Source organism: Pilimelia terevasa (assembly GCF_014647915.1).
Taxonomy (GTDB): Bacteria; Actinomycetota; Actinomycetes; order Mycobacteriales; family Micromonosporaceae; genus Pilimelia; species Pilimelia terevasa.
Genome location: NZ_BMQC01000002.1, coordinates 56,555 through 171,130, shown reverse-complemented (window position 1 = coordinate 171,130; position 114,576 = coordinate 56,555). Strand labels below are relative to the sequence as shown.

General features: G+C 74.7%; 104 protein-coding genes, 2 tRNA genes and 1 pseudogene (2 of these 107 only partly in view). 42 read left to right on the top strand and 65 right to left on the bottom strand.

Going from position 1 to position 114,576, the window contains the following annotated elements; all coding sequences use genetic code 11:
- The 4 genes from IEY75_RS03755 to IEY75_RS03740 form a co-directional block, all read left to right on the top strand.
- Positions 1-462, top strand: partial view of an ABC transporter ATP-binding protein gene (locus IEY75_RS03755; protein WP_189112765.1) — the 3' portion only. Its footprint begins 447 nt before the window's first position; only the last 462 of its 909 coding nucleotides appear in the window; its start codon lies beyond the left edge, outside the window; the stop codon is at positions 460-462.
- Positions 459-1,241, top strand: coding sequence for an ABC transporter permease (locus tag IEY75_RS03750; RefSeq protein ID WP_189112764.1), 783 nt, complete (start codon positions 459-461; stop codon positions 1,239-1,241). The genes IEY75_RS03755 and IEY75_RS03750 overlap by 4 nt, the downstream gene beginning before the upstream one ends.
- Before the next feature lie 191 nt (positions 1,242-1,432).
- Positions 1,433-5,212 (top strand): multifunctional oxoglutarate decarboxylase/oxoglutarate dehydrogenase thiamine pyrophosphate-binding subunit/dihydrolipoyllysine-residue succinyltransferase subunit, encoded by a 3,780-nt coding sequence (locus tag IEY75_RS03745; RefSeq protein WP_189112763.1) that lies wholly within the window; start codon positions 1,433-1,435, stop codon positions 5,210-5,212.
- Positions 5,213-5,217: 5 nt separating this feature from the next.
- Positions 5,218-5,397, top strand: a complete 180-nt coding sequence (locus IEY75_RS03740) for a DUF6104 family protein (protein WP_189112762.1) — start codon at positions 5,218-5,220, stop codon at positions 5,395-5,397.
- A 72-nt stretch (positions 5,398-5,469) separates the two neighbouring features.
- Here the strand turns inward: IEY75_RS03740 and IEY75_RS03735 are convergent, their stop codons facing one another.
- Positions 5,470-5,634: a hypothetical protein gene (locus IEY75_RS03735; RefSeq protein WP_189112761.1), complete on the bottom strand. Its 165-nt coding sequence runs from the start codon at positions 5,632-5,634 to the stop codon at positions 5,470-5,472.
- A 51-nt stretch (positions 5,635-5,685) separates the two neighbouring features.
- Positions 5,686-6,099 (bottom strand): NUDIX hydrolase, encoded by a 414-nt coding sequence (locus tag IEY75_RS03730; RefSeq protein WP_229789324.1) that lies wholly within the window; start codon positions 6,097-6,099, stop codon positions 5,686-5,688.
- 84 nt (positions 6,100-6,183) lie between these two features.
- On the opposite strand from IEY75_RS03730, the gene IEY75_RS03725 reads away from it, so the two are divergent.
- The gene (locus IEY75_RS03725; protein WP_189112759.1) at positions 6,184-7,110 is read left to right on the top strand and encodes an alpha/beta hydrolase family protein; all 927 of its coding nucleotides are present in this window, start codon (positions 6,184-6,186) and stop codon (positions 7,108-7,110) included.
- A gap of 70 nt (positions 7,111-7,180) precedes the next feature.
- Here the strand turns inward: IEY75_RS03725 and IEY75_RS03720 are convergent, their stop codons facing one another.
- Positions 7,181-8,362 (bottom strand): NAD(P)-dependent malic enzyme, encoded by a 1,182-nt coding sequence (locus tag IEY75_RS03720; RefSeq protein ID WP_189112758.1) that lies wholly within the window; start codon positions 8,360-8,362, stop codon positions 7,181-7,183.
- 170 nt (positions 8,363-8,532) lie between these two features.
- Here IEY75_RS03720 and IEY75_RS03715 point away from each other — a divergent pair, with 170 nt between their 5' ends.
- Positions 8,533-8,949, top strand: a complete 417-nt coding sequence (locus tag IEY75_RS03715; RefSeq protein WP_229789323.1) for an ATP-binding protein — start codon at positions 8,533-8,535, stop codon at positions 8,947-8,949.
- Here the strand turns inward: IEY75_RS03715 and IEY75_RS03710 are convergent.
- Both IEY75_RS03710 and IEY75_RS03705 read right to left on the bottom strand, forming a co-directional pair.
- Complete coding sequence (locus IEY75_RS03710) at positions 8,921-9,667, bottom strand: FadR/GntR family transcriptional regulator (RefSeq protein WP_189112756.1); 747 nt, start codon at positions 9,665-9,667, stop codon at positions 8,921-8,923. The genes IEY75_RS03715 and IEY75_RS03710 overlap by 29 nt on opposite strands.
- A 95-nt stretch (positions 9,668-9,762) precedes the next feature.
- Positions 9,763-10,176, bottom strand: a complete 414-nt coding sequence (locus tag IEY75_RS03705; protein ID WP_189112755.1) for a hypothetical protein — start codon at positions 10,174-10,176, stop codon at positions 9,763-9,765.
- Positions 10,177-10,265: 89 nt separating this feature from the next.
- Between IEY75_RS03705 and IEY75_RS03700 the strand changes: the two genes are divergently transcribed.
- Positions 10,266-11,201, top strand: coding sequence for a diacylglycerol/lipid kinase family protein (locus IEY75_RS03700; protein ID WP_189112754.1), 936 nt, complete (start codon positions 10,266-10,268; stop codon positions 11,199-11,201).
- A gap of 215 nt (positions 11,202-11,416) precedes the next feature.
- Here IEY75_RS03700 and IEY75_RS03695 read toward each other — a convergent pair whose 3' ends face one another.
- Entirely contained in the window at positions 11,417-11,560 is a 144-nt protein-coding gene (locus IEY75_RS03695; protein WP_189112753.1) for a hypothetical protein, read from the bottom strand.
- Positions 11,561-11,783: 223 nt separating this feature from the next.
- Between IEY75_RS03695 and IEY75_RS03690 the strand changes: the two genes are divergently transcribed.
- A complete protein-coding gene (locus IEY75_RS03690) occupies positions 11,784-12,035 on the top strand; it encodes a WhiB family transcriptional regulator (RefSeq protein WP_189112752.1) in 252 nt (83 codons plus the stop codon).
- A 73-nt stretch (positions 12,036-12,108) separates the two neighbouring features.
- Here the strand turns inward: IEY75_RS03690 and IEY75_RS03685 are convergent, their stop codons facing one another.
- Positions 12,109-13,680 carry an MDR family MFS transporter gene (locus IEY75_RS03685; protein WP_189113018.1) on the bottom strand — a complete coding sequence of 524 codons (1,572 nt, stop codon included), beginning with the start codon at positions 13,678-13,680 and terminating at the stop codon, positions 12,109-12,111.
- Between the two features lie 284 nt (positions 13,681-13,964).
- Here IEY75_RS03685 and IEY75_RS03680 point away from each other — a divergent pair, with 284 nt between their 5' ends.
- A complete protein-coding gene (locus tag IEY75_RS03680; protein ID WP_189112751.1) occupies positions 13,965-14,522 on the top strand; it encodes a TetR/AcrR family transcriptional regulator in 558 nt (185 codons plus the stop codon).
- 53 nt (positions 14,523-14,575) lie between these two features.
- Here IEY75_RS03680 and IEY75_RS03675 read toward each other — a convergent pair whose 3' ends face one another.
- Positions 14,576-14,791 carry a biotin/lipoyl-binding carrier protein gene (locus IEY75_RS03675; protein WP_189112750.1) on the bottom strand — a complete coding sequence of 72 codons (216 nt, stop codon included), beginning with the start codon at positions 14,789-14,791 and terminating at the stop codon, positions 14,576-14,578.
- A gap of 187 nt (positions 14,792-14,978) precedes the next feature.
- Here IEY75_RS03675 and IEY75_RS21450 point away from each other — a divergent pair, with 187 nt between their 5' ends.
- A complete protein-coding gene (locus tag IEY75_RS21450) occupies positions 14,979-15,053 on the top strand; it encodes a 50S ribosomal protein bL37 (protein ID WP_373290206.1) in 75 nt (24 codons plus the stop codon).
- A gap of 17 nt (positions 15,054-15,070) precedes the next feature.
- Here the strand turns inward: IEY75_RS21450 and rsrA are convergent, their stop codons facing one another.
- The 5 genes from rsrA to IEY75_RS03650 all read right to left on the bottom strand — a co-directional run bounded on the left by rsrA (position 15,071) and on the right by IEY75_RS03650 (position 18,676).
- Positions 15,071-15,361 (bottom strand): mycothiol system anti-sigma-R factor, encoded by a 291-nt coding sequence (gene rsrA, locus IEY75_RS03670; RefSeq protein WP_189112749.1) that lies wholly within the window; start codon positions 15,359-15,361, stop codon positions 15,071-15,073.
- Between the two features lie 12 nt (positions 15,362-15,373).
- A complete protein-coding gene (locus IEY75_RS03665) occupies positions 15,374-16,282 on the bottom strand; it encodes a sigma-70 family RNA polymerase sigma factor (protein ID WP_373290200.1) in 909 nt (302 codons plus the stop codon).
- A gap of 139 nt (positions 16,283-16,421) precedes the next feature.
- Positions 16,422-17,075 carry an alpha/beta family hydrolase gene (locus IEY75_RS03660; RefSeq protein WP_189112747.1) on the bottom strand — a complete coding sequence of 218 codons (654 nt, stop codon included), beginning with the start codon at positions 17,073-17,075 and terminating at the stop codon, positions 16,422-16,424.
- Positions 17,076-17,315: 240 nt separating this feature from the next.
- The gene (locus IEY75_RS03655) at positions 17,316-17,696 is read right to left on the bottom strand and encodes a WhiB family transcriptional regulator (RefSeq protein ID WP_189112746.1); all 381 of its coding nucleotides are present in this window, start codon (positions 17,694-17,696) and stop codon (positions 17,316-17,318) included.
- A 233-nt stretch (positions 17,697-17,929) separates the two neighbouring features.
- Complete coding sequence (locus IEY75_RS03650; protein ID WP_189112745.1) at positions 17,930-18,676, bottom strand: SOS response-associated peptidase; 747 nt, start codon at positions 18,674-18,676, stop codon at positions 17,930-17,932.
- Between the two features lie 44 nt (positions 18,677-18,720).
- Between IEY75_RS03650 and aroA the strand changes: the two genes are divergently transcribed.
- Complete coding sequence (gene aroA, locus IEY75_RS03645) at positions 18,721-19,995, top strand: 3-phosphoshikimate 1-carboxyvinyltransferase (RefSeq protein ID WP_189112744.1); 1,275 nt, start codon at positions 18,721-18,723, stop codon at positions 19,993-19,995.
- 6 nt (positions 19,996-20,001) lie between these two features.
- On the opposite strand, the gene IEY75_RS03640 is transcribed toward aroA, so the two are convergent.
- Positions 20,002-20,538: a DUF2087 domain-containing protein gene (locus IEY75_RS03640; RefSeq protein WP_189112743.1), complete on the bottom strand. Its 537-nt coding sequence runs from the start codon at positions 20,536-20,538 to the stop codon at positions 20,002-20,004.
- Between the two features lie 91 nt (positions 20,539-20,629).
- Between IEY75_RS03640 and hisN the strand changes: the two genes are divergently transcribed.
- From hisN to IEY75_RS03620, 4 genes are all read left to right on the top strand, one after another.
- Positions 20,630-21,448: a histidinol-phosphatase gene (gene hisN / locus IEY75_RS03635; RefSeq protein ID WP_189112742.1), complete on the top strand. Its 819-nt coding sequence runs from the start codon at positions 20,630-20,632 to the stop codon at positions 21,446-21,448.
- A 29-nt stretch (positions 21,449-21,477) separates the two neighbouring features.
- Positions 21,478-22,332 (top strand): hypothetical protein, encoded by an 855-nt coding sequence (locus IEY75_RS03630; RefSeq protein WP_229789358.1) that lies wholly within the window; start codon positions 21,478-21,480, stop codon positions 22,330-22,332.
- 65 nt (positions 22,333-22,397) lie between these two features.
- Entirely contained in the window at positions 22,398-23,387 is a 990-nt protein-coding gene (locus tag IEY75_RS03625; RefSeq protein ID WP_189112740.1) for an SDR family oxidoreductase, read from the top strand.
- Position 23,388: 1 nt separating this feature from the next.
- Positions 23,389-23,790, top strand: a complete 402-nt coding sequence (locus tag IEY75_RS03620) for an ATP-binding protein (protein ID WP_229789321.1) — start codon at positions 23,389-23,391, stop codon at positions 23,788-23,790.
- Between the two features lie 27 nt (positions 23,791-23,817).
- On the opposite strand, the gene IEY75_RS03615 is transcribed toward IEY75_RS03620, so the two are convergent.
- Complete coding sequence (locus IEY75_RS03615) at positions 23,818-24,486, bottom strand: response regulator (protein WP_229789320.1); 669 nt, start codon at positions 24,484-24,486, stop codon at positions 23,818-23,820.
- Complete coding sequence (gene macS, locus IEY75_RS03610; protein ID WP_189112738.1) at positions 24,483-25,619, bottom strand: MacS family sensor histidine kinase; 1,137 nt, start codon at positions 25,617-25,619, stop codon at positions 24,483-24,485. Before macS ends, IEY75_RS03615 begins: the two co-directional genes overlap by 4 nt.
- 180 nt (positions 25,620-25,799) lie before the next feature.
- On the opposite strand from macS, the gene IEY75_RS03605 reads away from it, so the two are divergent.
- Positions 25,800-26,243, top strand: a complete 444-nt coding sequence (locus IEY75_RS03605) for an ATP-binding protein (RefSeq protein ID WP_268244325.1) — start codon at positions 25,800-25,802, stop codon at positions 26,241-26,243.
- A gap of 3 nt (positions 26,244-26,246) precedes the next feature.
- Positions 26,247-26,699, top strand: coding sequence for a MaoC family dehydratase (locus IEY75_RS03600; RefSeq protein WP_189112737.1), 453 nt, complete (start codon positions 26,247-26,249; stop codon positions 26,697-26,699).
- A gap of 305 nt (positions 26,700-27,004) precedes the next feature.
- Here IEY75_RS03600 and IEY75_RS20715 read toward each other — a convergent pair whose 3' ends face one another.
- From IEY75_RS20715 to IEY75_RS03585, 3 genes are all read right to left on the bottom strand, one after another.
- The gene (locus IEY75_RS20715; protein ID WP_229789319.1) at positions 27,005-29,002 is read right to left on the bottom strand and encodes a S1 family peptidase; all 1,998 of its coding nucleotides are present in this window, start codon (positions 29,000-29,002) and stop codon (positions 27,005-27,007) included.
- A gap of 216 nt (positions 29,003-29,218) precedes the next feature.
- Complete coding sequence (locus IEY75_RS03590) at positions 29,219-31,387, bottom strand: IPT/TIG domain-containing protein (protein ID WP_189112736.1); 2,169 nt, start codon at positions 31,385-31,387, stop codon at positions 29,219-29,221.
- 180 nt (positions 31,388-31,567) lie between these two features.
- Positions 31,568-32,782 carry a GAF domain-containing sensor histidine kinase gene (locus IEY75_RS03585; protein WP_189112735.1) on the bottom strand — a complete coding sequence of 405 codons (1,215 nt, stop codon included), beginning with the start codon at positions 32,780-32,782 and terminating at the stop codon, positions 31,568-31,570.
- A 155-nt stretch (positions 32,783-32,937) separates the two neighbouring features.
- Between IEY75_RS03585 and IEY75_RS03580 the strand changes: the two genes are divergently transcribed.
- From IEY75_RS03580 to speB, 3 genes are all read left to right on the top strand, one after another.
- Positions 32,938-33,315, top strand: a complete 378-nt coding sequence (locus IEY75_RS03580) for a response regulator (RefSeq protein WP_229789318.1) — start codon at positions 32,938-32,940, stop codon at positions 33,313-33,315.
- 143 nt (positions 33,316-33,458) lie between these two features.
- Positions 33,459-33,743 carry a DUF427 domain-containing protein gene (locus IEY75_RS03575; protein WP_189112734.1) on the top strand — a complete coding sequence of 95 codons (285 nt, stop codon included), beginning with the start codon at positions 33,459-33,461 and terminating at the stop codon, positions 33,741-33,743.
- Positions 33,744-34,024: 281 nt separating this feature from the next.
- Positions 34,025-35,128, top strand: coding sequence for an agmatinase (speB, locus tag IEY75_RS03570; protein WP_189112733.1), 1,104 nt, complete (start codon positions 34,025-34,027; stop codon positions 35,126-35,128).
- 493 nt (positions 35,129-35,621) lie between these two features.
- On the opposite strand, the gene IEY75_RS03565 is transcribed toward speB, so the two are convergent.
- The 8 genes from IEY75_RS03565 to IEY75_RS03530 all read right to left on the bottom strand — a co-directional run bounded on the left by IEY75_RS03565 (position 35,622) and on the right by IEY75_RS03530 (position 44,217).
- Positions 35,622-35,984 (bottom strand): hypothetical protein, encoded by a 363-nt coding sequence (locus IEY75_RS03565; RefSeq protein WP_189112732.1) that lies wholly within the window; start codon positions 35,982-35,984, stop codon positions 35,622-35,624.
- Positions 35,985-36,496: 512 nt separating this feature from the next.
- A complete protein-coding gene (locus IEY75_RS03560) occupies positions 36,497-37,795 on the bottom strand; it encodes an AAA domain-containing protein (protein ID WP_189112731.1) in 1,299 nt (432 codons plus the stop codon).
- Positions 37,796-37,899: 104 nt separating this feature from the next.
- Positions 37,900-39,414, bottom strand: a complete 1,515-nt coding sequence (locus IEY75_RS03555; RefSeq protein ID WP_229789317.1) for a hypothetical protein — start codon at positions 39,412-39,414, stop codon at positions 37,900-37,902.
- Complete coding sequence (locus IEY75_RS03550) at positions 39,402-40,517, bottom strand: hypothetical protein (protein WP_189112730.1); 1,116 nt, start codon at positions 40,515-40,517, stop codon at positions 39,402-39,404. The genes IEY75_RS03555 and IEY75_RS03550 overlap by 13 nt, the downstream gene beginning before the upstream one ends.
- 64 nt (positions 40,518-40,581) lie before the next feature.
- Positions 40,582-41,046, bottom strand: a complete 465-nt coding sequence (locus IEY75_RS03545) for a roadblock/LC7 domain-containing protein (protein ID WP_189112729.1) — start codon at positions 41,044-41,046, stop codon at positions 40,582-40,584.
- Positions 41,043-43,403: a sensor histidine kinase gene (locus IEY75_RS03540; protein ID WP_189112728.1), complete on the bottom strand. Its 2,361-nt coding sequence runs from the start codon at positions 43,401-43,403 to the stop codon at positions 41,043-41,045. The genes IEY75_RS03545 and IEY75_RS03540 overlap by 4 nt, the downstream gene beginning before the upstream one ends.
- Positions 43,404-43,651: 248 nt before the next feature.
- Positions 43,652-43,801, bottom strand: coding sequence for a hypothetical protein (locus tag IEY75_RS03535; RefSeq protein WP_189112727.1), 150 nt, complete (start codon positions 43,799-43,801; stop codon positions 43,652-43,654).
- A 176-nt stretch (positions 43,802-43,977) separates the two neighbouring features.
- A complete protein-coding gene (locus IEY75_RS03530; protein WP_189112726.1) occupies positions 43,978-44,217 on the bottom strand; it encodes a hypothetical protein in 240 nt (79 codons plus the stop codon).
- A 222-nt stretch (positions 44,218-44,439) separates the two neighbouring features.
- On the opposite strand from IEY75_RS03530, the gene IEY75_RS03525 reads away from it, so the two are divergent.
- Together IEY75_RS03525 and IEY75_RS03520 are read left to right on the top strand one after the other, a co-directional pair.
- A complete protein-coding gene (locus IEY75_RS03525; RefSeq protein ID WP_189112725.1) occupies positions 44,440-46,383 on the top strand; it encodes a diguanylate cyclase domain-containing protein in 1,944 nt (647 codons plus the stop codon).
- 840 nt (positions 46,384-47,223) lie between these two features.
- On the top strand, positions 47,224-48,138 hold the full coding sequence (locus tag IEY75_RS03520; RefSeq protein ID WP_189112724.1) for a hypothetical protein: 915 nt from the start codon (positions 47,224-47,226) through the stop codon (positions 48,136-48,138).
- 86 nt (positions 48,139-48,224) lie between these two features.
- Here IEY75_RS03520 and IEY75_RS03515 read toward each other — a convergent pair.
- The 4 genes from IEY75_RS03515 to IEY75_RS03500 all read right to left on the bottom strand — a co-directional run bounded on the left by IEY75_RS03515 (position 48,225) and on the right by IEY75_RS03500 (position 52,839).
- Positions 48,225-48,298, bottom strand: a tRNA-Met gene (locus tag IEY75_RS03515).
- Positions 48,299-48,579: 281 nt separating this feature from the next.
- Positions 48,580-48,653, bottom strand: a tRNA-Met gene (locus IEY75_RS03510).
- Between the two features lie 146 nt (positions 48,654-48,799).
- Entirely contained in the window at positions 48,800-51,760 is a 2,961-nt protein-coding gene (locus tag IEY75_RS03505; protein ID WP_189112723.1) for a UPF0182 family membrane protein, read from the bottom strand.
- Between the two features lie 68 nt (positions 51,761-51,828).
- On the bottom strand, positions 51,829-52,839 hold the full coding sequence (locus IEY75_RS03500; protein ID WP_189112722.1) for a YlbL family protein: 1,011 nt from the start codon (positions 52,837-52,839) through the stop codon (positions 51,829-51,831).
- Positions 52,840-52,911: 72 nt separating this feature from the next.
- On the opposite strand from IEY75_RS03500, the gene IEY75_RS03495 reads away from it, so the two are divergent.
- Complete coding sequence (locus IEY75_RS03495; RefSeq protein WP_229789316.1) at positions 52,912-54,180, top strand: zinc-dependent metalloprotease; 1,269 nt, start codon at positions 52,912-52,914, stop codon at positions 54,178-54,180.
- Between the two features lie 118 nt (positions 54,181-54,298).
- On the opposite strand, the gene IEY75_RS03490 is transcribed toward IEY75_RS03495, so the two are convergent.
- Together IEY75_RS03490 and IEY75_RS03485 are read right to left on the bottom strand one after the other, a co-directional pair.
- Entirely contained in the window at positions 54,299-54,913 is a 615-nt protein-coding gene (locus IEY75_RS03490) for a hypothetical protein (protein ID WP_189112721.1), read from the bottom strand.
- 83 nt (positions 54,914-54,996) lie between these two features.
- Positions 54,997-55,524 carry a M48 metallopeptidase family protein gene (locus IEY75_RS03485; RefSeq protein WP_189112720.1) on the bottom strand — a complete coding sequence of 176 codons (528 nt, stop codon included), beginning with the start codon at positions 55,522-55,524 and terminating at the stop codon, positions 54,997-54,999.
- A 388-nt stretch (positions 55,525-55,912) separates the two neighbouring features.
- On the opposite strand from IEY75_RS03485, the gene IEY75_RS03480 reads away from it, so the two are divergent.
- From IEY75_RS03480 to IEY75_RS03470, 3 genes are all read left to right on the top strand, one after another.
- Positions 55,913-56,077: a DUF5679 domain-containing protein gene (locus tag IEY75_RS03480; protein ID WP_189112719.1), complete on the top strand. Its 165-nt coding sequence runs from the start codon at positions 55,913-55,915 to the stop codon at positions 56,075-56,077.
- Between the two features lie 193 nt (positions 56,078-56,270).
- Positions 56,271-57,461 (top strand): hypothetical protein, encoded by a 1,191-nt coding sequence (locus tag IEY75_RS03475; RefSeq protein WP_229789315.1) that lies wholly within the window; start codon positions 56,271-56,273, stop codon positions 57,459-57,461.
- Positions 57,462-57,463: 2 nt separating this feature from the next.
- Positions 57,464-58,771: an ABC1 kinase family protein gene (locus tag IEY75_RS03470; RefSeq protein WP_189112717.1), complete on the top strand. Its 1,308-nt coding sequence runs from the start codon at positions 57,464-57,466 to the stop codon at positions 58,769-58,771.
- 539 nt (positions 58,772-59,310) lie between these two features.
- Here IEY75_RS03470 and IEY75_RS03465 read toward each other — a convergent pair.
- The 3 genes from IEY75_RS03465 to IEY75_RS03455 all read right to left on the bottom strand — a co-directional run bounded on the left by IEY75_RS03465 (position 59,311) and on the right by IEY75_RS03455 (position 62,409).
- Positions 59,311-59,658, bottom strand: coding sequence for a WhiB family transcriptional regulator (locus tag IEY75_RS03465; RefSeq protein ID WP_189113012.1), 348 nt, complete (start codon positions 59,656-59,658; stop codon positions 59,311-59,313).
- A gap of 205 nt (positions 59,659-59,863) precedes the next feature.
- Positions 59,864-60,121 carry a hypothetical protein gene (locus IEY75_RS03460; RefSeq protein WP_189112716.1) on the bottom strand — a complete coding sequence of 86 codons (258 nt, stop codon included), beginning with the start codon at positions 60,119-60,121 and terminating at the stop codon, positions 59,864-59,866.
- 179 nt (positions 60,122-60,300) lie between these two features.
- A complete protein-coding gene (locus tag IEY75_RS03455) occupies positions 60,301-62,409 on the bottom strand; it encodes an ATP-dependent DNA helicase UvrD2 (protein ID WP_189113011.1) in 2,109 nt (702 codons plus the stop codon).
- A 155-nt stretch (positions 62,410-62,564) separates the two neighbouring features.
- Between IEY75_RS03455 and IEY75_RS03450 the strand changes: the two genes are divergently transcribed.
- Entirely contained in the window at positions 62,565-62,828 is a 264-nt protein-coding gene (locus IEY75_RS03450) for a mycoredoxin (protein ID WP_189112715.1), read from the top strand.
- A 184-nt stretch (positions 62,829-63,012) separates the two neighbouring features.
- Here the strand turns inward: IEY75_RS03450 and IEY75_RS03445 are convergent, their stop codons facing one another.
- The 3 genes from IEY75_RS03445 to IEY75_RS03435 all read right to left on the bottom strand — a co-directional run bounded on the left by IEY75_RS03445 (position 63,013) and on the right by IEY75_RS03435 (position 66,973).
- Positions 63,013-64,755, bottom strand: coding sequence for a YVTN family beta-propeller repeat protein (locus IEY75_RS03445; protein ID WP_189112714.1), 1,743 nt, complete (start codon positions 64,753-64,755; stop codon positions 63,013-63,015).
- Positions 64,756-65,081: 326 nt separating this feature from the next.
- Positions 65,082-66,338: an MFS transporter gene (locus tag IEY75_RS03440; protein WP_189112713.1), complete on the bottom strand. Its 1,257-nt coding sequence runs from the start codon at positions 66,336-66,338 to the stop codon at positions 65,082-65,084.
- A gap of 80 nt (positions 66,339-66,418) precedes the next feature.
- Entirely contained in the window at positions 66,419-66,973 is a 555-nt protein-coding gene (locus IEY75_RS03435) for a winged helix-turn-helix domain-containing protein (protein WP_189112712.1), read from the bottom strand.
- 182 nt (positions 66,974-67,155) lie between these two features.
- Here IEY75_RS03435 and IEY75_RS03430 point away from each other — a divergent pair, with 182 nt between their 5' ends.
- Complete coding sequence (locus IEY75_RS03430; RefSeq protein WP_189112711.1) at positions 67,156-68,145, top strand: helix-turn-helix domain-containing protein; 990 nt, start codon at positions 67,156-67,158, stop codon at positions 68,143-68,145.
- A 53-nt stretch (positions 68,146-68,198) separates the two neighbouring features.
- The gene (locus tag IEY75_RS03425; RefSeq protein WP_189112710.1) at positions 68,199-68,417 is read left to right on the top strand and encodes a DUF397 domain-containing protein; all 219 of its coding nucleotides are present in this window, start codon (positions 68,199-68,201) and stop codon (positions 68,415-68,417) included.
- 112 nt (positions 68,418-68,529) lie between these two features.
- Here the strand turns inward: IEY75_RS03425 and nudC are convergent, their stop codons facing one another.
- From nudC to IEY75_RS03375, 10 genes are all read right to left on the bottom strand, one after another.
- Complete coding sequence (gene nudC, locus IEY75_RS03420; protein WP_189112709.1) at positions 68,530-69,453, bottom strand: NAD(+) diphosphatase; 924 nt, start codon at positions 69,451-69,453, stop codon at positions 68,530-68,532.
- Between the two features lie 61 nt (positions 69,454-69,514).
- Positions 69,515-70,831, bottom strand: a complete 1,317-nt coding sequence (locus IEY75_RS03415) for a M16 family metallopeptidase (RefSeq protein ID WP_189112708.1) — start codon at positions 70,829-70,831, stop codon at positions 69,515-69,517.
- Positions 70,828-72,132, bottom strand: a complete 1,305-nt coding sequence (locus IEY75_RS03410; protein ID WP_189112707.1) for a M16 family metallopeptidase — start codon at positions 72,130-72,132, stop codon at positions 70,828-70,830. Before IEY75_RS03410 ends, IEY75_RS03415 begins: the two co-directional genes overlap by 4 nt.
- A gap of 368 nt (positions 72,133-72,500) precedes the next feature.
- Positions 72,501-73,871: an FAD/NAD(P)-binding protein gene (locus IEY75_RS03405; RefSeq protein ID WP_189112706.1), complete on the bottom strand. Its 1,371-nt coding sequence runs from the start codon at positions 73,869-73,871 to the stop codon at positions 72,501-72,503.
- Positions 73,872-73,980: 109 nt separating this feature from the next.
- Positions 73,981-77,313: an ATP-dependent helicase gene (locus IEY75_RS03400; RefSeq protein WP_189112705.1), complete on the bottom strand. Its 3,333-nt coding sequence runs from the start codon at positions 77,311-77,313 to the stop codon at positions 73,981-73,983.
- Positions 77,306-80,701 carry an ATP-dependent helicase gene (locus IEY75_RS03395; RefSeq protein WP_189112704.1) on the bottom strand — a complete coding sequence of 1,132 codons (3,396 nt, stop codon included), beginning with the start codon at positions 80,699-80,701 and terminating at the stop codon, positions 77,306-77,308. The genes IEY75_RS03400 and IEY75_RS03395 overlap by 8 nt, the downstream gene beginning before the upstream one ends.
- 84 nt (positions 80,702-80,785) lie before the next feature.
- The gene (locus IEY75_RS03390) at positions 80,786-81,298 is read right to left on the bottom strand and encodes a hypothetical protein (protein ID WP_189112703.1); all 513 of its coding nucleotides are present in this window, start codon (positions 81,296-81,298) and stop codon (positions 80,786-80,788) included.
- Positions 81,299-81,581: 283 nt separating this feature from the next.
- Positions 81,582-83,141, bottom strand: a complete 1,560-nt coding sequence (locus IEY75_RS03385) for a sensor histidine kinase (RefSeq protein WP_229789314.1) — start codon at positions 83,139-83,141, stop codon at positions 81,582-81,584.
- Positions 83,138-83,872 (bottom strand): response regulator transcription factor, encoded by a 735-nt coding sequence (locus tag IEY75_RS03380; RefSeq protein WP_189112702.1) that lies wholly within the window; start codon positions 83,870-83,872, stop codon positions 83,138-83,140. The genes IEY75_RS03385 and IEY75_RS03380 overlap by 4 nt, the downstream gene beginning before the upstream one ends.
- Before the next feature lie 123 nt (positions 83,873-83,995).
- Positions 83,996-84,895 (bottom strand): LOG family protein, encoded by a 900-nt coding sequence (locus IEY75_RS03375; protein WP_189112701.1) that lies wholly within the window; start codon positions 84,893-84,895, stop codon positions 83,996-83,998.
- A gap of 129 nt (positions 84,896-85,024) precedes the next feature.
- Between IEY75_RS03375 and IEY75_RS03370 the strand changes: the two genes are divergently transcribed.
- A complete protein-coding gene (locus IEY75_RS03370) occupies positions 85,025-85,171 on the top strand; it encodes a hypothetical protein (RefSeq protein ID WP_189112700.1) in 147 nt (48 codons plus the stop codon).
- Between the two features lie 84 nt (positions 85,172-85,255).
- Here the strand turns inward: IEY75_RS03370 and dapE are convergent, their stop codons facing one another.
- Positions 85,256-86,326 carry a succinyl-diaminopimelate desuccinylase gene (gene dapE / locus IEY75_RS03365; protein ID WP_189112699.1) on the bottom strand — a complete coding sequence of 357 codons (1,071 nt, stop codon included), beginning with the start codon at positions 86,324-86,326 and terminating at the stop codon, positions 85,256-85,258.
- A 25-nt stretch (positions 86,327-86,351) separates the two neighbouring features.
- Here dapE and dapD point away from each other — a divergent pair, with 25 nt between their 5' ends.
- Positions 86,352-87,368, top strand: coding sequence for a 2,3,4,5-tetrahydropyridine-2,6-dicarboxylate N-succinyltransferase (dapD, locus tag IEY75_RS03360; RefSeq protein ID WP_189112698.1), 1,017 nt, complete (start codon positions 86,352-86,354; stop codon positions 87,366-87,368).
- Positions 87,369-87,437: 69 nt separating this feature from the next.
- On the opposite strand, the gene IEY75_RS03355 is transcribed toward dapD, so the two are convergent.
- Together IEY75_RS03355 and IEY75_RS03350 are read right to left on the bottom strand one after the other, a co-directional pair.
- Positions 87,438-88,007: a G5 domain-containing protein gene (locus tag IEY75_RS03355; protein WP_189112697.1), complete on the bottom strand. Its 570-nt coding sequence runs from the start codon at positions 88,005-88,007 to the stop codon at positions 87,438-87,440.
- 259 nt (positions 88,008-88,266) lie between these two features.
- Entirely contained in the window at positions 88,267-89,448 is a 1,182-nt protein-coding gene (locus IEY75_RS03350) for a glycosyltransferase family 4 protein (RefSeq protein ID WP_189112696.1), read from the bottom strand.
- Positions 89,449-89,691: 243 nt separating this feature from the next.
- Between IEY75_RS03350 and IEY75_RS03345 the strand changes: the two genes are divergently transcribed.
- Positions 89,692-90,720: an ADP-ribosylglycohydrolase family protein gene (locus IEY75_RS03345; RefSeq protein ID WP_189112695.1), complete on the top strand. Its 1,029-nt coding sequence runs from the start codon at positions 89,692-89,694 to the stop codon at positions 90,718-90,720.
- Between the two features lie 19 nt (positions 90,721-90,739).
- Here IEY75_RS03345 and IEY75_RS03340 read toward each other — a convergent pair whose 3' ends face one another.
- The 6 genes from IEY75_RS03340 to mshB all read right to left on the bottom strand — a co-directional run bounded on the left by IEY75_RS03340 (position 90,740) and on the right by mshB (position 95,163).
- On the bottom strand, positions 90,740-91,372 hold the full coding sequence (locus IEY75_RS03340) for an SIMPL domain-containing protein (RefSeq protein WP_189112694.1): 633 nt from the start codon (positions 91,370-91,372) through the stop codon (positions 90,740-90,742).
- 33 nt (positions 91,373-91,405) lie between these two features.
- Positions 91,406-92,503 carry a succinyldiaminopimelate transaminase gene (gene dapC / locus IEY75_RS03335; protein ID WP_229789357.1) on the bottom strand — a complete coding sequence of 366 codons (1,098 nt, stop codon included), beginning with the start codon at positions 92,501-92,503 and terminating at the stop codon, positions 91,406-91,408.
- The gene (fdxA, locus tag IEY75_RS03330) at positions 92,500-92,826 is read right to left on the bottom strand and encodes a ferredoxin (RefSeq protein WP_229789313.1); all 327 of its coding nucleotides are present in this window, start codon (positions 92,824-92,826) and stop codon (positions 92,500-92,502) included. Before fdxA ends, dapC begins: the two co-directional genes overlap by 4 nt.
- 403 nt (positions 92,827-93,229) lie before the next feature.
- On the bottom strand, positions 93,230-93,691 hold the full coding sequence (locus IEY75_RS03325) for a hypothetical protein (RefSeq protein ID WP_189112692.1): 462 nt from the start codon (positions 93,689-93,691) through the stop codon (positions 93,230-93,232).
- 90 nt (positions 93,692-93,781) lie between these two features.
- Positions 93,782-94,306: a hypothetical protein gene (locus tag IEY75_RS03320; RefSeq protein ID WP_189112691.1), complete on the bottom strand. Its 525-nt coding sequence runs from the start codon at positions 94,304-94,306 to the stop codon at positions 93,782-93,784.
- On the bottom strand, positions 94,303-95,163 hold the full coding sequence (mshB, locus tag IEY75_RS03315; protein ID WP_229789312.1) for an N-acetyl-1-D-myo-inositol-2-amino-2-deoxy-alpha-D-glucopyranoside deacetylase: 861 nt from the start codon (positions 95,161-95,163) through the stop codon (positions 94,303-94,305). The genes IEY75_RS03320 and mshB overlap by 4 nt, the downstream gene beginning before the upstream one ends.
- A gap of 110 nt (positions 95,164-95,273) precedes the next feature.
- Here mshB and IEY75_RS03310 point away from each other — a divergent pair, with 110 nt between their 5' ends.
- The 6 genes and pseudogenes from IEY75_RS03310 to IEY75_RS03285 form a co-directional block, all read left to right on the top strand.
- Positions 95,274-97,379, top strand: coding sequence for a S9 family peptidase (locus IEY75_RS03310; RefSeq protein ID WP_189112689.1), 2,106 nt, complete (start codon positions 95,274-95,276; stop codon positions 97,377-97,379).
- 220 nt (positions 97,380-97,599) lie between these two features.
- Positions 97,600-99,036 carry a TldD/PmbA family protein gene (locus IEY75_RS03305; RefSeq protein ID WP_189112688.1) on the top strand — a complete coding sequence of 479 codons (1,437 nt, stop codon included), beginning with the start codon at positions 97,600-97,602 and terminating at the stop codon, positions 99,034-99,036.
- Positions 99,033-100,394 (top strand): metallopeptidase TldD-related protein, encoded by a 1,362-nt coding sequence (locus IEY75_RS03300; protein WP_189112687.1) that lies wholly within the window; start codon positions 99,033-99,035, stop codon positions 100,392-100,394. The genes IEY75_RS03305 and IEY75_RS03300 overlap by 4 nt, the downstream gene beginning before the upstream one ends.
- A gap of 309 nt (positions 100,395-100,703) precedes the next feature.
- Positions 100,704-101,516 carry a succinate dehydrogenase subunit SdhC gene (sdhC, locus tag IEY75_RS03295; protein ID WP_189112686.1) on the top strand — a complete coding sequence of 271 codons (813 nt, stop codon included), beginning with the start codon at positions 100,704-100,706 and terminating at the stop codon, positions 101,514-101,516.
- 13 nt (positions 101,517-101,529) lie between these two features.
- Positions 101,530-103,440: a fumarate reductase/succinate dehydrogenase flavoprotein subunit gene (locus IEY75_RS03290; protein ID WP_189112685.1), complete on the top strand. Its 1,911-nt coding sequence runs from the start codon at positions 101,530-101,532 to the stop codon at positions 103,438-103,440.
- Positions 103,440-104,189 (top strand): annotated as a pseudogene (locus IEY75_RS03285) (succinate dehydrogenase/fumarate reductase iron-sulfur subunit); the annotation flags it as partial. The gene IEY75_RS03290 and the pseudogene IEY75_RS03285, both read left to right, overlap by 1 nt.
- A 331-nt stretch (positions 104,190-104,520) precedes the next feature.
- Here IEY75_RS03285 and IEY75_RS03280 read toward each other — a convergent pair.
- A complete protein-coding gene (locus IEY75_RS03280) occupies positions 104,521-104,904 on the bottom strand; it encodes a (deoxy)nucleoside triphosphate pyrophosphohydrolase (protein WP_189113009.1) in 384 nt (127 codons plus the stop codon).
- Positions 104,905-105,297: 393 nt separating this feature from the next.
- Here IEY75_RS03280 and IEY75_RS03275 point away from each other — a divergent pair, with 393 nt between their 5' ends.
- The 4 genes from IEY75_RS03275 to IEY75_RS03260 all read left to right on the top strand — a co-directional run bounded on the left by IEY75_RS03275 (position 105,298) and on the right by IEY75_RS03260 (position 108,286).
- The gene (locus IEY75_RS03275; RefSeq protein WP_189112683.1) at positions 105,298-105,645 is read left to right on the top strand and encodes a pterin dehydratase; all 348 of its coding nucleotides are present in this window, start codon (positions 105,298-105,300) and stop codon (positions 105,643-105,645) included.
- Between the two features lie 108 nt (positions 105,646-105,753).
- Positions 105,754-106,665, top strand: a complete 912-nt coding sequence (locus IEY75_RS03270) for a M28 family peptidase (RefSeq protein ID WP_189112682.1) — start codon at positions 105,754-105,756, stop codon at positions 106,663-106,665.
- Between the two features lie 26 nt (positions 106,666-106,691).
- Positions 106,692-107,585: a M28 family peptidase gene (locus tag IEY75_RS03265; protein ID WP_189112681.1), complete on the top strand. Its 894-nt coding sequence runs from the start codon at positions 106,692-106,694 to the stop codon at positions 107,583-107,585.
- Positions 107,586-107,779: 194 nt separating this feature from the next.
- The gene (locus IEY75_RS03260; RefSeq protein WP_189112680.1) at positions 107,780-108,286 is read left to right on the top strand and encodes a mycothiol transferase; all 507 of its coding nucleotides are present in this window, start codon (positions 107,780-107,782) and stop codon (positions 108,284-108,286) included.
- Between the two features lie 114 nt (positions 108,287-108,400).
- On the opposite strand, the gene IEY75_RS03255 is transcribed toward IEY75_RS03260, so the two are convergent.
- From IEY75_RS03255 to IEY75_RS03230, 6 genes are all read right to left on the bottom strand, one after another.
- Positions 108,401-109,090, bottom strand: coding sequence for an HAD family hydrolase (locus IEY75_RS03255; RefSeq protein ID WP_189112679.1), 690 nt, complete (start codon positions 109,088-109,090; stop codon positions 108,401-108,403).
- A 167-nt stretch (positions 109,091-109,257) separates the two neighbouring features.
- Positions 109,258-109,782: a potassium channel family protein gene (locus IEY75_RS03250; RefSeq protein ID WP_189112678.1), complete on the bottom strand. Its 525-nt coding sequence runs from the start codon at positions 109,780-109,782 to the stop codon at positions 109,258-109,260.
- Positions 109,783-109,917: 135 nt separating this feature from the next.
- On the bottom strand, positions 109,918-110,967 hold the full coding sequence (locus tag IEY75_RS03245; protein WP_189112677.1) for a hypothetical protein: 1,050 nt from the start codon (positions 110,965-110,967) through the stop codon (positions 109,918-109,920).
- Positions 110,964-113,090 (bottom strand): DUF1156 domain-containing protein, encoded by a 2,127-nt coding sequence (locus tag IEY75_RS03240; RefSeq protein ID WP_189112676.1) that lies wholly within the window; start codon positions 113,088-113,090, stop codon positions 110,964-110,966. The genes IEY75_RS03245 and IEY75_RS03240 overlap by 4 nt, the downstream gene beginning before the upstream one ends.
- 55 nt (positions 113,091-113,145) lie before the next feature.
- Positions 113,146-114,249, bottom strand: coding sequence for a redox-regulated ATPase YchF (gene ychF, locus IEY75_RS03235; protein WP_189112675.1), 1,104 nt, complete (start codon positions 114,247-114,249; stop codon positions 113,146-113,148).
- A gap of 11 nt (positions 114,250-114,260) precedes the next feature.
- Positions 114,261-114,576: the final stretch of a DUF998 domain-containing protein gene (locus IEY75_RS03230; RefSeq protein WP_189112674.1), read on the bottom strand. It continues 338 nt past the right edge of the window; only the last 316 of its 654 coding nucleotides appear in the window; the start codon falls outside the window, past its right edge; the stop codon is at positions 114,261-114,263.

Here is a 114,576-nt window from a genome sequence, read left to right as displayed (position 1 = left end):
CCGCGGGTGCTGATCCTCGACGAGCCGGCCAACGGGCTGGACCCCGAGGGCATCCACTGGCTGCGGGCGCTGCTGCGCACGCTGGCCGGGCAGGGCCGCACCGTGCTGGTGTCCAGCCACCTGCTCGCCGAGATGCAACTCCTCGCCGACGACGTGGTGATCATCGCGGGCGGGCGGCTGGTCCGGCAGGGGCCGGTGGCCGACGTCGTCACCGTCGCGGCGCAGCCGCCGCTGCGGATCCGCGCGCCGCAGGCCGACGCGCTCACCCGGGCGCTGGCCGCCGCGGGCGCGGCGGTGACCGCCGGGCCCGACGGCGCGCTGCGGGCGACCGGCATCGACGCGCCGACGGTGGCCCGCACCGCGCTCGCCGCGGCGCTGGAGATCCACGAGCTGACCCCCGAGGCGCCCGACCTGGAGCGGGCGTTCCTCGACCTGACGGCCGGGCGGGCGGAGGTCCGGTGAGACTGCTGCGGGCGGAGTTGCTGAAGTTGGGCACCACCCGGACGGGCTGGCTGCTGACCGCGGTCACGCTGGTGGTCTGGGCCGGCGCGCTGCTGGTCAACACCCTGCTGTTCAACGGCGAGGTGCAGGCCGACCCGACGGCCCTGCTGCTGGCGCAGACGAACTTCTACACGACCGGGCAGCTCGCCGGGATGACGGTGGCGCTGGTCCTGGGCACGGTGGTGATCACCGCGGAGTTCCAGTACCGGACGGCGCTGCCGACCTTCCTGGTCTCGCCGGGCCGCACGGCGGTGATCCTGGCCAAGGGCGCCGCCGCCGCGCTGGGCGGCCTGGCGCTGTGGGCGCTGACCACGGCGCTGAATCTCGCGCTGGGGCCGCTGGTCCTGGCCGACGGGATGGCCGCCGCCGCGCTGCACCGGCCGGAGGTCTGGACGGCGGTGGCGCTCAACGGCGCCACCTTCGCGGTCTGGCCGGTCCTGGGGGTCGGGCTGGGCGCGCTGGTGCGGCACCAGGCCGGGGCGGCGGCCGCCGCGCTGGGGATCAACTTCGCGGGCACCCTGGCCCTGGTGGCCGGGCTGGCCGGCCTGACCGAGCTGGTCGGCCACCGGGCGCTGGAGTGGGCGACGCTCATCCCCTCCCTGGCGTCCTTCCTGCTGGTGTTCGGGGTGCCGGACCCGGGGCTCCCGCCCCGCTGGGTCGCGGGCGTGGTCCTGGTCGGCTACGCGGTCGCCGCGCTGGCGCTCGGCACCGCCCTGGTCCGGCGCCGCGACCTGGGCTGAGCGCGGCGGCGCGACTCGGTCCGACGCACCGACACGGGAGCGGGCGCGCAGGCGTAACCTGGTACCGACTTTCCGACAGCGCGCGCCGCCTCCCCGGGGAGGGACGCCCGAGGGCCCGGACCACCGGGCCGGACGGCCGGCGCCCGCACCGCCCGAGGTGGGCTCGATCGCGAGGAAGAGGCGTACCGGCTGTGTCGACCCAGCAGAGTTCGCAGGACAATCCACTGGCGGGTTTCGGAGCGAATGAGTGGATTGTCGAGGAGATGTACCAGCGGTACCTCACCGACCCCTCCAGCGTCGATCCCGCCTGGCACGACTTCTTCGCCGACTACCGGCCGGTGACCGACGGCGGCCGCGCCGCCTCGCCGACGGCCGCCAGCGCGGCCACGGCCGCGGTGGCGGCGGCCCGGGCGGGCACCCGGGCCCCGGCGGCCGGCCAGGCCGTCGAGCCGGCCGCGCCCCCGGCCAACGGCAACGGCGCCGCGACGGCCGCGCCCGCCCGCCCGGCGGCGCCCGCCACCGCACCGGCCGCCACGCGCGCGTCCGCTGCCGCGCCGACGGCGGCCCCCGCCGCGAAGCCGGCCGCCCCGACCGGCCCCGCGGTGCCGCAGGGCGCCAGCACCGCGCCGCTGCGCGGCGTCGCGGCGAAGATCGTCCAGAACATGGACGCCTCGCTGGCGATCCCCACCGCCACCAGCGTCCGGGCGGTGCCCGCCAAGCTGATGGTGGACAACCGCGTCGTGATCAACAACCACCTCGCGCGCGGCCGCGGCGGCAAGGTCAGCTTCACCCACCTCATCGGCTACGCACTGGTCCGGGCGCTCGCGGCACACCCGGAGGTCAACAACTCCTACGCCGAGGTCGACGGCAAGCCCGTCCTGGTCCGGCCGGAGCACGTCAACCTCGGCATCGCCATCGACCTGGCCCGCCCCGACGGCTCCCGGATGCTCGTCGTCCCGTCGATCAAGGCGTGCGACACGATGGACTTCCGCCAGTTCTGGCAGGCCTACGAGGACGTCGTCCGGCGCGCCCGCAAGAACGAGCTGACGATGGACGACTACGCCGGCACCACGGTCACCCTGACCAACCCGGGCGGCATCGGCACCGTCCACTCGATGCCGCGGCTCATGGTCGGCCAGGGCGCGATCGTCGGCGTCGGCGCCATGGAGTACCCGGCGCCGTACGCGGGGATGTCCGACCAGCGGCTCGCCGAGCTGGGCGTCAGCAAGGTCCTCACACTGACCTCGACCTACGACCACCGGATCATCCAGGGCGCGCAGTCCGGCGAGTTCCTCAAGGTCATGCACGAGCTGCTGCTGGGCGGCAGCACGTTCTACGACGAGATCTTCACGGCGCTGCGGATCCCGTACGAGCCGATCCGCTGGGTCCGCGACTCGGCGACCGGCGACGGCGACGCGATCGACAAGACCGCCCGCGTACTGGAGATCATCCACGCGTACCGGGTGCGCGGCCACCTGATGGCCGACACCGACCCGCTCGAATTCCACATGCGCAAGCACCCGGACCTCGACGTCCTGGAGCACTCGCTGACGCTGTGGGACCTCGACCGCTACTTCCCGGTCGGCGGGTTCGCCGGTCGGGAGCGGATGAAGCTGCGCGACGTGCTGGGCGTCCTGCGCGACTCGTACTGCCGGCGCGTCGGCATCGAGTACATGCACATCCAGGACCCGGAGGAGCGCCGCTGGATCCAGGAGCGGATCGAGAAGAAGTACACCAAGCTCGACGGCCCGGCCCAGAAGCACGTGCTCAACCGACTCAACGCCGCCGAGGCGTTCGAGACCTTCCTCCAGACCAAGTACGTCGGCCAGAAGCGGTTCTCCCTGGAGGGCGGCGAGTCGCTGATCCCGCTGCTGGACGAGGTGCTCCAGGCCAGCGCCGAGGGCGAGCTGGACGAGGTCGTCATCGGCATGGCCCACCGCGGCCGCCTCAACGTGCTGGCCAACATCGTCGGCAAGCCGTACGAGAAGATCTTCTTCGAGTTCGAGGGGCACCTGGACCCGAGGTCGGCGCACGGCTCCGGCGACGTCAAGTACCACCTGGGCCAGTCCGGCCGGTACACCTCGCCCGACGGGGACTGCGCCACCACCGTCTCGGTGGTGGCCAACCCCTCGCACCTGGAGGCCGTCGACCCGGTGCTGGAGGGCGTGGTCCGGGCCAAGCAGGACCGGCTCAACCTCGGCCCGCAGGGCTTCACCGTGCTGCCGGTGCTGGTGCACGGCGACGCGGCGTTCGCCGGCCAGGGCGTGGTCGCCGAGACGCTGAACCTGTCCCAGCTCCGCGGGTACCGCACCGGCGGCAGCCTGCACATCGTGGTCAACAACCAGGTCGGCTTCACCACCGCGCCGGAGTACAGCCGCTCGTCGCTGTACTGCACCGACGTGGCCCGGATGATCCAGGCGCCGATCTTCCACGTCAACGGCGACGACCCCGAGGCCGTCGTCCGGGTGGCGCGGCTGGCCTTCGAGTACCGCCAGACGTTCAACAAGGACGTCGTCATCGACCTGGTCTGCTACCGCCGCCGCGGCCACAACGAGGGCGACGACCCGTCGATGACCAACCCCGAGATGTACCAGATCATCGACACCAAGCGCAGCGTCCGCAAGCTGTACACCGAGGAGCTGATCGGCCGCGGCGACATGACCGTGACCGAGGCCGAGGAGCTGCTGCGCGACTACCAGGCGCAGCTCGAACAGGTCTTCAAGGCGACCCGGGACGAGCAGCCGACCGGCGGCTCCCGGCCGCGGACCCGCCCGGCGCCCGAGCCGGAGCCGGTCGTCGGGACCGCCGCCGACCCGGCCGTGATCGCGGCGATCGGCCAGCGGCACGTGGACCTGCCCGAGGGCTTCACCCCGCACAAGCGGGTCCAGCAACTGCTCACCCGGCGCGCGAAGATGGCCGTCGAGGGCAGCATCGACTGGGGCTTCGGCGAGATCCTGGCCTTCGGCTCGCTACTGGCCGAGGGCGTCACGGTCCGCATGGCCGGCCAGGACTCGCGGCGCGGCACGTTCGTCCAGCGGCACGGCTCGGTGGTGGACGCCCGCACCGGCGCCGACTACCTGCCGGTGGCGGGGATGGCCACGGACAAGGCCCGCTTCTTCCTGCACGACTCGCTGCTGAGCGAGTTCGCGGCGATGGGCTTCGAGTACGGCTACTCGGTGGAGAAGCCGGAGGCGCTGGTGCTGTGGGAGGCGCAGTTCGGCGACTTCGCCAACGGCGCGCAGTCGATCGTGGACGAGTTCATCTCCTCGGGCGAGGTCAAGTGGGGCCAGCGCAGCTCGCTGACGCTGCTGCTGCCGCACGGCCACGAGGGCCAGGGCCCGGACCACACGTCCGGCCGGCCGGAGCGGTACCTGCAACTGTGCGCCGAGGACAACATGCGGGTGGCGATCCCGACCACCCCGGCCAACTACTTCCACCTGCTGCGCCGCCAGGCGCTGTCGCCCAAGCGCAAGCCGCTGGTGGTCTTCACCCCGAAGTCCCTGCTGCGGCACAAGCTGTGCGTCTCCCCCGTGGAGGACTTCACCACCGGCACCTTCCAGCCGGTCCTGGGCGACCCGGCGCTGGCCGGCGGCGGCCTGCACCCGGAGCAGGTGCGCCGGGCGGTGCTGTGCACCGGCAAGATCTTCTACGACCTGCTCGCCGCCCGCGACGAGCGCGGCGTCACCGACACGGCGATCCTGCGGATGGAGCAGCTCTACCCGCTGCCGGTCGAGGAGCTGAAGGCGGCGCTGGGCCGGTTCCCGGCGATCGAGGACGTGGCCTGGGTCCAGGAGGAGCCGGCCAACCAGGGGGCGTGGTCGTTCGTGGCGCTCAACCTGCTGGAGCACCTGGAGGGCGTACGGCTGCGGCGGATCTCCCGGCCCGCGGCGGCCGCGCCGGCCGGCGGCTCCTCGAAGTCCCACGAGGTGGAGCAGCGCGCGCTGCTCGAAGCCGCGCTGCCGAAGGTCTGAGCGGCATGTACTTCACCGACCGCGGGCTGGAGGAGCTGGCGCAGCGGCGCGGCGAGGAGTCGGTCAGCCTGGAGTGGCTGGCCGAGCGGCTGCGCGACTTCGTCGACCTGCACCCGGAGTTCGAGACGCCGATGGAGCGCTTCGCCACCTGGCTGGCCCGGCTGGACGACGACGAGGACGAGTAGCGCCGCTGTCGACGGCGCGGGGCGGGTGTTCCGGGCGGAACACCCGCCCCGCGTGCGGTGGTGTGGTGCGGCTCAGGCCAGGGCCCAGGCCAGGGCGGCCAGGACGGCGACGCCGAGGACCACACCGCCGACGATCAGGCCGACCGGGGTCCGCTTCGCGGGCGCCGGGGGCGGGGACGTGACGAACGCCTGAAATTGCGCGGTGTTGCCACTGGGATCGTTGTACGTGTCAGGCATGGCCATGACCATAGCGAAACCCGGCCACGCCCCGCCCGCGCCCGGCCACCCCTACAGCCCGTGCACGCCGAACGATTCCCCCCGCAGGTACCGCGCGATGGCCTCGGCCGGGTAGTCCAGCGTCTCCGGCGGTATCGCCCGCGCCGGGAACCAGCGCAGCTCAGCGCATTTGTGCGGCTCGGCGTTGACCGGCTCGCCCGCCCACCGCGTGGCCTCGAAGAAGACGCCCACCCGCGGCTCCTCGCCCGGCCCGGCGTGGTGGACGAGCTGGACGAAACGCACCTGTTCGGGGGTCAGCCGCAGCCCGATCTCCTCCTCGGCCTCCCGGATGATCCCCGCCGGCAGCGACTCGCCGGCCTCCAGGTGGCCCGACGGCAGGTGCCAGTGCCCGTCCGCGTACCCGGTGTGCTGGCGCATACCCAGCAGGATCTCGTCGTCCCGCACCAGGAGGAGGTGGACATCCACAATCGAACGGTAACGATCCATCTGCGAACGGTAACGGCTGGCCGGCCGACGCGCCGCCCCTGACCCAGGGGTGACAATGGGTGGATGTCCGGTCCCCGCGCGCTCGCCGCGCTGCTCAGCGCGGTGCTCGTGGCCGCCGCCGGCTGTACGGCCGGCCGCACCCCCGCCGCCGCCCCGGTGGCGCCCGGGGCCTCCCCCACACCCGCCGCCGGACCCGCGGCGCTGCCGCCCCGGGCCGTACCGGCCGGCGGGTACGAGGTCGCGGTGCAGACCCTGACCGCCCGGCGCGGGGAGCGCCGGCTGCCGGTCACGCTCTGGTACCCGGCCGACGCGACCGACGCCGCGCCGTACCCGGTGGTCCTGTTCAGCCACGGCCTGGGCGGCCTGCCCGCCGAGTACCGGCCGCTGCTGCGGCGCTGGGCCGCGGCCGGCCTGGTGGTGGCGGCCCCCACCTACCCCCGGACCTCGCGCGGCAGCGCCCTGGAGCCGCTGGACGTGCTGGAGCAGCCGGCGGACGCCTCGGCCGTCCTCGACCGGGTGCTGGCCCTGGGCCGGGCGGCCGGCCACCCGCTGCGCGGCCGGCTGGACACCGCCCGGGTGGCGGCGGCGGGCCACTCGGCGGGCGGCATCACCACGATCGGCCTGTTCAGCCTGGCCCGCGACCCGCGCCTGCGCGCGGGCGTCGTCCTGGCCGGCAGCACGCTGGGCGTCAGCGTCGCCTACGCGGGGGCGCCCGCCCCGATGCTGTTCGTGCACGGCCGCCGGGACCCGGTCATCTCGTACGCCACCGGCAGGGCCGCCTTCGACGCCGTCCCCTGGCCCAAGGCGCTGCTGAGCCTGCCGGACGGCGACCACGGCACCACCCTGCGGACCGGCCAGGGCCCGCTGTTCGAGGCGGTCGCCGCGTCGACCCTGAGCTTCCTGCACTGGACGCTCTACGGCGACCAGGCCGCCCGCCGCGCGCTGCGCCGGACCGACCCGGCCACCGCGACGCTGACCGACCGCCTCTGAGCCGGCCGCCTCGCCGCCGGACCGCGCCCCTCGCTGCCGTACCGCGCCTGAGCCGACCTCCGCTGCGGCCTCAGCGGGCGCGGCAGACGTCGTCCTGCCTGGCGGCGGCGGCCACGGCGGCGGCCACCGCCGGCGCGACCCGCGGGTCCAGCGGACTGGGCACGATCGCGTCCGCCGTCAGCGCGTCGGCGACGACGGCAGCGATGGCCTCGGCCGCCGCGAGCTTCATCCCGTCGGTGATCCGGGTGGCCCGCGCGTCGAGGGCGCCCCGGAACACGCCCGGGAAGGCGAGCACGTTGTTGATCTGGTTGGGGAAGTCGCTGCGGCCGGTGGCGACGACCGCCGCGTGCCGGGCGGCGACGTCCGGGTGCACCTCGGGGTGCGGGTTGGCCATCGCGAAGACCACCGCCCCGTCGGCCATCCCGCGCAGCGCCTCCTCGGCGATCGTGCCGCCGGAGACGCCGATCAGCACGTCCGCGCCGCGCAGCGCCTCGACCACGCCCCCGGTGCGCCCGGCCGCGTTGGTGGCCGCCGCGAGTGCCGCCTTCGCCCCGGTCAGGTCGCCGCGGCCGGCGGACAGGATGCCGCGGGAGTCCAGGACCACCATCGTCTCCGCCGGTACCCCGCCGGCGATCAGCATCCGCGTGACGGCGTGGCCGGCGGCGCCGGCGCCGCTGACCACGACCCTCAGCTCGCGGACCTTGCGCGACAGCAGCGCTGCCGCGTTGCGCAGGGCGGCGAGGACCACGATCGCCGTGCCGTGCTGGTCGTCGTGGAACACCGGGATCGGCAGCGCCGCGTCGAGGCGGCGCTCGATCTCGAAGCAGCGGGGGGCGGCGATGTCCTCCAGGTTGATCCCGCCGAACGACGGGGCCAGGGCGGTGACGGTGGCGACGATGGCGTCGACGTCGGTGGTGTCCAGGCAGATCGGCACGGCGTCCACGCCCGCGAACTGCTTGAACAGGATCGCCTTGCCCTCCATGACGGGCAGGGCCGCCCGCGGCCCGATGTCGCCCAGGCCGAGGACGGCGGAGCCGTCGGTCACGACGGCGACGCTGCGGCCGGCCCAGGTGTAGACGTCGGCGAGGTCGGGGTCGGCCGCGATGGCCTGGCACACCCGGGCCACGCCGGGCGTGTACGCCCGGGCCAGGTCCTCGCGGCTGGTCAGCGGGACGGTCGAGGTGACCGCCATCTTGCCGCCGCGGTGCAGGTCGAAGACGGGGTCGAGCGGATCTACTGTGACCGCTGGCATGGGGCGCTCCCGATCAGGCGGCGGGGGCCGCGGCTGGTGGATGACCACGCCGAGGGTAGAGGCGCGCCGCCACCGGGGTGCCGGGCGACGCGCCCAGGTCACCGGATGGGAGCCGGCACGCGCGGTACCGGCCGTCCGGCGCAGTAGAGTGCCTGTGAGGGGGTATGCGCGTGAGCCAGTTGACGACCGACGACCAGGCGATCGTCGAGGACGACATCGTCCTGTTGACGGTACCGGCCGATGTCGGCTACCTGGGCGTCCTACGGACGGCCACCGCCGGCCTGGCGGCGCGGCTGCACTTCGCCCTCGACGAGATCGAGGACCTGCGGATCGCGGTCGACGAGGCGTGCGCCATGCTGCTGGCGATCGCCGCAGCCGGCGCGGAGCTGGAGTGCCGGTTCGCGGTCTCCGAGGACGCGCTCACCGTCGCGGTGAGCGCGTCGACCCAGCCCGGGACGAACCTGCCGGCGCACGCCTCGTTCGCGTGGAAGGTGCTGACGGCGCTGACGACGGACGCGGTCGCCGAGACCGACGGCACGGTCGCCACCATCCGGCTGGTCAGCCGGCGACAGGGTCCGCGGCCCTGACGACCCCGATGGTGCGCAGGTGGCGCAGGTGGTCGGCGGCGGCCTCCTGGGCACCCATGACGTCGCCCTCGCGCAGCCGGGCGGCGAAGTCGCGGCAGTACGCGGCCACGCGGGTCCACACGCCCGCGTCCTCGGTCAGCCGGTCGACGACGCTGAGCCGGTGCAGGGGCCGGGTCAGCAGTTCGTAGAGCGGGTTCTGCACGGCCACGGCGACGACCCCGTGGAACTCCTCGTAGACCGCGAACCGGGTGGGCAGCGGCAGGATCGGGTCGACGACGAGCTGGGCGAGCCGCGCGAGGTGCGACTCGGTGCGGCGGCTGGCCGCCAGGCCGGCGCCGGGCACCTCCAGCATCAGCCGCACCTCCAGCGAGCGCTCGGCGCTGGGCGGCCCCGAGGCGCACAGCAGTTGCAGGACGCCCGTCAGCGAGTCGGCGAGCCGGGCCGGGCAGGGTTCGGCGACGAAGCTGCCGCCGAACACGCCCCGCGTGGTGACGATGAGGTGCTGGCTGGCCAGCATCCGCAGCGCCTCGCGGACGGTGCTGCGGCTGACGCCGGAGCGGGCGCACAGTTCCGGTTCGGTGGGCAGGCGGTCCCCGGGCCGGAGTCGGCCGGTGGTGATCTGCGTGCGCAGGTCGTCGGCCAGCACCTGGTACGCGGGCGGGCGGTGGTGCGCGTCGGCGGTGGCGCGACGCTCAGGGGTCGGAAGGGCAGAATCCACGAGGCGTGAGCCTAGAACCGCTCATGTTCCGCGCACAGTGGGTCACGCCGCGAATATCGCTTTTGGCACATACCGGATCGCCCGGTCGGGTGCGCCTACCGCTGCCGTTCGAGCCCCAGCGCCCGGGTCGTCCGGGGCAGGCAGAGCAGGACCGCCGCCACCCCCGCATAGGTCAGGACGACCCCCCCGACGACCCGCAGGCCGCCGGTCACCATGTAGTACCCGGTGGACAGGAACATGAGCTGGGCCACGACCGCTACCCCCCGCACGCCGCCGCGCCGGTCCGCCAGGGCGCGCGCCACGAACCACAGCAGCGCCGCCGCGGCCAGGGCGAACCCGGTCACCAGCAGCGCGCCGAGCAGGCTGGCGGCGGCCTCGGCCAGGTCGGCGTAGAGCAGCCAGCCGGCGACCGCGGTGACGGCCGCGGCCTCGCCGTACAGCAACCAGGTCGCCCACGTCAGCGTGGTGGGCCGGCCGGCGGGGGCCGGGTCCGGCGGCGGGCCGGCCATGGGTGCCTCCTCCGGGTCGGCGCGGCGGGACTCCCCGCGCCGCGACGCCGCACCATATCGCACACCGTGTGTGGGTACAGTCGGTGACCATGCGGGCCCTACTCGTGGTCAACCCCAAGGCCACCACCACCACCGAGCGCAGCCGGGACGTGCTCCTGCGGGCGCTGCGCAGCGAGGTGGACCTGACCGTGGAGACCACCCGGCGCCGCGGGCACGGGGGCGAGCTGGCCCGGCAGGGCGCGGCCGAGGGGGTCGACATCGTGGTCGCCCTCGGCGGCGACGGCACCGTCAACGAGATCGTCAACGGGCTGATGGCCGATGCGGCCCCGGGTCGCCGCGGCGGCGACGCCGACAGCCGCCCCGCCCTGGCGGTGGTACCGGGCGGCTCGACGAACGTCTTCGCCCGGGCGCTCGGGCTCCCCCGGGAGCCGATGGAGGGCACCGGCGCCATCCTGGAGGCGCTGCGGCTGGGCAGTACGCGGACGGTGGGGCTGGGGCTGGCCGACGACCGGTACTTCACCTTCTGCGCCGGCCTGGGGCTGGACGCCGCGGTCATCCGCGAGGTGGAGCGCGCCCGGCTGCGCGGCCGCACCGCCACGCCGGGCCGGTACCTGCGGACGGCCGTGTGGCAGTACCTGGTCGGGGCGCGGGGGGAGCCCGCGCTCGCGCTGGAGCGGCCGGGCGAGGAGGCCGACACCGGGCTGACCACGGCGATCGTGCAGAACAGCGCGCCGTGGACGTACCTGGGCGAGCACGCCGTCGACCCCAATCCCGAAGCGTCCTTCGACAAGGGCCTCGACGTGCTGGCGTTCCGCAGCCTGCGCTCGCCGGGCTCCGCGCTGGCCACCCTGCGGATGCTGCACGGCCCGGCCCGGGGCTCGCACGTGCTCCGCCGGCATGACCTATCGGAGTTCGCCGTTACCTCGCACCGGCCGGAACCGTTCCATCTAGACGGGGACTACCTCGGGGAACGCCAGAAGGTGCGATTTCTCAGCGTGCCGGAGGCGTTGCGCGTAATCTGCTGAGAGATTGACCACGCTCAACCGCCCTGGCGGTCGGCGCCGGCGGGTCGGAATAGGCGGATGCGCGCCGTGTCGCCAGCGTCACCCGGGCGACATGCGCACGACACGCAACGGAAATGTCACGAGGCCCGCACGAACGGTACTAGCCTTGTTACTGGCTGTTGCAGCGGACACCTCCTGATCTGCCAGCAAATAGGACATAACACCGGTGAGTTGGCTCACCGACCGTATTTTTTTCCGAGCATCCCCTTGACATCCGGGGAGTTCGTGAAAGCATTCACAAGCGAACCGGATAGGAGCGCCGTTCCGACTGCGCCGACGCGGGTAACCACCTGACGCGCGCCGACGAACACGATCTTCATCCGCTTCCACAATCTTGCTCACGCGCTGTCGCGCAACCGGTCACCGACCTGTGCGCGACGCCCGCGCGGACGCATACGAAAAGCACCACCACATTCACCACGCTGATCGACCTCACCGCCATTGCACGACCACGCGTCACCGCCACCGATCGACCCCGCTCCACCGCCACCGATGGACCACGGTCCACCACCACTGATCCACGATCCAAGGAGTGTTGCCGCCATGGACTGGCGCCACCGTGCCCTGTGCCGCGACGAAGACCCCGAGCTGTTCTTCCCGATCGGGACGTCCGGTCCGGCCCTTCTCCAGGTCGACCAGGCCAAAACGGTCTGCCGTCGCTGCTCTGTGACCGACCAGTGCCTCACCTGGGCGCTGGACAGCGGTCAGGATGCCGGCGTGTGGGGCGGCATGAGCGAGGAGGAGCGCCGCGCCCTCAAGCGGCGCGGCGGAATCCGCGTCACCGCCTCCGCCTGACCCCACCGCACACACGGAAGAAGCCCCCGGCCCTCACCGCCGGGGGCTTCTTCCGTGTGCAGGCCGCCGCGCCCTACGCGGGCCGGGCCGGGGCGGGCGCGCTGGCCGCCTCGGCGGCGTGCGACGGGGACGCGGTGGCGTCGGCCAGGGTCTCCCCCGTGGCGCCGGGCGCGTCCCCGGGGCCGCGCAGCGGCACCTCCCGGACGAACCAGGCCAGCAGCGGCACCGCCAGCGCGAACGGTACCGACCACCAGAACACCCGCGAGGTGGCGTCCGCGATCGCGCCGAACAGCGCCTCGCGCACCGGGGGCGGCAGCAGGTCCAGCTTGGCCGGGTCGAACGAGGCGCCCGCACCGTCGCCCAGCACCGGGGCGTCGGGGCCGAGCCGCGCCGCCAGCCCGTCGGCAAGCCGGTGGGAGAACACCGCGCCGAACAGCGCCACGCCGAACGAGCCGCCGATCGACCGGAAGAACGTCGCCGTACTGCTGGCCACGCCGAGGTCCCGCTGGTCGGCGCTGTTCTGCGCGATCAGCATCGTGGTCTGCATCAGACAGCCGAGCCCGACGCCCAGGACCACCATGTACAGCGCGGACACCGTCCGGGTGGTGTCGACGCCGAGCTGGGCCAGCAGCAGGGCCGCGGCGATCATCAGGAATCCACCGACGATCGGGAAGATCCGGTACCGGCCGGTGCGGGTGATCGCCTTGCCCACCACCAGGGACGTGACCATCGCCCCCACCATGATCGGCAGGAGCAGCAGGCCGCTGTTGGTCGCCGAGGCCCCCTGGACCGTCTGCTGGTACAGCGGCAGGAAGCTCAGCGCCCCGAACATGGCGAAGCCGAGCAGGAAGCCGACGCCCGTGATCAGCGCGAAGTTGCGGTTGGCCAGCACCCGCAGGGGCAGGATCGGCTCGGCGGCCCGGCGCTCCACGACGACGAACAGCGCGAGCGTGACCGCGGCCAGCAGCACCAGGCCCAGGATCTGCCTGGACGCCCAGGCGTACTCCGTCCCGCCCCACGTGGTGATCAGCACCAGCGACGTCACGGCGACCGACAGCAGGGCCGCGCCGAACCAGTCGATCCGGTGCTCGGTGCGCCGCTTGGGCAGGTGCAGGACGGCCGCCAGCAGCACCAGGACCATGCCGCCGAGCGGGATGTTGACGTAGAACGCCCAGCGCCACGACAGGTGGTCGGTGATCAGGCCGCCGACGAGCGGGCCGCCGACCATCGCCACGGCCATGATGCCGGCGAACTGGCCCTGGTACTTGCCGCGCTCGCGGGGCGAGACGAGGTCGCCGAGGATCGCCATGACGCCCACGAGCAGTCCGCCGGCACCCAGGCCCTGGATGGCCCGGAAGGCGATCAGCTCGATCATCCCGTTGTCGGTGCCGCCGAGCACGGAGGTGCCGGCGACGCCGCACAGCGCGGAGCCCACGAGGAAGATCACAATCGACGTCAGGAAGATCGTCTTACGCCCGTAGAGGTCGCCGAGCTTGCCCCAGATGGGGGTCGAGACCGTGGTGCCGAGGATGTAGGCGGTGACCACCCAGGACAGGTGGGAGACGCCGCCCAGCTCCCCCAGGATGCGGGGCAGGGCCGGGGTCACGATCATGTTGTCGAGCATCGCCAGCAGCATGGCGAGCATGAGCCCGGGCAGCACGACCCGGAGGTTGATCCTGTCGCCGTCGGCGGACGGCGCGGTACTGGCAGACACGGATGGGCGACCCTTCTCAGCATGGTCCCGGCTGGCCGACCCTGGATGCCCGTCCGGGGCGGGCACACACGTCTGCCCGCGGCGGCGGTGCCGGAGAGGCGTGCCGGGGAGCGGGGCAGTGGAGCAGTGGGTTTACTTGCCGGCCGGTAAGTAGTCTGGAGACCGACGCTAGGCTTCCTCCGCCACGGGGTCAAGTCGGTTACAGAGGAGCGGCCGTGACTGAGCGCACAGGCGACACGCGTACCCGGATCCGGGACGTCGCCCTCGACCTCTTCGCCGCCCAGGGCTACGAGCAGACCTCCCTGCGGGAGATCGCCGAACGGCTCGGCGTCACCAAGGCGGCCCTGTACTACCACTTCCGGAGCAAGGACGAAATCGTCGACAGCGTGCTCGCCGACCGGTTGAGCGCCATCGGCGAGCTGATCGCCTGGGCGCAGGCGCACCCGCCGTCCCCGGCGCTGCGCAAGCAGGTCCTGCGGCGGTACGCGGACAGCCAGCGCCTGCCCGCCGCGCGGCGGCTGGCGCAGTTCTTCGAGCGCAACCAGCCGGCGCTGCGCTCCAGCCCCACCGCGGCGCAGCTCAAGGAGCGGATGCGCGAACTGGTCCTGACCGTCTGCGGGCCCGACGCCACGCCCGCGGACCACATGCGCACCGGGCTGGCGTTCGCCGCGACCCACGCCGTGGAGTTCTGGCTCGCCCAGGACGCGCTCACCGACGAGCAGCGGCTCCAGGTGGCCCTGACGGTGGGTGACGAACTGCTGGACCGGACCTGAGGGCCGCGCCCGCGGGTCGACCGGCGGGCGCGGCGGCCCGCGGCGGTGCGGCGCTACTCGATGGTGGCGATCAGGTCGCCCTCCTGGACGACGTCGCCCTCGTTGACGGCGAGCTGGCCGACCGTGCCGTCGGACTCGGCGACGACGGGGATCTCCATCTTCATCGACTCCAGGATCACGAGGGTGTCCCCCTCGGCGACCTCGTCGCCCGCAGAGACGACGACCTTCCACACGTTGGCCACCATCTCGGCACGGATTTCCTCGGCCACGGTCGCAACTCCCTCTCGTCCGCACACGCCGACGCGGCGTATCCGCCGCCGGCACTGTGACGGTATCCAATCATGCGGCCCCGCACGCGCCGATGCGGCGGCGCCGGGCGGGTGGGCTGCGCCGCGGCGCCCTCGGCCGGGCGCCTACGATGGCAGGCGTTGCACCACGTGCGAAGGGAGATCGGCGATGGCGAAGAAAGCTCGTCGCAAGCGGGCGCGCAAGAAGAGCGCCGCGAACCACGGCAAGCGCCCCAACGCCTGAGGCGTCACTCCCGCGGGCTACTCCCCGAGCGGCCCGCGGGAGTCGATCTCGACGTCGACGACCAGCTCCCGGATCTTCACCCGGAGGCGCTCGCGCAGCTCGTCCGGGGCGCGCTCGCCGCCGCAGCAGCGGGCCACCAGCGCGCGGACCTCCTGCTCGATGCCGTACTCGCGCAGGCACGGCGAGCACTCGTCGAGGTGCCGGCGGATGAGGTCCCGGCGGGCCTCCGCGCACTCCAGGTCGAGGTAGAGGTAGACCTCCCCGATCACCTCGCGGCAGCCGTCCCCGTGATCGTCGCCGTCACTCACCCTGCCCACCTCCTACCGCGCCGGTGCGGGGTCGACGGACGGGTTGCGGGTGATGCCGCGCTCGGCCGCGTAGCTCTCCAACTGGCGCCGCAGGTTGCGCCGCCCGCGGTGCAGCCGGGACATGACGGTACCGATGGGGGTGCCCATGATGTCCGCGATCTCCTTGTACGAGAAGCCCTCCACGTCCGCCAGGTACACCGCCAGGCGGAACTCCTCCGGCAGCGCCTGCAGCGCCGTCTTGACGTCGCTGTCGGGCAGCCGCTCCAGCGCCTCGGTCTCGGCCGACTTCAGGCCCGAGGAGGTGTGCGACTCGGCCTCGGCCAGCACCCAGTCGCTGATCTCCTCGGTGGGCGCCTGGACGGGCTGGCGCTGCCGCTTCCGGTAGGAGTTGATGAAGGTGTTGGTGAGGATGCGGTACAGCCACGCCTTGAGGTTCGTGCCCTGCTCGAACTGGTGGAAGGCGGCGTACGCCTTCAGGAAGGTCTCCTGGACGAGGTCCTCGGCGTCGGCCGGGTTGCGCGTCATCCGCAGGGCGGCGCCGTAGAGCTGGTCGACGAAGGGCAGGGCGTCGTGCTCGAAGCGGGCGCGCTGGGTCTCGGTGCGTGCGCGCCGCCCGCTCGTACCGCCCGGTGTGCTGCTCTCGGGTCCGCTCACCCGCACGTCCCCTCTCGGCTGCCCCGCTGAGGATACGGCGCGGCCCTGCCCGGAGTTTACGGCCCGCCGCCGCGCGGCGGGTAGGCCGCGGTGGGCCGGGGCGGTCCGGTCGCACCGGGCGGCGGCGCAGCCGTTCGTCGCGCGCGGTGCGGGAGCGGGCCGGCTCGTCGGCGCGGTCGTCGGTGGGGTCGGGGTACGCACGGCGGGCTCCTCCCGGACACCGGCGCCGGCGTCCGGTGGGTACAACCGCACAGCCCGCCGGCCCATTCCGCTCCACGGCGCGGGGAACCGTCCCGCGGGGAACCGTCCCCCGGGTGCCCCGGCACGCGGTGCTGCCGGTCCCGCGGTGTCCCTGGTCCCGCGGTGTCCCTGGTCCCGCGGTGTCCCTGGTCCCGCGGTGCCTCCGTCAGTGCGGGAGCCACCCGTTGCCGCGCAGCCAGGCCGTCACGCAGGCGCCGACCGCGGGCGGGTCGCCCCGCAGGTCGTGCCGCTCGCCCGGGCGGATCACGCGGGCGACCCCCGGCAGCGGCGGCGGCACCCCGAACGGGTCCCGGTCGCCGTTGACCACCAGGGCCGGTACGGCCACCGCGGCCAGCTCGTCCAGCCTGGACCGCTCCGGACGGCCGGGAGGGTGCAGCGGGAAGGCCAGCGCCACCACGCCCGCCGCGCCGACCGCGGCGGCCGTCCGGCAGGCGACCCGGGCGCCGCTGGACCGCCCGCCGACCACCAGCGGCGGCGCGGGCGGCGCGCCGCCCGCGCCGGCGGCCGGGTCGAGCAGGCCGGGGAGGGCGGCGAGGGCGGCGATCCACGCCTCGTCCAACTGGCCCGCCGGAGCGGGCGCGCGGCGGCCCGCGACCCGGTACGGCTGGGTGACCCGCGCGACCGCCGCGCCGGCCGCCGCCGCGGCGGCGGTCACCGCCCGCAGGTCGGGGGCGGCCACGCCGCCGCCGGCCCCGTGCCCGAGTACCAGCAGGCACCGGGCCGGGCCGGCCGGCGCGGTGAGGTCCACCCAGGCCGTCCCCCGCGGGGTGGCCAGCTCGTGCCGCGCGACGGTATCCACCGGGTCATTGTGGCGCGCGCGACCGCCGCACCGGCCGGGAAGCGCTGCGCCACGCCAGGCGCTCGGGCCGCAGGCCGGCATCCCGGTCGGGCCGTACGCCATCCTGCGGCCGGGACCGCGCGGGCGCTCCCGCGCGGCGGACCGCGGCGCGGCCCACGGCGGCGCGGCCCACGGCGGCGATCCACCGCCGCGCGACCCACCGCTGAACCGCGTCGGGCGGCTGCCGACCGTCCCCGGCGGCTACCGCGCGGCGCTGGCGGCCAGGGTCAGCGGGAGGTCCCGCAGGGGCGGGCCGCCGCACGCCGACGGCTGGCGCGGCCAGACCACGCCCATCGCCCGGCGCTCCTTCGGGGTGGTGCCGCCCCACACGCCGTGGCAGTCGCCGACGTCCAGCGCCCACGCCAGGCACGAGCCCTGCACGGGGCAGCCGCGGCAGACCGCGAGCGCCGCCAGCGCCGGTTCGTGGGGCGCCGGGAAAAAGAGGTCCGGGTCCGCGCGGCGGCACGCCCCGTTCGCCCGCCAGGCGGGATCGGCGCGCCGATCCACCACCGCCCGGCGTAGCCGTGGGTCTGTCCGCGCCGCGTCGATCTCCTGCGGCCGTGGTGGCCGTGCCCGTGTCATGCGTTCACCTGCCCCGTGCTTTCGCTGTCAACCGCGCGGTTTGTATCGCACTGGCGGAGCACGCACAAGTGTTCAATCAGGTTTCTGCCAGTCATCTGACAACAACACGACAGATCAGCCATCATTGACGACTGTCCATGATGCACAAGGCCACGCTCAGTACTGTCGCCACCCCGCTGCGCTGCCGTCCTCGGAGGATCGGCCGGGGCGGCCGGCGCGGTCGCGGGCGGGGCTCAGAACAGGGTCGCGGGAGGCTCCCCGGCGGCCGGCGCGGACACCCGCGCCACCAGGTCGGGACCGTCGTTGCGGACGTCCCCGACCGCCGGCCCCACCGGCCGGATCTCCAGCGCGGCCACCGACTCCGGCGGCGGCGGCGCGAGCAGCGCGGGCGAGGCCGGCCCGGCGAGCCAGTCCGCCCACCGGTCGCGCGGCAGCAGCAGGGGCATCCGGTCGTGCACCCCGGCCAGCGGCCCGACCGCCGCCGTGGTCAGGATCGTGCACGTCAACCCGCCGGGTACCGCCGGGTGCGCCGCCCACAGGCCCGCGAACACCAGCGGCCCACCGGCACCGCCGGTCATGAAGTACGGGCGGCCGCGGCCCTTCCACTCGAACCACCCCTCGGCCGGGACCAGGCAGCGGTGCGTGCCGAAGTACCGGCGGTAGGTGGCCGACGTGGCGACCCCCTCGGACCGGGCGTTGATCATCCGGGCGCCGGCCCGCGGGTCCTTCGCCCAGTGCGGGACGAGTCCCCAGCGCACCAGCGACAGCACCCGCCGCGGCGGACCGGCGGGGGCTGCGCCGCCGGTACCGGCGGCGGCCCGCGGGGCGCCCGGGGGGCGGGTGGTCAGCCGGACCACGGGGACCGGGTCCGTGGGAGCGACGTTGTAGTCGGGCGCCAGCAGCCCGTCGGTCTCGTCCGCCGCGTCGAAGAACGCGCTCAGGTCACCCGCGCCCCGCACGGTCGCATACCGCCCACACACTCCCCCAACCTAACCCGCCCGGCCGTGTCCGGGAGGATGGCGGCATGAGCAGCACGCCAGCGCAGCCCTGGTCCGCCCCGCGCGCCGCCGGCCCCGTCCGGGGGGACGTACGCCTGCCCGGGTCCAAGTCCATGACCGCCCGCGCCCTGGTGCTCGGCGCCCTGGGCACCGGGGTGTCCACCCTGGAGGGGCCGCTGGTCGCCCGGGACACCGCGCTGATGGCGGACGGGCTGCGGGCGCTCGGTACCGGCGTGGACACCGACGCGGCCGCCTGGACGGTGCGGCCGGCGGCGCCGCGGGCGCCCGCGGCCGTCGACGTCGGGCTCGCCGGTACCGTGATGCGTTTCCTGCCGCCGGTGGCCGCGCTTGCCGACGGCCCGGTCCTCTTCGACGGCGACGCCGCCGCCCGGCGGCGCCCGCTCGGCCCGCTGCTGGACGGCCTGCGGCAGCTCGGCGTCGCGGTCACCGCCGCCGACGGCCGGCTGCCCGCCACCGTGCACGGCCGCGGCGGGGTGGCCAGCGGCACGGTCACCATCGACGCCTCGGCGTCCAGCCAGTTCGTCTCGGGGCTGCTGCTGGCCGGCGCCGCCTACGCGGGCGGGCTGACCGTGCGGCACGCCGGGCCGCCGGTGCCCAGCGCGCCGCACCTGCGGATGACAGTGCGGATGCTGCGCGCGGCGGGCGTCGCCGTCGACACGGCGGCGCCGGACGTCTGGGTCGTCGCGCCCGGCCGCCCGGCCGGGCGGCGGTGGACCGTCGAGCCGGACCTCGCCGGGGCCGCGCCGTTCCTCGCCGCCGCGCTGGTCACCGGCGGGCGGGTCACCCTCGCGCACTGGCCCCGCGACAGTGTCCAGCCGGTCGCCGAGGTGGCGGAGCTGTTCACGCTGCTGGGCGGTGCCGTCGAGGTCACCGGTGCCGGGCTCACCGTCAGCGGCACCGGGACCGTCACCGGCGCGGACCTGGACCTGCGCGCCGTCAGCGAGCTGACCCCGGTCGTGGCCGCCCTGGCGACGCTCGCCGACCGGCCGTCGCGGCTGCGCGGCGTCGCCCACATCCGCGGCCACGAGACCGACCGGCTGGCGGCCCTCGCCGGGCAGCTCGGCGACCGCGGCGCGGCGGTCACCGAGACCGACGACGGGCTGCGGATCACCCCGGGCCGGCTACGCGGCGGGGTTCTCGCCACGTTCGGCGACCACCGGATGGCGCACGCCGCGGCGGTGCTGGGGCTCGCGGTGGACGGCGTCGGCGTGGACGACGTGGGCTGTACCCGCAAGACGCTGCCGGACTTCCCCGGCCTGTGGTCGGCGCTGGTCGGCTGACCGGCCTCACTCCACCTCGACCGGGCCGCCGGTGCGCCAGTACACGCCCTGGTCGCGGGTGAGCAGGCCCTCGTCGATGAGGCTGCGGCGCAGGGTGGCGTAGTCGTCGTGGAAGACGCGCAGCAGGGCGTCGACGGCGCGCTCGGGGTAGCGGACGCCCGGCTCGAAGGTCACCGCGACGTGCTCCAGGATGATCCGGCGCTTGGCGTGCGCCGCCGGGAGCTGGGTGATCCGCCCGTCGCTGAGGAAGGTGCGCAGGACCGTGTCGCGCCCCGGGTCCGGGTCCAGGGGGGCCGGCGAGCCGTCGGCGGCGCCCGCCCGCACGGCGTCGCGGAAGGCGTGGTCCGCGGCCCGCAGCCCCCCGTCGGTGACGCTGAGCAGGCCGCCCTGCTCCAGGCGGCCGAGCGCGACGACGACGGTCCGCCCGGGCAGGCCGGTGGCCTGCGCCACCTCGCCGGGCGACCGGGCGCCCAGCACGACCGCGGCGAAGACGGCCAGGCGGTCACTCTCTGCCAACAACCCGCACAGCGCATCAGCCTTCACGCCAGCGAACCTATCGCGGCGCGGCCCGCCGCGCAGCACCGCTTCGGGCCTGCTCCGGCGCGTCGGGGCGCCGATCGGTTAGGTTTCGGCCATGAACCGGTACGCCGACGACCTGGCCCTCACCCACCTCCTCGCCGACGCCGCGGACTCCCTGTCGACGGCCCGGTTCAAGGCCCTGGACCTGCACGTGACCGCCAAGCCGGACCTCACGCCGGTCTCCGACGCCGACACCGCCGTCGAGAAGGCCGTCCGGGCCGTGCTGTCCCGCAGCCGGCCCCGCGACGCCGTGGTCGGCGAGGAGTTCGGCAGCACCGGCGGCGCGGGCGGGCGGCGGTGGGTGGTCGACCCCATCGACGGGACGAAGAACTTCATCCGCGGGGTACCCGTGTGGGCGACGCTGATCGCGCTGCTGGAGGACGACCGCCCGGTGGTCGGCATGGTCTCGGCGCCGGCCCTGGGCCGGCGCTGGTGGGCGGCGACCGGACACGGGGCGTACGCGGGCCGGCACCCCTCCAGCGCCACCCCGCTGCGCGTCTCCGCCGTCGGCCGGCTCGCCGACGCGAGCCTGTGCTACTCGTCGCTGACCGGCTGGGAGCAGCAGGGGCGGCTGCCGGCGATGCTGGGCCTGATGCGCGACTGCTGGCGGACCCGGGCGTACGGGGACTTCTACGGGTACATGCTGCTGGCCGAGGGCGCGCTGGACATCATGGTCGAGCCGGAGCTGTCGCTGTGGGACCTGGCCGCCCTCATCCCGATCGTCACCGAGGCCGGCGGCACGTTCACCGACCTGGAGGGCGAGACCGGCGCCCGCGGCGGCAGCGCCGTCGGCAGCAACGGCGCCCTGCACGCCGAGGTGCTTACGCGCCTCCGGCCGGCTCCGCTCCCCCGAGCGACTATTCTCGCCACGTGATGTCGAGTGGTTGGTACTTCCTCGCCGCGATGATCGTCGCGTACGGGGTGGCCAACCTGCTCCAGTCCATCGCCGCCGCCCGGACCACCGTGCACCACACGCTGGACCCCGGCCTGCTGCTGCGCCTGGCCGTCCACCGGACGTACCTGTTCGGGGTCGGCTTCCAGGTCGTCGGCTTCCTGCTGGCCTTCCTCGCGCGGCGGGACCTGCCGCTGTTCCTCGTCCAGGCGGCCGTCGCCGCCGGCCTCGGCGTGACCGCCCTGCTGGGCGTCGTCGTGGTGAAGTGGCGGCTGCCGCGGGCCGAGGTGGGCCTGCTGGTCCTGCTGTTCGTGGGCATCGGCGGCCTGGTCGCCTCGGCCCAGCCGGCGCCCGCCCTGCCGATCGGGGTCACCGGGGTGGTGTGGCTGGGCGGGGTCCTGGTCCTCATCGCGCTGCTGTCCGGCTTCGCTGTCCGGCTCCAGGGCGCGCCGGGGTCGGTGGCGCTGGGCTCGCTGGCCGGCCTGGCCTTCTCCGCCGCCGCCGTCGCGGCCCGGCCGCTGGCCTCCCTGCACGACCCCGGGGCGCTGTTCCGCGACCCGCTGCTGTACCTGCTCGTCGCCCACTCGATCGTCGGCCAGCTCCTGCTGGGCCTGGCCATGCAGCGCGGTTCGACCACCGCCGCGGTGGCCGCGATGGACGCCGCGGGGGCGGTACCGGCGGCGATCGTGGGCCTGCTGCTGCTCGGCGACCAGGTGCGGCCCGGCCTGGAGTGGCTGGCCGCCGTCGGCTTCCTGATGACCCTGGCCTCGGTGATCGGGCTGACCCGGTACGCCGAGCCGCAGCACCACCACAGCGTGCCCGAGTCGCCCGGGCAGCCCCGCGCGCTCTCCTCGCACGCCGCCTGACCCGCCCACCGGCGGGTGTCCGGCGGCGGGTGTTTCGCTCCCGGGCGGGTGGGTATTCGCGGCACATGGCGCTACTGACGGTGACCGACCCCGTCGTGGTCGTCACTGGTGCCGGCAGCGGCATCGGGGCGGCCACGGCGATCCTGCTGGCGCGGCGCGGGGCCCGGGTGGTGCTGGCCGGCCGGCGCGAGGACGCGCTGCGGACCGTCGCCCAGGAGTGCCGCCGGACGTCCCCGGCGCTGGTCGTACCCACCGACGTCACCGACCCGGCCGCCGTCGCCGCCCTCGGCGAGGCCGCCGCCGCCCACTTCGGCCGGATCGACGCCTGGGTCAACAACGCGGGCGTCGCCGGCTACGGGCGGTTCGCCGAACTGCCCGCCGACGAGTTCGCCCGGATCGTCGACGTGAACCTGCTCGGCGTCGCCCACGGGATGCGCACCGCGCTGCTGCACCTGCGCCGGGCCGGCCGCGGCGTCGTCGTCAACGTCGCCTCGCTGCTCGCCGAGGTGCCCGCTCCCTACCAGAGCGCCTACACCGCGGCCAAGTACGGCGTGCGCGGGCTGTCGGCGAGCGTCCGCCAGGAGCTGCGGCTGGCCGGCGAGCGCGACATCGCCGTCTGCACCGTGCTGCCGGCCAGCATCGACACGCCGCTGTTCCGGCACGCCGCCAACCACACCGGCCGCGCGCCGCGGCCCGTGCCGCCCGTGTACCCGGCCACGGTCGCGGCGCAGGCCGTCCTGCGCGCCCTGAAGCACCCGCGTCGGGAGATCCACGCCGGGGCCGCGGCAGCGCTGACCGCCCGCCTGGCCCGGCTGGCGCCCGCCCTGACCGAACGGGTCGCCGGCCGGCTCGCCGCCCGCGGAGCCCTGCGCCACGCCCCGGCGCCGGTCGGCCCGGGGAACCTGTTCGCCGAGAGCGACGACGACGCCCGCATCCCCGGCGGCCACCACGGGCTGGCCCGCCGGGCGTTCCGCACCTCCACCGCCGTCGGCCTGGCCGCCGGTACCGCCGCGGTCGTCATGCGGCGCGCGCTCGCCGGCCGGACCGGTGACTGACGTGCGCGGGCAGGCGCCGCCCGCCGAGCTGCGGTTGTTGCTGCGGCCGGCCGTCGGGGCCGCCCGGGCGGCCCGCGAGCTGGTCACCGAGGCGTGCGCGCGCGGCGAGTTGGCACCGCTGGCCGGCGCGGCCTGCACGGTGGTGACCGAGCTGGTGAACAACGCGGTCGTCCACGCGCGGACCCCGCTGGAGCTGGTGATCGGACTGCGCGCCGACGGCCTGGACATCGCGGTGCACGACGGCTCCGCGCAGCTCCCGCAGCCGCGCCAGCCGGTGGCCCCGGCCGCGCCGGGCGGGCGCGGCATGGTCATGGTGGCGGCGCTGGCCACCCGGTGGGGCGCCGACCCGCGCCCCGGCGGCAAGGTCGTCTGGGCCACGCTGGACGCCGCCGAGCCCGCCTGAGCGGACGGCCCGGTCCGGTCCGCGCGGTCAGTCGGCGTCCAGGCCCTGGGAGATCGCGTACCGGGTCAGCTCCACCCGGTTGTGCAGGTGCAGCTTGCTGAGGGTGTTCTGCACGTGGTTCTGCACCGTGCGGTGGGACAGGTCGAGCCGGGCGGCGATCTGCTTGTACGACAGGCCCTTGGCGACCAGCCGCAGCACCTCGGTCTCGCGGTCGGTGAGCTGCGGGGCCGGCGGCCCGGTCGGGGCGGGACCCCGGGCCAGGCGGCGGTACTCGCCCAGCACCAGACCGGCCAGGCCGGGGGTGTACACGGCCTCGCCGAGGGCGGTCCGCCGGACGGCGTCGACGAACTCGGCCGGCCCGGCCGACTTCACCAGGTACCCGGTCGCGCCGGCCTTCACCGCGTCGAGGACGTCCTGCTGCTCGCCGCTGGCCGAGAGCATCAGCACCCGCGCCTGCGGCACCGCCTGCGCGAGCCCCCGGATCACCTCCACCCCGGAGACGTCCGGGAGCTGGAGGTCGAGGACCACGACATCGGGCCGGGCCGCCGGGGCGAGCCGCACGGCCTGCCGGCCCTCGCCGCTGGCGGCGACCACCGCGAACCCGGCCTCGGCCAGGTCCCGGGCCACGCCCTCGCGCCACATCGGATGGTCGTCGACCACCATCACCCGGACCGGCCGCTCGGCGTGCGCGCTCATGACCGCAGCGTACGGGGCAGCCGCAGCTCCACCTCGGTCCCCTCGTCGGGCTCCGACCGGATCTCGGCGGTCCCGCCCAGGTCGGCGAGCCGGCCGAGGATCGACTGCGCCACCCCGAGCCGGCCGGCCGCGGCGGCCTCGTCGAGCCGGCCGGGCACGATGCCGGGGCCGTCGTCGCGCACCGTGACGGTGACGGACGCGGGCTCGTCCTCGACCAGGACCCAGGCGCGGGTCGCCGGGCCGCCGTGCCGGCTCACGTTCGCCAGGGCGGCGCCGACCGCCCGGGCCAGCTCCCGCGCCGCCGCCCCGGGCAGCGGGACGGGGGCGGCGGGCGCCGCGACGGACACCGAGCGCCCCTCGTGCGCCCGCACCAGCGGCCGCAGGTCCACCTCGTCGCCCTCCTCCCCCGGCGGCGCCGCCCCGACGAGCGCCCGCAGCGCCGCCTCCTGCTCGCCGGCCAGCCGGGCCAGCTCGCCGGCCTCGCCGTCCAGCCGGGCGCCGCGCCGGGCGACCATGGCCAGCACCTGGAGCACCGAGTCGTGGATCCCCCGGGCCAGCCGCTCCCGCTCGGCGGCGGCGGCCTCCCGCCGGGACGCCTCCCGCAGCCGGCGCTCGACGTCCGCGGCCAGGCCGGCGACGTGCCCGGTGGACAGGCCGGCCAGCAGCATCAGGATGATCCCCGTGGCGGCGCTCTGCCCGGCGCTGCCGCGCACCACGACCTCGACAGCGCCGAGCAGCAGCGCGGCGGCCACCCCGCGGCGCCGGCCGCCCGCCACGGCCCAGGCGAGGACCGCGCCGCCGATCCAGGCCGGGGCCAGGGTCGACAGGTGGTGCCGCAGCGGGTCGCTGCCCACGACCCACACGGTGCTCAGCTCGACCCCGGCGGTGAGCGCCAGGTCGGCGGCCAGCAGCGGCCACCGGCGCAGCGCCGGCCGGGCGTAGGCCCAGGTGGTCGCGGCGGTCCAGCCGGCCATCACGGCCAGGGCGAGCCAGGCGTACCCGGGGTGCTGGTACCCGGCGCTGTTGGCCGCCGTCAGGTAGGCGACGTACACCCACGCGCAGGCCCGGAACACCGCGACGGCGCGCCACAGCGCCTCCCGCAGCCCGTCCGGGTGGGTGGGGGTGAGCCGCATGGGCGCCAGCCTACGGGCGGCGCGGCGGTGGTGGTTGATGCGCGGGCGGTCGGGGCACCGTAGGGTGGGGCCGGACGCGGCGCCGGGCGGCTGTCCGTCGCGGCCCGCCGCGACACCCGCCCCCGCGTCCGCCCCCGGCGGTCCACCCGTCCGTCGTACCCGTCGCGTCCGAAGGAAACCGTGGCCAGTACAGGTTCCGCGTCGACCCAGCCGGTCCCCGCGCCGCTGCCGGGCGAGAGCCTGCTCGACCAGCAGTTCGCGGACACCGACGTCACCTCGGTCCGCCATCTCATCGTCAACGCCGCCCGCGAGGCCGGGCTGGTCGGCCAGCCGCTGGACGACTTCGTCCTCGCCGTCAACGAGCTGGTCACCAACGCGGTCCGGCACGGCGGCGGCGCCGGCCGGCTGCGGCTGTGGCGGGCGGCGGAGGGTCTGTGCTGCGAGGTCGCCGACACCGGGGCGGGCCTCTCCCGGGACCACCCGGTCGGCCGGTCCCGGCCGCGCACGGACGTGGCCGGTGGCTGGGGCATGTGGCTGGCCCGGCGGCTGAGCACCGCGATGTCGGTGACCACCGGCGCGGCCGGGACGACGGTCCGCATCATGATCCAGCTTTCGGAGGCCTGACCGGTGCACACCTTCCCCGGCCCCGGCGCCCTCCAGGACGCCGTCGGCACCCACCTGGGGCACAGCGACTGGCTGACGGTGACCCAGGCCCAGGTCGACCAGTTCGCCGACGCCACCGGCGACCACCAGTGGATCCACACCGACCCGGCGCGCGCGGCCGACGGCCCGTACAGCGGCACGGTCGCGCACGGCTACCTCGTGCTGGCGCTGCTCCCCCGCCTGGTGACGCAGGTCCTCGCGGTCGACGGCGTCCGGCTGCGGGTCAACTACGGCCTGGAGAAGGTGCGGTTCCCCGCGCCGCTGCGCGTCGGGGACGCGGTCCGCGCGGGTGTCGAGGTCGCCGCGGTGCGGGAGGTCCCGGGCGGGCTGCACCTGGAGCTGACGGTGACCGTCGAGCCGCGCGGCGGCGGCAAGCCCTGCTGTGTCGCCTCGACGGTGACCCGGCTCTACGTCTGAGGCGCGGCCTGCGGCCGAGGGCGTACGCACAAAGCGGTGTCGGCGCTTCCTCCCGGCCCGCAACTACCAGGAGAAAGCGCCGACACCTCTATGGGGAACCGGCCGATCCACCGTGCGCCTCCCTCACCAAGGCACATTGCCGACCGACCGGAGCCTTGGTGTACCGGCCGTGGGGGACGGCCGACCGGCACACCAAGGACGCCGGGAGTGTGGAGTTGTGTGGTGCCAGGTACCGGGGGTGTTGCCTTCTTATCAGGTAGTACGTTCCGGGGCCGGTTTCGGATCGATGATCACCGGCCGAATACCTATCCGACGTCGACCGTGTACCCGCCGGTTCCCTCCTCGGCGGTGATCTCGATCCGGTACAGCCCGGCGGTCCCGTCGACGCGGACGGTCTCCGCGGCGTCGGCGCTGGTGCCGCTGGCGACCGTGTCCCACTTCAGGCCGCTCCACTTCTGTACCGCGACGTCGAAGTTGGCGTCCGCCGGCCCGGTGAGGCACACGGTCTGGGTGCCCGCCTCGGCCCGGTAGCTGCGGCCCTCGGGCTCGATCGCCACCCCGTCGTTGACCAGGGTCCCGGTGTAGCTGACGTCGGGGTCGGCGCAGGCCGCCGGCGCGCTGGTGCTGCGGGTGCCGCCGCGCGGCAGCTCCTCCGTGGCGTCCGGCACGGCGGACCGCGTCGGGGCGGCCGGCGGGGTGTCCGCCTCGCTCGGCTGCGCGGCCGGCCGGGCCGTGGTGGGCGCGGGCTGGGGGGTGCTCGGCGCCGCGGCGGTCTCCGGCGTGCTGGTCAGCAGGGTCAGGTTCAGCCGCTGCAGCGGCTCGTTCACCGGCTGGAAGAAGGTGGACCCGCCGGCCACGCAGTCGCCGGAGCCGCCCGAGGTGATGCCCTGGGCCTGGGACCCGGAGACGAACGGGCCGCCGGAGTCGCCGGGCTCGGCGCAGACGTCGGTCTGGGTCAGGCCGGTGACGGCGCCCTCGGCGTAGTTGACGGTCGCGTTCTTGGCGAGGATGAGCCCGCACCGGGTGCCGGTGGTGGAGCCCGAGCGGCAGACGGAGGCGCCGACCGGCATCTCCCGGCTGCCGGTGACGTTGATGTCCCCGCGCTCGGTCGCCACGGCCGAGGTCGGCGTGAAGGTCGAGGCGGTACGGACGAAGCTGTAGTCGTCGCCCGGGAACGAGGAGGCGGCGAAGGTGCCCTGGAACGCGTCCTCGGCCCCCGCGGAGGTCTTCGCGCCGTCCTGACCGCAGTGCCCGGCGCTGACGAAGCCGCCGCGCACGGCGAACCCGACGGAGCAGCGGCCCAGGTTGTTGACCAGGAACGGGTCGGCGCCGCGCACGTCCACCAGCGGACGCGGGCGCACGGTCGACCGGGTGATCCGCACGCTGTCGGCCGGGGCGCCGTTCTTCAGCGCCCACCTGCGGGCGCGGTTCTCCTGGCCCGGGGCGGCCAGCACGACGACGCTGTTGCTGGCCGGGTCGACGTACCAGCTCGCGGCGCTGGCCGGGGCGATCGCCCGGGCGCGCTGGTCCAGGTCCGCCTTGACGGTGGCGAGCTGCGCGGCGTTGTAGGTCATCAGCTTCGGTTCGGCGCCCGCGCGGCGGACGGCGGAGGCGGCGTCGGGGTCGGTGATCCCGACCTTGAGCTTCTGGCTCTTCTTGTCGATCCAGGTCCCGGCGAAGACCCCCGGCACGCCGAGACCGGCGGCGCCGCCGCCCGCCCCGCCGCCGTTCGCGGCCCCGCCGCCCGCGCCGCCGCCGAAGGCGGAGATCAGGCCCGCGATGCTGGAGGCCGCGGCCGCGGCCTGGGCCGGGTCGACGTTGCCGGCCGCGGCGCCGGCACCGGCACCGCCGCCGCCGCCGTTGGCGGCCGCGGCCGCGCTGCCCAGTTGGGCGATCTGGGCGATCAGCGCGGGGTCGAACCCGCCGCCACCGTCGCCATCGCCGCCGTTGGCCTGCGAGATGGCGCCGACGAGGTCCGCGATCTGCTGGGCGTCCACGCCCTGCCCGATGGCGTCGGCCCCTGGGGCCTCGACGCCGGGGAGCCCGCCGCCGGAGGCGTTGGCGAAGTTGCCCAGGTTCTCGCTGAGGCCGGCGCCGACACCGCCGAGCGCGGCCTCGCGGTCCACGCGCTCCTGCGCCTGGTCCTCGGACATCCTCATGTCCCGGGCCAGGAGCTGGACGTACGGCGACGCCTTGCTCGACCTGGGCCGCTCCTGGGCGGCCAGCGCCGGTACCGTCACCGCCGCCGCCGCTGCCACCACCACGCCGCACACCGCCGAGGTCACTGCCTGCCTGCGGTCCATCGCGGCCTCCTTCCGGCCACGTCCCAGAGGGGGAGGACAGGACGTTGGCTGCCCGGGAGTACGCGCAGGTCAGGGAGGTGGTTGAACCCACGTGATGTGATCAGGATCACATTTTTCCGCCACCCCGATTAGGCCGGTGTGCCCGGAGTGCACAGACAGCGGGACCCGGTACGCCTGGGGCGCACCGGGTCCCTACCTTCGGTCAGACCAGGAACCTCACAGGTACCGGAAGGCCGTCGCGCCGTAGGTCGTCGAGGACCCGCCCGGCGTCGTCACCTGCACGTGGTACGTGCCGGCCGTCCGCTTGCCGAACGTCGCCCGGATCTGGGTGTCGGACAGCCGCGTGTAGCTGACCTTGACCCCGCCGACGGTCACCAGGGTGGCCGCCGTCAGGTTCGCCCCCGTGATCGTGACCGCCGTGCTGGCCGTCGTCGCCGCGCTGGAGGCACTCAGCGTGGACACCGTCGGCGCCGCCGGCCGGTTGTAGGTGAAGGTCAGGGCGTTGCTCGTACCGCCCGGCGTCACCACCCGCACCGGCACCGTGCCCGCGGCCGACGCCTTGGGCAGGGTCACCTTCACCTGGGTCGCGGAGATCCGCGTCATGGTGACCTTGACCCCGTTCGACGTCGCCATCGTGGCGTCGGTGAAGTTGCTGCCGTTGACCGTGACGGTGTTGGCGACGTAGTTCCAGCCGCTGGTGGCGCTCAGCGTGCTGGCCACCGGCGCCGCCGGGACCACCCGGGTCAGCGACACCGACTGGCTGGTCCCGCCGGGCGTGGTGAGCACCAGCCCGTAGGTGCCCGCCGTACCGGCCGGGATGGTGACCTTGCCGGCGGTGTCGGACACCTTGGTGTAGGCCACCTTCACCCCGCCCAGCGTCGCCAGGCTGACGCCGGTCAGCGCCTGGCCCGTGAGGCTCACGACGGTGGACTTGTAGTACGGCACCTGACTCGGCGTCGCCGCCGTCACCTGCGGGGCGGGCGGGTTGGTGTAGGTGTACGAGCGGGTCGCGCTCGGCCCGTTGGCGTTGGTCAGCTTCACGTCGTACGAGCCGGCCACCTGCGCCGGGGTCACGAAGGTCAGCGAGGTCGCCGAGAGCACCTTCACGCCCGTGGCCGCCTTGAGCCCGACCGTCACCTTCGGCGCCGTGGGCAGGAAGCCCGCCCCGGTCGCCGTCACCACGGTGCCGCCGAAGATCGTGCCGGTGCCGGTGTCCAGGGACGTCAGCGTCGGCGGCGGCGAGTGGTAGGTGAACTTCGTCGCGGCGGACGCCGGACTCGTGCCGCCCGGACTCGTGGCCAGGACGTCCACGACGCCGTTGGTGCCGGCCGGGGTCGTGAAGGTCAGCTTGGTCGAGCCGCCCACCAGCGCGGTGCTCAGGCCGGTGGCCGCGGCGCCGCCGACGGTCACCGACGTGACGTCGGCCAGGCCGGAGCCCGTCACCGTCACCTGCGTACCGCCGAGGTTCGAGCCCTTCGCCACCGACATCGAGGCGATGGTCGGCGCGATCGCCGCCGGGTTGGCCGGGGTGGTGATGCCGCGGACCGAGTACGCCGCGTCGATCTTGCCCAACACCCAGGACCAGGACAGCTTGGTCTCGCCGCTGTTGCCCCAGCCGGTCCCCCACGAGTTGCGGACGAAGATGCCCTGCGCGTCGTACCCGAACGCCGCCATCATGTGCCCGCCCAGCAGGCTCCCGGAGGAGGTGCTGTACAGGGTGTGGGCGCCGAGCGCGGAGAAGTTGGAGTACACCGGCATCCCGATCGCGACCGGGTTGCCGGAGGCCAGGGCGGCCATCATGGCCTCCTTGGCCGTGGTCGTCTGGCCGGCGCCCAGCCACAGCCGGGTGTACCCGCTGACGCGGTAGTTGGCCGCGTTGGCGATCTGGGCCGTGGTCGGCGCCGTCTGGTAGTTGTAGTAGCCCTGGAAGTAGTCCGCCTGGGTGTCCACTCCGGAGTTGGCGGCCACCGACAGCGCGTTGTCGGGGTTGGTGCCGGCACTCGGGGCACCGCCCGGCGCGACGGTGCGCATGTAGAGGTACAGCGGCGCGTACGGGGCGCCGGCACCGCTGGTGCGGTTGGCCCAGTACCCCATGATCTGGTGGGCGATCGACCAGGAGACGCAGGAGCCGATCTGGCCCTGGTTGCCGATCGCGGGCGCCCACTGCCGCAGGTCGACCGAGTCCGGGAGGACCTCGGATGCCTTGCCGCTGGGCTTTCTGGCCGCGACGCGGCCGACGGTCTTGACGTACCCGCCCACCTTCGGCGCGGCGGCGGGTGTCTTCGCTCGGGGTGTGGCGGGTGCCGCGGAGGCGGCCACCGGCGCGAGGGGCGCCAGGACCACTGCGGCGAACAAACCGATAGTCAACCGGTAAAGGGGGCGCATCCGTGCTCCTCCGGGGGAAAGGGTCCGCACCGCACGGCCTGGGTGGCCGTCCGGTATTCCTGCGTTCCTCACCTCCGCCGGGGTGGTCGCCGGGGGTTGAGTGAGTCATCGGTCCGGGTCGGACGACCTGAAGGGAACAGCCGGCATCGACGCCCTAAACAACCGTCGCGCAACCGGCCGTCAACCGACGGCGGGTCCGGGCGGGAAGACCAGGTGCAGACTCGTCCCGTCGCCGGGCCGGTCGGACAGCGCCAGGGTGACGTGGTGGACGTCCAGGATCTGCTTGGTGACGGCGAGCCCGGCGTCGACCGTCAGCGAGCCCGGGGAGCCGATCGCGCCGCGGTACAGGTGCTCGAACAGGTGCGGGTGTCCGCCGCCGGGCGCTTCCAGGTCGTCCAGCCGGAGTCCGGGCCCGGGGTTGGCCTCGGTGGAGATCTTCACCCGCCCGCCGTCGGGGGTGAACTTGACCGCGGAGAACAGCAGGTGGGCGAGCGCCTGCTCCAGCCGGACCGGGTCGGCCAGGATCGGCAGCTCGGGGCCGGCCCGGTGCAGGATGCCGATGCCCTTGGCGTCGGCGATCGGCCGGACCGCGTCGACCGCCCGCGCGGTGAGCCGGGTGAGGTCGACGGGCCGCATCCGCAGGCCGGACCCCTCCTCGCCGACCACCGCCAGGAGGTCGTCCACCAGTTCCCGCAGCCCCGAGGCGTGGTCGTGGACCGCCGTGGCCGCCCGCGCGGCGACCTCCGCGTCCACCTGCCCGCCGGCGGCCAGGTGGTCGAGGTACGTGCGCACCTCCGCCAGCGGGCCGCGCAACTGCGCCCGGACCAGGCTGATCACGTCGGCGAGCCGCCGGTCGGCCTCCTGCCGGTACCGGCTGACCTGGGTGATCTGGTTCGCGCAGTGGCGCAGCTCCAGTTGGGCCGTGACCTGGCGGGCCAGGGCGCGCATGGCGCGCAGTTGGTCGATGGTGAGCCGGCGCGGCTCGCCGTCGACGACGCAGAGCGTCCCGAGGGAGAACCCGTCGGTCGTCACCAGTGGCGCCCCGGCGTAGAACCGGATGCCGTGCTCCTTCGTGACGGCGGGGTTGCCCGCGAACCGGGCGTCCCTGCGCACATCGGGCACCACCATGAGGTCCTTGCCGAGGATCGCGTACGCGCAGAACGACAGGTCCCGGGTCGTCTCCTGGGCGTCCACGCCGATCCGGGCCTTGAACCACTGGCGGTCGGCGTCCACCAGGCTGACCAGCGACACCGGGGTCCCGCAGACCCGCGCCGCCAGCGCGACGATCTGGTCGAACTCCTCGTCGGGCGGGGTGTCGAGGATGTCCAGTTCCCGCAGTCGGTCGATGCGGGCGGCCTCGTCCGGGGGCTGCGGCGGGCTCTGCGGCGTGGCCATGAGCCACCTCCTGCGGCGCTGGTACACGGTGCGGTCAGACAAACCTAGACACACGTTAAGTAGGTGCGCCACTACATCTCGTAGTTTTACCGCGGTACTGTATGAGCCGACCGCCGTGCCGCACGACACGGGCGGCCGGGCGAGAGGGGCACGCGATGGCGTTGATCCTGGCCGCGGACGACGAGCCGGCCGCGCGGGAGGTGCTCGCGCGGGTCCTGGGCCGGGCGGGCCACCAGGTGGTCACCGCCCCGGACGGCGAGACCGCCCTGCGGGACTTCCGGGAGCACCGCCCGGACCTGGTCCTCACCGACGTCGACATGCCGCTGATCAACGGCTTCCTGCTCTGCGACGAGATCCGCCGGGACCCGGCCCGCCCGGACACCCCCGTCGTGCTCGTCACGGGCGTGATCAACCCGCAGGACCACCGGGCCCGGGAGGTCGGCGCCAGCGCCGTCCTGGTCAAGCCGTTCACCCCGGAGGACCTGCTGGCGGCGGTCGAGCAGCAGCTCGCGCCCCCCGTGCCGACGGTGTGAGCGGCGGTTCTCCGGGAATTTTCGGCGGTTTCCGCCCGCGCGTCCTGCCATCGCGGGGGCGTCCCCGGGTCGACCGGCAGGGGGCTTCGGGCAATTCGGGGTGATTAGGGGCAGAGGGCGCCGGAGCGCGTTAGCGTTGAAGGATGCCGAAGGCCGTGTGGAACGACGTGGTCATCGCCGAGAGCGATGACATCGTGGTGTTGGAGGGCAACAAGTACTTCCCGCGCGCCTCGGTGCGCGAGGATGTCCTCCGTCCGTCCGAGAAGCACACCGTGTGCCTGTGGAAGGGGCGCGCGTCGTACTACTCCCTGGAACTGGACGGCGAACACGCCGAGAACGCCGTCGTCTACTATCCCGAGCCCAAACCGGACGCCCGGACCATCGCCGACCGCGTGTACTTCACCCGCGACGTCAAGATCCTGGACTGACCCGCGCCGGTGCCCGCGCGGCCGTGGCCACTTCCGGCCGCGCGGCGCACCGGCCCCGCCCCGCCGCCCCCGGGGTTCCGCCGCCGCCCGCAGCGCCGTCCGCGGGGCCGTCGGCCGGCCGGTGTCGTGCACCCGCCGACCAGGCGGCAGCCGACGCCGTACGGGCGCCACGTTGCGCGCACCCGACCGGTCCGCGCGCAGTGACAGTCGTGCTAGCGTCCCGATCGCCGGCCCCCGTGACGCCGGCACCGACCCCCTCGCACGACCCCCGAAGGGCAACGATGATCAACGGCCGCCCCACCCCCGTCGGCCCGCCGGACGCCACGCACTCGCCCCGGTACGTCAACGCGACCACCTTCGCCCGGCTCCCCCGGCTCGACCAGGTGCCGCGCGCGGACATCGCCGTCGTCGGCGTCCCGTTCGACTCGGGCGTGACCTACCGCCCCGGCGCACGGTTCGGCCCGAACCACGTCCGGCAGTCCTCCATGCTGCTGCGGCCGTACCACCACATGCTGGACCTCGCGCCGCTGACGGAGTTCCAGATCGCGGACGCCGGGGACATCCCGGTCAACCCGTTCGACATGGCCGAGACCATCGAGTCGATCACGCAGGGCGCCCGCGACCTGCTCGCCACCGGCGCCCGCCTCATGACCATCGGCGGCGACCACTCGATCGCCTTCCCCCTGCTGCGCGCCGTGGCCGAGAAGCACGGCCCCGTGGCCGTCGTGCACTTCGACGCCCACCTCGACACGTGGGACATCGACTTCGGCCAGTGCCACTCGCACGGCACGCCGTTCCGCCGCGCCGCCGAGGCCGGCTACCTGGACCGCGACCACTGCCTGCACATCGGCATCCGCGGCCCGCAGTTCGACAAGGCCGACCTGACCGCCGACGCCGACCTCGGTTTCGAGATCGTCTACGGCGAGTGGATCGACGACCTGGGCATCGACGGCGTCGTCGAGCGGATGCGCGCCCGCCTCGGCGACCGCCCCGTCTACGTCTCGGTCGACATCGACGTCCTCGACCCCGCCTTCGCCCCCGGTACCGGCACCCCCGAGTGCGGCGGCCTGAGCAGCCGCGAACTGCTCGCGATCCTGCGCGGCATGGCCGGGCTGAACGTCGTCTCCGCCGACCTGGTCGAGGTCGCCCCGGCGTACGACCACGCGGAGATCACCGGCATGGCCGGCGCCCGGGTGTCGTACGAGCTGATCTCGGTCATGGCCGCGCACCTCGCCGGCATCGCACCGACGCCGCCGGCCGAGCCGGCGATGCGCGTGGCCACACCGCCGCCGGCCGTCACGGCACAGGGCCGGCCGCGGAACACCGCGCAGGGCCGCCCGCGCATCCCCACCCAGGGCCCGCCCGGCGACCTCGCCCCCGCTTAGGGAGCCGCCAAGGTCTGTCAAGTTGACGGCTCTGGCGCAGAATAGGCGATCGCGAAGCTGAAGAGGGCTGGTGAGTCGTCGGCGTTGACGACGCGCTCATCCAGGCGTCGAGGCCGTCGTCGCGGCGGTCGGTGAGCAGGTCGACGAATTGCTTCACGCGCTCGGCGAGGGCAGTCAGGTGTCCGTGCGCGGTGAGGAGATCTTCCGGATATTGCGATAGCGCGCCGGCAGATCAGCGGGCTGGCTGTCAGCCACGAGACCATCTCGCGTGGCGAGGGTGGTTACGTACCGCGGCCGCGTGGCCTTGGTCGACGTAGCGGACCAGTAGATTTGCGCTCGCGCGGGCGTAACGCCTCACGGTGTTCAGTGCCCAGCCGAAGCGGCGGGTACATTCCCGCAGCCCGTGACCTTGACCGAGCACTCCCCCTCACGACAGAGAAGCTTCATAAACAAATTGCTATGGCCAATTGCCTGCCGTACTTGTTGCACCATCCTAACGGTTTCGGCGGCGCTGCCCCGGAATCAGATCCCGCAAGGCCATTCGAAACATGGCCACCGACCCCTCCGGGGCATCTACACCCTCACGACGAAACACCGACCTTGACAGCAAGGTGACACGACGCACGGCAGTCACAATAATTATTATTCCAATGATAGCGACGATAAAAAGGATCCCGAAAACAAGGCCGAGCGGAAGACCCCGGATACCGACGAGACCCATCAACGGAATGCCGAGCATGGCACCCAAGAAAGCGCCGAACGCTAGCCTCAACGCCGCAATTTGTCGTATGTAGTACCTGCTGTTGTTGCGCACTTCCTCAACTGCGTCAACTATCGCCATTGCACCCAGTTCCATCTGTCGATCCATGCGTGACTGACCCACTCAAACGCCGGCCGACCCTACGTAAGGCTCAGCGGTTGGGGACTACCGCCGACCAGGCGACCCGCCCGGCAGGCAAAACACATCACGAAAAAGCATTCGGTAGTAGGCCAACTGGATTGTTGTAGAATTTCCAAACTGCGCGATTATGACGCGCATTTCATTGTTCAAAGAGATACTACTAGTCCACGCCAACACGACACCAGCTCCCACCATGGCAAAGGCAACGAAGAATACCGGCTCCATCCACGACCATCGGTTACCGGATGCTGCCGATACGCCAACCATTAACGTCAGCGCGAGACCCAAGAGCAGAAATCGATGGGCGACCAGCAAGAACCAGTACATGCGGCGCTCACGTAGAACACCTAGATGTAGTTGCCAACTTTCCACTCAGAGCCTCCAGATCCTGGTCACCGATCGCCCCATCATTACGACGAGTGGCATCGATCGGTCGTGTTCGAGCGGCAGTTAATCTGGGGTGGCCGTCAGTGGGCGGTGGCCGCCAGGTGCTCCAGGAGCGCGTGGTGGGCGGCCCAGCCGTCCGGGAAGCGGACCGGCGTGTCCAGGTGCACCGGCTCCCGCGACGGGTACGCGTCCAGCAGGGCGGGGATCCCCGCCCTGGCCACCACCACGCACGCCTGCCGGTGCCGGCTCGTCAGCACGCACAGCCGGCCGGCCTCCAGGTGGAACGCGGTCGCGTCCCGCCGGCCCGACAGCGGGTGCAGCACGATCGTCACGTCGTACTCCCGGCCCTGGAGCCGGTTGGCGGTGTCCACCGTGACCTGCGCGGCGTGCGGCGGCAGGGCGGACCGGATGGCGGCGACCTGGTCCCGGTGGGCCGCGCCGACCGCGATCCGCTCCGCGGTGACCGGCGCGGTGGTCCGCTCGCAGGTGGCCGTGGCGCCGCGGCTCAGCAGCCGACCGGCGAGCGCGGCGCAGGCGGCGGCGGCCTCCGCGTCGGTGCGCGGCGTGAACGCGGGCGGCAGGGAGTGCAGCGCCCAGCCCGTCCGCGCGGCGGTGTCGAGGGTGTCGTCGTACGCGTCGACCGGGGGGCCGTCCAGCGCCCAGCGCCGCACCCCCGGCGCGGTGCCGGCGGTGAACGGGGCGTCGGGGTAGAACGCCTCGGCCACGACCGCCGCCGCCGAGGGCGGCAGCCGCCACGACACCGGCAGCCGGTGGAGCGGCAGGTCCGGGTTGTGCCGCAGCAGGACGGCGACGGCGCTCTGCATCGGGTCCCAGCTCACGCCGGTCCACCGGCCGGTGTCCACGGTGGAGAACGGGTCGAGCTGGCCGGGGTCGCCGACGAAGAGCGCGCGGTCGAAGCGGGGGGCCACGCGCAGCAGGGCGTCGGCGCGCATCTGGTACGCCTCGTCCACGATCGCCCACGGCCAGGTGCCCTCGGCGACGGTCGCCCACTTGGCGGCGGTACCCACGGTCACGGCCGGCGCGTCGAGGTCGGCGGGCTTGGCGGCGACGCGGACGTTGCGGTGCCGGGCCACCCGCGGCGTCGGCCGGTAGTCGGCGGCGGACAGCCGGCCCAGCCGCAGCCGGTCGTCGGCACCGGCGATGCGGTCGACGAGGTCGTCGACCTGCTCGTTGGTCTGCGCCACGATCATCGTCGCGGCGCCGGTGGCGGCGAGTTCCCGGGCGGCGCGCACGACGAGGGTGGACTTGCCGGCGCCCGGCGGCGAGTCCACGACCACGCCGCGGTGGACGCCCGCGGCCAGGTCGGCGAGGACCGCGTCGGTCACCTCCCGGGCGCGCGCCGCGGCGGTCGATTCCATCCCGGCAGCCTGCCACACCGGCCCGCCGCACCGGCGCGGCCCGCCGACCGGCCGGCACCGCGCCGCCCGCGCGCCCGCCCGCCGGCCGGGCGTCGACCGGGCGGTCAGCCGGCCGGCACCGGCTCGGGTGGCGCGCCGGCCGGCGGGTCGCCCGGTACCTCGGCACCGCCCCGCGGGTCGCCGCCGGCGGGGTCGGCCGGCGGGCCGCCGTGTGTCCACGGGGTGTCCTCGGGGGCCGGGAACGCCGGTGCGGGGGCGAAGGCGTCGGTGAGCGTCGTGTACGTGACGACCTCGCCCACCTCCGGTACCGAGCCCGCCTCGGGCGTCCGGCCGCGCCCCATGCCGCCGCGCAGTTCGAGGACGGCGTCGCGGCCCTCGACCGAGACCAGCGTCGCCCGCTGCTTCGGGCGGCCGGGGGCGCACAGCGCGGTACCGGGGGCCAGGTGCAGCGGGTCCGCCGACCGCACCGTGATCCGGGGTCGCAGCACGGGCCGGCGGCCGCTGTCGTCGACCCGGGTCGGGTCGGCGAGCACCACCTCGCCGCGGAACGCCTCCCCCGCCAGCCGGTGGTCGGCGAGCACGAGCGGGTCGTCGTACGCCCGCTGGAGCGCGTAGGTCGCCGCCGCCCGCTCCAGCCGGTGCAGGCGGGCCGCGGCGGCCACCGCCGAGTCGTGGCGCGGCTGCGGCAGGCCGCCCTCGTCCAGGTGGGCGGCGTAGCCGGTGAAGGCGTCCCGGTCCTGCCCCCAGCGGGCGGCGACCGTGGCGCCCGGCGGCAGGGCGGCCAGCAGGTCGTACGCCCGCCACACCGCGTCCCAGGCCGGAGTCAACTGGCCGCGCAGCGCCGCCGCCAGCCGGCCGGGCGCGTCGGGGGCGCCGCGGTCGTACGCCGCGACCAGCGGCGCCAGCACGTCGCGGTCGAACGCCGGGTCCGTCGCCGGGCCGGCCGGCGGGGTGACGGCAGGGTCCTCGGCCGCCGCGGCGGCACCCGCCCCGGTGCGGCCCTCCGGCGGGTCGATCCAGGCCAGCAGGGCCGGCAGGTGCGCGTCCTCCACGGCGCTCTGCCCGGTCGCCCAGTGCGCGCCCAGCGCCGCGGTGGCGGCCACCAGCAGGGCCGAGCCGGGCAGCTCCGCCCGGTCGGCGAGGAACGTCAGCCAGCAGCCCAGCCGCGGTACCGCCGCCGGCACGGGGTGTTCCCCGTCGGTGCGCCGGAACCGCAGCGACCGGCCCAGCAGCCGGACGAACTCCACGCCGCCGGGGTTGGGCACCCACACCTGCGGGGCGTCCAGGTACCGCACCCGGACCTGCCGCCCGCGGTCGGCGGGCACGTCCTCGGTGGCGCCCCGGCGGGCGTCGAGATAGGGCAGCACCTCGGCGGCGAGCGCCGCGGCGAAGGCGAACCGCAGGTCCCGGTTGCGCGGCTGCGGCACCACCAGCAGGCGCGGCGCGGCGCGGTCCGTGCCCACGAGCGCGGCGAGCGGCGCGAGCGTCTCGCCCGCCAGGGCCAGCGGTACACACACCAGCGGCGCGGCGGCCGCGTGCAGGTGGCCGACGGTGGTGAGCGGCTGGGCCACGCCGGTGGCCGCCGCCTGTGCCCGGGCCAGGGCGCTCAGCACTCCCACACGGCCGCCCCCGCCAGCGCCTCGGCGCGCAGCCGCGCCGCCCGGCGCAGCACCGCGGCGGCCTCGGCCTGGGTTGGGTCGGCCGGCGGCGCACCGTCGGCGTACGCCAGCACGGCGGCCACGTCCGGGACCCCGCCCAGCTCCTCGCGCACCGCCGGCCCGAGCGCGGCGGTGCTGCCGGCGGCCTCGGCCCGGCAGTGGTACGCCAGCTCGCAGGCGGCCAGGCAGTCCGGTGTGTACCGGGCCGCCAGCCGGGCCAGCGCCGCGGCGACCGCGCCCGGCGGCCGGGCCGGCGCCCCGCCCTCGCCGCCGAGGTCGACGGTGAAGTCCGCCGGCAGGTCGGCGAGCAGGTCGGCCACGCGGGCCAGCCGGCGCAGTTGCCGGCGCAGGACGGCGACCTGCCGGCGCAGGTCCAGGACAGCGACGGTCGGCTCGTGCCCGAAGTCGCGCGGGCAGACCAGCAGCGCGTCGGTGGCGACGGCGTCCGGGTCGGCGCCGCCGGCCGCGCGCAGCTCCCGCAGCCCGAGCACGTACACCGCCGCCTGCACCGCCGCCGCGGCGACCTTGGCCGGGTCGGCGCGCCCGTCCAGCACGGGGAACGACTTGACCTCGACGACGTGCAGCCGGCCGGCGACCCGGCAGGCCACGAGGTCGGGCTCCAGGTACACGTGCTGGCCGGCGACCGACAGGCGCAGCAGCGGGTGGTCCGCGAGCGCGACCTCGTCGCCGCCGAGGACCGCCCGGGTGCGGGCGTACCGGGCGGCGTTGTCGGCGCCGCCGTCGCCCAGGTCGACGGCCGGCCCGGCGACGTCGGCGCCGGGCAGCTTCGCGGCGACGAGCGCGCGCAGGGCGGCGTACCCGTCTGCCTTCACCCGGGCCTCGAAGGCGTGGCCGCGGATGATCGCGAACGGCGACTGCCCGTACCGGGCGGGGTGCCCGACGTACTGAGCGAGCGCGGTCTTGTCCACCCCGGCGGCGTCGAGGACGGCGCGGCGGCGGCAGTCCGGGTTGCCGGTGAGCGCGGCGATCGTCCGGGCGTTGTGCCGGACGGGGGCGGCGGGCCCGCGGACGCGGGCCAGCGCGGCGGCGACGGTGTCGGTCACGGCGGCCAGTATGCCCGGCGCCGCCGACAGCCGGCCGGCGGCGCACCCGGGCGGCGCGGCGGCGTCAGGACTGGACGGCGGCCTTCAGCTCGGCGATCAGCGCCGGTGTCAGGGTCGGCCCCGCGCTGGCGGCGAACCGCGTCATCTCGTACGCGACCGTGCCCAGGTCCACCCCGCGGTCGGCGATGACGCCCAGCACGCTGCCGACGCTGATGGCCGTCAGCAGCAGGTACCCGTCGGCCATGTCGATGATCACCCGGTTCAGGGCGCCGAGCGCGTACGCCCCCGCCACCCCGTAGGCCAGGCCGGTCATGCCCGCGATGACCGCGGCGAGCCGCTCGGCGTCCTCCCGGTCGCGGACCGCCGACATCGCCATCAGCAGCCCGTCCGACGAGACGGCGACCGCCTCCCGCACCCCCACCGACCGGGCGGTGAAGTTGTCGAGCAGCCAGTGGAAGGCCGCCGCCTCGCGGCTCAGCTCCACTCCGGACTCCTCCGCGGTACCGCCGCGGCTCCACGTGTCGGTCACCGCGCACCCTCCGCGCCGTACTCCCGGAGCGCGCGCGTCACGCCCGACTCGAACTGCTCCACCAGCGCCCGCACGGCCCCGGGGTCGTGCTGCGGCGCGCCGGGTGCCGGGGCCGCGGGGCGGGGGCGGGTCGCCAGCGTGGCGCCGGGCACCCGCCGCGCCAGCGGGCCGTCGCCGGGGGGCGGACCGGCGGCGGTCGCCCGGACGGCGGTGGCCCGGACAGCGGTCGCCCGGGCGGGGGTCGCCGGGGCGCCGGGGGCGGACCCGGGCCGGCGGGTGGGCGGCGGACTGCCGGGGAGCGTCCCGGTCCGCATCGGCTGTGGCGCGGGCACCGGTGCCCCTTTCCCTGGTTGGACGCCGTCCGTCGAAAGAAGTGTTTCGGGGGAGGGTACCCGGTCCTCCCCCTGGCGCTGCGCCGGGATGAAACCGCTCCACGGGCGCCCCTCGACCACGGCGGCCCGGGCCCGGTCCAGTGCCGCGCCCGGGGGCGCGGCCGGGGGTATGGCCGCGACGGCCTCCGGCGGTTCGGGCGCCGGGCCGGCGAGCAGGCGCGCGGGCAGCTCCACGATGGCCGTCGTACCGCCGCCGGGGCTGCCGGCCAGGCCCACCCGCAGGCGGTGCCGGCGCGCCAGCCGCCCGACCACGAACAGGCCCAGCGCGCCGGTCGGCGCCAGATCCAGCCGCTCCCGGTGGCGCAGGCGCGTGTTCTCGGTGGCGCGCTGCGCCTCGGCCATGCCGATGCCGCCGTCCACCACCCGGATCCGCGCGCCGCCGCGGGTCCGCTGCGCCGCCACGGTCACCCGGCGGTTCGGCGGGGAGAAGACGCAGGCGTTCTCGATCAGCTCGCCGAGCAGCAGGACGGCGTCGCCGACGACCCCCGGGGCCAGGCCGAGGTCGGCCGGGATCTCCAGGTCCACCCGGTCGCCGTCCTCGACCACCGCCAGCGCGAGCCGGGCGACCTCGCGCAGGCCCATCGGCGCGGTGTGCCCCTCGGCGCCGGGCTCGCCGGAGATCACCACGAGGCTGCCGGCGTTGCGGCGCAGGCGGTGGGTGACGTGCTGGAGCCGGACCAGGTCGGCCCGGCGGACGGGGTCGCCCTCGGCGGCGGCGAGCGCGGCCAGGCCGGCGGCCTGGCGGGCGACCAGGCTCTGGGTCCGCCGTCCGACGTGGCCGAACATCTGCGCCACGTTGCGGCGTACCGCCACCTGCCGGTGCACCAGGCTGACCGCGGTGCGCTGGACCGCCTCGATCGCCCGGGCGAGGTCGCCGATCTCGTCGCGCGAGTCGGTCGCCACCGGATCCAGCCGGACCGGCCGCACGGCCTCCAGCTCGTCGTCCACGACCCGCAGCAGCTCGTCCTCGGTGATCGTCACGATCCGCTCGGCGGACGCCGTCAGCCGGGTGAGCGGCCGCACCACGAGCTGTCCGACCACGACGCACAGCGCCACCACCAGCAGGACCAGGCCGAGGACGGCGCCGCCGACGAGCACGGCGCCGAGGACCTGTGCGCGGTACGCGCTGTCGGCCGCCGCCGTGACGTCGCCGACGATGCGCTCGCCGACCAGCCGGTCGGCGCTGCCGCGGTAGTACAGCGCGCGCAGCAGGTCCGGCGGCCGCTGGGCGCGCAGCGCCGGCCGCGGGTCGGCGCCGGGCTGCCCGGCGACCACCTCGCCGACGCGCGCCACCTGCGTGTACAGGGTCTGCTGGGGGCCGGTGGCGAAGTGCCGGAACCGCTGGAGCTGCGTGGCGAACGCCGCCTGCGCCCCGTGGTACCACGGCACCAGGTGGTCGAACCGCGGCGCGCTCAGCAGCAGCGCGTAGACGCCGGTGACGGCGAGCGCCTCGTCGGTCCGCAGGGCGGCGTCCAGCGCCACGAGCTGCCGCCCGGGTCCGGCCCCGCCGTCGACGCCGTCCTGGAGGCGCAGCGCGTCGGTGAGCTGGCCGACGAGCTGCGCGTACCCGTCGACCACCGGTACCGGGTCCGCGCCCGCGGCGGGCGCCCGCCGGGGGGCGTACGCGTCGACGGCGTCCAGCGCCCGCCCCAGCGCGACGCCCTCGGGGAGGGCGCGCGCCCGCAGGGCGGACAGCCGCCGCTGGACCAGTTCGTTCTGGACCGGCAACTGCGCCGCCGGGGCGGCGTCCAGCGCCACCCCGAAGATCACCAGGCGTTCCTGCTGGAGGGCCTGGACGAGCTGGCCGACATCCGCGGCGAGGCTCGCCCGCGCGGCCGTCGCCGCCGCCCGGTCGGCCGCGGCGACGCGGTCGGCGGCCACGACCGCCGCGAGGGCCACCACGGCCAGCAGCGGCACGGCGGTCAGCAGGGCGAGTTTGCCGCGGATCCGCAGTCGGGTCAGCATGGAACCGCCGTCGACGTCACCCGCGCCACCCCGCCGCCCGCACTCAGGTTTGTGGACCGTCCGCGCCACCCGACGGATCGGCGGTGATGAAGTTACCCGACCGCCGCCGAGGTGTCCTCCGGCGCGCGACGTAAAGATGACGTGTCTCTCACCAGGACGATCGACCGCGCGGGCGGCGCGTCCCGGCGGCCGCACCGGCGGGACGCGGGCGGGCGCCCGGCGGCCGGGTGGCGGCCGGTTCAGCAGCGCTACAGCGACAGGGTGACGCCGAACGCGTGGAGCCCGGGCGCCACCACGGGCGAGACGAAGCTGTCGTCCCCGGCCCCCGTGACCGTGGCGTCGCCGACGGCCAGTCCGGGATCGGGGTCGCGGGCGGCCGCGGGGGTGGTCAACGCCATGACTCCGGCGGACAGCCCGCCGAGACGGACTCGGCAATGCTCATCAGACGTCTCCTGCACTGTCTGGAGGCGTCCTGTGGCGCGCCTCCCCCGTGTGGGCGACGCTAGGTCCCGCGGAGCGGCGGCGGACTGTGACGGGATCGGCACTGGCGGATACCCGACAGCCCGCCCCGGCCCTACGGGCGGTTGGCCATGGCGTGCAGGGTGTTCACGATCTGCCGGATGCTGCTGTCGGTGCCGTCGAGCCGGTCGACGGCGGCGGCGATCCCGCCGCCCTGCGCGCGCAGGGCGGCCAGCTCCTCGGCGACCGCCAGGGTCGCCCACGCCTGCGCGAGCGCGACCCGGTCGGTGCCGTCGGTGGCGCCGAGGTCGGCGAGCAGGGCGGCTGCGGTCTGGGCCGGGGTCATCTCAGTCATGGGAGAAGTCTGGCAGCAGGCGCCCAAGAACGCCGGACTGCGCGATCCGGCGCCGCGGCCGGCTGGCCGATCTTCCACCCTGTCGGGTTCGTCCCCCCGACCGCCGGTCCGGGCGCGCTGCCCCGCCCCGGCACCAGCGCGCCGGATTACTTCCCTCAGACGCCGCGCGCCGCCGCCGATCAAGGTGCCCGACAGTGGATCGCCGGGACCGTGAGGAGCCCCGTGGGCAGGCAGCACCCCGACACCGCACCGGCCGGCGCCCCGCGCCCGTCGGACGGTCCGCGCTGGCCCCGGTGGGCCACCGCCGGCCTGGTCCTGGCGACCCTGGCGCTGGCGCCGCTGTTCGCCACCCACGCCGGGGGCGCCCGCGGCCAGCTCCTGCTGTTCTGGGGCGCCATCGCCGTCCTCGACCTGGCCGCCGCCCTCGCCGCCTACCTGGTCGCCGGGCGGATGACCGACCCGCACGTGCGGCGGTTCTGGCGGATGCTCTCCGGCGCCTCGCAGCTCTTCCTCGTCGGCGACGTGGGCTTCGGCCTCGGTGAGACCGGCTACCTGCCGGGCCTGGCGGCGCAGCTCAGCCTGACCCGGGAGCTGGCGCTGCTGATGGGCGGCGGCGCGCTGCTGTGGACGATGCTGATCTACCCCGTCGGGCGCGGCACCGGCCGCGCCGGGTTCGCGTTCTGGCTGGACGCCGCCACCGTGCTCGTCGGCGCCAGCGTGGTGCGCTGGTACCTCGGGGTGCCCGAGGGCGCGACGAACGGGCAGCTCGCCCACACGACCGCCACCGCGGGCGTCCTGCTCGTGGCGGTCTTCGCGGGCGGCCGGATCATCGCCAGCGACCGCCCGGCCGCCGCCCGCACACCGGCGTACCTGCTCGTCGCGGGCGCCGCCGGCGAGGTCTTCTTCGACGTGGTGCTGCCGCTGCCGGACGCCTCGACCGCGAGCGGCTACGGGCTGCTGCACCTGGCCCGGCTGCTGCCCGCGCTGCTGCTGGCCCTGGCCGGCGTGGTGCAGCTCGGCGCGGTCCGGCAGGGCACGCCGGGCGTCCGCCCCGCCCCGGCCGTGCGGTACCCGGTCCTGCCGATCGTCATGATCGCGGTCGTGACCTCGGTCCTGGTGATCAGCCTGCCGCCGCTGCCCCTGCGCAGCGTGGGTGTCCTGGCCGGCGGCATCGCGGTCGCGGCGCTGATCTCCACCCGGTACGTCCTGAGCACCCGCGACGCGGTCCGGCTCCAGCGGGAGGCCGAGCGGCGGCTGGCGGAGCTGGAGCGCCACCAGCAGTTGCAGCACGCCCTGCTCCAGTACTCCTCGGACATCACCTCCATCATCGGCCGGGACCTGCGCTTCACCTTCGCCAGTCCCGCCGTCACCCGGATCCTGGGCTTCCCCCTGGACGAGATCGTGGGCCGCCCGGCCCACACGTTCATGCACCCCGAGGACCGGATACAGCTCCGGCCGCTGATGCGCCACCTGCGCCGGACGCCCGGCCACACCGCGCGGTACCAGGCCCGCTACCGCCACGCGGACGGCTCCTGGCGCTGGCTGGAGGTCACCGCCACGAACCGGATGGACGACCCCACGGTCGCCGGCCTGGTCAGCAACTCCCGCGAGATCACCCAGGCCCGGGAACTCCAGCACCGGCTCCGCCACGAGGCCGCCCACGACCCGGTCACCCGGCTCGCCAACCGGGCGGCCTTCCTGGAGCGGGTCACCCTCGCCCTGGCCGGCGACGGCGCGCCGCCGGCGGCCACGGTGGTGCTCGTCAACCTGGACGACTTCCGCGGCATCAACGACGCCCACGGCCTGGCGGCCGGCGACGAGGCGCTCGCCGCGTTCGCCGACGTCCTGCGCGGCTGTGTCCGGCACCGCGACCTGGCCGCGCGGCTCGGCGGCGACGAGTTCGCCCTGCTGCTGCCCGACACCACGGCCGGCGAGGCGACGCTGGTCGCCCGCCGCCTGCTCGACGCCCTCGCCCGCCCGGTCGTGGTGGCCGGGCAGCCGGTGCACCTGCGGGCCAGCATCGGCATCGCGGCGGCGGCGGGCCGGGAGGCGGCGGACCTCATGCGCGCCGGTGCGGAGGCGCTGTCGGCCGCCAGGCGGCAGGGCCGCCACTGCTTCGCCGTCCACGACCCGTGGTCGCCGCGGAGCCAGCCGGTCACCTCCTAGGCCGGCGGCGCCGGACCGGACCGCCGCGGTGCGGGCGGGCCGGATCCGGGTACCCGATCCCCATGACCCAGTCGACACCATACGGGCGCTGTGCGCCGCCTACCTCGCGCAGGACCACCGGGCCGCGGAGCGGCTCATCGGCCCGGACCTGGCCTTCACCAGTCCACAGGACGACCGCCTCGACCGCGCCGCGTACTCCGCGCGGTGCTTCCCGACCGCCGACCGGTTCGCCGCGCACGAGATCCTGGCGGCCGCGCCGGCCGGTCCGGGAGGGCAGGGTGACGCAGATCCAGGTCTTCTTCGGCGGCCGGGGCTGAGCGCCGGTCGGGTCGTTCGGCACGGTCCTTTCACACTTCACACCTGTCCACACCGTCGTCACCGCAGACCAGGTACCGGCACAGGACACTAACCTCGACCCGTCGCCCACATCTTCACCAGCACGAACACGCCCCGCCCCCGATTGCGCCACCCTGGCGGCCCCACGCCCGGCGGACGGCGCGACACAGTTTTCCCACAGAAGTGGTGTGAAGGAGGTCATGCACACGTGACGGCCCGGCGTAACATCGATCCGCGTCAGCGGCCGAGGAGCCTCGGACGCGGACGGCCCCAGCCAGCCCGGTCGACCGGCAGCCGGCGACCGACCGCCTCCGGCGCCCCCGCACCGCGCAGGCGCTCCAGTGCCCGTCCGACGTATCGGCCCGGATACGTCGGACGCTCCTTCTCCACGCTTGCCGCGGCGCGGCGGCGGGCGGCCCGCCCGCGGCGCCGGCCCGGCAGGCGGACGCTCGCGGCCCACCCCGCCCACGCCAGGGTGCGGCCACTTCCCGGCCGGAGGGTGAGATGAACGATGCCGCGCTGGCGGTCGCCCTGGCCCGCGGACCCTTCCACCGGGCGCTGCGCGCGGCCATCGAAGCCCGCGGCCTGTCCCTCCAGTGCCTCCAGCAGCAGCTCGACGCGCAGGACCTACGCGTGGGCACCGGCACGCTGAGCTACTGGAGGTCCGGCCAGCGCCGCCCCGAGCGCCCGACCTCGCTCCAGGCCGTGGCGGCGCTGGAGGCGATCCTGGGCCTGCCGACCGATGCCCTGCTCCGGCTCCTCGACCCGCGCAGGCGCGGCGAGGCGCGGCCGGTCTCCGGCATCCCGCGCCCGATCTCCGACCTGCTCCTGGACCCCGAACCCATGGTGACGTTGCTGCACGACCTGCGGGGGCAGGCGCCGCCCCTGCGGTTGCAGGTGGCCGTCGACGTCGTGACCCTCTCGGACTCCGGCGGCATCGCCACCGTCGACACCACCTGCGTGGTCCAGGCGCAGCAGCCGACCGACCGCCACGTCGTGACGTACTCCAGCGAGCCCGGGGGCGACGCGCAGCTCCTGAGCGTCGACGTCGGCGACGGCTGCCGCATCGGCCGGCTGCGGCGAGACCCGGCCGCCAACCTCATCGCCGCCGAACTGCTGTTCGACTTCCGGCTCCAGGTGGGCCAGACCCACCTGCTCCGGTACACCGTGCGGGACGCCAATCCCCCGCCCGCCAACCAGTACTTCCGTACCGTGGTCGTCCCCGCCCGGCATGTGATCACGCAGGTCAGGTTCTCCCCGCACCGGCTGCCGCTGCTGGCGTGGCGGTTCACGCGACCCAGCGAGGGAGCGCCCGACGCCACCCACGAGGAGATGCCCGTCGGTCCGCACCACAGCGTCCACACCAACCTGCACCAGGTACCGGCGGGCCTGGTGGGCGTGGGCTGGGAGTGGGGCTGACCGTCCACGCGGCCGCCCCGAACGGGTACGGATTCTACTTGACGCAGAAGGCCGCCTAGAGATACCTAGGCGGCCTTCTGGCTTTGTAGCGGGGACAGGATTTGAACCTGCGACCTCTGGGTTATGAGCCCAGCGAGCTACCGAGCTGCTCCACCCCGCGTCGGCTCGGCAAGCTTAGCGTGCCTGCTCCCCGACGCCAAAACGGACTCCCCAGGCGCGTCGAAGTCCTGGCTGTGCTCCGCGATCGCCCACGACCGGCGCCTGACGGCCACGGAACCGAGAGGCCGGAGCAACGACAACCTGCCGAGCATCCAGAAGGCGCACGATTCACTACGAGGCGAGGACGCCGGTCTGGAACGTGGTCGGCGTGTGGGGGGTCCCGTGTTACAAAGCCCTACGCAAACGGTCACCTAGAGATTCTCTAGGTGACCGTTTGTTTCGTAGCGGGGACAGGATTTGAACCTGCGACCTCTGGGTTATGAGCCCAGCGAGCTACCGAGCTGCTCCACCCCGCGTCGGCCCGGTAAGCCTAGCGCGCCCGCCCACCACACGCCAAAACGGGCTCCGCCCTGGCGCCTTCGCCCGACGAATGCCCAGCTCAAACCACCTGCCGCGGGCGGGGCCGCCACCGTCGTCGCGGTGCCGGCCCCGTGCCGCAGGCTCAGCGCGAGCCCGGGGAGGCCGCCGCCCGTACCGCCTGGAAGCGCTGCATCGCCGTCTCCAACTGCTGCAGCGCCCGCCCGTACCGGACGAAGTCGCCGGCCTGCTGCGCCGACCGCACCTCGGCGATGGCCCGGTCGACCTCCGCCGCCGCCGCCGCGAGGTCGGCCGGCAGCGGTGCCGGCGTGGTCGGTCCCGGGGTGGCCGTGGGCGTGGGGGTGGGCGTCGGGCCGGGGCCCGGTGGCGTGCCGCCGCCCGGCTTGTTCCTGCCGGCGGCGATGAGCTTGGCGATGCCCTCGGCCAGCGTCGGCGCGATGGCCTTGGTGTCGCCGTAGCTGAGCATGACGAACTGGAGCGTCGGATAGGCGCGCAGGTTCGCCGTGCTCTTGACGTACACCGGTTCGACGTAGAGCATCCCGTCGTCGAAGGGCAGCGACAGCAGGTTGCCGAACTCCACGATCGCCTTGTTGTCCGCACCGAGGCTGACCAGCACGGGTCTGATCTGGCCGTCGTTGACCATCTCCTGGTGCACCTGGATCGGGCCGGCCACGACCGACGAGGACGGCAGTTCGCTGACCTGCAGCGTCGGGCGGCCGTCGGCGTCGTACGAACCGGCCATCACCGCGGCCAGGTTCTGCCGGTCCTTGGGGCTCAGCGCCGCGGTGAGCTGGAACCGCGGCGCGGTCTGGCCGGGGAGCTGGGTGAGCAGGTAGTACGGCGGCTGCTTGACGCCCGCGTCGGGGGCGGCGGGCGAGTTGGGCACCTGCCACAGGTCCGACTCGCGGTAGAAGGCGCCGCTGTCGGTGACGTGGAACCGGCTGAACAGGTTGCGCTGGACCTTGAACAGGTCCGCCGGGTACCGCAGGTGCTGCATGAGCGCCGGCGGGATGGCGCTGCGCGGCTTGACCAGGTCTCCGCCGAACGCGGCGTTCCACGCCTTGAGCACCGGGTCGTCCTCGTCGAAGGCGTACAGGTTGACGGTGCCGTCGTAGGCGTCCACGGTCGCCTTGACCGAGTTGCGGATGTAGTTGACGTCCTGCCGCTGCTGGGCGACGGTGCCGCGGCCGGTCGAGGCGTCGCTGGTCGCCGCCGCCAGGTCGACCTGCTGGGCGTACGGGTAGGTCGCGGCGGTCGTGTACCCGTCCACGATCCACTGGATCCGGCCGTCGACGACCGCGGGGTACGGGTCGCCGTCGAGGGTCAGGAACGGGGCGACCTTCTGCACGCGCGAGCGCGGGTCCCGGACGTAGAGCAGCTTGGAGTTCTCGTTGACGGCGTTGGAGAGCAGGAAGTTGCCCTCGGTGAACCGGATGGCGTAGAGCAGCCGGCGGGCGAAGGAGCCGACCTCGATGCCGCCGGTGCCGGCGTACGTGAAGTTGACCTGCTCCTCGCCGGTGTCGGTCTGCCGGGTGCTCGTCGGGCGGTCGAACTCGACATCGCGCCCGCCGTCCTCCTTACCGACGACCGCGTACGGCGGCAACTGCTCGCCGTAGTACACCCGCGGCTCCTTGACCGGGATCTTCTCCACGGTGGCGTTGCACTGGCTGTCGCCGCCGGTGTTGGGGTCGTCGGTGAGGAAGCCGGAGACGAACGCCGGCTGGCCGTTGCAGATCTGGTTGGCCGGCGCGGCGACGAGACCGTACCCGTGGGTGTAGACGGTGTGCCGGTTCTGCCAGACGCGCTGCTGGCCGGTCAGGTGCCGGTCGGCGACCTCGCGGACGCCGACCACGTAGTCCTGCGTCCGGTTGTCGACGGTGTACCGGTCGATGTCGAGCTTCTCGCCGAAGTCGTACACGCTGCGCACCTGCTGGAGGGCCGTGAAGGTCTCCGACACGAGGTCCGGGTCGAGCAGGCGGATGTGGGGGACGACGGCCTTGTCGTTCTTGAACATCGCCTCCCGCGGGGCGGTGTTGCGCCCGGCGTACCCCGTGGAGCGCACGTCGGTCATCCCGAACGCGGCCTGGGTCGCCTTGATACTGCGGTCGATGTACGTGGCCTCCTTGCTCGGCACGCTGGGGCGGACCGAGAAGTACTGCACGCCGGCCGGGTACAGGCCGCCGATGGCGACGGCGGAGACGCCGAGCAGGGCCAGCGCGATGCCCGGCCAGAGCAGGTTGCGCATGATCGCGTGGGAGAAGACGAGGATCGCGATGGCCACCAGCACCGAGATGTAGGCCAGGATCTCCTTGGCGGGCAGCAGCGCGTTGACGTCGGTGTAGCCGGCGCCGTACAGGTTCGTCGCCTCGTTGTGGCCCAGCAGCAGGCCGCGGCGGTCCAGCAGGTAGGCGACGGCCTTGGTGGCGACGAACAGGGCCACCAGCGTCGTCAGGTGCGCCCGGGCGCCGTTGGTCATCCGGTCGCCCACGCCCTGCAGCCGGACCCCGCCGAAGACGTAGTGCACGGCCAGCGCGCCGATCAGCGCCAGGACCAGCGCGGTGAAGACGGTGCCGACCAGGTAGCGCCAGAACGGGTACGCGAAGACGTAGAAGCCGACGTCGACGCCGAACTCCGGGTCGGCGACGCCGAAGTCGCCGCCGTGCCGGAACAGCAGCCACTGCCCCCACTGGCTCTGCGCGGACAGGCCGGCGAACACGCCGACGGCGGCCGCGGGCAGCGCGATCCAGGTGGCGATGCGCGGGGTGAGCAGCATCCGGTACCGCTCCAGCGTGGCCTGCTCGTCGGAGTGCGGCCGCAGCAGGGGCCGCAGCCGGTACGCCAGGTAGAGGTTGGCGCCCACGACGGCGCCCATCCCGAGGCCGAAGCTCAGGAACAGCAGCGTCCGGGTGGTGAGGGTCCGGGAGAAGACGTCGGTGAACCTGACCTCGTCGAACCACAGCCAGTCCGTGTACGCCTGCACCACCCAGCCGAGCACGGTGAACAGCAGGAAGGCGCCGGCGACGACCACGATGCCGGCGCGGCCCCGGCGGTTGACGCGGGGCAGGGGTGCGTTTCGCATGACCACGCCCCCACCCTACGACGCGGTGCCGACAACGGTCGGCGGCGCGACGCGCCGATGTGGGCCGGTCCGGGTCAGCAGGGCCGGGGGGTGCGGCCCGCGCGGATGTCGGTCAATGCGGCGAGGGCCTCGTCCAGCGTGGAGACGCGGGCGAGCGTCAGACCGGCGACCGGGTTGGCGGCGGCCTCGGCGCAGTTGTCGGCGGGAGCCAGGAAGTACGTGGCGCCGGCGGCCCGGGCGCCGACGAGCTTCTGCGGGATGCCGCCGATCGGCCCGACCTTGCCGTCGTCGTCGATCGTGCCGGTACCGGCGATGACCTTGCCGCCGGTCAGGTCCTCCGGGGTGAGCTTGTCGATGATCCCGAGGGCGAACATCAGGCCCGCGCTGGGGCCGCCGATGTCGTCCCCGACCTGGATCTTGAGGCTGAACGGCGGCCGCGGTTCGATCTGCACCCCGATCCGCGGCTTGCCGTCGACCGCCCTGCTGGTGACCGCCGCCGTCGCGGGCCGGCCGTCGCGGGTGTACCCCACGCGGAACGCCGTACCGGCGGGCTTGGCCAGAACCGCCGCGGTCAGCGCCTGCCCGCTGGTGACCGGCGCGCCGTCCACGGCGGTGATGACGTCGCCGTCGCGCAGCACCCCGGCCGCCGCGCCGTCGGGCAGCACCTGGGTGACGGTGATCCGCAGCGGGTGGCCGAGCTTGCGCAGCGCGACGGTCTCCGCGCTGGTCTGCGAACGGGTGAACTCCTCCGCGTTCTGCTTGTCGACCTCCTTCTCGTCCCGGCCCGGCGGGTAGATCAGCTCGCGCGGGACGACGGCCTCGCGGTCGTCGAACCAGGCCGCGATCGCCGCGATCAGGTCGGTCCGGCCCTGGACGCCGACCGTGGTGAGCCGGAGCTGGCCGGCGGAGGCGGAGGTGGGCACGCCGGACACCTCGATCACCGGCTTGCCGTCGGCGTCGCCGACCGTGTTGACGGTCGGGCCGGCGCCCAGGATCACGTACGGCACCGGCGCGGAGAGCAGGCCGGCCAGGAGGACGCCGACCAGGATCGCCCCCACCAGCACCGTCAGTCCGCGACGTCTCATGGCCGCGAGCCTATCCGCTCCCCGCCGGCCGGGGAGCGTGGCGGTACTGCGTCGGCGGCGTACCGTGGGAGCGTGCCCGACATTCCTTTCGGCTTCAGCCCCTTCGGCGCCTCCGGCCCGGACCCGGCCGACCCCGCGCAGCTCCAGGCCATGATGAGCCAGCTCCAGCAGATGCTGGCCACCCCCGGCGGCGGCCCGGTCAACTGGGACCTGGCCCGGCAGCTCGCCGCGAGCACGCTGGCCCAGGAGGGCGACCCCGCGCCGAACCCGGCGCAGCGGCAGTCGGTCGACGAGGCGATCCGGCTCGCCGACCTGTGGCTGGAGCCGGTGTGCGCGCTGCCCTCGGGCGTCCAGACGACCGTCGCCTGGAACCGCAACGAGTGGATCTTCCGCACGCTCGACGTCTGGAAGAAGCTGTGCGACCCCGTCGCCGGCCGGATGGTCGCCGCGATGGGCGACCTCGTGCCGCCGGAGGCCAAGGCGCAGTTCGCCCCGATGCAGGCCATGATGTCCAGCCTGGGCGGCGCCATGTTCGGCGGACAGCTCGGCCAGGCGCTCGCCTCGCTGGCCGGCGAGGTGCTCTCGGCGGGCGACATCGGGCTGCCGCTCGGGCCGGCGGGGACCGCGGCGCTGGTCCCGGCGAACATCGAGAAGTACGGCGCCGGGCTGGAGCTGCCGGCCGACGAGGTGCGGCTGTACGTCGCGCTGCGCGAGGCGGCCCACCAGCGGCTGTTCGAGCACGTCCCGTGGCTGCGCGGCCACGTGCTGACCGCCGTCGAGAACTACGCCGCGGGGATCCGGGTCGACCAGGCGGCGATCGAGGAGGCCATGGGCCGGATCAACCCGGTCGACCCCGCCTCGATGCAGGAGCTCGACCTCGGCGGAGTCTTCCGCCCGGCCGACAGTCCCGCCCAGGCGGCGACGCTGGCCCGACTGGAGACGGCGCTCGCGCTGGTGGAGGGCTGGGTCTGCCACGTCGTCGACGCCGCCGTCGACGGCCGGATCACGCAGGTGGACAAGCTGGCCGAGGCGTTCCGGCGCCGCCGGGCGGCCGGGGGGCCGGCGGAGCAGATGTTCGCCGCACTGGTCGGCCTGGAGCTGCGGCCGCGGCGCCTGCGCGAGGCCGCCGCCCTGTGGGACGCGCTGACGACGCACCGCGGAGTCGCCGGGCGCGACGCGGTCTGGGGGCACCCCGACCTGCTACCCGGAGCCGAGGACTTCGCCTCGCCGACGGAGTTCGCCACGGCCACCAGTGAGGAGATCGACTTCGACGCGCTGACGCGGCCGCGCGGCGACTCCCCCGACGCGCCGCCGCCCGCGGACCCGCCGACCGGCGCCTGATCCGACGCGGTACGTCTGCCCGGCACCCTCGGCGCCAGCCGACGCCGAACGTCCGCCCGGCGCTCGGCACCGCCGGCGTCAACCGCCGCGCGTCGTGGGCGTCGGCCCGTCGCGGGCGTCAGCCGGCCGCCGCGGCCAGCAGGGCGCGGGTCGCCTCGGCCCCGGCGAGCGCGGTGGTCAGTGTCGCCAGGTCGGCGGGGCCGCGGAGGCGGCGCCAACCCGCCGACACGGCGACCTGGCCGGGCCGCGGCGCCGCGGCCCGGACGGCGGCCACCGACAGGGCGGTCAGCGGCGCCGCCGGCAGCCAGGCCGGGGCCGGAAGCGCGCAGGCCAGCCCGGCCAGTCCGGCCGGCTGGTCCGCGCCGTCGGCCGGGGCGACGGCGACGGGCCGCGTCGTCAGGGGCCGCAGCAGCTTGCCGACCAGGAGCGCGGGCAGGTCCGGCAGGTCGGCGCCGACCAGGGCCGCGTGCGTGGCGCCGTCGGCGGCAGCCGCCGCGAGCACGGCCGGCGCGGCCAGCTCGGGCAGGGCGTACACGGTCGTGCCCGGCCAGGTCACGGCCTGCGCGAGCGCCCGGCGGGCCGGGTGCACGGCGACGGCCACCCGCACCCCGGCGAGCGTGCTGACCAGGTCCACGGCATCCTCGGCGAGCGCCGCGCGCCAGTCGTCCGACGGCACCCCGGGCGGCGTCCAGCCGACGTCCTCCAGCACCGCCACGACCACCCGATCGACCACATCGGAACCGTACCGGCCCCGTCGGGGCCCCGCACCCGCCGGGCGCGGCCGGCTGGTGTCCGGCGGCGCCGGGGGTCGGGGCGCTAGCCGGCCGGCAGGGCCGCGGCCGCGGCGACGCCCTCCAGGTAGCCGCGGGCGCGCTCGGCCCGCGGGTACCGGCCGACCAGGGACCAGAAGGCGGCGTTGTGGCTGGGCACCACCAGGTGGGCCAGTTCGTGGAGCAGGACGTAGTCGACCACCCAGTCCGGCATCTCCTGGATCCGGTGGGAGAGCCGGATCGAGCGGTCGGCCGGGGTGCAGGAGCCCCAGCGCCCGTACTGGTTGCGGACCCAGCGGACGCTGGCCGGCATCGCGGCCTCGCCGTGTTCGTCGAGATACTGGGCGATGAGGCGCCGGGCCCGGGTGGCGAGTTCGGTGTCGGTGCGGCGGGTGCGCCGTTCGCGTGCGGCCAGCCGGGCGAGCATCTTCTCCACCCACTCGGACTCCTCGGCACGGGAGAACCGGTCCGGTATCAGGACCACCACGCGCTCGCCGTCGCGGTATGCGGACACCGTGCGGCGGCGGCGCACGCTGCGCCGCACTTCGACCACCGGCTTGCGCGCCCCGCCCATCAGTGCTCCGCGCGACTCCGAACGACGTCCACGCTGGCACGCTAGCCGGTAAGGGGCGGGGTGCCGCAAGACGCGACACTCCGGTGGCGACGCGGATTCGGCCTTGTTGCGTCGCTCGTCCGAATTTTTCTCCGACCGGGTAGCCGCCACGCACTGTTCGGTCCTCTATACGGCGTGTCCTGTCGAAGTTCGCATACAGGCACTATCAGGACATGCACACTCAATTGGCCGGGGCTCCCACCCGGCTACGACATGAAAACGCGTCGCACGGGGTACCCCGGGACGCGGACCGGCGACCACGCGTCAGTCGTGGACGCACCAGCCGCCGGCGCACCGCGGCGTCCCACCGGGCGCGGGGTGCGATGGCGGACGAGACGAGGAGGACACCGTGGCCCAGAACTACGAGGGTTACTGCGTCAAGTGCAAGGAGAAGCGCACGTTCGAGGGCAACGTCACGGTGTCCAAGACCGGCATGGAGATGGCGAAGGGCAAGTGCCCGGTCTGCGGGACCACCGTCAACCGGATTCTGGGCAAGGCCAAGGCGAAGGCCTGACGTACCCGCGACAGCAGGGGAGCGCCCGGACGGGCGACTCCCCTTCTGTCGTGTTTCCGACACGCCGCCGCGCCGCTGAACGCCGCGCGCGGTTGTGGACAACCCCGGGCGCAGACCGGTATATCCCGTTGGTTGCGTTCGTCCTGTGGACAACCGGCACCCGCGAGCAGGCGAACCTGGCAGGGTGCCGCCCATGCCGACCGCGAGCCCGTCCATCACGCCCGCATCCACCGCTGCTCTCCGCGCCGACCACTCGGCCGCGAGCGCGACCGGCGCTGCTCCGGTCGGCGCCGGCCCGTCCGCCGGTGAGGCGACCGGCCCGGTCACGGAACCGCCCGCTGGTGCGGCCCCGAGGGTGCGGCGCGCCCCGCCGCCGGCGCGCCCGACGCTGATCCCCGGTCTGGCCCGCGTGTGGCGCGGCCCGGACGTGCTGCAGTTGGGCGTCGAGCCCGGTCCCACCTGCGTCGTCGTGCTTCCCCACCCCGCGCTCGGCCGGGTCGTGGACCTGCTCGACGGTGCCCTGACGGTCCCGGCGCTCGTCACCCGCGCGGCGCACGACGGCGTACCGGCCGCGTACGTCCACGCCCTGCTGGAGGCGCTGACGCACGCGGGGGTGCTGGTGCCGGCCGCGCACCTCTACCCGGCGCGGCTGCCGCCCGCCCGGCGGCGCCGACTGACCGCCGAGGCGGCCGCGCTGGCCCTCGCCGAACCCTGGCGCTCCCCCGCGGCCGCCCTCCAGGCCAGGTCCGCCGCCCGGGTCCGCCTCACCGGCGACGGACCGCTGCTGTCGGGGGTCGCCCGGGAGCTGGCCCGGGCCGGCCTGGGCCGGCTCGACCCCGTCCCCGCCGTGCGCTCCCGCCGCGTCGCCGTCTGCGCCGAGATCGCCGCGGCAGCGCCAGATGTCGACTGCGCGCCGCTGGCGCGGGATCCGACCGTCGTGGTGCACGTCGGACTGGTCGGGCCGGCGGCGTTGGTGGCGCTCGGCCACGCGCGGCGCCGCCAGCCGCACCTGCTGGTCGGCGTCCGCGGGTCCGTGGTGGCAGTGGGGCCGCTGGTACCGCCGTCCGGCGGTCCCTGCCTGGAGTGCCTCGACCGGCACCGGGCCGACCGGGACCCGGGCTGGCCGCGGCTCGCCGGCCAGCTCGGCGTGGGCGCCGGGCCGGCCGGCGCGGTCGCCCTCGGCGCGGGTGCCGCGTACGCGGCCGGGCAGGTCCTCGCCGTCGTCGACGGGCGGGCCCCGCACACGATCGGGGCGGTCGTCGAGTTCGACCGCGACGGCGTGCCGCGGCGGCGCCGGTGGGACCGGCACCCCTGGTGTCCGTGCACCGGGTCACCCCCGACCCCCACGGGGGTACGCGCGGGGCCCGTGTGGGCAACAATCTAGCCATGACCGATATCCCCCGTCGGGCCGTCGCCCGCACCGCCAAGCTGGCCTCGCTGCCGCTGGGGTTCGCCGGACGGGCGGTGCTCGGGCTCGGGAAGCGCGTCACCGGCCTGGCCTCCGAGGTGGTCACCGCCGAGCTCCAGCAGCGCACCGCCGAGCAGGTGTTCAGCGTGCTCGGCCAGCTCAAGGGCGGCGCGATGAAGTTCGGACAGGCGCTGAGCGTCTTCGAGGCAGCGCTGCCCGAGGACCTCGCCGGTCCGTACCGGCAGGCGCTGACCAAACTCCAGGAGGCAGCGCCGCCGCTGCCGGCGGCGACGGTGCACCGGGTGCTCGGCGAGCAGCTCGGGCGGCAGTGGCGACGCAAGTTCCGCGAGTTCTCGGACCGGCCCGCGGCGGCGGCCAGCATCGGCCAGGTACACCGCGCGACGTGGCGGGACGGCACCGAGGTCGCGGTGAAGATCCAGTACCCGGGGGCCGGCGACGCCCTGGTGGCCGACCTCAACCAGCTCTCCCGCCTGGCCAGCCTGTTCAAGATCATTCAACCGGGGATGGAGATCAAACCGCTGGTGACCGAGCTGCGCGCCCGGATCACCGAGGAGCTGGACTACGAGATGGAGGCGCGGGCGCAGGCCGCGTTCGCCGAGGGCTTCGCCGACGACCCGGAGATCCACGTGCCGCGGGTGGTGGCCGGTACGCCGCGGGTCCTGGTCACCGAATGGGTGGAGGGCACGCCCCTGTCCGCCGTCATCGCCGACGGTACGGCCGAGGAGCGCGACCGCGCCGGCCGCCTCCTGGCGACTCTCCACTTCTCCGGTCCCGCCCGGGCGGGGCTGCTGCACGCCGACCCCCACCCGGGAAACTTCCGCGTACTGCCCGACGGGCGGCTCGGGGTCATCGACTTCGGCGCGGTGGCCAGGCTGCCCGGCGGGCTGCCCGCGCCGATCGGCCGACTCGTGCGGTTGGCGCTCGCCGGTGAGGCCGAGGCCGTCGTCGCCGGGCTGCGCGAGGAGGGGTTCGTCAGCGGCGGGCCGATCGACGCCACTGCGGTTCTCGACTTCCTACTGCCGATGCTGGAACCGATCGCGGTCGACGAGTTCCACTTCACCCGGGCGTGGTTGCGTGCCGAGGCGGTCCGGCTGGGCAATCCCCGCAGCCCGGCATACCAGCTCAGCCGGCAGTTGAACCTTCCCCCGTCCTACATGTTGATCCACCGCGTGACGCTGGGCTCGATCGGCGTGCTCTGCCAGTTGGAGGCCCGGGCGCCGTACCGGGCGGTCGTCCACGACTGGCTACCCGGCTTCGCTACCTGAGGACGGACGCGCGACAACGCGGATGACCCGCGGCGCCGGCAACGGCCGGTGCGACAAGGCGCCAGCGTCAGTCCGCCTGGGAGCGAACGCGGGACGCGCCCGTACGCGGGGAGACGCACGGGCGCGAGTCTTTGGTGGTGTGTGGTGTCGTCGTCAGACAAGGGACGTACCGGGGCTCAGCCAGGGCCGGCCCAACCACGAATCCACATCATGTTCTCACCCCGTATATGAAGTAAGTCCTTTCTGGGTCACTGCGCACGCGCCGGGGAGAGACGTGCGGGTAGGTGTCCGGGGTGGGGGACGTCGTGGACGTCCCCCACCGGTGCTGGTACGACTCAGCCGTACAGCAGTCGCGTCGCCTCCTGGCGACGGGAACGGACGGCGGTGCGGAGCGCGGAGCGGGGTGCCTCAGTTGTCATGTCGGAGACGGACTGAGGCCGACGCGTTCGCGCCCTCGACAACGCTTGGTGGAGTAGGTACAGGCCGGTCAGCGAGCTGCTCATTGCAGTGTTCCCTTCACAGAGCTACGGGTCGGTGGATCAGGCTGCGACCGGGGTACCGGTCAGGCCGCAGGCGAGGAGGCGGGCCTCCACCTCGACCTTGAGGGTGACGTCGCGGGCGACATCGGTCTTGCGTGGCCGGCCGCGCGGCCGCTTGCGGGCGACGACCGATCCCCGTTCGAAGATCTCGCCGCCCCAGACTCCCCAGGGCTCGGCCCGCTCGACGGCGCCGGCCAGGCACTCGCGCCGGACGGGGCAGTCCCCGCACAGCGACTTGGCCAACTCCAGCTCGGCCGGGGCGTCGGCGAACCACAGGTCGGGGTCGAAGGAGCGGCACGGCAGCGTGTCGAGCTCCACCCGCGGCGGTGGAGCCAGGGTCAGGGTCATGGTGCTGATCACCTCTTTCTCGTACGGACGGCGGGGGGCGTCGGTCGGGCGGTGCGTCGGGCAGGCGGGAGTCGCACCGCGGTCGGCGTGCTCACGGATGGTCGACGAAGTCAACGGGTCACCTTTTCTGGGCAAAAAGAATCGAGGCCGTGGATCCCGGTGAACGGGTTCCACGGCCTCGAAGTGAGCCGTCGGCCTGAGCGGGTCAGGCGGGCCTACTTCGAGGTGGGACACCGTTACGGAGATCGGAGCTGAAACGCTGGGCATTGCTGACGGGCAGAGTGCGGCCCTGACGGGTCGGGGCGTGGTACGCGATGCCGCGCTCGCGGGCGGCGGGCATCAGCGGCAGTACGGTGCCCGCGCTCGGCAGCGGTGTGCCAGCGGTCACCGGCGCCTGGACAGCGTCGGACGGCGTCCACGCGGCGACGTGCACCAGACGCGCGTTCGTCATGGTGATCTTCATCGTGAAACACCTCCTGTCTGCTGTCGGCGCAGGCTCGGTGGAGCCTGAACAAGGTGGCGACCCTGGCGGGACGCCCGGTTCAGAGTACCGCCCCGGCGCTTGCCGCGCGATCCCCTCGGCACAGATGTGCAGGCCTGTGAGCTGGGGTAACGCGGCTCCCTGAGGGGCGTGCCACGAGGCTATGACGAATCCGCCGCCCGGGGCAAACGTATTTCCGGGGTTTCTTCGCCGACCGTTGCGCGGCCGATGAGGGCCAGGACGGCCGGGCCGTACTGGCCGATCTTGCGTGGCCCGAGGCCGGGGATCTCGCGCAGCCCGGACTCCGACCCCGGGCGGCGCTCGGCCAGCGCCGCGAGGGTGGCGTCGGTGAACACCACGTAGGCAGGGATTCCCTGCTCACCGGCAATGTCCTCGCGCCACCGGCGCAGCGTGTCCAGCAGGACCTCGTCGATGTCGGAGGGGCAGCCCGCGCACCGCCCGAGCTTGCGGTCGGCGCCAGCCAGCAGGGTCGCCCCGCAGCAGCGGCAGGTCGCGATCCGCACCCGCCTGTCGGGTTTCCGACTTTTCTCGGCCGGGGCGGCTGGCGTCGCCTGCGTCGGTCCCGCGAACTGCGGCAGGAACCGGCTGGGCCGGCGCGTGCGGCCGCCCGCCGACCGGGCCTGCGCGTAGGAGAGCCAGAGCAGCTCCCGCGCGCGCGTCACGCCGACGTACAACAGCCGCCGCTCCTCCTCGACCGCCGCCGGGGTGCGCGCGTACGCCGTGGGCAGCGTGCCCTCGGACAGGCCCACCAGGAAGACGGCGTCCCACTCCAGCCCCTTGGCCGCGTGCAGGGAGGCCAGGGTGACGCCGGCCAGCGTCGGCGCGTGCGCGGCGGCGGCCCGCGCGACCAGCTCGGCGCAGAACCCGGCCAGGGTCGGCTCCGGGGGGGCGCGGTCCGCGTACTCCTGCGCCAGGGCCACCAGCGCGGCCAGCGCCTCCCAGCGCTCCCGCGCCGCCCCGCCGCGGGGCGGGGACGTCGGCTGCCAGCCGGTCGCCGACAGGGCGGCGGTGGCGGCCTCGGCCAGCGGCACCTTGGGGTCGGCGTGGCGCGCGGCCGTCCGCAGCGCCGCCACCGCCGCCCTGACCTCCTGGCGCTCGAAGTACCGCTCGGCGCCGCGGACCACGTACGGCACGCCCGCGCCGGCCAGCGCCTCCTCGTAGGCCGGGGACTGGGCGTTGGCGCGGAACAGTACGGCGAGTTCGCTGGCCGGCGTACCCGCGGCGACCAGCGCGGCGCAGCGCCGGGCGACGGCGGCGGCCTCGGCGGCCTCGTCGGAGAAGATCCGCCACTGCGGGTCGGCGCCGGGCGGCCGCTGCCCCTGCAGCGCCAGCCGCAGCCGCGCCTCGCCGCCGCGGGCCTGGCCGATCACGGCGTTGGCCAGCCCGACGACCTGGGGGGTGGAGCGGTAGTCGCGGACCAGGCGCACGACCGTGGCGCCGGGGTGGGTGCGGGGGAAGTCGACCAGGTACGCCGAGGTCGCGCCGGTGAACGAGTAGATCGTCTGGCTGGCGTCGCCGACGACCGTGAGGTCGTCCCGGCCGCCGAGCCAGGCCGTCAGCAGGCGCTGCTGGAGGGGGTTGACGTCCTGGTACTCGTCCACCACGAAGTGGCGGTACTGGCCGCGGACCTGGGCGGCGACGTCCGGGTGCTCCTCGATGCCCCAGACGGCGGCGCGGAGCAGGTCCTCGAAGTCGATCACGCCCTGGGCGCGCTTGGCGCGCTCGTACGCCGCGAACACCTGCGCGACCCGGCCGGCCTCCAGCGGGGTGTCCCGGGCGGCCTTCGCGGCGGCCACGGCGTACGCGTCGGGTTCGACGAGGCTGGACTTGGCCCACTCGATCTCGGCCGCCAGGTCGCGGGCCTGGGTCCGGTCGGCGCGGACGCCGGCCTGGGCGGCGGCGAGCGTGACCAGCCGGACCTTGCTGTCGAGCAGGTCGGGCACCGGGCGGCCGGCGAGCAGGCGGGGCGCGAAGTAGCGGACCTGCCGCAGGGCGGCGGCGTGGAACGTGCGGGCCTGGACGCCGCCGACGCCGAGCGCGGCCAGCCGCGCCCGCAGCTCCCCGGCGGCGCGGGCGGTGAAGGTGACCGCGAGGACGTGGCGGGCGGAGATGAGGCCGGCCAGGGCGCGGTAGGCGATCCGGGAGGTGATCGCCCGGGTCTTGCCGGTGCCGGCGCCCGCCAGGATGCAGACGGGGCCGGCCGGTGCCGCGACGGCGGCGCGCTGGTCCGGGTCCAGGCCGGCCAGCACCCCGTCCGGCCCGGTGCCGCCGCCGGGGGCGCGGGGGTGCGGCGCGGCGGCGGAGGTCTCGGTCACACCCGGAATTGTCCCAGGCGCCCCCGACGTTCCCCCGGGGGCGGGCAACCGGACGCCCCACCCCCTCCGACCGACGAGGTGACCCCGACATGGTGACGATGTACTCCACCCCCTGGTGCGGCTACTGCCGGCGGCTCAAGCAGCAGATGGAGCGGGCGAACATCGCGCACACCGTGGTCGACATCGAGCAGGACCCGGCGGCCGCCGACTTCGTGATGAAGATCAACGGCGGCAACGCGACGGTACCGACGGTGCGCATACGTCCCGCGGCCGGTGGAGACGAGATCGTCCTGACGAATCCGTCGATCGTCCAGGTGAAGGAAGCGCTGGCCGGATCGGGCGTCACCGGCTAACCACGGGCGCCCCGCCACCGGGCAACGGACACGGCCCGGCGTACCGCGTGGTTTCTGCCGGGTGGCGATCGCGGTCAGGTCCGACCTGAGCACCGCTCTCAGGTCGGACCTGCCTTTGTGGGACTTGTTCAGTTCGTTCTGTGCGCCGCCGCCGGAGAGGGCCGGCGGAGACGGTGTGGTGCCGTCAGCAACCGGTGGCGGAGTCGCCGGGGTCGGTGGTGCAGGCGTCCGCGCCGTTGTCGCCGTGGGCCGTGTCATCGCCGGCGCCGTCCTGGACGTTGATGGTGTCGTCGCCGTTGTTGCCGGTCAGGGTGTCGACGTCACCGGAATCGGTGTCCGACATGATGTCGTTCCCGTTGCCGCCGTTGATGGTGTCGTTGCCCGAGCCGCCGTTGACAGTGTCGTTTCCGTTGCCGGCGTTGACGGTGTCGTTGCCCGAGCCGCCGTTGACAGTGTCGTTTCCGTTGCCGGCGTTGACGGTGTCGCTGCCGCCGAGGCCGCAGAGGACGTCGTCTCCGTTGGTCCCGGTCAACGTGTCGTCGCCCGCGGTGCCGATGACGGTGCAGCCGGCCGGGTTGGTGACCGCGGTGCTGTTCGCCGCCGTGTTGTCGGCGGTGTTCGGGTCGGACTCGGCGCCCGAACCGGTGGAGGTGGCGGTGACGGTACCGGTGGTCTGCGGCTCCACTGTCACGGTGATGGTGGCGGCGCCGCCGACGGGCAGGTTGCCGAGGGTGCAGGCGAGGGTCGCACCCGTGACGCAGGAGCCCTGCGTGGTGCTGGCCCCGGACAGCGCGACCGCGGCGCCGGCGAACACGGTGCCGCTGGTGACGCCGGTCGCGGCGCCGGGGCCGTCGTTGGTCACGGTCACGGTCAGCGTGTAGGTGCCGCCCAACGCGGCGGGGTTGGGCGTCGAGGACGTCGTGACGCCCAGATCGGCGGTCGGGGCGGCCGTGCCACCGGCGAACACGACACCGGTCGGGGCGCCGAACCCGAAGCCGGTGACGGTCGCCGTCACCGTGTTGGAGGCAAGGTCGATCACCCTGAGGCCGCCGAACTGCTGGCCGAAGCCGACGTACAGCGTGCTCCCGTCCGGGTGGACGGCCAGGTCGTTGGGGGTGCCGGTGCCCGTGATCGTGGCGGTCACCGTGTTGGTCCCGGTGCTGATCACCGACACCTGGCCGGGGTTGCCGCCCTGCCCGGAGTACGCGGTCGCGCCGTCCGGTGAGACGGCCACCGCGAACGTGGTGCCGGTGGCGAGGGTGGCGGTGACCGTGTGGGTGGCGGTGTCCACCACGGCGGTCCCGGTGCTGGTCGCGGCCACGTACAGGGTCGACCCGTCCGGGGTGAAGGCCAGGTCGCGGGGGTTGCTGATGCCCCCCACGGTGGCGACCACCGTGTTGGTCGCCGTGTCGATCACCGACACGCTGTCGGAGACGTTGGCGACGTACGCGAAGGCGCCGTCCGGGGTGATCGCCACCGCGACGGGGCGGGCCCCCACGGCGACGGTCGCGGTAACGGTGTCGGTCGCCGTGTCGATCACCGACACGCTGTCGGAGAAGCGGTTCGCCACGTAGACGAACGCCTCGTCCGGGGTGGCCGCCAGTCCCTCCGGACCCGAGCCCACCGGGATCGTCGTGACGACCGTGTTGGTCGCGGTGTCGAGGACGGCGACCGAGCCGCCGTTGATGCTGACGTAGGCGAACCCGGCGGCGGCCACGGCCGGGGCGGCCGGCAGCGCCAACGATGCCGCGCCGAGCAGCACCGCCGCCAGTACGGAGAACCAGCGTGGCCGGGCGGGGCGCAGCGGCGCGGCGCAGCGGGCACGGCGGAGGTTGCAGGCATGGACTCTCCTGTTCCTGGGGCCGCGGGCGGGCTGGAGTTCCTTGGCGTGGAACCCGCGACGGGCCCGCCGCGACAAGGCGACCACGAACAAGGTGCGTCGATCCGCTGACCCACTCGCAGGAATCGAAAGCTGAACGAGGTCGTAATTCCACCCACCTCCTCACAGCCGGAAAACACGCACTGGCGATACGCCCGAAATTCAGCCGAATAGGCGGCCGCATCGGAAACGGGTGCCGGTTTGGGTAGGGCCGCCAATGCTGATGCCCACAAAGTGCGGACAGGGTGAGTAGGCGCTACGGAAACAAGTCTCACCAGTCGTAGCGCTCATGCGGCCCACCGGCGAAACTCAATTCAACAGGCTCCGCCTGTCTGACGTGCCCCGTGGTGGTTGTCCGGTTCCGTCCGGGCCGCTCAGGCCGCGGTCGCGCGGCTGGCGGCCGGCGCCTGGGGACGGGCCGGCGGGTCGATGGGCCGCAGCCGGGACATCGGCGGGGACAGCCGCCGGCCCCGCCACAGGTACGTCCCGGCGACGGCGACAACGAGCGCGATGCCCAGGTACAGGACGCGGTAGTCGACGAAGGACACCAGGACCGCCCCGATGCCGATCGAGGCGGCCTGCGGCCCCATGATCATCGCGTCGTTCACCGCCGTCACCCGGCCGAGCAGCCACGCCGGGGTGAACCGCTGGACGAGGGTGGTGATGCCGACGATCGCCATCGGCACCCCGGCGCCGAAGACCGCCACCGCGACCATGCCCACGGGCAGCACCGGCACGGTGAGCGCGAGGGTGGCCGGGACGAACAGCAGCAGCCCCAGCGCCGCGCCGCCGATCTCGCCGTACCGGTTGATCACCGTCGGCGCGGTGAGCCCGCCCAGCAGGCCGCCCACCCCCTGGACCGCCATGAGGACGCCGACGAAGCCGGGGTCGGTCAGCCGCAGGCCCTTGTCGACGTACGCGAAGATCAGTGCCTCGCCGAAGCCCAGCGCCAGCATCGCCACCGCCGCGCCCATCACCGTACGGCGCAGCGCGGCCCGGCCGATGAGGTGGCTGTACCCGGCCATCAGCTCCTCGCGCAGCGGCTGGCGCGGCACGTACAGCCGCAGCCGCGCCGGCGGCAGCGTCGCCACCGCACCGGCGGCCACCAGGAACCCGGTGCCCGCCACGACGGCCAGCGACCACGGTCCGATGGCGACGTACAGGCCGGCGCCGACCAGCGGCCCGCACATCCGCAGCCCCTGCTTGACGGTCTGCACGGCACCGTTGGCCTCGACGAGCAGCGGGGCCGGCAGCATCTCGCGCAGCAGCGCGTTGAGGGTGGCGTTGCCGGCGATGCCCGCCAGCCCGTACAGCCCGGCCACCACGTAGATCACCCACACGTCGGCGGCGCCGCCGACCAGCAGCAGCGGCAGCAGCGCGGCCGCGGCGCCGACGTTCACCGCGGCGAAGAACGGGCGCCGCGGGAAGCGGTCCACCAGCCAGCCCACCAGCGGGGCCAGCGCCATCGGCGCCGCGACGGCGAACAGCGTCACCCCCGCGAGGCCGTCCGACCGGGTGAGGTCCTTGACCCAGATCGCGAGCGCCAGGACCAGTACCGAGTCGGCGACCAGGTTGGCGACCAGCCCGGCGAAGAGTCGGCGGAACTCGGGGAGCTTGAGGACGGTGCGCATTCAGGGGCACTCCGGTCGAGGGGGGAGGGGTGGCGGTGCCGCGGCGGTCGGTGGGGGGCCGCCTGGTGCGCGGAAAGCGTCTACTGTGGGGCCGCGGGCACCGGCACCCCCCAGGCGACGAAGCGGATCGGACGGGCACCCTCCGGCCGGTCGGCGGGTAGGGCCGCACGGCCCGCGTAGCGCAGCAGGATGGCCTCGATCTCGGCGGAGACCGCGGCCAGCTCGTCGGCGGTCAGCCACCCGATCGCCTGATTGACGAAACCGTTGTCGCGCCACGCGGCGGGCTCGGCGCGCCGGGCGGCGCGCCAGTCGCTCAACTGGTCGAGCTCGCGGCGCAGCAGCAGTTCGCTGACGGCGCTGCCGGCGTGGGCCAGCGCGGCGGAGTCGTCCGCGGCGCCCCAGCGCCGCGGACGGAAGATCGCCCGCCAGGGGCGTCGGCGGCCGGCACCGCCGCCGGCCTCCTCGACGTAGCCGTAGCGGGCCAGTTGACGGAGGTGCCAGGAGCAGTTGGCCGGACTCTGGGAGAGCCGTTCGGCGAGTTCGGTGGCGGTCGCCGGACCGCCGAGGAACAGTTCGTCCAGGAGTTGGAGTCGGACCGGATGAGCAATTGCACGCAGTTCCTGTGGATCCCGCACCTCATGCACTTCTAAATCGTTCACTCTCTGGACGCCGGTCACCCGGCCAGCGTACGGCCCGCAAGGTATCTTTAGAAAGGTTCCTTGCGAAGATCACGAGCTTGTCCCATGTTCCGACCGTCGGTGATCTTCCAACTGTCCAACGTGGTCGTCAACACCTTGTCGCCAAGGAGGTTCCGCCGGTGCCCCGCGCAGCCAGCCCCAGCGTGCGCCGCCGCCGACTCGGCGCGGAACTGCGCCGCCTCCGCGAGGGGGCCGGGCTGACCGGCGATCAGGTCGTGGAGATGATCGGCTGGGCCTCCTCGTCGAAGATCTCCCGGATCGAGAACGGTCGCAGCCGCGCCGACCTGGGCGACATTCTCGACCTGCTCGACCTGTACGGCACCACGGGGCCGCTGCGCGAGCAACTCGTGGCCATCGCGCGTGACGCGGGTAACAGTCGTGGGTGGATGCGCGCGTACCCGTCGATGACGCCGCAGCAGCGTTCGTACGCCGAACTCGAAGTCGGCTGCTCCATGATCCGCGAGTACGCGCAACAGATCCTCCCCGGTCTCATCCAGACTCCCGGATACGCCCGATGGCGGATCCTCGGCGGCCGACCGTCCGGCCCGGACGACCTGGAGGCCGAGGTCGCCGCGCGGGCCGCCCGCACCAGCCTGCTGCACGTCGAGAACGACCCGCCGGTGTACGAGGCGATCCTGGAGGAGTCCGCCTTCTCCCGCCGCGTGGCGCCGCCCGACGTCCTCGCCGACCAGCTCGAACACCTGCACGCGCTGGCCGACCTGCCGCACGTGACCCTCCGGCTGCTCGCCCCGGAGGTCGTCGTCGGACCGTGGTACGTGCCGGCGACCTCGTTCTCGATCTACCAGTTCGTCGACCCCGACGACCCCGGGACCGTCGCCGTCGAGGCGCTGGCCCGGGACCACCTCCTCAGCGACGGCAGCAGCCTACGCGAGTACCTGAGCGCGTTCGGCTGGCTGCGGGAGGCCGCCCGCTCCCCGGCGGCCACCCGCGAATGGTTCGCACAGGCGGCGAGAGCTGCCCGCGCGTCCGCACCCTCCACCCCCCAGTTGGACTCGCCGTCCTCCCCAGACGGCGAATCCGCCGGCCGTCCGGCGAAACCCCCTGCACCACGCGGCCCCGACAGCCGCATCACCGCACCCACAGCGTGAGCACGGCCGACGGCGGCCGCACGCGAAACCAACCTCACCAGGAGTTACCGACAATGACCACGCCCGAGCTCACCGGCCTGCTCCGCGACGCGCACTGGCGGACGGCCACCCGGAGCGCCTCGACGAACTGTGTCGAGGTCGCCACCCTGGACCGCGCCAACGTCGCCGTCCGCGACAGCAAGGACCGCGGCGGCCCCGTCCTCTTCTTCGGCCGCGACGCCTGGCAGGGCTTCGTCGCCGGCATCCGCGCGGGCGACTTCGACCGCGCCTGACCTGATCGCACGACACGCCTGACCGCACGACACGGTGGGGGCGGCCCGTCAGGCCGCCCCCACCGCCGTGTCCGGCGCCAGCCGGCCAGCCGGTGCCAGCCGGCCACCCGGTTCAGCCGGCCAGCCAGTGGTTGACCAGCGAGGCCGAGATCGAGGCGTTGTCGGTGACGGCGACGCGCGCGCCGTCGGGCAGCCGCAGCGTCTCCCCCGCCCGGACCGCCGCCACCTCCGCGCGGGTGAACCAGCGCGCCTCCGCGATCTCGGCCGGGTCCGGGCGCAGCGGCGTCGCGGGATCGGCCTCGGCCAGGAAGCCGAGCATCAGCGACGACGGGTACGGCCAGGGCTGCGAACCGACGTACCGGATGTCGCCCACCGCGACCCCCACCTCCTCCCCGACCTCGCGGGCCACCGCCGACTCGGCCGACTCCCCCGGCTCCACGAAGCCGGCGAGGCAGGAGAAGCGCTTCACCTCCGCGTTGTCCCACCCTGCACCCACGGCCAGCAGACACTGCCCCTGCGTACCTGGCCGGCCGTCCCAGAGCAGCATGATCACCGCCGGGTCGGTCCGCGGCCAGGAGCGGGCACCCTCGGCGTCCACGTGGGACCAGCCGGCCTCGCCGGCCGTCGTCGGCGTACCGGACCGGGCGGCGTACCGGTGGCGGGCGTGCCAGTGGGCGATGCCCAGCGCGGTGACCAGAAGGTCGGCGTGCAACGGGGACAGCACGTGCGCCGCGTCCCGCAGGCCGGCCAGCCGCTGACCGGCGGAGGGCGCCAGCGGGGCGTCGACCGCGAAGTACGGCGTCCCCTCGCCGTCGACGCCCAGGAACCACGCGCCGACGCCCGGCGCGGCCGCCGTAGGCGCCTCGCCGGTGCCCCGCAGGACCAGCCCGTCGGCCTCGTCGACCGCCGCGACCCCGGCGCCGGTGTCGACCACCACGAGCCGGGCGCGGGACCAGGCCGCCGCCAGCCACTCGTCGTCGGCGCGGCGGTGCGCGGCCCGGTCCAGGACCGCGCGCGCCAGTGGAATGTCGGCCAACTACCCCGTCCCGTCTGCTCCCGGCCCGGCGCCCCCGGCGGGGCGGCCGCGCCGCCTGCGCCTACGCGGCCCGCTCCACCGGCAGCAGCGCCGCCAGCCCCGGCTCGATCCGCGCGACCTCGCCGAGCACGATGCCGACCGCCCGCGACGGCGCCAGGTACCGCGCCGCCGCCTCGGCCACCTGCTCGCGGGTCGCCGACGCCAGCGCCTCGCTGTACGTCGCCACGTGGTCGATCCGCAGCCCCAGCCCCGCGTACGCGGTGACCAGGCCCGCGAGGCCCGCCTGCGTCGACATCTGGATCCGCAGCGCGCCGAGGACGTAGTTGCGCGCCTGCTCCAGCTCGTGCGGCTCCGCCGGCAGGCTCGCCGCCCGGCCCAGCTCGTACATCGTCTCCAGCATCGCCGGGGCGGTGACCTCCGTGGCGACCTCGGCCGACAGCACGATCATCGAACCGGCCGCGCCGTGCTCGACGCTGGCGAACGGGCTGTAGGTGTACCCCTTGTCCTCGCGGATGTTCTCCACCCAGCGGGAGGAGAAGTACCCGCCGAAGACCAGGTTGGCCAACTGCATCGCCGCGTGCTCCGGGTGGCTGCGCCCCACCGCCGGCAGCGCCAGCCGCAGCGAGGACTGCACCGCGCCGGGCCGGTCGACCAGCAGCAGCGGCGCCTCCGGCGGCCCGGGGATCGCCGGTATCGCCTTGCCGGCCGCCTCGCCCCTCCACCGCCCGAGCGCGGCTTCGACGCGGTCGAGGGCCTGCTCCGGGCGGATGTCGCCCACGACCACGAGGTACGCCCCCCGCGGGGTGACCCGCAGCGCGTGCAGTCCGCGCAGGTGCCCCGCCCCGACCGCGCGGACCTGGGCCGCCCCCGGCACCTCCACGGCGTACGGGTGGCCGCCGAACCGGCGGCGCAGCAGCGCCGCCCGCGCGAGGTGTCCCGGCTGGGTCTCGGCGATCTCGATGTGGTCGGCCAGCCGCTCGCGCTCGGTGGTCACCTCGTGCGCCGGGTACGCCGCGTCGGCGAGCACCTCGTGCAGCAGCTCCAGCGTGGTGTCCAGCCCGCTGGCCAGGCAGTTGCCCGAGACGGTCAGCCAGTCGGGGTCGTGGTCGGCGCCGAAGCCGCCGCCGACGGCCTGGAGCGCAGCGGCCAGCTCGACGGCCGAGCGCTGCGAGGTGCCGGTGAACAGCGCCGAGGCCAGGACGCTGGCCCGGGCCAGCGGCGCCCTGGCGAAGGGGATCCGCAGCCGGATCTCCACCAGCGGTACCGCCGGGCGGCGCACGGCGATCACCGTGAGGCCGCTGCGCAGCCGGCGCTCCGCCGTGGCCGGGATCTTCAACTTCGTCGGCCGGCCCAGCGCCGGCAGCTCCGTCACCGTCACCGCGCACCTCCGGGCATCGCCTCGACCACCGCGCGACGCTGCGGGCGCAGCGTCGCCGCCGCCGCGGACACCTGCTCCGCGGTCACCTCCGACACCAGTCCGGGTAGCGCGTTGAGCAGCTCCGGGGCGCCGCGCTGCTGCTCCAGCACCGCCATCCGCAGCGAGCGCTGGAGGACCGAGTCGGTGTCGCGCAGCAGGTGGGTACACATCCGGGCGCTGACCCGGGCCAGCTCGTCGGCCGGCACTCCGCCGGTGGCCACCCGGTCCAGCTCCTCGTCGGCCGCGGTCAGCACCGCGTCCGTGCTGCCGCCCGGCGGCAGGCCCGCCTGCATCAGCAGGGCCGTCGGGTTGCGCGCGTCGAACGGGTCGCCCATGAAGCCCAGGTACGCGCCGACCTGCGTCGCCGACCGGTCGTCCTGCACCAGCCGCCGGACGAGCCGGGAGGCGTCGCCGTCGGTGAGGACCTCGGCCAGCACCACGTAGGGCAGGTAGGCGGCCAGATCCGCCACCGGGTCCGGCACCCGCCAGCCCGCCGCGATCATCGGCAGCGGCGCGAGCGCGTCGGTGTACGCCGCCCGCCGCTCGGCGGTCAGGTCCGGCTCGTCGAAGTCCGGGCGCTCCGGCGCCGGCCGGGCCTCGACGCTGCCGAAGTGCCGCTCCACGAGCGCGGTGCAGGCTGCCACGTCGAAGTCGCCGGAGACGGTCAGCACTGCGTTGCCGCACGCGTAGTACCGGTGGAAGAACTCGGCGGCGTCGTCGACGGTCGCGCTCTCCAGGTCGACGAACGAGCCGTACCCGTCGTGGGCGTTCGGGAACGTCTCGAACATCACCGGCGGCAGCTTCAGCCACGGGAAGCCGCCGTACGGGCGGTTGAGGACGTTGACCCGGATCTCCTCCTTGACCACGTCCACCTGGTTGCGCAGATTCTCCTCGGTCAGCGCCGGGCCGCGCATCCGGTCGGCCTCCAGGAACAGCGCGCGCTCCAGGGCGTTGCTCGGCATGATCTCGAAGTAGTCGGTGTAGTCCAGGTGGGTGGAGCCGTTGAAGCTGCCGCCCGAACCCTGTACGTGCCGGAAGTGGGCCAGCTTCTCCAGGTTCGCCGAGCCCTGGAACATGAGGTGCTCGAACAGGTGCGCGAAGCCCGTGCGGCCCTCGGGCTCCGACCGGATGCCCACGTCGTAGACGACCGCGACCCCGACGACCGGCGCGCTGCGGTCGGGGCTGAGCACCACCCGCAGGCCGTTGTCCAAGGTGAACCGCTCCGCGGGGTACCGGGTCACCGGTACTTTCACTGTCTTCATCCGCCCTGCCACCCCCCGACCCTAGCCTGCCGCGCTCCCCGACCACGTCACTCACCCGAGGATTGCCCCGGCGAGCGACGCCGGCCCGCCGCCGGGACGCACGGGAAGCAACGCACCGATGCCGTCCAGCACGGTGCGCGCGTGCCTGACACCCGCCACCCGTAGGGGTAAGCGGGCTTGTGTGACCGAGGGATCGACCTGACCCGACCACCAGCCGGTCTCGGGCGCCGACTCCGCCCGCCGCGACCTCCCTACGTTCCATTGAGGGCTGACGTGCTGTGGCGCGACTCGATGGCCGACCGCAGGAGACCTGCCGGGCACGGTCCCGCCCGGCGGGTCGGGTGGCGCGCCCGCTGCGCGGCCGGCGGTCAGGCCGGTTGGTTGGCGCGGGCCACCAGGGTGTCGGCGAGGGTCCGGGCCTGGCGGCGGATCTCCGGCAGTGCCGTGGTCTCCCAGAAGCAGCCGCGCCGGGCCGGGCCGACCGCCCACAGCGTGTCCTGCGGACTGCCCGTGCTGTCCACGATCGCGCCGTCCGCGCCGACGTCCAGCCCCAGCCCGTACGGCCCGGGTCGGGCGAGGCCGGCCGCCACCAGGCTGCGGACCACCGGCGCGGCGTGCGCCGGCCACAGGCCGGGGCCGGTGCAGTTGATCACGGCGCCGAACCGCTCGTCGGTCTCCGGCGCGTCCGACAGGTTGGCCCGCAGGACGCTGTCGGCGTCCGCCCACAGGTGCCGCAGCCGGCCCGTACGCACGACCAGCGCGCCGGAGCGGCGGAGCTCGTCGAGGTCGTCGGCCACGACGGGGGCCATCCGGTGCCGGTGCACCTCCCAGTACCGGGCGACGTGCCGCAGGAAACGCTCCCGCTCGGCGGCGGTGAAACCGCGCCAGTAGCCGTCGAGGTGCGGCCGCAGGCCGTCGACCACGGCGCGCCAGTCGCCGGTCTCGGCGGCCGCGGACCGCACGGCCCGGACCAGCGCCGACAGCGACCGGGCTGCCGGCGGCCAGCCCGCCGGCAGTGCGGCGGGCTGGCCGCCGCGGCGGTGGGTGCGGGGCAGGAGGCCGTGCCGCGAGGTCATCACCACCGGCGCCTGGTGGCCGCCGCGGGTGAGGGTCAGGGCCACGTCCACCGCGGTGAGGCCGCTGCCCAGCAGCAGCACGGGCCGGTCGGTCGGAATCTGGGTGAGGGCGTGGGCGGCCCACGGGTCGGTGATGACCGCCGGGTGCCCGTACAGATGGGGGCCGATGCAGGCCGGGATGCCCGGGGTGGCGTTGCCGACGGCCAGGACGACCCGGTCGGCGGCGACCTGGGCGCCGTCGCGCAGCAGCAGCCGCGCGTGCCCCGGCCCGTCGACGGCCACGTGGTCGACGGTGGCCTGGGCGACGCCGAACCGGTCGGCGTACCCGCCGCGCAGGTCCGAGAAGACGTCGCGCAGGTAGGCGCCGAACCACTGGCGGGCGACGAAGGCGCCCGGCTCGACCGGGCGGCCGCGGGCCGCCGACCAGTCCAGGAAGTGGCCCACGTCGTCGGGGTCGGCGCTCATCGCGGCGGCCGGGGAGTTCAGCAGGTGCCACGGCGCCGCCGCGCCGTAGGCGACGCCCGGGCCGGGGGCGGGCTCGGCGGCGAGCAGGCGCACCCGCGCCGAGGTGCGGCGCAGCAGCTCCCTGCTGACCAGGACGCCACTGGCGCCGCCGCCGATGACGGCGACGACCTCGCCGGTGTCCGTCGCGGATCCTGCCATGCCGACCTCCGTGGGAAGGCGGCCCGCCGACCCGCTGACCGCTGCCGGGTAATCCTAGCGATGCGATAGGAAATAGCGAGGTCTCCGGACTCCTCGGTGACCCATCGATTCACTCCTGCGGTACCTGGGTGACCAGGGCGGCGAGTCCCGCGGCGTCCAGCAGGTCCGCCGGCCGGACGGTCACCCCCTCCGCGACGTAGTGGAACGCCGCGCGGACCCGCGCCACATCGACCCGGGCGAGCTGGGACCAGGCCAGCCGGTACGCCGCGAGCTGGACCGCCGCCGCCTCGGCCGCCGGCCCGGCGGGCCGGCGGCCCGTCTTCCAGTCGACGACGTCGAACCCGCCGTCGGCGTCGGCGAAGACCGCGTCCATCCGCCCGCGCAGCACCACGCCGCCGACCACGGTGGCGAACGGGACCTCGACGTCGGCCGGGGTGCGGTCCGCCCACTCGCTGGCCAGGAACGCCGTGCGCAGCCCGGCCAGCGCCGCGTCCCCGGCGGCGCCCTCGTCGGCGGCGCCGGGCAGTTCCTCGACGTCCCACAGCCGGTCCCCGCCGAAGCGGCGCTCCAGCCAGGCGTGGAAGGCCGTCCCGCGGCGGGCGTACGGGTCGGGGCGGCGGGGCAGCGGCCGGCGCAGGGAGCGGGCGAGCGCCTGCGGGTCGTGGCGGAGCGCGACGAGCTGGGACACCGACAGGTGCGCCGGCAGCGGCACCGCGACCGCTCCCGCCCGGCGGGACCGGCGCTCCCGCTCGGCCAGCAGCAGCAGCGTGTCCGCCCGCCACCGCCGGACCACCGGGTCCGGGCTCTCGGCTTCCTCCTCCCCCGCCGCCGCGGGTCCGCCCGGGGTGTCGGGGCGCCCGGCGGCGAGGGCGGCGCGGACGAGTTCCGCGGCGGCCTCCAGGTCGGGGCGGCGGGCGCCCAGCGGGTCCGCGGGCCACACGCCGGCCGTCGCGGCGGCCTCCAGCGGGTGTACCGCGTCGTCGGCCGGGTCCGGCTCCCAGTGGTCGACCACCCCCGCCCCGGCGGCGCACGCCGCGCGCACCTCCGCCAGGAACGCCGACGGCCCCCGCGGCCGCTTGACGTCCTCGCCCCACCAGTGGCCGGAGGCCAGCAGCAGCCGGCGGGGCCGGGTGACGGCGACGTACGCCAGGCGCCGCTCCTCCCGCTCGTCGTGGGCCTCCCAGTCGGCGAGGAACGCCTTGCGCGACTCGTTCAGCTCCTTCTGGTCCGCCGGGGTGGTGACGTCCAGGGCCGGCAGGCCGTCGGCGTCGCCGCGCAGCGGGAACGGCAGCGCGCCGACGCCCTTGAGGAAGTGGTCGGCGCCCTGGACCCGGCCCGGCCAGACGTGCCGGGTGAGCCCGGCGACGGCCACGACGTCCCACTCCAGGCCCTTGGCGGCGTGCGCGGTCAGGATCTGCACGGCGCCCTCGGCGACGTCCACCTCCCCCGGACTGAGGCCGCGCTCCTCGTCCTCGGCGGCGGCCAGGTAGGACAGGAACGCGGTCAGCGTCGGCGCGTCCGACTCCGCCGCGAACCGGGCCGCCGCGTCGCCGAGCGCGTCCAGGTGGGCGCGGGCCAGGCCGGCGTCGCCGTCGGTACCGGCGCCGGCCCGGACCGCGACCTCCACGTCCAGTCCGATGGTGCGCTCGACGTCGGCGACGAGGTCCGACAGCGGCTGGTCGAGCCGGCGGCGCAGGGCCGCCAACTCCCGGGCGTACGCGGTGAGCCGGGCGTGGCCGGCCGGCGAGTAGGCGCCGGGCTCGCCCAGGTCGGCCAGTGCCTCGCTGAGGGTCGCGTCGTCGAGCCGGTCGGTGACCACCTCCGGCTCGTCGGCGGCCGCCGGGCCGCGCCGCTCGGCGGCCAGCCGGCGGGACCGCCGGTGCAGGGCGACCAGGTCGCGCGGCCCGAGCCGCCACCGCGCGCCGGTCAGGCCGCGCAGCAGCGCCGCCCCGTCGGCCGGGTCGGCCAGGGCGCGCAGCGTGCAGACGACGTCGCGGACCTCCGGGGTGTCCAGCAGGCCGCCCAGTCCCACCACCTCGACCGGCAGGCCCCGGGCGCGCAGGGCCGCCTCGATCGCCGGGATCATCTTGCGCACCCGGATGAGGACCGCCGTAGTGGGCCGCCGCGCCACCGGGATCGCCTGCGGCGGCGTGTCCGGCCGCACGCGGGCGGCGGCGCGCCACGCGTGCGCCACGCCGTCGGCGATCCAGTCGGCCTCGTCGGCGTACGTGGCCAGCAGCGCGCAGTGGACGGTGGCGCCCCGGTGCCCGCGGGCGGTGCGGCCGCCGACGGTGTCGGCGACCCGGGGGGCGGCGGCCAGCGCGGCGACCCGCGCGCCGGCCGCCCGCAGCGGGCCGGACAGCGTGTTGGCCACCGCCAGGATCTCCGGCCGGTTCCGCCAGCTCGTCCGGAGCTGCCGCACCGGCGCGGGCCGGCCGGCGGCGTCGGGGAACGCGGCGGGGAACCTGTCCAGGGTGCCCGCGCTCGCCCCGCGCCAGCCGTAGATCGCCTGGCAGGGGTCGCCGACGGCGGTCACCGGGTGCCCGCCGCCGAACAGTGCCCGCAGCAGCACCACCTGGGCGTGCGAGGTGTCCTGGTACTCGTCCAGCAGCACCACCCGGAACCGCTCCCGCTCGGCGCGCCCCACGTCGGAGTGGTCGCGGGCGACGGCGGCCGCGCGGGCGAGCTGGTCGCCGAAGTCCATCGCCTCCAGGTCGCGCTTGCGGGCGGCGTACCGGTGCAGCAGCGGCAGCAGCGCGCGCCGGGCGCCCTGCCGGCTCAGCAGCTCCCGCACGTCGGCGTACACCCGCCCGGGAAGCCGCTCGACCCGGGCGAGGAACTCGCCGGTCCACTCCGCCAGGTCGGCCGGGGCGACGAGGTGCTCGGCCAGCTCCCCGGCCAGCTTGAGCACGTCGGCGACCACGGTGGCCGGCGCGCGCTCCACCTCGGACAGGTCGCCGTCGTACGTACGCACGACGGTGTCGGCGAGCTGCCAGCAGCTCGCCTCGGTGAGCAGCCGGACGGCGGGCTCGAAGCCGCCGCGCAGGCCGTGCTCGGTGACGATCCGGGCGGCGTACGAGTGGTAGGTGGCCACCGTCGGCTCCCCGCCGACGCCCGCGTCGGGTTCGCGGGCCGGGTGGCCCAGCCGCCGGTCGAGCTGGTGCAGCCGGGTCCGGACCCGGTGCGCCAGTTCACCGGCCGCCTTGCGGGTGAACGTCAGGCCGAGGATCTCGTCCGCGCGCACGTGGTCGTTGGCGACCAGCCAGACGACCCGGCCCGCCATCGTCTCGGTCTTGCCCGAACCCGCGCCGGCCACCACGAGCAGCGGCGCGACCGGCGCGGAGATGATCGCGGCCTGCTCGTCGGTGGGCGGGTGCTCCAGTCCGAGCAGCTCCGCCAGCTCGACGGGGGTGTACCGCGGCCCGGCGCTCGCCTCACCCATCCGCGCCCCCGCCGGCCCCGGCCGCGCCCCCGGGGGGCGCCACCACCTGGCGGCCCTTGCCCGAGACCGGGCAGCAGACCCGGACGGGGCAGGTCTGGCAGCGGGCGTTGGCCACAGCGGCGAAGGTCGACGCGGCCATCGTCCGCGCCGTGCGCGCCACCATCTCCCGCGCCCAGCTTGGATCCTCGGTCTCGGCCACCGGCGGCTGCGCCTGCTCCCGGGCCGTCGCCGCCGGGGTGCCGAGCTGGACGAGCGCCGCGCCGCCGGACTCCTGTCCGTACTCGGCGAACGCCCCCTCCTCCACCGCCACCTGGTAGGCGCCAAGCTGCGGGTGCGCCGCCAGCTCCGGGGCGGTCACCGAGGTGGTCCGGCCGGTCTTGAGGTCGACGACCACCAGCCGGCCCTGCGCGTCGACCTCCAGCCGGTCCACCCGGCCGGTCAGCTCGACCACCGGCGTCGCGTCGTCGAGCCGGACCGCGAACTCCCGCTCGATCGCCAGCAGCCGCCGCGGGTTGCCGGCCAGCCAGCCCAGCAGCTTGTCCACCATCACCTCGGCCCGGCGCCGCTCCCGACCGGCCAGCCAGCGCGCCGCCAGCTCGATCGCGTCGAACCGGGAGGCGACGTAGCCGAGCAGCGCGGCGCGGTCGGCCTGCGCGTCCTCGGCCAGCATGGCCGCGTTGTGCACCAGGTTGCCGACCCCCTGGGCGGCGCTGGCCGCCGCGGCGCCGCCGTGGCGCTCCAGGAGCCAGCGCAGGCTGCACCGCAGCACGCTCTCCATCGTGGAGGGCGTGACGCGCACGGCGTCGTCCTCGGCGTACAGCGGGCCGGCGTCGGACAGCGCGGGCAGCCCCCACCACTGGTCGGGGTGCGCGCCGGGGACCCCCGCGGCGGCGAGCTGGGCCAACTGGTCGGCCGCCGCCCGGCGGCGCGGCTCCGGCGCGGCGGGGTCGGCGACGGCGGCCCGCAGCTCGGCCACCAGGGCCGGCAGCGTCAGCGCCCGGGGCAGCCGCCGGACCGGCAGCGCCGGCACCGCCTCGCCGGCACCGGCCGCCCCGGCGCCCAGCTCGTGCAGGAACCGGCTGGGCTGCTCCTCGCCGTCGGCGCCGCCGACCGCCCCGGAGGCGACCGCCGTCGCCACCAGCCGCCGCCGGGCGCGGCTGACCGCGACGTGGAACAGCCGGCGCTCGTCGTCCAGCAGTGCCGACACCTGGCCGGCCGCCGCGGCCGCCCCGCCGGTACCGGCCCGCCCGGCCACGAGGTCGACCAGCCGCTCGGCGCCCAGCAGGCTGCCGCGCAGCCGCAGGTCCGGCCACACGCCCTCCTGGACGCCGGCCACGACGACCACGTCCCACTCCAGGCCCTTGGCCGCGTGCGCGGACAGCAGCGCGACCGTCTCCTCCCGGACCGCCGTCGGCGCCAGGCTGTCGGCCGCCACCTGCTGGCCCAGTACGTGGTCGAGGAACACCTCGGTGCGCGCGCCGGGCAGCCGGTCGACGAAGCGGGCCGCCAGCGCGAACAGCGCGACCACGGCGTCCAGGTCCTGGTCGGCGGCCGCGGCCCGCCGCCGCTGCACGTGCCCGGCCTCCCCCTCGCGCGGCGGCCGGGTGGCCAGGGCCGCCCAGCGCTCGGCCAGCCCGGTGCGCTGCCAGAGCGCCCACAGGACGTCCTCGACCGTCGAGCCGGGTGCCTCGTGCGCCCGCCGCGCGGCCGCCAGCGCGTCGGCCACCGCGCGCGCCGGCTCCGCCCAGCGCCGCTCGACCGCGGCCAGCTCGGTCGGGTCGCGCAGCGCCTCCACCAGCAGGTCGCCGGTGGACCGGTCGTCGCCCGCGGCGAGCGCCAGGGCGCGCAGGCCCTGCCGCAGCCGCCGCTCGGCCAGCGGGTCGGCGCCGCCCAGCGGCGAGTGCAGGAGGGCGACGGCGGCGTCCTCGTCCAGCGCCGCCGGGTCCACGGCGCAGCGCAGCACCCGCAGCAGCGGCGCGACGGCCGGCTGCCGGTGCAGCGGCGACTCCTCGACCTGGGTGGACGTGGGCACGCCGGCCACGTGCAGGGCGCGCTGGATCGCCGGGAGCTGGCCCCGCGCCGACCGGACCAGGACCGCCATCCGGGACCAGGGCACACCGTCGCGCAGGTGCGCCTCGCGCAGCACGTGGGCAGCGTAGGCGGCCTCGCTGGTGGCGGTGCGGAAGGTAGCGACCTCCACCGGCGGCCGCCCCTCCGCGCCGGGCTGGCCGGCCGCGGGGCCGCCCGGGACGCCGACCGCGCCGCCCGCGGGGCCGACCGGGGTGGCCGCGGGGTCGGCCGGGGTGGGGTGCCGGTGCGGGCCGGGGCCGCGCAGGCGGGCGGCGACCCGCCGGCTCGCGGCCCACAGCTCGCCGCCGCACCGGTGGACGGTGTCCAGCACCGCGGTCGCCGCCGGGGACCCCGGGCCGGCGAACCGGTCGCCGAAGTCGCGGACCCCCGCCGGGTCGGCGCCGCGGAAGCCGTAGATCGCGCTGTCCGGGTCGGCGAAGGCCACCACCGGGGCGCCGCCGCCGGCCACGAGCGCCAGCAGCTCCCGCTGGGCGGGGTCGGTCTCGGCGTACTCGTCGACGTAGACGTACGCCAGCCGGCGGCGCTCGGCCGCCAGCAGCTCCGGGTCGGCGCGCAGCAGGTCCGCGGCGGCGCGGATCAGCTCCGCGTGGTCGTACGCCGGGGCGCCGCGGGTGGTCGCCTCGCGCAGGGCGAGCACCTCGACGTACTGGTCGACGAAGTCGGCGGCGCTGACCCAGTCCGGGCGGCCGAGGTCCCGCCCCAGCCTCGCCAGCTCGGCGGCGTCGATGCCGCGCTCGGCGGTCCGCAGGAGCAGGTCGCGGAGCTGGCCGGCGAACGCGCGGGTGCCCAGCGCCGCGGCCAGCCCGGCCGGCCAGGGCACCGTCGGCACGCCGTCGCCGGGCTCCAGCAGCTCGCGGATGACGAGGTCCTGCTCGGGGCCGCTGAGCAGCCGCGGCGCCGGCTCGCCGGCCGCGCCCGCGGCCCGGCACAGCAGCCCGAAGGCGTACGCGTGGAAGGTCCGCACCAGCGGCTCGTGCACCGCGTCGGCGGCGCCGGTCACCCGCGCCTCGATCCGGTGCCGCAGCGCCCCGGCGGCCCGCCGGCCGAAGGTGAGCACGAGGATCCGCTCGGGGTCGACGCCGGTGGCGACGCGGGCGGCCACGGCCTCCACCAGCACCCGGGTCTTGCCGGTGCCGGGCGCGCCGAGGACCAGCAGCGCGCCCGCGCCGTGGTCGACGACCCGCTGCTGGGCGGCGTCGGCGGCGGGCCGCGGCGCCGGCGCCGCGGCGGCGGGCCCGCCAGGGGGGGCGCCGCCGTCGGTCGGGCGGCGCACCAGCCGGAACTGCGGCGTGCTCACGCCGGTATGAGACCACGCCGGTACGACGGCGGGACACCGGCACGCCCCGCGGGGGTGCCGCCCCGCACCACACCCGACCGGTGGTCAGTCGGCGCGCGGGGCGCCACCCGGCCGCAGCGGGGCGCACCGGGCCAGCGCCGCGGCCGTCCCCGGGTCCCCGGTCCGGTCCGGGTCGCCGGGCGGGACGCCCCGGTCGCGCAGGCAGCTACGGTAGGCCGCGCCGGGGCCGCGCGCGCCGGGTCGCCGCGCCGGGCGCAGCGGCCCGCACGCGTGCCGGGCCTTCTCCCAGGTGGCGTCGTCGACGCCCGGCGGCTTGCCGAACACCCCGCCGGACCGGCGGGCGGGGCGGTCGGCCGGCGGCGTGCCGCCGGGGTGCGAGCGGCCCGCGCCCGGGCTGCGGGCGGGGCGGCCGGACGGGCGGGTGAGCACCACGCCGTTGTCGCGCAGGCAGTCGAGGTACGCCCTGAACTGGCCGTCCCGGCCGCCACCCGCGGCGGGCCGCGGCTCCGCGTCCGCGCCGCAGCACCCGCCGAGCACCAGGGCGCCGGCCACCAGGACAGCCGCCGCGGCACTCCCCGACCTCGCGCTACGCCACACCGGTGCCTCCTGCGAGGGTGCGCGGCGGTCGGTGGAGCCGCCCTGCGGGCCGCGGTCCGGTCAGCCAACGCGCCTCAGCTCAGCGCCAGGTGGGACGCGACTCGGAGTTTCCTCGGAATCGGACCCGACCCCTGCGCTGTCGTGGCGGGCGTTCCCGGCCGGGTTCCGGTTCGCGGAGGTGCCGATCCGGTTCGCCGGCCGACGGCTGCCAGGCGGCCCGACCGGGGGCGCCGGTCCTCCCCCGCCGTCCGCCGCCGCACCAGCACCGCCCCGGGTGCGCGGCTCAGGAGTCGTCGGTGTCGGCCGCGGGCAGGAGCACCCGGAAGGTGGCGCCGCGGCCGGGCGTCGAGTCCAGGGCGACGGTACCGCCGTGGCCGTGCACGATCGCCGACACGATCGCCAGCCCGAGGCCCGCGCCCCCGCCGAGCGACCGGGTCCGGCTGGCGTCGACCCGGTACAGCCGCTCGAACACCCGGTCGGCGTGCGCGGGCGCGATGCCGACACCGGTGTCGGACACCTCCAGGACCGCCACCGGGCCGTCCGGCCGGTCCGGCGGGTCGGCGTCGGTCGGCGCGTCCCGGCTGCCCACCCGGACGGTCACCGTCGCGTGCGCGCCCGCGTGCCGGAGGGCGTTGTCGACGAGGTTCGCCGCGACCTGGCGCAGCCGGTGCTCGTCGCCGTCGACCAGGACCGGGCCGAGGTCCCCGGCGACCGGCTCCAGGCGGACGGTCCGCTGCGGCGCGCGCGCCCGGGCGTCCCGGACGGTGTCGGCGACCACGGCCGTCAGGTCGACCCGCTCGCGGGCCATCGGGCGCTGGACGTCGAGCCGCGCGAGCAGGAGCAGGTCGTCGACGAGCAGGCCCATCCGCACCGCCTCGTCCTCGATCCGGCCGATGGTCTCGTCCAGCGCCGGCCCGGGCGGGGCGCCGCCGCGGCGGTACAGCTCGGCGAAGCCGCGGATCGACGTCAGCGGCGTGCGCAGCTCGTGGGAGGCGTCGCCGAGGAACCTGCGCAGCCGGTGCTCGGACTGCGCCCGCGCGGCGACCTCCGCCTCCAGCCGCGCGAGCATCCCGTTGAGGGTGGCGCCGAGCCGCCCGGGCTCGGTGTGCGGGTCGCCGCCCGGTACCCGCCGGGACAGGTCCCCGACCGTGATCCGCGCCGCGACCTCGCCCATCCGGGTCAGCGGGCTGAGCCCGATCCGCACCACCCAGAAGCCGACCAGCCCGAGTGCGACCAGCACCACGCCGCCGGCCGCGGCGTCGATGAGCAGCAGCGACCGGGTGGTGGCGGCGACCTCCCGCAGGGACGCGGCCAGCACGACGACGCCGCCCCCCTCCCGGCTCCGGGCCACCGCCCGCCAGGTGCCGTCGGCGGCGACGGTGAACGGCCGGCCGGTCGCGGCGCGCGCCCGCAGGGCGGGGTAGTCGGGCAGCGTCGGCGCCCGCAGCGCCGGGTCGACCTCGCTGCGGCCGGCCAGCACCCCGTCGGCGCCGTAGAAGTACAGCGCGACGTCGGCGCCGAGGGTCCCGGCGCGGTCCCGGCCCGCCGGGGGCGGCGTACCGCGGGCGGCGCGGTGGCCCATCGCGGTCAGCCGCTCGTCGACCTGGTCGACGAGGTACGTGCGCAGCAGCACCACGCCCGCGGCGTTGGCGGCGACGAGCCCGACCGCGGACAGCAGGATCAGCGCCGCGGCCAGCCGGGCGCGCAGGGTCCACGGCCGCCACGCCGGCCGCGTCCACGCCGGACGCGCCCACGCGGGCCATGACCGCCACGCCGGACGCGCCCACGCGGGCCACGGTCGGCGCGCCCACCACCGGCGCCGCGTCGGGCGCGGCGCGGTCACGCCTCCGCGCCCCGCGGCAGCCGCAGCGCGTACCCCACCCCGCGCACCGTGTGGATCAGCGGCGGTCCCGTCCGGTCGATCTTGCGGCGCAGGTAGTAGACGTACGACTCCACGATCCGGCCGTCGCCGCCGAAGTCGTACTCCCACACCCGGTCCAGGATCTGCGCCTTGCTGACCACCCGGCCGGCGTTGGCCAGCAGGTACCGCAGCAGCCGGAACTCCGTCGGCGACAGGTCGATCCGCTGCCCGCCCCGCCGCACCTCGTACGCCTCGACGTCGAGTTGCAGGTCCGCGTAGCTGAGGACGGTCTGCTCGGCCGCGGGCTCGTCGGCGGCCTCCGTGCCGGACCGGCGCAGGATCGCCCGGATCCGCAGCACGACCTCCTCCAGGCTGAACGGCTTGGTCACGTAGTCGTCGGCGCCCGCGTCGAGCCCGGCGATCCGGTCGCCGACGGCGTCGCGGGCGGTGAGGAACAGTACCGGCGTCCCGTGGCCGGCCTGGCGCAGCCGGCGGGCGACCTGGAAGCCGTCCAGATCGGGCAGCATCACGTCGAGGATCACCAGGTCCGGCGCGTACTCCTCCGCCGCGATCAGCGCGGCGTGCCCGGTCCCGGCGACCCGGACGTCGAACTGGAGGAGCCGCAGCGTCGCCGACAGCAGGGCGGAGATGTGCGGCTCGTCGTCGACCACGAGCACGCGGGTACCGCGCGGCGGCTGGCTGCTCGCGCCCACAGCACCCCCTTCGGCCACGGATGTCGAAGGCAGTGTTCTAGCAGCGGCCCCTGAAGCCCCGGTGTGGCGCGGCTGAGCCCCCGCGGGGGCTCAGCCGCGCCGGAGGGCTCAGCCCGGGCGGCGTCACAGCCGGTCGGCGGCCTCCTGCTGGTCGCGGACGAGCCGGGCGGCCGCGGCGCGCTCGGCCTGCTCCTGGGCCGTGATCGCGGAGTCGGCGGCCACGACGTGCTGCAGCGCCTCGTCGACGTCGTCGGTGACGGTCAGCAGTTCGAGGTCCGCCTCGGCGATCTTGCCGGCGGTCGCCATCGTCGTGCGCAGCCAGTCGACCAGGCCGCCCCAGTACGCCGTTCCCATCAGGACCACCGGGAAGCGGGTCACCTTCCGGGTCTGCACCAGCGTCAGTGCCTCGAACAGTTCGTCCATGGTGCCGAAGCCGCCGGGCAGCACGATGAACGCCTGGGCGTACTTGACGAACATGGTCTTGCGGGCGAAGAAGTACCGGAAGTCGATGCCGAGGTCGACCCACTCGTTCATGCCCTGCTCGAAGGGCAGCTCGATGCCGAGCCCGACCGACAGCCCGCCGGCCTCGGCGGCGCCTTTGTTCGCCGCGGCCATGACGCCCGGCCCGCCGCCGGTGATGACCGCGAACCCGGCCCGGGCCAGCGCCTCGCCGATCCGCTCGCCGAGCCGCCACTCGTCGCTGCCCGGCTTGCTGCGGGCCGAGCCGAAGACGCTGACCGCCGCCGGCAGGTCCGCCATGGTGTCGAAGCCCTCGACGAACTCCGACAGGATCCGCAGCGCGCGCCACGAGTCCTTCGTCTTCCAGTCCTCGCGGGAGCGGGAGTCGAGCAGGCGCTGGTCGGCCGTGCTGGGCGGGATCGCGTCGCGGCGGGTCAGGACCGCGCCGCTGTGCCGTTCGCGCCCCCGGCGCACCGCCGCCCGTTCGCGGCGCGCGTGCGCCGCCGCCTCGGTTGCCGGTGCCTCGCGCGCCGGCTCCCCGGCGCCGCCCAGAGCATCATTCATGGTCATTACCGTAGTGTCCGGGGACTGTATCGTCGCAGACCGCAACCTTTTCCGCCCCTGAAGCGTCTATAACGTAAAGACGCGGGTATGCCGGCGCGTACCCGAACCGGGGGAAGGGGGGCACCACCGATGACCCGTACCAGCCTGGTCCGGCGACGCCGTGTCCTGAATCGCCGCATCCGCGCGGCCGTCGCGGCCCGTCGGCTGGCTGCCGCCGTCCGGGACCTCGACGCCAAGGCCCTCGCGCCCGAGGAGCGGGTCCCCGCGGTCGCCTGAACCGGCCCGCCTCAGGCACTCCCCTGCCCGGGCCGACCGGTGTCCCCCGCCCGAGGCGGCGGGTCCACCGTGGACAGAGCGACCTCAGCCCGCCAGCCACGCCCGCAGCACCCGGGCCCCCTCGACGATCCGCGGAATCTCGACGTGCTCGTCGCGCCGGTGCGCCAGGTTCGGGTCGCCGGGGCCGAAGTTGACCGCCGGCACGCCGCGCGCCGAGAACCGGGACACGTCGGTCCAGCCCAGCTTCGCGGCGGGCGCGTCGCCGACCGCGGCGAGGAAGTCCCGGGCCGCCGGCTGGTCCAGGCCGGGCAGCGCGCCGCCCGCCACGTCGACCACCGCCACCGGGTAGCCGGCGAAGACCTCCCGCACGTGCGCCAGGGCGTTCTCCACCGAGCGGTCGGGGGCGAACCGGAAGTTGACCACCACGGCGCAGTGGTCGGGGATGACGTTGCCGGCCACACCGCCCTCGACCGCCACGGCGTTGAGGCCCTCGCGGTACCGGCAGCCGTCGATGTCCACCTCCCGCGCCTCGTAGGCGGCGAGCCGGGCCAGCGGTACGGCCGCGGCGTGGATCGCGTTGCTGCCCAGCCAGGAGCGCGCCGAGTGCGCCCGCACGCCCGCCAGGTCGACCCGCACCCGCAGGGTCCCCTGGCAGCCGGCCTCCACCCGCCCGTAGGTCGGCTCCAACAGCACCGCGAAGTCGGCCGCGAGCCAGTCGGGGTGGGCGGTGGCGACCAGCGTGAGCCCGTTGTACTCGGCCTCGATCTCCTCCGCCTCGTAGAACAGGTACGTCACGTCGTGCCGGGGTGCGGGCAGCGTCGCCGCCAGGTGCAGGGCGAGCGCCGCGCCCGACTTCATGTCCGAGGTGCCGCAGCCCCACATCAGGTCGCCCTCGGTGCGGCTGGGCCAGTTGTCGGCCAGCGGCACCGTGTCGAGGTGGCCGGCCAGGACCACCCGCTGGGGGCGGCCGAGGTCGGTGCGGGCCATGACGGTGTGGCTGTGCCGGTCGACGGTCAGCCACGGGACGCGGCGCAGCGCCCCCTCCACGCAGTCGGCGATCTCCGCCTCGTTGCGGGAGACCGACTCGATGTCCACCAGTGTCCGGGTCAGCGCCACCGGATCGGCCAGCACCTCAGGGGTCAGCGGGTTGCCCATGCCTGGCACGGTACCGTCACGTGCCATGACCGCACTGGACTCCCCCGCCTGGGGCATCGGGCTGGCCACCGTCACCGCGGACGGGCAGCTCCTCGACACGTGGTACCCGACCGGCAGGCTGGGCCTGGGGCCCGCGCCGGCGGCCGTCGCGGCGGCCGCCGCCGACAGCGCCGCGGGCGACGCCGGCCCGGGGCCGCTGGACGGTCCGGCGGGCGCAGCGCTGCTGGGCCTGCCCGCCGCGGTGGTCGGCGACCGGCCGCTGCCGGGGCTGCGGACCCGGGTGGTGGTGACGGTCGTGGCGTCGCTGGCCGACGCGCCGGCCGACGCCGCGGACGTGTACCTGCGCCTGCACCTGCTCTCGCACCGCCTGGTCCGCCCGCACCAGGCCAACCTCGACGGCCAGTTCGGCCTGCTGGCCAACGTGGCCTGGACCAGCGCCGGCCCCTGCCCGGTCGACCGGGTGGACGAGCTGCGCGGCCTGGTCCGCGCGGCCGGCGGCACGCTGGTGACGTACGGCATCGACAAGTTCCCGCGGATGGTCGACTACGTGACGCCCTCCGGCGTGCGGATCGGCGACGCCGACCGGGTGCGGCTCGGGGCGCACCTGGCCGAAGGTACGACGGTGATGCACGAGGGCTTCTGCAACTTCAACGCCGGCACGCTGGGCGTCTCGATGGTGGAGGGGCGGATCAGCGCCGGGGTCGTGGTCGGCGACGGCTCCGACATCGGCGGCGGCGCGTCGGTGATGGGCACGCTGTCCGGCGGCGGTACGGAGACCATCACGGTCGGCGAGCGCTGCCTGCTCGGCGCCAACGCGGGCGTGGGCATCTCCCTCGGCGACGACTGCGTCGTGGAGGCCGGGTGCTACGTCACCGCCGGCTCGAAGATCAGCCTGCCGGACGGCCGGGTGGTGAAGGCCCGCGAGCTGTCGGGGGTGCCGAACCTCCAGTTCTGGCGCAACGCCCAGTCCGGGGCGCTGGAGGCCCGGCCGCGGCAGGGCGGCGGCATCACCCTGAACACCGACCTGCACGCCCACAACTGACGCGCCGCCGCGGCGGGCGTCCCCCGGGTGCCCGCCGCGGCGGGCACCCGACGCGGGGTGCGGCGGCGGTCAGGACGAGTCGCAGCCGGTGCCGTCGCCGTCGCGGTCCAGGCCGTAGATGTCGTTGCCGACCACCCGGACCGGCCCGCTGACGTAGGCGGGGCCGTCGCCGCTGCCGCCGCGGCAGTCGACGTCGCGGGCCACGGGTACGCAGGCGCCGGCGTAGTTCGGGTCGCAGGACATGGCCGCCCGGGTACCCACGGCGACCACCTCGGTGACCGGCTGCCGCACCACCACCCGCCGGACCAGGACCCGCGTCCCGGCCCGGCCTCCCGAGTAGCGCACCCGGTAGGTGAGGACGGCCGTCCCCCGCACCCCCTCGGTCCGCACCCGCCGGGAGCCCGCCGCCGCGCTCGGGTCGGACACGGTCCGCCGGGCGAACGGCACGCCGCGCCGGACGTTGACCAGCCGGGTCGCGGCCGTCGGCGTGGGTGTGGGTGATGGCGAGGCGGTCGGCGTCGAGGCCGGCGGCGACGGGTCCGGCGGCGGGGTGGCGTCCGCGGCGGCGGCCGAGCTGAGGGTGTCGACCCGGCCGGCCGCGGCTTCCTCGGCGGTGCGCGGCTCGCACGCACTCGTCACGACGAGACAGCAGCACAGCGACACTGTCGCCCCGAGTGCCCTCGCCCGCCCGCCCGGGCGGTACCGGACCGCGCGCGGACGGCGCGCGACGGACTCGGGAACCGGGGTGCGCCACCAGGCCGCGGACGTCATCAGCCCAGTGTCGGCGGGCCTGCCCTCCGCGCGGGCGGCAATGGCGCCCGGCGGTCCGAACGGCCGACAGGCGCGCCCGCGGGAGGCGCGCCGCGAACGTGCCGGAGGGCCGGCCGGCCGCGGACGGTCAGACCGACCGGGTGGGGCGGCGGCGCGGGGCGGCCGGGCTCGCGGCGGTCAGCGTGTCCAGCGCGTCCAGTTCGGTGGTCAGCGTCGCCAGGTCGGTCGCCGAGTGCAGCGCCTCGCGCCGGGCGAGCGCCGTGCGGTACGCGGCCTCGTACCCGTGCGCCAGCCGGTCCACGCTGAAGTGCGCGGCGACCCGCGCCCGGCACGCCGCCGGGTCGATCTCGCCGACCCGCGCCATCGCCGCCGACAGGTCGGCGGGGTCGTCCACGATGAAGCCCGTCTCGCCGTCCACGAGCACCTCGGGGACCGCCCCGCCGCGCAGCGCCACGACCGGCGTACCGCACGCCATCGCCTCGATCATGACCATCCCGAACGGCTCCTCCCACTGGATCGGGAACAGCAGGCAGCGGGCGTGGGCGAGCAGCGCCCGCTTGGCGGTGGCGTCGGCGACCCCGAACACCGAGTCGGTGTCGCGCAGCCGCGGTTCGACCTCGGCGTGGAAGTAGGCCAGCTCGGGGGCCTCGGCGCACTTGCCGGCCAGGATCAGCGGCACCCCGGCGGCGTGGGCGGCCTCCACGGCCAGGTGCGGCGCCTTCGTCGGGTGGAACCGGCCCAGGAACAGGGCGTAGTCGTCCTTGCTCTCCTCGAACGGCCACGTTTCCAAGGTCAGCGCGTTGTGCACGGTGCCGGCCCAGTTGAGGTCGGGCGCCATCGCGCGCTGCCGGTCGCTGATGGCGACGATGTCGATGTCGGTGCCCAGCGACCGGTAGTACCGGTGCAGGTCGCTGTCGACGGGTCCGTGCATGGTGACGACGGTCGGCAGGCCGAGGGCCGCGTACGCGGGGGCGTTCAGCGGCCCGGACATCGTGTGGTCGTGCACGACGTCCAGCCCGTCGCGCAGCACGAGGTGCTCGACGGCGCGGCGGGTGACGGCGGCGTGCACCAGTTCGGGGAAGGGTTCGCCGAGGCGCTCGGGGATGGTCCGGTCCCAGACCGGCAGGAACTCCGCCGAGGTGCCGGGCCGGCCCGCGCCGATGAGCACCACCCGGTGGCCGCGGGCCACGAGCGCGTCCGCCAGGTCGGCGACGACGGCCTCGACGCCGCCGTACGCCGCCGGCGGCACGTCGAAGTACGGCGGCACCACCAGGGCGATCCGAAGTGGACTGTCGTTCGCGCCACTCATCTGGTCCTCCTCCTGGTGCCTCACACGCCCTGTTCCCCGTTCACCTTAAAATCAAATATGGAACAAATCGCTCTAATACTCTGAATTCGTGCCTAAATATCCATGACCGTGCCCCGTCCAGTCAGGGGATTTCGGCGGCCCGGGCACCGGGTACACCCGTGGGTGCGAGAAGGTGGACGCACGCTTGCGCCCGCCGACGGACCCGTCGACCATGGGCGGACCAACGTGGGGAGGCGGTCGGCGGTGGCGGCTGGAGCGGTGGCGGCGGCGCGGGGCTGCCTGCTCGGCCTCGTCCTCGGCGACGCCGTCGGCGGCGCGGCCGGCCTCGTCCCGGACGCGGGCGCGCTGCCCGCCACCAGCGGCGGTCAGCTCGCCTGCTTCACCGTGGACGGGCTGATCCGGGCCGACGTGCGCGCCGCGCTGCGCGGGCCGCTCGACCCGCCGAGCGCCGTCTGGCGGGCGTACCGCCGCTGGGCCGCCCTCCAGGGCGTGATCGACGCGGACAGCGCCGGGGAGCCCTTCCTCGACGGCTGGCTGGCGGAGGTACCCGCGCTGGCGCAGGTCCGCGGACCGGCGCCCGCCACGATCGCCGCCCTGCGCGCGCGCGGCGACACCCCGGTCGGCGAGACCCCGCCGCAGACCACCCACGGGCCGCGCGCGGTCGTGCGCACGCTGCCCGTGGGCATGTACGCGCGCGCCGGCCAGGCCGCCCGGCTCGCCGCCGACATCGCCGCGCTGACCCACCGCGCGGAGGCGCTGGTCGCGGCCGGCTACACCGCGACCGCCGTGCACCTGTTCAGCGAGGACGCCTCCCTGGCGCACACCGCGACGGTCGCCCAGGAGCGCGCGGTGCGGCTGGGCTTCGGGCCGGTGCCGCAGGCGTTCCGGGACGCCCTGGACGCCGCCGCCGCCCGCCCCGGCGACGCGCGGGCGCTCGCCGGGTGGGCCGCGCCGGGCACGGCCGTCGGCGCGGTGGCCGGCGCGCTGTACGTCGTCGCCTCCCACCCCGAGCGCGACCGCATCCGGGACGCCGTGCTGTTCGCCGCGGCGGCCGGCGACGGCGGGCACATCGCCACGATCGTCGGGGCGCTGCTCGGGGCGTGGCACGGGCCGGAGGCGCTGCCGGTCGACTGGCTGTCGCGGGTGGAGCTGGTGTGGGTCGCGGACCTGCTCAGCCGCGACCTGGTCCGCCAGATCAGCCAGAGCCCGGCCGGCACCGACGGCTCGACGCCGGCCGACCCGTACTGGTGGGACCGCTACCCCGGCTGGTGACCAGCGGCCGGGGCGGGCGTCACACGACCGTCGGCGCCGTCATCGTGAACCGCATCTCCACCGACGCGGACACCGTCTGCCGCGCCGGCTCCAGCTCCGGGGCGCTGATCTCGGCCAGCGCCATCCGGGTGCCGCCGCCGTACCCGCCGGCGGTCAGGCCCGAGTCGGAGATGCTGAGGAGCTGGTCGAGCTGGGCGCCCACGGCCGCCGCGTACTCCCGCGCGCGGACCACCGCGTCGTCCACCGCCGCCCGCCGGGCCGCCCCCGCGATCGGGCTGTGCGGGCGCAGCTCCCACCACGGCCCGTACACGGCGGCGTGCTCGATCCGGCCGAGGGCCACCAGCAGGTCGCCGAGCGCCGCGAAGTCGGTCACCGTGACGGTGGTGCCGAGGCTGGCCACGTACGCGGCCACGCGCTGGTTGTCCTTGGTCAGCTCGGGGTGCACCTGGAGGGCGCTGCTCTCCCGGCGCTCGATGGCCGCGCCGTGCCGGTCCAGCTCGGCGCGGACGTCGGCGGTGCGGGTGTGCAGGGTCTGGAGCGCCGACTCGCGCGTGTCCGCGCGGGTGGTCACCGTCACGGACAGCTTGGCGAGTTCGGGGTCGGCCTCCACGGAGGCCTCGCCGCGGACGGCGACGATCGGGGTCTCACTCATGCCCCGACGCTAGCCGACGGCCGGGCGCCGCGCTCAGCGGTCGCTGAGCCGGCGGGCCGCCGTGACCGTGTCCGCGTCGCTGGCCGTCAGCGCCACCCGCACGTGCGCGCCGCCGCCGGGGCCGTAGAACGTGCCCGGGGCGGTCAGCAGGCCCCGCGCGGCGAACCACTCCACCGTGGAGGCCGCCGGCTCCCCGCGGGTCACCCACAGGTACAGCCCCGCCGCGGAGTGGTCGACCCGGAAGCCGGCCGCCTCCAGCGCGGGCCGCAGCAGGGCCCGCCGGGCCGCGTACCGCTCCCGCTGGACAGCCACGTGCTCCTCGTCGCCGAGCGCCGCGACCATCGCCGCCTGCACCGGCGCGGGCACGATCAGCCCGGCGTGCTTGCGGACCAGCAGCAGCTCGTCCACCAGCGCCGAATCCCCGGCGACGAAGGCCGCCCGGTACCCCGCCAGGTTGGACCGCTTGGACAGCGAGTGCACGGCGAGCACGCCCCGGTGGTCGCCGCCGTTGACCTGCGGGTCGAGGACCGAGACCGGCGTCTCCTCCCAGCCCAGCGGCAGGTAGCACTCGTCGGAGGCGACGACGGCGCCGCGCTCGCGCGCCCAGTCGACGACCTTGCGCAGGTGCACCGCCGGCAGGACCCGGCCGGTCGGGTTGCCCGGGGAGTTGACCCACACGAGCTTCACCCGGGTGTCCGGCCCGAGTGCCGTCAGCGAGTCCGCGCGCACCGGCACCGCCCCCGCCAGCCGCGCCCCGACCTCGTACGTCGGGTAGCTGACCTCGGGGAACACGACGACGTCGCCGGGGCCGACGCCGAGCAGCGTCGGCAGCCAGGCGACCAGCTCCTTCGAGCCGACCGTGGGCAGGACGCCGAAGCCGGGCGCCGCCCGGCACTCGCGCACGCACCAGGCGGCGAGGGCCGCCCGTAGCTGCGGGGTACCGGCGGTCAGCGGGTAGCCGGGGGCGTCGCTGGCGGCGGCGAGCGCCTGCCGCACGAAGTCCGGGACCGGGTCGACCGGGGCGCCCATCGACAGGTCGACCATGCCGTCGGGGTGGGCGGCGGCCCGCCGCTTGGCGGGGGCGAGCTGGTCCCAGGGGAAATCGGGCAGGAGCGCCGAGACGGGGCTCAGTGTTCCCCCTCCTTCGGCGGCTGGCCGGCCACGAACGGCGTGTCCTTCTCGATCTTGCCGACCTTGGAGGCGCCGCCGGGCGACCCGAGCTCCTCGAAGAACTCGTAGTTGGCGTTGGTGTAGTCCTTCCACTGCTCCGGCACGTCGTCCTCGTAGAAGATCGCCTCGACGGGGCAGACCGGTTCGCACGCCCCGCAGTCGACGCACTCGTCGGGGTGGATGTACAGCATCCGGCCGCCCTCGTAGATGCAGTCGACCGGGCACTCCTCGATGCAGGCCTTGTCGAGCACATCGACGCACGGTTCGGCGATGATGTAAGTCACGGGTCTTCCCTTCACGTGCCCGTACGCTGTCGGCCCCGGCCGGGGCGGCCCTGGTGTGGCCGGTCCGGGCGAGGGCGGCCCTGGGGCGGGCCCGTACGCGGGGTGCGGGTCGCGGCGTCCACCGCGACGGCTTCCAGCCTAGTATCCCGCTGCGGCGTCGCGCCCGTCAGGCGTGGTCGGCCGGCCGCCGGAGGGGGTACTGCGATGCTCGGAGACGGCGATGTCGGACATCGGGTGGTGGTGCGCGTCCGGGCGGGGCTGCGCGAGGGGCGCCCGGTGTTCCGCGACCACCTCGGGACGCTGCTGTCGATGTCGGATACGTCGTGGACGATCGCCACCCGGGGCGGGCCCGTCACCGTCGCGCGCGCCGACGTGCACCGGGCCAAGCGGGTACCGCCGCCGGTCAGCGGCGCGGCTTCCGGGCGCCGGCCAGCCGCTCCCGGGCGAACCGCGCCAGACCGCGCGACCGGTGGTCCTGACCCAGGGCCGTGACCGCCCCCGTCCCGACCAGCGCGCCGACCACCGAGACCCCGGCCCACTGCCAGACCTGCTTGAAGAACTCCCCGGCGCCGTAGCTGAACGGCCCCGTACCGCTGAGCAGCGGGCCGACCAGGATCGCCAGCAGCAGGCCGGCGGCGCTGGCCGCGGCGAGGTCCGCGGCCCAGGCGCCGGCCGGCCGCGACGGGGTCCACCAGGCCGCGACCGCGAGGCAGCCGACGCCGACCGCGGCGAGCATCGCCAGGGTCGCGGCGTCGGCCGCGTAGTCGTCGCCCGGATAGCCCCAGCGGACGACCAGCCGGGCCACCACATTCACCGCGAAGAGGCCGCCGGCAATCGCCGCGACCGTCCGCCAACGCTGCGCCATGGCACTGTCTTAGCCGGTCTGCGCCGCCGACGCCAGCCCCCGCGCCCACCGGGGTCCGGTCGGGCCGTCCCGGCGCCGCCGGCCGGCCGGTCAGGCGGGGTCGGGCGCCGCCGGGGCGGGCCGCCCCGCCCGGGTGTCCGAGGAGACCATCAGCCGGTACATCGCCACGCCGAAGGCCAGCGAGCCGCCGATGTTGACCATGATCCCGACGCCGCCGTGCACCAGTACGTCGCCCTCGCTGGTCCGGCCGGCGCCCGCGAGCATGAGCAGCAGCCAGGCGCCGAACCCGACCAGGGCCGGCCAGCGGGCGCCGGTGGCGAGGTCGGCGAAGCGCGGCAGCCGGTAGTTGACGACGACGGCCAGCACGACGCAGAGGAAGGCGGGCACGCCGCCGATCCGCAGCGGTACCAGGACGAGTTCGAGCACCCCGGTCAGTACCGCCAGGGCCACGGTGACCAGCACCCCGGCGACGCGCAGCGCCCGGTCCGCCGGCTCCCGCCACCGCCCCGGCGGCGCGGCCGGCCCGCCCTCGCCGTCGGACCCGGCGGGGTCAGCGTCCTCGGCGCCCCGGGCGCCGTCGGCGGCGGGGTCCGGGGGCGCCGTCGGGTCGCTCACGTGTCCAGTCCGGCGAACAGGTCCGTCTCCCAGCCGTGCGGGCCGGCGCCCGCGCCGGGGGTGCCGGCCGCCAGCCGGTAGTGCTCGACGCCGAGGAAGCCGGCGCCGAAGTTCGTCGCCATCGAGAACAGCCAGGAGCTGGCCGGCACCTGGGTGGCGTGGGCGCGCAGCGCGGCCAGCTTCGCCTCCTGGTGCTCGGGCGCGGCCACCGCGGCGTGCACCTCGGCGTCCGGCGTGCCGAACGGCAGGTCCTCGGCCCGCTCGACGCCCGCGAACGGGTTGTCGCTGGCGCCGCGGAAGTTCTCGATCCCGGCCTGGAGGGCGCTCAGCGGCACCGCGGTCCAGTAGATCTTGCGCGGGGCGTCCGGCCCGGCCAGCTCGGCGGCCCGCATCGCGACCCGGTGCGCCTGGATGTGGTCCGGGTGGCCGTAGAAGCCGTTCGGGTCGTAGGTCACCAGCACCTGCGGGCGGACCTCGCGCAGCACCGCCACCAGGTGCCCGGCGGCCTCGTCGAGGTCGGCCCGCCAGAAGCAGCGCGGGGCGTCGTTGGCGGGGTCGCCCATCATGCCCGAGTCGCGGTACCGGCCGGCGCCGCCGAGGAAGCGGTGGTCGGCGACGCCGAGCGCGGCGCAGGAGGCGGCCAGCTCGCCGATCCGGTAGCCGCCGAGCTGGTCGGCCTCGGCCGCCGCGAGCCCCGCCAGCGCGGGTACGTGGATCTCGCCCTCCTCGCCGAGGGTGCACGTCACCAGAGTGACCCGTGCGCCGGCCGCGGCGTAGCGGGCCATCGTGGCGCCCGTGCCGATGACCTCGTCGTCGGGGTGGGCGTGGACGAACAGAATGCTGCGCTCGCTGGTCACGGGCGCCACTGTAGTCCGGGCCGGGCCCCGTCACCCCGGGTGGCGGGACCGTACCGACGAGTTGCGGTGCCGGCCGTACCGACGCGCCGGTGATGGGGCACCATCGGAGGGTGGACTTCCCGGAGCTGGCGGCAAGAACCCATCGTTTTCGGTACGGCATGGTGCGGGCGGTCACCGTGGCGGCGGACGGCTCGCGCGTGCTGTACCTGCGCGCGGACGGCCCCGAGGACCCGGTCGACCGCCTCTGGGCGTACGAGGTGGCCACGGGCGAGACCAGGCTCGTCGCGGACCCGGCCGCGCTGGAGGCCGGCGGCGAGCTGCCCGCGCACGAGCGCGCCCTGCGCGAGCGGATGCGGCTGGCCACCGGCGGCATCGGCGGGTACGCGGCGGACCCCGGCGCGACGGTGGCCGCGTTCACGCTGGCGGGCCGCCTGCACCGCGCGGACCCGCGCACCGGGGAGGTGACCGCGGTGGCGACGGCCGGGCCGGTCGTCGACCCGCGGCCGGACCCGACCGGCCGGCGGATCGGGTACGTGACCGACGGCGCCCTGCGGGTCGTCGACGCCGACAGGCGCGACACCCTGCTTGCCAGCGAGCCCGGCGAGTCGATCACCTGGGGGCTGGCCGACCACGTGGCCGCCGAGGAGTTCGGCCGGCACCGCGGCTGGTGGTGGGCGCCCGACGGGCGCAGCGTGCTCGCCGCCCGGGTCGACAACACCCGGGTCGCCCGGTGGATCCTGCACGACCCCTCGGAGCCGGACGCGCCGCCGCGGGAGATCGCCTACCCCCGCGCCGGCACCGCCAACGCCGAGGTGTCGCTGCACCTGCTCGACCTCGACGGCGGCTGGGTCGACGTGCGCTGGGACCGCGAGCGGTACCCGTACCTGGTGGCCGTCCGGTGGGCCGACGGCGGGCCGCTGATCACCGTGCTGCGGCGCAGCCAGCAGCACGGCCTGGTGCTGGCCATCGACGCGCGCACCGGCGAGACCCAGGTGCACGCCGAGCTGACCGACACGCGCTGGGTCGAGCCGATCGACGGCACGCCGCTGCACCTGCCCGACGGCCGGGTCCTGGTCGGCGGGGAGCTGCTGCACGACGGGTACGACGCCCGCTGCCTGTTCGCCGACGGCACCCTGCTCACCCCGCCGACGCTGTACGTCCGCCGGGTCGTCGGCACGTTCGAGGGCGATCTGCTGGTCGAGGGCGGCGACGGCGAGCCCAGCGAGCAGCACCTGTTCCGGGTGCGGACCGCGGTGGCCACGGCCGGTGTCGAGGCCCGGCGGCTGACCCACGAGCCGGGCTGGCACGTCGCGGCCGTCGGCGGGGGCGTGCTGGCTGTCGGCCGGGCCTGCCTGGACTACACCGGCGTCCGGTGGACCCTGTACCGCGGCGGCGCCGAGCTGGGCACCCTGCCCGACCGGAGCGCGACCCCGCCCTACGCGCCGCGGCCGCTGCTGGAGCGGGTCACCGACCGGGCGCTGCCGGCGGCCGTGCTGTACCCCTCGGGCCACGTCGCCGGGCGGCGCCTGCCGGTGCTGCTCGACATCTACGGCGGGCCGGGCGGGCAGGAGGTGCTGGCGGTCCGGTCGTGGTGGCTGGCCCGGCAGTGGTTCGCCGACGCCGGACTCGCGGTCGTGTCGATCGACAACCGCGGCACCCCCGGCGTGGCGCCGTCGTTCGAGAAGGCGATCTACCGCCGGATGGCCGACGTGGTCCTGGCCGACCAGGTGGACGGGCTGCGGGCGCTCGCCGACAAACACCCGGACCTGGACCTGGACCGGGTCGGCATCCGCGGCTGGTCCTACGGCGGCTGGCTGGCCGGGCTGGCGGTCCTGCGCCGGCCGGACCTGTTCAAGTGCGGCATCGCCGGGGCCCCGGTGACCGACTGGTCGCTGTACGACACCGCGTACACCGAGCGCTACCTGGGGCCGCCCGAGGACGGCGCGGACGTGTACGCCCACCACAACCTGCTCGACCTGGCCGCCGAGCCGCCGGCCCGGCCGGACGAGGTCAGCCCGCTGCTGCTCACCCACGGGCTCGCCGACGACAACGTGGTGGCCGCGCACACGCTGCGGCTGTCGGCGGCCCTGCTGCGCACCGGCCGGCCGCACGCCGTTCTGCCGCTGCCGGGCGCCTCGCACATGGCGGCCGGCGGGGTCGGGGCGCGCCTGCTGCGGCTGGAGCGCGACTTCCTGGTCCGCCACCTGACGCCCTGACCCGGACGCCCGGCGACCCGACGCCCGCGGCCCGGACGCCCGCGACCCGGACGCTCGCGACCCTGACCCCGCGACCCAGGCGCCACGACCCAGGCGCCGACCCAGGCGCGCCTTGACCCAGGCGCCGTGACCCGGGCGCGCCGCGACGCGGGCGGCGGGGCTCCGGCGGGCGGCGCGCGCGGGGCAGCGGCGGGCCGGCCGGTTCACATAGGGTCGGGCGGTGACTGAGTTCGAGGTGGCAGAGGCCGCCGTACAGGGGGCGCTGGACGCGGGGGCGCGGTACGCCGACGCGCGGGTGATGCACCGCCGGCACGAGGCGATGCACGCCCGCAACGGCGAGGTCGAGCAGCTCCACCAGAGCGAGGACTCCGGCGTGGGGGTCCGGGCGCTGGTCGGCAGCTCGTGGGGCTTCTTCGCGGTCCCGGAGCCGACGACCGCGGGGGCGCGGGCCGCCGGCCGCCGGGCGGCCGCCATCGCGGCCGCGGGCGCCGCCGTGGCCGGCCCGCCGACGGACCTCACGCCCGGCACCCCGGCGGTGGCCTCGTGGGCCTCGGCGTGCGAGGTCGACCCGCTGGAGGTCCCGCTGTCGACCAAGGGCGACCTGCTGGTCGGCGTCACCGCGGCGATGCGGCGGGCGGGGGCCGACCTGGCCACGGCGCTGTACGAGGTCTGGGACACCGCGAAGTGGTTCGTCTCGTCCGAGGGGCACCGGATCGACCAGCGGATCCGCGAGTGCGGGGCCGCCATGTCGGCCACGGCCATCGGCGAGGGCGAGACGCAGATCCGGTCGTACCCCGGCGCCCGCGGCGACTTCCGCACGGCCGGCTGGGAGTTCGTCGACGCGCTGGACCTGCCGGCGCACGCCGACCGGGTCGCCGCCGAGGCGCGCGCGCTGCTGACCGCGCCGGCCTGCCCGGCGGGCGAGACCACGCTGATCCTGGGCGGCGAGCAGCTCGCCCTCCAGATCCACGAGTCGGTCGGCCACGCGATCGAGCTGGACCGGATCCTCGGCTGGGAGGCCGCCTTCGCCGGCACCTCGTGGCTGGACCTGGCGAAGCTGGGCAACCTGCGGTACGGCTCGCCGCTGATGAACATCACCATCGACCCGACGATCCCGGGTGCCCTGGGCAGCTTCGGCTTCGACGACGAGGGCACGGCGGCGGCGGCCCGGTACGCGGTCCGCGAAGGGGTGTGGACGGGCGTGCTGGCCGGCCGCGACTCGGCCGCGGCGGCGGGCCTGGACTACGCCGGCAGCGTGCGCGCCGACGGGTGGGCCCGGCTGCCGATGGTGCGGATGACCAACGTCGGCCTCGAACCCGGGCCGCACACGCTTGACGAGATCATCGCCGCGACCGACGACGGCGTCCTCATGGAGACCAACCGGTCCTGGTCGATCGACGACCGGCGGCTGAACTTCCAGTTCGGCTGCGAGGTCGGCTACGAGATCAGGAACGGCCGCCGCGGGCGGCTGCTGCGCAACCCCACCTACACCGGCATCGGGCCGGTGTTCTGGGGGTCCATGGACATGCTCTCGTCGGAGACGGTGCCCTACGGCACGCCGAACTGCGGCAAGGGCCAGCCGGGCCAGATCGGCCACACCGGGCACCCGGCGGCGCCGGCCCGGTTCCGCAACGTACGGGTGGGGGTCTCAGGATGACGCAGGAACTCGACCACGCCACCCGGGTCCTCGCCGAGGTGGCCGCCACCGGCGGCGGCGAGGCGGCCGTGGCGGTCCGGCGGACGGCGAACGCGCTGACCCGGTTCGCCAACTCGGTGATCCACCAGAACGTCGCGGACGAGACGACCACGGTGCTGCTGACGCTGCACGCCCAGGGGCGGACGGCCTCCGGCTCGACCACGCTGACGACGCCGGACGGGCTCGCGGCGCTCGTCGCCCGCACCCGCGCCGCCGCGGCCCTGTGCCCGCCGGACGCCACCTGGCCGGGCCTGGCGCCGCCGACGCCGCTGACCGGCTCGGCCCCGTGCGACGAGGCGACCGCCGGTGCGGAGCCCGCGGTCCGCGCGGCCCAGGTGCGGGCGTTCGTGGACGCGGCGGGCGGACTGTCGACCGCCGGCTACTGCCGCACCACCGCCCACGTCGGCGCGTTCGCCAACAGCGCCGGCCAGGCGGTCACCGGCGCCGTGTCCGAGGCCGGCATCGACGGCATCGCCCGACTCGGCGGCGCGGACGCGGTGGCCCGGGACGCGGCGGTGCGCGTCGCCGACCTGGACGGCGCGGTCCTCGGGGCGCGGGCCGCGGGGAAGGTGCGGGCGCTGGGCGACCCGGTCGACCTGCCGCCCGGCGACTACGAGGTCGTCCTGGAGGCCGGCGCCGTCGCCGACATCCTGGAGAACTTCGGGGCGCACGGCTTCAACGGCAAGACCTTCGCCGAGCGGCGCAGCTTCGCCGAGCTGGGCGCCGCGCAGTTCGACCCCGCCGTGACCATGGTCGCGGACGTGGCCGAGGGCGGGCTTCCCTTCGACAGCGAGGGCACGCCCCGCGGGCGGCTGGCGCTGGTCGACGCCGGCACCACCGCGGGCGTCGCGCACGACCGCCGCTCGGCCGCGGAGGTGGGCGCCGCCGCCAACGGCTACGCCGTGGCCGGTTCGAGCTGGGGTCCGTTCCCGCTGTACCTGGGCCTGGAGCCGGGGCCGGCCGGCGGCGCCGGGCCGGCGCACCCGGCGGTGGACCCGGCGGCCGCCGCCCTGGTGGCCGGCGTCGCGCGCGGGCTGCTGGTCACCGACTTCTGGTACACGCGGATCCTGGACACCCGGTCGCTGGTCATCACCGGCCTCACCCGCAACGGCGTGTGGCTGATCGAGGACGGCCAGGTGGTCCGCCCGGTGACGAACCTGCGCTTCACCCAGGCGTACCCCCGCGCGCTGGCGCCGGGCAACGTCCGCGCCGTCGGCGGCACGCCGACCCGGGTACCCCGGGAGTGGCTCGGCGGCTGGATGAACTCCCCCGCGCTGCACCTGGCCCACTGGCACTTCACCGGCGGCGCCGCCGGCTGACGCGCCCGCACTCCCACCCGCCCCGCGGATAAGTTAGGCTAACCTCATTCCGCCCCGGCCGACGTCCGCTCCCGGCGTCGCCGCAAGTGAGGTTCTCCACAACCGGGCCCGGATGTGACGTGTGGGCTTTCGTAACCCGTTGGCCACGCGCGAGACTCCCTGCGCACGTCGACCGCGAGTTACGGCGTAACGTGTGCACCGCGCGTCGATCACTTCGGCGCGCTCGCGCGTGGCACGGGGACGCCCGGGCAGTCCGGCCCCCGCCGCGCGCCGCCGGAGATGACAGGCGCCCGCCAGGGAGATGTGACAATGACGACGACGGCAATGCGGCCGAGCAAGGCCCGGCCGCGCGCCGCAATCGCGGCGAAGACACTGCGTACCGACAAGTGGCGGACACCGCCGCTGACCATCGGCGCGATCCTGCTGCTCTTCATCGTGTACTCGACGGTGCGCCTGTTCATGGGCAGGTACTACGTCGTCGGTGACTACGGCTACCTCACGCCACTGTACTCACCGTGTCTGTTCAAGGACTGTGTACCGGCGGCGTCACACTTCGGACAGCCGCTGCCGGCGATGCCGTTCTTCATCCCGCTCGGCGCGATCGTCTTCCCGGTCGTCGCGGGCTTCCGGCTCACCTGCTACTACTACCGCAAGGCCTACTACCGGTCGCTGTGGCTGTCGCCGCAGGCGTGCGCCGTGCAGGAGCCGCACAAGAAGTACACCGGCGAGACCCGGTTCCCGCTGATCCTCCAGAACTCGCACCGCTTCTTCTTCTACCTCGCCGCCGTCGTGCTGGCGATCAACGTCTGGGACGCCCTGCACACCTTCCGGGGCGCGGACGGCCACTTCGGCATGGGCCTGGGCACGCTGATCATCTGGATCAACGTGCTGGCGCTGGCCGGGTACACGGCCTCCTGCCACGCCTGCCGGCACGCCTTCGGGGGGAAGCTGAAGCACTTCTCCAAGCACCCGCTGCGGTACCGGATGTGGGTTCTCATCTCCAAGCTCAACCCGAAACACGGCTTCTACGCGATGGTCTCGCTGTGGACGGTCATGGCGACCGACTTCTACATCATGGCGGTCTCCGCGGGCTGGTTCTCCGACCTCCGGTTCTTCAACTAAGGCGCGGGCACAGATGACTGAGCGAATCGAACGACACCAGTACGACGTCGTCGTGATCGGGGCCGGCGGCGCCGGCCTGCGCGCGGCGATCGAGGCCCGGCTCGCCGGCAAGAAGACCGCGATCATCTCCAAGTCGCTGTTCGGCAAGGCCCACACGGTCATGGCCGAGGGCGGCGCCGCGGCGGCGATGGGCAACGTCAACAGCAACGACAACTGGATGGTCCACTTCCGCGACACCATGCGCGGCGGGAAGTTCCTCAACAACTTCCGCATGGCCGAACTCCACGCCAAGGAGTCGCCGAGCCGGATCTGGGAGCTGGAGACCTACGGCGCGCTGTTCGACCGCACCAAGGACGGCAAGATCAGCCAGCGCAACTTCGGCGGCCACGAGTACCCCCGCCTGGCGCACGTCGGGGACCGCACCGGCCTGGAGCTGATCCGCACCCTCCAGCAGAAGATCGTGTCGCTCCAGCAGGAGGACAAGAAGGAGTTCGGCGACTACGAGGCGCGGATCAAGGTGTTCGCCGAGACCACGGTCACCGAGCTGATCCTCGACGGCGACCAGGTCGCCGGCTGCTTCGGCTACTACCGCGAGACCGGCGGGTTCATCCTGCTGGAGGCGCCCGCGGTCGTGCTGGCCACCGGCGGCGTCGGCAAGTCCTACAAGGTCACCTCGAACTCGTGGGAGTACACCGGCGACGGCCACGCGCTGGCCCTGCGCGCCGGCGCCAACCTGATCAACATGGAGTTCCTCCAGTTCCACCCCACCGGGATGGTCTGGCCGCCGTCGGTCAAGGGCATCCTGGTGACGGAGTCGGTCCGCGGCGACGGCGGCGTGCTGAAGAACTCCGAGGGCAAGCGGTTCATGTTCTCCTACGTCCCCGACGTCTTCCGCAAGATGTACGCCGACACCGAGGAGGAGGCCGACCGCTGGTACACCGACGCCGACAACAACCGGCGTCCCCCCGAGCTGCTGCCCCGCGACGAGGTCGCCCGGGCGATCAACTCGGAGGTCAAGGCCGGCCGCGGCACCAAGGCCGGCGGCGTCTTCCTCGACGTCTCCACCCGGATGCCCGCCGAGACGATCCGCAAGCGGCTGCCGTCGATGTACCACCAGTTCAAGGAGCTGGCCGACGTCGACATCACCAAGCAGCCGATGGAGGTCGGCCCGACCTGCCACTACGTGATGGGCGGCGTGGAGGTCGAGCCCGACTCGGCGCACGCCACCGGCACCGTCCGCGGCCTGTTCGCCGCCGGTGAGGTCTCCGGCGGGATGCACGGCTCGAACCGGCTGGGCGGCAACTCGCTGTCCGACCTGCTGGTCTTCGGCAAGCGGGCGGGCGAGCACGCCGCCGCGCACGCCGACAGCCTGTCGACGCGCCCCAGGGTCGCCGACGCGGCCGTGGCGGACGCGCTGCGCACGGCGCTGGCGCCGCTGGCGAACCCCGAGGGCGAGAACCCGTACGCCCTCCAGTCCGAGCTGCAGGTCGTCATGGGCGACCTGGTCGGCATCATCCGCCGCCGCGGCGAGCTGGAGGACGCGCTGGTCCGCCTGGCCGCCCTGCGCAAGCGGGTCGGCAACGTCGGCGCCACCGGCGGGCGCAAGTACAACCCGGGCTGGCACCTGGCCCTGGACCTGCGCAACATGCTGGTCGTCTCCGAGTGCACCGCGAAGGCGGCGCTGGAGCGGGAGGAGTCGCGCGGGGGCCACACCCGCGAGGACGCCCCCGGCATGAACCCGCAGTGGCGGACGAAGAACCTGGTCTGCGCCCTGGACGGCGACCAAGTCGTGCTGACCCACAAGCCGGTGCCGACCATGCGCCCCGAGCTGATCCGGCTGTTCGACCGGACCGAGCTGTCCAAGTACATGACCGACGAAGAGCTGGCGGCGTTCGACGCTCTTGCCGAGGAGGCGGGCGAGTAATGGGTATCCGCAAATTCCGGGTCTGGCGCGGCGACGCGGCCGGCGGCGAGCTGAAGCACTACGAGGTCGAGGTCAACGAGGGCGAGGTCGTCCTCGACATCGTCCACCGGCTCCAGGCCACCCAGGAGCCCGACCTGGCCTGCCGCTGGAACTGCAAGGCCGGCAAGTGCGGCTCGTGCTCGGTGGAGATCAACGGCAAGCCGCGGCTGAGCTGCATGACCCGGATGTCCACCTTCGAGGAGGACGAGACGGTCACCGTCACCCCGATCCGCACCTTCCCGATCATCCGGGACCTGGTCACCGACGTCGCGTTCAACTACACCAAGGCGCGCGAGACGCCGGCCTTCGCCCCGCCGGAGGGGGTCGCCCCGGGCGACTACCGGATGCAGCAGATCGACGTGGAGCGCTCGCAGGAGTTCCGCAAGTGCATCGAGTGCTTCCTGTGCCAGAACGTGTGCCACGTGATCCGCGACCACGAGGAGAACAAGCCGGCCTTCTCCGGGCCGCGGTTCTTCATCCGCGCCGCCGAGCTGGACATGCACCCGCTGGACGCCCGCGAGGACCGCAAGGCGTACGCCCAGGAGGACATGGGCCTGGGCTACTGCAACATCACCAAGTGCTGCACCGAGGTGTGCCCCGAGCACATCAAGATCACTGACAACGCGATCATCCCGATGAAGGAGCGCGTCGTCGACCGGAAGTACGATCCCCTGGTATGGCTCGGTCGGAAGATCTTCCGACGCGATCAACTGGAGGGCGCGGTGGACAGCTCGGTGGGTCGGGTACACGCGGAGGAGCCGCACGAGGGCGTGCACTGGGGCCGGCCCAAGCCGGCGCCGCAGGCGGCCGCTCTGGGCGAGGACGGCCACATGGACCTGACGGAACTGACGTTCAACCGGCCGGCCGCGGCGTCGCCGTTCGGCGACGACCAGGAGTTCCCGCTGCCGCCGGAGGGCCTGAACTACCACCACAAGGACCGCTGAGGCGCGTCGCGCGCCACGTCAGGGCTCAGGCACCGGGTCTCCCCGGCGCCTGAGCCCTGACGCGTTTCCCGGGGGCGGGCGCGGCCGGCCGCGGCGCTCAGACAGCCAGGTGCGGGGGGAGGGCCGCGACGATGGGCGCGTCCGCCGGCAGCCACGGCACCGTGAGCAGTTCGTCGGCGGCCAGCCAGCGCAGGTCGCTGTGCTCCAGCGCCTGCGGCCGGCGGTCGCCGCGCAGCCGGGCCAGGTACACCTTCAGCACGTAGTCGCGGCCGGCCAGCGGGATGTCGTCGCCGACGCGGTCCCCCACCTCGACGTCGACCGCCAGCTCCTCCTCGCACTCGCGGATCAGCGCGGCCACCTCGCTCTCGCCGGGGTCGACCTTGCCGCCGGGGAACTCCCACATGCCGGCGACCTCGGCCGGCGCGGCGCGCTCGCACGCCAGCACGCGGCCGTCCGCCACAATGGCCGCACCGACGATCACGGGCACGGCTACGGCGTCGGGGCTGCGCGGGCCGGGGAACCGGTCATCACGCGCAGTACGGGCAGTCCTACTGGTGGGCACGTACGACTACATTGCCAGACCTCCCCGGTTCCGGGGAAGTGACATCAGCCGTAGGGCTCTCAGAACACGAAACAACCGGGCATGGACACGCACCGCGCAGGCCGGCACACTGTTAGCACGTTTTCATGACGGTACGGCGACGCCCCCGCATCAGATCTGCCACACCAGATGGATGTGCCACACCAGATGGATGTGCCGCATCAGATCCGCTGCACCCCGGGTCGGGGGGTGCGGCCGCGTCCCCGCGGCCGCGCGGGCGCGCAGCCATCGTAGGGGCCAGCGCCACGCCGTCGGGTCGGCCGTTCGACACACATGTCGGCAGCCGCCCGGAGAGAGGAAGTGGCTGTGCGCGTGCCCTGGAGCGTCAGCCGGCGGCCGGACTACCTCTCCGACGCACTCGCCCTGCTCGCCGGATGGACGCGGCAGGGCCGCGAGATACAGCGGGCGCTGCCGCTGGACGACAGCCAGCACGCCGCCCTCACCGAGCGGATCACGGTACTCGCCGACGTACTCCAGGTACGTCCGCATGTCCACCGCCATGACGGTTGCACACTGATCCGCCTGTTATCTCCCGACGACGCGTTGAATGCGGTGACGGTGGCTATGGCGGCACGAATCGAGAACGCGTACAAAGTCGTCACGGAGACGCCCGAACGCTAGCGGATCAATCGAGATTGATCTTTCCAATAACTGTTTCCCCGCGTACCGTACCGGTGCCAGGAGGTTGCGCCACCCCCGGCGTATCGCCCCGACCTCCGTGGAGGAAACATGCGTTTTCGTGCCTCGCTGACCGCCGGCGCGGCGGCGGTTCTCGCCGTCGCCGTGGCCGGCGTCGTCGGTACCGCCCAGGCGACGCCGCAGTCCGCCGCCGGGCGGCTGGTCCCCGCCGATCCGCCGGCAATTCCCGGCGACGCGCTCATGGCCCACGTCCGGGAGTTCCAGAAGATCGCCGACGCCAACGGCGGCAACCGCGCTCACGGCCGCCCCGGCTTCAGGTCCTCGGTCGACTACGTGAAGGCCGCCCTCGACGCCGCCGGCTACACCACGACCCTGCAGACCTTCACGCACCAGGGCGCCACCGGCTGGAACGTCATCGCCGAGTGGCCCCACGGCGACGCCGGCCAGACCGTGATGCTCGGTGCCCACCTCGACGGCGTCCCGGCCGGCCCCGGCATCAACGACAACGGCTCCGGCAGCGCCGCGCTGCTGGAGAACGCACTGCTGCTGGCCCGGTCGGACGCCAGGCCCGACAAGCGGCTCCGGTTCGCCTGGTGGGGCGCCGAGGAGCTGGGCCTGGTCGGCTCGGAGCAGTACCTCAAGCAACTCGCCGCCGACGACAAGAAGCGGATCTCGCTCTACCTCAACTTCGACATGGTCGGCGTGAAGAACCTCAAGAAGTGGCGGATCTACAAGGAGTCCCCGGATGTCGCCGCCACGTGGAAGGAACACTTCCGCGCCAAGAGCATCACCACTGAGGACTATCAGGCCAGTTCCGATCAGCTCTCATTCAAGAGCGCGAAGATAAAGGTATCGGGCTTCGGCGGCAAAAGCGACGACGCCTGCTACCACAAGGCCTGCGACACCGTCGCCAACGTCTCGGTCGAGACGCTCGGCGTCAGCGCCAACGCCATCGCCGCGGTTTCGTGGAAGCTGGCCGGCGTGAAGACCCCCATCCCCTGACACCCACCCGTTCCGGGAGTAATTCCATGCTGTACCGCACAGTCACCGCCGCCGGCCTCACCACCGCACTGGCCGCGGCCCTGCTCACCACCGGCGCCTGGGCGGGCACCGCCCCGGCGACCGCCCTCGCCGCCGACCCCCCGGCCATCCCCGAGTCGGCGCCGATGGAGCACATCCAGGGCCTGCAGAAGGTCGCCGACGCCAACGGCGGCAACCGCGCCCACGGCCGCCCCGGCTTCAAGGCCTCGATCGACTACGTGAAGGGGCAGCTCGACGCGGCCGGCTTCACCACCACCGTGCAGAACTTCACCCACAACGGGGCCACCGGCTACAACCTGATCGCCGACTGGCCGCAGGGCGACCCCAGCAACGTCGTCTTCCTGGGCGCCCACCTCGACAGCGTGCCGGCCGGCCCCGGCATCAACGACGACGGCTCCGGTACCTCCGCGCAGCTCGCCGTCGCCCTCCAGGTCGCCAAGTCCCAGCTCAAGCCGACCAAGCGGCTGCGCTTCGGCTGGTGGGGCGCCGAGGAACTGGGCCTGGTCGGCTCGGCGCACTACACGAAGAACCTGCCCGCCGACGAGCGCAAGAAGATCAACGTGTACCTCAACTTCGACATGGTCGGGGCCAAGGGCACCAGCACGTGGGGCGTGTACGAGCAGTCCGCGGAGTACAACGCCGTGTGGAAGGACTACTTCACGAGCAAGAACGTCCCCACCCGCAACGTCAACTACGGCGACCGCTCCGACCACGGCTCGTTCCTGCGGATCGGCGTCAAGGTGAGCGGCATCGGCTCCGGCTCGGACTCCTGCTACCACAAGGCGTGCGACACGACGAGCAACGTCGACGCGAAGACGATGGGGATCACCACCAACGCCATCGCCCACGTCACCTGGAAGCTCGCCGGCGCCACCCGCTGACCTGAGCGTGAGAGACCCGGCCGCGGGTGCCGCGGCCGGGTCTCTCACGTTGCGGCTGTTCCCCCTGGTCGAGGCTGTTCCCCGGTCGCGGGTCGCTGCGGCTCCGCCCGGTTCTGCGCGTCCGCGCCGGTGTGCCGCGGCTCCGCGCGGGTATCCGGGGCCAGATCCCGACCGCCGGACCGGAGGGCCGCCCCATGGACGTCGCGCACCTGCTCCGCGAGCTGTACGGCCGCCTGCCCGCGCTGGTCCACGGCGCGGTCGAGGGACTGACCCCCGCCCAGCTCGTCGCCCGCCCGGCTGCCGACGCGAACCCCGTCGGCTGGCTCGGCTGGCACCTGGCGCGGGTCCAGGACCACCACGTCGCCGACCTGCTCGCCGAGGACCAGGTGTGGACGGAAGGCGACCAGGCGGCCCGCTTCGGCCTGCCCGCCGACCCCGAGAACACGGGGTACGGGCACACCGCCCCCGAGGTGGCCGAGGTCCGCCCGGAGAGCTGGCAGGCGCTGACCGGGTACCTCGGGGCCGTGTCCGCCCGCACGGACGCCTACCTCGGCAGCCTGGACACCGGCGACCTGGACCGGGTCGTCGACGCGAGCTGGGACCCGCCCGTCACGCTGGGCGTGCGGCTGGTGAGCGTCGCCGACGACGGCCTCCAGCACGCCGGCCAGGCCGCCTACGCCCGGGGGATCCTCGGGTTCTGAGCCGGCCGACCAGGTCGTCGCGTACAAGCGGCGAGGAAGAACCATTTCTGCGCGCACCAATGCGTCGCCTGGAAACTCGCCAGCGCCACCCGCTGACGTCCGACGGGTGCCCGCCTACCGGGCGCGGACCGGTGTCGCGCGGAGCGCGGCGGCGAGCGCGGCCAGGGTGTCGACGACGGCGTCGGCCCGGGCGGCGGCCAACGCTGCCGCCGCGCCCGGCCTGTCGGCGTATCCGACGGACCGCGCACCGGCCCGGGCGGCGGCGTAGACGTCGGTCACCGAGTTGCCGACGAGTACGCAGTCCCCGGGTGTCAGCCCCAGGTGGCGGACCGCGCCGTCCAGCAGGTGGGTGGCGGGCTTCAGCAACGCCGGGTCCAGGTCATCGTCCCGGGCACTGACGTGCGCGAAGGGAGGCAGGCCGGCGTGCCTGAGGTAGTGGGCCACCACCGCGGTCGACCTGTTGCTGACGATCGCGACTCGGCGCCCGGTACCGGCGGCGGCCGCGAGCACGTCACCGACATGCGGAGTCGGCACCGCCAGGTAGCTCGCGGTGATCTCGAATCCCGCCAGCAGGCCCGCGAGTGCCCGCACCCGGTCGCGGTCCGCCACGTCCGCCGCCCTCCGCAGCAGCTCCAGCGGATCCGCGGCCCGCGGAAGGCGCAGGTCGGCCGAGGCGGGGTCCTCGCGCAGGTGGCACGCGATGTCGTGCGCAGGGTAGGCCCGGAAGAGGTCGCAGACCGACCCGTCGAAGTCCAGCAGCACCGCGGCCGCGCCCCGGGCCACCTCAGCGACCGGGCGCGCCACCGGCCGCCTCTCCACCCGCTGGGGCCACGCGCGCCCCCGGCGCGGGGCACGGTTGCCCCCGTGCGACACGCCCGCCCATCTCCGCACCGGTCATCACCGGCCTGACCGTACTCGGGCGACGTCTCCGCCGCCGTCCCGTGCGTGGGGCTGTGCGCCTTGGCCGGGGCTCAGCGGGTGGCGTGGTGGCGCGCGGAGATGCGGTCGCTCACGGCGTGGCCGAGGATCGAGCCCGCCCCGGTCAGCACGCCCACGTTGAAGATCATTTGCACGATGACGACGGCCCGGGCGAGCTGCCCGTCGGCGTGTACGTCGCCGAAGCCGACGGTCAGGAGGGTCGCGACGGCGAAGTACAGCGCGTCGGTCCTGGTGGCCAGCCCCACGAACTGGCCGGGGTAGGAGACGGCGACGACGTAGTCGGTGAGGGCGAGCGTCACCACGCCCGCCGTGGTGACGGTGAACAGCCGGCTCAGCGACGCCGCCGTGCTCCTGCTGAGATACGCGACGACCTGTCGTGCGATCAGCCACGTGATCAGAACGCCCACGCACAGGGTCACCGCCAACCGGACGACCAACTGCAGGCCGGTGACGCCGGGTTCGACGGGGACCACGTAGTACAGGCCGACGATGAGCGAGGACGTCAGCACGGCCCGGCCGACGGTCACCGGGCCCGCCGGACGCGGCAGTGGCCTCATGCCCCGATTCTGGGCGGCCCCGGCGGCCGCACATACGCAAATGGCCAACTCACTCAGGGCCACAGCGCACCCGGGCGGGCGCGTTCAGACGTTGAAGCGGAATTCCACCACGTTGCCCTCGGCTCCCGACAGGCGTCACGGTGTCGGGAGGAACTCCGAGAGGCGGGTGTGTTCGATCAGGTCCTTCAGTGAGTGGGCGGTGAACACCTTTCCGCGCGTAGCGGTAATCATCTGCCCCATGTCTCCGCGGCGGACACCGAACCCCCGACCGTCGATGCAGGCCACGACCTCGAACGTCGATCGTCCCCCGCGCTCGCGCTCATCGCGCATGGCCGCGAGCCGCAGAATGCGGGAGACCTTGTCCCGGGCCGTGCCGTCATCGCCGGTGATCTTCGCCTCAATGATCACCGTCGGGTCGATCTCGTCGGGCGTGATGAAGTCGGGTGCCTGATCGAAGCCCGGCACGCGCTCGGCGCGCTTGGTCTTACGGAACGGTACCCGCGCGGCCGAAAGCAGGTCCTCGATGGCGCTCTCCATCACATCGCCCACGAGCTCGGACACTCCGTCTCGGTGACTCGCGAACGGCCTGCCGAGGTAGCGCTCATAGAGCAGCACCCCATACGGGATGTGGTTCTGGGAGACGTATCGGACCGAGTCGAGACCCTCCCTGGTGTCGATCTTGTCGAGTCGGTGGATCATGCCGTCCTGGGTCATGTCCACCGCGCCCTCGACCAGAGCATTGCACGCCGCCTGGAGCAACGACGTGACGCGCCCGACCGTTAGTTCTGAGGAGCCGCCCCGAGTGCCGAAGTAGTTTGGGTTGGTCTTCATGCTCTTGTCGAGCCCGCGCGCCCAATTGTTCGGAAACTGCGCGTCCGTCTCCTCTTTGGCCAGGTCCTGCCACTCGGGCGGAGTCACCCCGACGATGGTGCGCAGCACGATGCCGGCGATGGCGTTCTGCCGCAATGCGCTCCAGCATCGATCAACGTCCAGCACCTTGAAGCCATCGGTGTGCTTGCGCAGGGCTTCGTATCCCGCACGGAACTCCGGGTACTCGAGGAAGCTCGCTCCTCTCGGGAGCAGCATGAACTGCGACGTCAGGTCGTCGAAGGTGGATTGGACCAACTCTCTGAGGTGAATCGGGATGTCAGTCGGTTCGACCTCGTAGGGTCGCAACGTGCTCATCTGATGATTTTCTCCTCGGCGGCTCGTACCGTACGTACCCCTTCGGTCGCGATCTTGAATCGCCGCTCGAGCGGCTCATTCCTGTCCCACGTGGCCCGGAGAAGTCGAATTGCGCTCGCCGCGATGTGCCCGGCCTGGAGGCAGAGGATGTCGCCCTCCGTGGGCTCGTGAGGCACCCTGCGCATGGCCTCGACGTCCGCCGCCACCCTCTGCTCCACGCTCCCGATCTGTGAGGACGGATCCTCGGCGCGACAGACAAACACGGAGTCGAGGATCGACGACTTCGTTCCGGCGATGTGAAGCGACGCCGACATCTCTCCTGGGGCAACCAAGGTCGCCGTGCAGGTGAGACCGGCGTCGAGAATCGCGATGATCAGCGGGACGTAGGCCTCCGAGTCGTTGTGGTGGTAAGTGAAGACTAGGGGTGCGCCTGGCTTCATCGCCTCCGACATACGGCAGAAGACCAAGCTGAGACCCCCGGCAAACTCCTGCATGCCGCGCAGGCGCGTCGTGTTGCCGGTCAGCTCGTCATCGGTCCGCGTCGACTCCGCGGCGAACTCGGCGCGCGCACCCATGAATTTGCGAAGCCAGACGTAGCAAAAGTCCATCAGCTCGGCGTACTGAACCATGTCGAAGTACGGCGGGTCCGTGAAGACACCATCCAACGAGTCCGGTCGGAGCGCCAACTCCTGGGACGGTGCTGCCGCGAGCCACGCCCCCTGAGGGGCCGCAGGCGGCTCGGAGTCCATGAGGGGCGCCTCGATGGACTCTTCTTTAATTGGTACCACCCTCTTACGATTGCCGACGTACTCGGTCTCGTAGGGGCTCTTCGCGTACTCCTTGGCCTTCGCGTACTTGGCGACGAAGTGAACGAAGGACCCGGAGCCGACCTTCGGGATGCCGAGAAGGCTGTTCTCGCACGCGAGCAGCGCGACAGGGAAGCCGTGTACGGCAAAGATGTCCTGGCATTTGAGGGCGTAGCTGTCGTAGCGGCACAGCAGGTTCTGGTACCGGAGGAAATCGCTGAATACCGTGGCAAGGGCGTACCTGACCTCTTCGTTCTCGACCCTACCAATACGCTGCATGAGCAGTCCGAGTCCGACAAGCTGGCGGTCGCTGAAGAGCTCGCGCCAGCGCTTGTAGCCCCAGCGGTGCAGGCGGTTGGTCTCATCGCCGGGCTGGACGGCGTCGTCCGGGATCACGAGGTCATCACCCCACTGTTCCAACAGCGCGGACGCTCGCTCGAGCCGGGCGAGGTCGTCTGCGCCCGGGGTCTTGAACTGCCGGCCCTGGACCGTGTGGTAGCAGTTCTCGCACCGGTACTCCATGCCGAACATGCGGTGCTTCGGTGGGTGCTGCAGCAGGGACGCGAACTTGAACCGCTCCCCGCAGTGGCGGCAAGTTGCCGTGCCGCGGCTCGTAGGACGCTCTTTCAGGTCGAAGTCGCACTCGGGGCAACGGGCGGCGTCGCCCTTCTCGACCTCGCGGAGGGCGTCGCAGCCGAGGCAGTGATACACCTCCCGCGGGTGCCGCACGGCCTCCGCTAGCCGCAGACCCGGGAAGAGGTTCACCTCCTCGCCGCAAGACGGGCAGGCGCAAGTCTTGACGTGGTGGAAGTACTTGACCTCGGCAGGCCCCGCGCACTCGGTGCACGTCGTCTTGTACAGATTCCCGATCTGCTCCTCGACGTCGGCGATGACCCGGCTCGCTTGAAGGCGGAAGGCATCCAGGTCAAGAGGGGACACCGCTTGGCGGACGGTCCAAAAGGCCATCGGGTTCACGTCACCGCCGACGATGCTCAGTCCGAGGCGCGCGGCCTCAAACACAGTGGTCCCGCCTCCCATGAACGGGTCGGCCACCACGCCGGGGATCGCATGCCCGGTGAAGTAGCCGGAGGCGAGGGGACCGTCACCGAACTCAGACAGGAGCAGAGAACGGAAGACCGACCCGGGCCGCCGCGCGAACCACTTGTGGATCTGGATGATCGGCCGATACGACTGTTGCACCTGCTTTTCGCGCAGTGCGAGGCGAGCCACAAAGGTCGCGTCGTACCGGGTCTCCAGTCTGTCGCCGGCAACAGGCTCTAGGTCGAGGCCGATCTCGGAAGCAGCCTGGGTCGTCATGCTTGGACCCTCGACGCGAGCTCGGACACCCGATCGACGTGGACGGCCGCGTCGCTCACTTCTTCGCGCCGGACGTTAGTCCGCTGCGGAACTCGACCACGTCGCCGTCGCGCATCGTGTAATCCTTGCCCTCCATGCGGACCTTGCCCGCCGCCTTGGCCGCCGCCATCGACCCTGCCGCCACCAGGTCGTCGTACGACACGATCTCCGCCTTGATGAACCCGCGCTGGAAGTCGGAGTGGATCACTCCGGCCGCCTCGGGGGCGGTCGCGCCGACCGGTACCGTCCACGCGCGGGCCTCCTTCGGCCCGGCCGTCAGGTAGGTCTGGAGGCCCAGGGTGCCGAAGCCGACGCGGATGAGCTGGTGGAGCCCGGGCTCGCTCTGGCCGATCGACTCCAGCAGCTCCCGCGCCTCGGCGTCGGGGAGGTCGATGAGTTCGGACTCGACCTTGGCGTCCATGAAGACCGCCTCCGCGGGGGCCACGAGGGCGCGCAGTTCGTCCAGGAAGGCGGCGTTGCCCAGTTCGTCCTCGTCGACGTTGAAGACGTACAGGAACGGCTTGGTGGTCAGCAGGTGCAGCTCGCGCAGCGCCTCGACGTCGATGCCCGCCTCGGCCGCCCCGGCGTACAGGGTGCGGCCGGAGTCCAGGAGCGCGGCGGCGGCCTCGGCGGCGGCGACCACGGCCGCCCGGTCCTTGCGGAGCTTGGCCTCCTTCTGGAGGCGGGGCAGGGCCTTCTCGACGGTCTGGAGGTCGGCGAGGATCAGCTCCGTGTTGATCGTCTCGATGTCGTCGGCGGGCGAGACCTTGCCGTCGACGTGGACGACGTTGGGGTCGGAGAAGGCGCGGACCACCTGGCAGATCGCGCTGGCGTCGCGGATGTTGGCCAGGAACGCGTTGCCGCGGCCCTGCCCCTGCGAGGCGCCGCGCACCAGGCCGGCGATGTCGACGAACGACACCGGGGCGGGCACGATCTTCTCGGAGCCGAAGATCTCGGCGAGCCGGTCCAGTCGCGCGTCGGGCAGGCCGACGACGCCGACGTTGGGCTCGATGGTGGCGAACGGGTAGTTCGCCGCGAGCACGTCGTTGCGGGTCAGCGCGTTGAACAGCGTGCTCTTGCCGACGTTGGGCAGGCCGACGATACCGATGGTGAGGCTCACGTCGGACGAGCTTACGGGGCCGCGCCGACCTGGGCCGGGCCGACCCGGCGCGCGGCCGGGTGGCGGCGCCGCGCGAGATGCCAGGCGAGGTACAGCAGCCAGGCGACCGCGGCGCCCAGCGCGGCGCGCTCGCACAGCCCCGTGACCGTCGCCCGGCCGACGGCCAGCAGGCACACCGCCACCGCCGCGAACAGCGGCACAGCGACCGCGGCGGCGGCGGCCGTGCGGCGGCGGAGCGCGGCGTCGGCGGCCTGCCGGGCCAGGACGAGCATGGCGAGCGCGATGGCGGCGCAGGCGGCGATGCTGGCGCCCGCGTGGACGAGGTCG

Coding starts and splice junctions, on each gene's coding strand:
- IEY75_RS03665 (WP_373290200.1), bottom strand. CDS start 16,282: ATGGGCCGGCGGGCTGTGCGGTTGTACCCACCGGACGCCGGCGCCGGT.
- dapE (WP_189112699.1), bottom strand. CDS start 86,326: ATGGGCAACCCGCTGACCCCTGAGGTGCTGGCCGATCCGGTGGCGCTG.
- IEY75_RS03400 (WP_189112705.1), bottom strand. CDS start 77,313: ATGGGTGAGGCGAGCGCCGGGCCGCGGTACACCCCCGTCGAGCTGGCG.
- sdhC (WP_189112686.1), top strand. CDS start 100,704: ATGACGACGACGGCAATGCGGCCGAGCAAGGCCCGGCCGCGCGCCGCA.
- IEY75_RS03290 (WP_189112685.1), top strand. CDS start 101,530: ATGACTGAGCGAATCGAACGACACCAGTACGACGTCGTCGTGATCGGG.
- IEY75_RS03500 (WP_189112722.1), bottom strand. CDS start 52,839: ATGAGACGTCGCGGACTGACGGTGCTGGTGGGGGCGATCCTGGTCGGC.
- IEY75_RS03575 (WP_189112734.1), top strand. CDS start 33,459: ATGCCGAAGGCCGTGTGGAACGACGTGGTCATCGCCGAGAGCGATGAC.
- IEY75_RS03540 (WP_189112728.1), bottom strand. CDS start 43,403: ATGCTGACCCGACTGCGGATCCGCGGCAAACTCGCCCTGCTGACCGCC.
- IEY75_RS03475 (WP_229789315.1), top strand. CDS start 56,271: ATGCCGACCGCGAGCCCGTCCATCACGCCCGCATCCACCGCTGCTCTC.
- IEY75_RS03740 (WP_189112762.1), top strand. CDS start 5,218: ATGTACTTCACCGACCGCGGGCTGGAGGAGCTGGCGCAGCGGCGCGGC.
- IEY75_RS03485 (WP_189112720.1), bottom strand. CDS start 55,524: ATGGGCGGGGCGCGCAAGCCGGTGGTCGAAGTGCGGCGCAGCGTGCGC.
- dapD (WP_189112698.1), top strand. CDS start 86,352: ATGACCGCACTGGACTCCCCCGCCTGGGGCATCGGGCTGGCCACCGTC.
- IEY75_RS03615 (WP_229789320.1), bottom strand. CDS start 24,486: ATGAGCGCGCACGCCGAGCGGCCGGTCCGGGTGATGGTGGTCGACGAC.
- IEY75_RS03465 (WP_189113012.1), bottom strand. CDS start 59,658: ATGACCCTGACCCTGGCTCCACCGCCGCGGGTGGAGCTCGACACGCTG.
- IEY75_RS03690 (WP_189112752.1), top strand. CDS start 11,784: ATGGACTGGCGCCACCGTGCCCTGTGCCGCGACGAAGACCCCGAGCTG.
- macS (WP_189112738.1), bottom strand. CDS start 25,619: ATGCGGCTCACCCCCACCCACCCGGACGGGCTGCGGGAGGCGCTGTGG.
- aroA (WP_189112744.1), top strand. CDS start 18,721: ATGAGCAGCACGCCAGCGCAGCCCTGGTCCGCCCCGCGCGCCGCCGGC.
- IEY75_RS03275 (WP_189112683.1), top strand. CDS start 105,298: ATGTCGGCAGCCGCCCGGAGAGAGGAAGTGGCTGTGCGCGTGCCCTGG.
- IEY75_RS03630 (WP_229789358.1), top strand. CDS start 21,478: ATGATCGTCGCGTACGGGGTGGCCAACCTGCTCCAGTCCATCGCCGCC.
- IEY75_RS03470 (WP_189112717.1), top strand. CDS start 57,464: ATGACCGATATCCCCCGTCGGGCCGTCGCCCGCACCGCCAAGCTGGCC.
- IEY75_RS03695 (WP_189112753.1), bottom strand. CDS start 11,560: ATGAAGATCGTGTTCGTCGGCGCGCGTCAGGTGGTTACCCGCGTCGGC.
- IEY75_RS03265 (WP_189112681.1), top strand. CDS start 106,692: ATGCTGTACCGCACAGTCACCGCCGCCGGCCTCACCACCGCACTGGCC.
- IEY75_RS03325 (WP_189112692.1), bottom strand. CDS start 93,691: ATGGCGCAGCGTTGGCGGACGGTCGCGGCGATTGCCGGCGGCCTCTTC.
- IEY75_RS03720 (WP_189112758.1), bottom strand. CDS start 8,362: ATGCCAGCGGTCACAGTAGATCCGCTCGACCCCGTCTTCGACCTGCAC.
- IEY75_RS03270 (WP_189112682.1), top strand. CDS start 105,754: ATGCGTTTTCGTGCCTCGCTGACCGCCGGCGCGGCGGCGGTTCTCGCC.
- IEY75_RS03535 (WP_189112727.1), bottom strand. CDS start 43,801: ATGGCGTTGACCACCCCCGCGGCCGCCCGCGACCCCGATCCCGGACTG.
- IEY75_RS03585 (WP_189112735.1), bottom strand. CDS start 32,782: ATGGCCACGCCGCAGAGCCCGCCGCAGCCCCCGGACGAGGCCGCCCGC.
- IEY75_RS03450 (WP_189112715.1), top strand. CDS start 62,565: ATGGTGACGATGTACTCCACCCCCTGGTGCGGCTACTGCCGGCGGCTC.
- IEY75_RS03425 (WP_189112710.1), top strand. CDS start 68,199: ATGACCACGCCCGAGCTCACCGGCCTGCTCCGCGACGCGCACTGGCGG.
- IEY75_RS03655 (WP_189112746.1), bottom strand. CDS start 17,696: ATGACACGGGCACGGCCACCACGGCCGCAGGAGATCGACGCGGCGCGG.
- IEY75_RS03560 (WP_189112731.1), bottom strand. CDS start 37,795: ATGGAATCGACCGCCGCGGCGCGCGCCCGGGAGGTGACCGACGCGGTC.
- IEY75_RS03625 (WP_189112740.1), top strand. CDS start 22,398: ATGGCGCTACTGACGGTGACCGACCCCGTCGTGGTCGTCACTGGTGCC.
- IEY75_RS03460 (WP_189112716.1), bottom strand. CDS start 60,121: ATGAAGATCACCATGACGAACGCGCGTCTGGTGCACGTCGCCGCGTGG.
- IEY75_RS03590 (WP_189112736.1), bottom strand. CDS start 31,387: ATGCGCCCCCTTTACCGGTTGACTATCGGTTTGTTCGCCGCAGTGGTC.
- IEY75_RS03685 (WP_189113018.1), bottom strand. CDS start 13,680: ATGCTCGCCATGCTGCTGGCGATGCTCGACAACATGATCGTGACCCCG.
- IEY75_RS03375 (WP_189112701.1), bottom strand. CDS start 84,895: ATGAATGATGCTCTGGGCGGCGCCGGGGAGCCGGCGCGCGAGGCACCG.
- IEY75_RS03340 (WP_189112694.1), bottom strand. CDS start 91,372: ATGAGTGAGACCCCGATCGTCGCCGTCCGCGGCGAGGCCTCCGTGGAG.
- IEY75_RS03240 (WP_189112676.1), bottom strand. CDS start 113,090: ATGACGACCCAGGCTGCTTCCGAGATCGGCCTCGACCTAGAGCCTGTT.
- hisN (WP_189112742.1), top strand. CDS start 20,630: ATGAACCGGTACGCCGACGACCTGGCCCTCACCCACCTCCTCGCCGAC.
- IEY75_RS03250 (WP_189112678.1), bottom strand. CDS start 109,782: ATGAGGCCACTGCCGCGTCCGGCGGGCCCGGTGACCGTCGGCCGGGCC.
- IEY75_RS20715 (WP_229789319.1), bottom strand. CDS start 29,002: ATGGACCGCAGGCAGGCAGTGACCTCGGCGGTGTGCGGCGTGGTGGTG.
- IEY75_RS03520 (WP_189112724.1), top strand. CDS start 47,224: ATGAACGATGCCGCGCTGGCGGTCGCCCTGGCCCGCGGACCCTTCCAC.
- IEY75_RS03735 (WP_189112761.1), bottom strand. CDS start 5,634: ATGCCTGACACGTACAACGATCCCAGTGGCAACACCGCGCAATTTCAG.
- speB (WP_189112733.1), top strand. CDS start 34,025: ATGATCAACGGCCGCCCCACCCCCGTCGGCCCGCCGGACGCCACGCAC.
- IEY75_RS03405 (WP_189112706.1), bottom strand. CDS start 73,871: ATGGCAGGATCCGCGACGGACACCGGCGAGGTCGTCGCCGTCATCGGC.
- IEY75_RS03260 (WP_189112680.1), top strand. CDS start 107,780: ATGGACGTCGCGCACCTGCTCCGCGAGCTGTACGGCCGCCTGCCCGCG.
- IEY75_RS03300 (WP_189112687.1), top strand. CDS start 99,033: ATGACGCAGGAACTCGACCACGCCACCCGGGTCCTCGCCGAGGTGGCC.
- IEY75_RS03705 (WP_189112755.1), bottom strand. CDS start 10,176: ATGGCCGGCCCGCCGCCGGACCCGGCCCCCGCCGGCCGGCCCACCACG.
- IEY75_RS03370 (WP_189112700.1), top strand. CDS start 85,025: ATGACCCGTACCAGCCTGGTCCGGCGACGCCGTGTCCTGAATCGCCGC.
- IEY75_RS03725 (WP_189112759.1), top strand. CDS start 6,184: ATGTCCGGTCCCCGCGCGCTCGCCGCGCTGCTCAGCGCGGTGCTCGTG.
- IEY75_RS03245 (WP_189112677.1), bottom strand. CDS start 110,967: ATGAGCACGTTGCGACCCTACGAGGTCGAACCGACTGACATCCCGATT.
- IEY75_RS03530 (WP_189112726.1), bottom strand. CDS start 44,217: ATGACTGAGATGACCCCGGCCCAGACCGCAGCCGCCCTGCTCGCCGAC.
- IEY75_RS03410 (WP_189112707.1), bottom strand. CDS start 72,132: ATGAAGACAGTGAAAGTACCGGTGACCCGGTACCCCGCGGAGCGGTTC.
- IEY75_RS03580 (WP_229789318.1), top strand. CDS start 32,938: ATGGCGTTGATCCTGGCCGCGGACGACGAGCCGGCCGCGCGGGAGGTG.
- IEY75_RS03440 (WP_189112713.1), bottom strand. CDS start 66,338: ATGCGCACCGTCCTCAAGCTCCCCGAGTTCCGCCGACTCTTCGCCGGG.
- IEY75_RS03700 (WP_189112754.1), top strand. CDS start 10,266: ATGCGGGCCCTACTCGTGGTCAACCCCAAGGCCACCACCACCACCGAG.
- IEY75_RS03350 (WP_189112696.1), bottom strand. CDS start 89,448: ATGAGTGGCGCGAACGACAGTCCACTTCGGATCGCCCTGGTGGTGCCG.
- IEY75_RS03565 (WP_189112732.1), bottom strand. CDS start 35,984: ATGGAACTGGGTGCAATGGCGATAGTTGACGCAGTTGAGGAAGTGCGC.